Origin of the sequence: Nakamurella aerolata (assembly GCF_013002705.1) — a bacterium.
GTDB classification, from domain to species: Bacteria; Actinomycetota; Actinomycetes; order Mycobacteriales; family Nakamurellaceae; genus Nakamurella; species Nakamurella aerolata.
The window spans coordinates 461,372-576,714 of the sequence record NZ_JABEND010000001.1; the positions used below are offsets into that span (position 1 = coordinate 461,372).

At 69.8% G+C, this 115,343-nt stretch carries 92 protein-coding genes, 1 tRNA gene and 2 pseudogenes (2 of these 95 running past the window's edge); 25 read left to right on the forward strand and 70 right to left on the reverse strand.

Features of this window, described 5'->3' with window-relative positions; translation table 11 throughout:
• Nucleotides 1-1,086 carry the 5' end (the start) of an excinuclease ABC subunit UvrB gene (gene uvrB, locus HKD39_RS02015; RefSeq protein ID WP_171198136.1) on the reverse strand. Its footprint begins 1,131 nt before the window's first position, so 1,086 of the gene's 2,217 nt are visible here — the first part of the coding sequence; its start codon is at nucleotides 1,084-1,086; its stop codon lies beyond the left edge, outside the window.
• A gap of 351 nt (nucleotides 1,087-1,437) precedes the next feature.
• Between uvrB and HKD39_RS02020 the strand changes: the two genes are divergently transcribed.
• The gene (locus HKD39_RS02020; RefSeq protein WP_171198137.1) at nucleotides 1,438-2,139 is read left to right on the forward strand and encodes a VTT domain-containing protein; all 702 of its coding nucleotides are present in this window, start codon (nucleotides 1,438-1,440) and stop codon (nucleotides 2,137-2,139) included.
• On the opposite strand, the gene coaE is transcribed toward HKD39_RS02020, so the two are convergent.
• Entirely contained in the window at nucleotides 2,103-3,341 is a 1,239-nt protein-coding gene (gene coaE, locus HKD39_RS02025; protein ID WP_343074523.1) for a dephospho-CoA kinase, read from the reverse strand. The genes HKD39_RS02020 and coaE overlap by 37 nt on opposite strands.
• Nucleotides 3,342-3,439: 98 nt before the next feature.
• Here coaE and HKD39_RS02030 point away from each other — a divergent pair, with 98 nt between their 5' ends.
• Nucleotides 3,440-3,649 (forward strand): hypothetical protein, encoded by a 210-nt coding sequence (locus HKD39_RS02030; RefSeq protein ID WP_171198138.1) that lies wholly within the window; start codon nucleotides 3,440-3,442, stop codon nucleotides 3,647-3,649.
• Between the two features lie 137 nt (nucleotides 3,650-3,786).
• On the opposite strand, the gene HKD39_RS02035 is transcribed toward HKD39_RS02030, so the two are convergent.
• The gene (locus tag HKD39_RS02035) at nucleotides 3,787-4,653 is read right to left on the reverse strand and encodes a hypothetical protein (protein WP_171198139.1); all 867 of its coding nucleotides are present in this window, start codon (nucleotides 4,651-4,653) and stop codon (nucleotides 3,787-3,789) included.
• A 272-nt stretch (nucleotides 4,654-4,925) separates the two neighbouring features.
• Nucleotides 4,926-6,428, reverse strand: a complete 1,503-nt coding sequence (gene rpsA / locus HKD39_RS02040) for a 30S ribosomal protein S1 (RefSeq protein WP_171198140.1) — start codon at nucleotides 6,426-6,428, stop codon at nucleotides 4,926-4,928.
• Nucleotides 6,429-6,967: 539 nt separating this feature from the next.
• On the opposite strand from rpsA, the gene HKD39_RS02045 reads away from it, so the two are divergent.
• The 3 genes from HKD39_RS02045 (at nucleotide 6,968) to HKD39_RS02055 (ending at nucleotide 9,011) form a co-directional block, all read left to right on the forward strand.
• Entirely contained in the window at nucleotides 6,968-7,651 is a 684-nt protein-coding gene (locus tag HKD39_RS02045; RefSeq protein ID WP_484549461.1) for a ribonuclease FAU-1 family protein, read from the forward strand.
• Complete coding sequence (locus HKD39_RS02050) at nucleotides 7,651-8,502, forward strand: class I SAM-dependent methyltransferase (protein ID WP_171198142.1); 852 nt, start codon at nucleotides 7,651-7,653, stop codon at nucleotides 8,500-8,502. The genes HKD39_RS02045 and HKD39_RS02050 overlap by 1 nt, the downstream gene beginning before the upstream one ends.
• Nucleotides 8,503-8,564: 62 nt before the next feature.
• The gene (locus tag HKD39_RS02055) at nucleotides 8,565-9,011 is read left to right on the forward strand and encodes a DUF4870 domain-containing protein (RefSeq protein WP_171198143.1); all 447 of its coding nucleotides are present in this window, start codon (nucleotides 8,565-8,567) and stop codon (nucleotides 9,009-9,011) included.
• A 35-nt stretch (nucleotides 9,012-9,046) separates the two neighbouring features.
• On the opposite strand, the gene HKD39_RS02060 is transcribed toward HKD39_RS02055, so the two are convergent.
• Nucleotides 9,047-9,667, reverse strand: a complete 621-nt coding sequence (locus HKD39_RS02060) for an ASCH domain-containing protein (protein WP_171198144.1) — start codon at nucleotides 9,665-9,667, stop codon at nucleotides 9,047-9,049.
• A gap of 347 nt (nucleotides 9,668-10,014) precedes the next feature.
• On the opposite strand from HKD39_RS02060, the gene HKD39_RS02065 reads away from it, so the two are divergent.
• Entirely contained in the window at nucleotides 10,015-11,556 is a 1,542-nt protein-coding gene (locus HKD39_RS02065; RefSeq protein WP_171198145.1) for an amino acid permease, read from the forward strand.
• Between the two features lie 651 nt (nucleotides 11,557-12,207).
• On the opposite strand, the gene HKD39_RS02070 is transcribed toward HKD39_RS02065, so the two are convergent.
• Both HKD39_RS02070 and polA read right to left on the reverse strand, forming a co-directional pair.
• Nucleotides 12,208-15,675 (reverse strand): glycoside hydrolase family 3 C-terminal domain-containing protein, encoded by a 3,468-nt coding sequence (locus tag HKD39_RS02070; protein ID WP_171198146.1) that lies wholly within the window; start codon nucleotides 15,673-15,675, stop codon nucleotides 12,208-12,210.
• A 372-nt stretch (nucleotides 15,676-16,047) separates the two neighbouring features.
• Nucleotides 16,048-18,774, reverse strand: a complete 2,727-nt coding sequence (gene polA / locus HKD39_RS02075) for a DNA polymerase I (RefSeq protein WP_246231933.1) — start codon at nucleotides 18,772-18,774, stop codon at nucleotides 16,048-16,050.
• Nucleotides 18,775-19,043: 269 nt separating this feature from the next.
• On the opposite strand from polA, the gene HKD39_RS02080 reads away from it, so the two are divergent.
• Nucleotides 19,044-19,535, forward strand: a complete 492-nt coding sequence (locus HKD39_RS02080; protein ID WP_171198413.1) for a hotdog fold thioesterase — start codon at nucleotides 19,044-19,046, stop codon at nucleotides 19,533-19,535.
• Between the two features lie 63 nt (nucleotides 19,536-19,598).
• On the opposite strand, the gene HKD39_RS02085 is transcribed toward HKD39_RS02080, so the two are convergent.
• From HKD39_RS02085 to HKD39_RS02210, 26 genes and pseudogenes are all read right to left on the reverse strand, one after another.
• Nucleotides 19,599-20,456, reverse strand: a complete 858-nt coding sequence (locus HKD39_RS02085; protein ID WP_171198147.1) for an ABC transporter ATP-binding protein — start codon at nucleotides 20,454-20,456, stop codon at nucleotides 19,599-19,601.
• Nucleotides 20,443-21,441, reverse strand: coding sequence for an ABC transporter ATP-binding protein (locus HKD39_RS02090; RefSeq protein ID WP_246231779.1), 999 nt, complete (start codon nucleotides 21,439-21,441; stop codon nucleotides 20,443-20,445). The genes HKD39_RS02085 and HKD39_RS02090 overlap by 14 nt, the downstream gene beginning before the upstream one ends.
• Nucleotides 21,438-22,739: a branched-chain amino acid ABC transporter permease gene (locus HKD39_RS02095; protein ID WP_171198148.1), complete on the reverse strand. Its 1,302-nt coding sequence runs from the start codon at nucleotides 22,737-22,739 to the stop codon at nucleotides 21,438-21,440. Before HKD39_RS02095 ends, HKD39_RS02090 begins: the two co-directional genes overlap by 4 nt.
• On the reverse strand, nucleotides 22,736-23,776 hold the full coding sequence (locus HKD39_RS02100) for a branched-chain amino acid ABC transporter permease (protein WP_171198149.1): 1,041 nt from the start codon (nucleotides 23,774-23,776) through the stop codon (nucleotides 22,736-22,738). Before HKD39_RS02100 ends, HKD39_RS02095 begins: the two co-directional genes overlap by 4 nt.
• Before the next feature lie 113 nt (nucleotides 23,777-23,889).
• A complete protein-coding gene (locus tag HKD39_RS02105) occupies nucleotides 23,890-25,230 on the reverse strand; it encodes a branched-chain amino acid ABC transporter substrate-binding protein (RefSeq protein ID WP_171198150.1) in 1,341 nt (446 codons plus the stop codon).
• A 351-nt stretch (nucleotides 25,231-25,581) separates the two neighbouring features.
• The gene (locus tag HKD39_RS02110; RefSeq protein ID WP_171198151.1) at nucleotides 25,582-26,163 is read right to left on the reverse strand and encodes an ANTAR domain-containing response regulator; all 582 of its coding nucleotides are present in this window, start codon (nucleotides 26,161-26,163) and stop codon (nucleotides 25,582-25,584) included.
• A 324-nt stretch (nucleotides 26,164-26,487) separates the two neighbouring features.
• A tRNA-Leu gene (locus tag HKD39_RS02115) sits at nucleotides 26,488-26,561 on the reverse strand.
• Nucleotides 26,562-26,629: 68 nt separating this feature from the next.
• On the reverse strand, nucleotides 26,630-27,121 hold the full coding sequence (locus tag HKD39_RS19175) for an HNH endonuclease (protein ID WP_171198152.1): 492 nt from the start codon (nucleotides 27,119-27,121) through the stop codon (nucleotides 26,630-26,632).
• A 292-nt stretch (nucleotides 27,122-27,413) separates the two neighbouring features.
• Nucleotides 27,414-28,010: pseudogene (locus HKD39_RS20730) on the reverse strand (DUF998 domain-containing protein); the annotation flags it as partial.
• Nucleotides 28,011-28,118: 108 nt separating this feature from the next.
• Nucleotides 28,119-29,033, reverse strand: coding sequence for an acyl-CoA thioesterase (locus HKD39_RS02130; protein ID WP_343074524.1), 915 nt, complete (start codon nucleotides 29,031-29,033; stop codon nucleotides 28,119-28,121).
• 73 nt (nucleotides 29,034-29,106) lie between these two features.
• A complete protein-coding gene (gene pyk, locus HKD39_RS02135) occupies nucleotides 29,107-30,534 on the reverse strand; it encodes a pyruvate kinase (RefSeq protein WP_171198154.1) in 1,428 nt (475 codons plus the stop codon).
• A gap of 136 nt (nucleotides 30,535-30,670) precedes the next feature.
• Nucleotides 30,671-32,119: a glutamate synthase small subunit gene (locus tag HKD39_RS02140; RefSeq protein WP_171198155.1), complete on the reverse strand. Its 1,449-nt coding sequence runs from the start codon at nucleotides 32,117-32,119 to the stop codon at nucleotides 30,671-30,673.
• The gene (gene gltB / locus HKD39_RS02145) at nucleotides 32,112-36,686 is read right to left on the reverse strand and encodes a glutamate synthase large subunit (RefSeq protein WP_171198415.1); all 4,575 of its coding nucleotides are present in this window, start codon (nucleotides 36,684-36,686) and stop codon (nucleotides 32,112-32,114) included. Before gltB ends, HKD39_RS02140 begins: the two co-directional genes overlap by 8 nt.
• Before the next feature lie 688 nt (nucleotides 36,687-37,374).
• Nucleotides 37,375-38,547: a prolipoprotein diacylglyceryl transferase gene (lgt, locus tag HKD39_RS02150; RefSeq protein WP_171198416.1), complete on the reverse strand. Its 1,173-nt coding sequence runs from the start codon at nucleotides 38,545-38,547 to the stop codon at nucleotides 37,375-37,377.
• Between the two features lie 5 nt (nucleotides 38,548-38,552).
• Nucleotides 38,553-39,356, reverse strand: coding sequence for a tryptophan synthase subunit alpha (gene trpA, locus HKD39_RS02155; RefSeq protein WP_212753851.1), 804 nt, complete (start codon nucleotides 39,354-39,356; stop codon nucleotides 38,553-38,555).
• 89 nt (nucleotides 39,357-39,445) lie between these two features.
• The gene (gene trpB, locus HKD39_RS02160; protein WP_171198157.1) at nucleotides 39,446-40,822 is read right to left on the reverse strand and encodes a tryptophan synthase subunit beta; all 1,377 of its coding nucleotides are present in this window, start codon (nucleotides 40,820-40,822) and stop codon (nucleotides 39,446-39,448) included.
• Nucleotides 40,823-40,920: 98 nt separating this feature from the next.
• Complete coding sequence (gene trpC, locus HKD39_RS02165) at nucleotides 40,921-41,730, reverse strand: indole-3-glycerol phosphate synthase TrpC (RefSeq protein ID WP_171198158.1); 810 nt, start codon at nucleotides 41,728-41,730, stop codon at nucleotides 40,921-40,923.
• A 136-nt stretch (nucleotides 41,731-41,866) separates the two neighbouring features.
• Entirely contained in the window at nucleotides 41,867-42,454 is a 588-nt protein-coding gene (locus HKD39_RS02170; protein WP_171198159.1) for a Trp biosynthesis-associated membrane protein, read from the reverse strand.
• Nucleotides 42,451-44,064, reverse strand: a complete 1,614-nt coding sequence (locus HKD39_RS02175) for an anthranilate synthase component I (RefSeq protein WP_171198160.1) — start codon at nucleotides 44,062-44,064, stop codon at nucleotides 42,451-42,453. Before HKD39_RS02175 ends, HKD39_RS02170 begins: the two co-directional genes overlap by 4 nt.
• Nucleotides 44,065-44,070: 6 nt before the next feature.
• Nucleotides 44,071-44,454, reverse strand: coding sequence for a phosphoribosyl-AMP cyclohydrolase (gene hisI / locus HKD39_RS02180; protein WP_171198161.1), 384 nt, complete (start codon nucleotides 44,452-44,454; stop codon nucleotides 44,071-44,073).
• Nucleotides 44,447-45,235, reverse strand: coding sequence for an imidazole glycerol phosphate synthase subunit HisF (hisF, locus tag HKD39_RS02185; protein WP_171198162.1), 789 nt, complete (start codon nucleotides 45,233-45,235; stop codon nucleotides 44,447-44,449). The genes hisI and hisF overlap by 8 nt, the downstream gene beginning before the upstream one ends.
• Before the next feature lie 88 nt (nucleotides 45,236-45,323).
• Entirely contained in the window at nucleotides 45,324-47,048 is a 1,725-nt protein-coding gene (locus tag HKD39_RS02190; protein WP_171198163.1) for a DUF885 domain-containing protein, read from the reverse strand.
• Entirely contained in the window at nucleotides 47,045-47,776 is a 732-nt protein-coding gene (priA, locus tag HKD39_RS02195; RefSeq protein WP_171198164.1) for a bifunctional 1-(5-phosphoribosyl)-5-((5-phosphoribosylamino)methylideneamino)imidazole-4-carboxamide isomerase/phosphoribosylanthranilate isomerase PriA, read from the reverse strand. The genes HKD39_RS02190 and priA overlap by 4 nt, the downstream gene beginning before the upstream one ends.
• A gap of 34 nt (nucleotides 47,777-47,810) precedes the next feature.
• Entirely contained in the window at nucleotides 47,811-49,619 is a 1,809-nt protein-coding gene (locus HKD39_RS02200; protein WP_171198417.1) for a bifunctional metallophosphatase/5'-nucleotidase, read from the reverse strand.
• Between the two features lie 239 nt (nucleotides 49,620-49,858).
• Nucleotides 49,859-51,082: a THUMP-like domain-containing protein gene (locus HKD39_RS02205; protein ID WP_171198165.1), complete on the reverse strand. Its 1,224-nt coding sequence runs from the start codon at nucleotides 51,080-51,082 to the stop codon at nucleotides 49,859-49,861.
• Nucleotides 51,083-51,118: 36 nt separating this feature from the next.
• The gene (locus HKD39_RS02210; RefSeq protein WP_171198166.1) at nucleotides 51,119-51,937 is read right to left on the reverse strand and encodes an ABC transporter ATP-binding protein; all 819 of its coding nucleotides are present in this window, start codon (nucleotides 51,935-51,937) and stop codon (nucleotides 51,119-51,121) included.
• 101 nt (nucleotides 51,938-52,038) lie between these two features.
• On the opposite strand from HKD39_RS02210, the gene glgX reads away from it, so the two are divergent.
• Nucleotides 52,039-54,264 carry a glycogen debranching protein GlgX gene (gene glgX, locus HKD39_RS02215; RefSeq protein WP_171198167.1) on the forward strand — a complete coding sequence of 742 codons (2,226 nt, stop codon included), beginning with the start codon at nucleotides 52,039-52,041 and terminating at the stop codon, nucleotides 54,262-54,264.
• A gap of 45 nt (nucleotides 54,265-54,309) precedes the next feature.
• Here glgX and glgP read toward each other — a convergent pair whose 3' ends face one another.
• Nucleotides 54,310-56,910, reverse strand: a complete 2,601-nt coding sequence (gene glgP, locus HKD39_RS02220) for an alpha-glucan family phosphorylase (protein WP_171198168.1) — start codon at nucleotides 56,908-56,910, stop codon at nucleotides 54,310-54,312.
• Between the two features lie 157 nt (nucleotides 56,911-57,067).
• Between glgP and HKD39_RS02225 the strand changes: the two genes are divergently transcribed.
• From HKD39_RS02225 to HKD39_RS02245, 5 genes are all read left to right on the forward strand, one after another.
• The gene (locus HKD39_RS02225; RefSeq protein ID WP_171198169.1) at nucleotides 57,068-59,059 is read left to right on the forward strand and encodes a maltotransferase domain-containing protein; all 1,992 of its coding nucleotides are present in this window, start codon (nucleotides 57,068-57,070) and stop codon (nucleotides 59,057-59,059) included.
• A gap of 128 nt (nucleotides 59,060-59,187) precedes the next feature.
• Nucleotides 59,188-60,942 carry a maltose alpha-D-glucosyltransferase gene (treS, locus tag HKD39_RS02230; RefSeq protein ID WP_171198170.1) on the forward strand — a complete coding sequence of 585 codons (1,755 nt, stop codon included), beginning with the start codon at nucleotides 59,188-59,190 and terminating at the stop codon, nucleotides 60,940-60,942.
• Nucleotides 60,939-62,453, forward strand: coding sequence for a maltokinase N-terminal cap-like domain-containing protein (locus HKD39_RS02235; protein WP_343074525.1), 1,515 nt, complete (start codon nucleotides 60,939-60,941; stop codon nucleotides 62,451-62,453). The genes treS and HKD39_RS02235 overlap by 4 nt, the downstream gene beginning before the upstream one ends.
• 247 nt (nucleotides 62,454-62,700) lie before the next feature.
• Nucleotides 62,701-64,980: a 1,4-alpha-glucan branching protein GlgB gene (gene glgB, locus HKD39_RS02240; RefSeq protein ID WP_171198419.1), complete on the forward strand. Its 2,280-nt coding sequence runs from the start codon at nucleotides 62,701-62,703 to the stop codon at nucleotides 64,978-64,980.
• 266 nt (nucleotides 64,981-65,246) lie between these two features.
• Nucleotides 65,247-66,320, forward strand: coding sequence for a neutral zinc metallopeptidase (locus tag HKD39_RS02245; protein ID WP_171198171.1), 1,074 nt, complete (start codon nucleotides 65,247-65,249; stop codon nucleotides 66,318-66,320).
• Between the two features lie 91 nt (nucleotides 66,321-66,411).
• Here the strand turns inward: HKD39_RS02245 and HKD39_RS02250 are convergent, their stop codons facing one another.
• The gene (locus tag HKD39_RS02250) at nucleotides 66,412-67,428 is read right to left on the reverse strand and encodes a thioredoxin family protein (RefSeq protein WP_171198172.1); all 1,017 of its coding nucleotides are present in this window, start codon (nucleotides 67,426-67,428) and stop codon (nucleotides 66,412-66,414) included.
• Nucleotides 67,429-67,503: 75 nt separating this feature from the next.
• Between HKD39_RS02250 and HKD39_RS02255 the strand changes: the two genes are divergently transcribed.
• The 4 genes from HKD39_RS02255 (at nucleotide 67,504) to HKD39_RS02270 (ending at nucleotide 71,600) form a co-directional block, all read left to right on the forward strand.
• Nucleotides 67,504-68,766 (forward strand): MFS transporter, encoded by a 1,263-nt coding sequence (locus HKD39_RS02255; protein ID WP_171198173.1) that lies wholly within the window; start codon nucleotides 67,504-67,506, stop codon nucleotides 68,764-68,766.
• Nucleotides 68,767-68,923: 157 nt separating this feature from the next.
• Complete coding sequence (locus HKD39_RS02260) at nucleotides 68,924-70,075, forward strand: acyl-CoA dehydrogenase family protein (RefSeq protein WP_171198174.1); 1,152 nt, start codon at nucleotides 68,924-68,926, stop codon at nucleotides 70,073-70,075.
• A gap of 78 nt (nucleotides 70,076-70,153) precedes the next feature.
• Entirely contained in the window at nucleotides 70,154-70,945 is a 792-nt protein-coding gene (locus HKD39_RS02265) for an enoyl-CoA hydratase (RefSeq protein WP_171198175.1), read from the forward strand.
• Between the two features lie 124 nt (nucleotides 70,946-71,069).
• Complete coding sequence (locus HKD39_RS02270; RefSeq protein WP_171198176.1) at nucleotides 71,070-71,600, forward strand: MarR family winged helix-turn-helix transcriptional regulator; 531 nt, start codon at nucleotides 71,070-71,072, stop codon at nucleotides 71,598-71,600.
• 113 nt (nucleotides 71,601-71,713) lie between these two features.
• Here the strand turns inward: HKD39_RS02270 and HKD39_RS02275 are convergent, their stop codons facing one another.
• Nucleotides 71,714-72,202 (reverse strand): Lrp/AsnC family transcriptional regulator, encoded by a 489-nt coding sequence (locus tag HKD39_RS02275; RefSeq protein WP_171198177.1) that lies wholly within the window; start codon nucleotides 72,200-72,202, stop codon nucleotides 71,714-71,716.
• 106 nt (nucleotides 72,203-72,308) lie between these two features.
• On the opposite strand from HKD39_RS02275, the gene HKD39_RS02280 reads away from it, so the two are divergent.
• Nucleotides 72,309-73,610 (forward strand): APC family permease, encoded by a 1,302-nt coding sequence (locus HKD39_RS02280; protein WP_171198178.1) that lies wholly within the window; start codon nucleotides 72,309-72,311, stop codon nucleotides 73,608-73,610.
• On the opposite strand, the gene HKD39_RS02285 is transcribed toward HKD39_RS02280, so the two are convergent.
• Both HKD39_RS02285 and HKD39_RS02290 read right to left on the reverse strand, forming a co-directional pair.
• On the reverse strand, nucleotides 73,579-73,965 hold the full coding sequence (locus HKD39_RS02285) for a hypothetical protein (protein ID WP_171198179.1): 387 nt from the start codon (nucleotides 73,963-73,965) through the stop codon (nucleotides 73,579-73,581). The genes HKD39_RS02280 and HKD39_RS02285 overlap by 32 nt on opposite strands.
• The gene (locus HKD39_RS02290) at nucleotides 73,965-75,224 is read right to left on the reverse strand and encodes an acetyl-CoA C-acetyltransferase (protein WP_171198180.1); all 1,260 of its coding nucleotides are present in this window, start codon (nucleotides 75,222-75,224) and stop codon (nucleotides 73,965-73,967) included. Before HKD39_RS02290 ends, HKD39_RS02285 begins: the two co-directional genes overlap by 1 nt.
• Nucleotides 75,225-75,295: 71 nt before the next feature.
• On the opposite strand from HKD39_RS02290, the gene mce reads away from it, so the two are divergent.
• Both mce and HKD39_RS02300 read left to right on the forward strand, forming a co-directional pair.
• Nucleotides 75,296-75,811 carry a methylmalonyl-CoA epimerase gene (mce, locus tag HKD39_RS02295; protein ID WP_171198181.1) on the forward strand — a complete coding sequence of 172 codons (516 nt, stop codon included), beginning with the start codon at nucleotides 75,296-75,298 and terminating at the stop codon, nucleotides 75,809-75,811.
• Complete coding sequence (locus HKD39_RS02300; protein ID WP_171198182.1) at nucleotides 75,808-77,517, forward strand: coiled-coil domain-containing protein; 1,710 nt, start codon at nucleotides 75,808-75,810, stop codon at nucleotides 77,515-77,517. The genes mce and HKD39_RS02300 overlap by 4 nt, the downstream gene beginning before the upstream one ends.
• On the opposite strand, the gene HKD39_RS02305 is transcribed toward HKD39_RS02300, so the two are convergent.
• From HKD39_RS02305 to rpsB, 7 genes are all read right to left on the reverse strand, one after another.
• Complete coding sequence (locus tag HKD39_RS02305; protein ID WP_171198183.1) at nucleotides 77,495-79,132, reverse strand: hypothetical protein; 1,638 nt, start codon at nucleotides 79,130-79,132, stop codon at nucleotides 77,495-77,497. The two genes, HKD39_RS02300 and HKD39_RS02305, sit on opposite strands and share 23 nt — an antisense overlap.
• Nucleotides 79,114-80,010 (reverse strand): ABC transporter ATP-binding protein, encoded by an 897-nt coding sequence (locus HKD39_RS02310; protein WP_171198184.1) that lies wholly within the window; start codon nucleotides 80,008-80,010, stop codon nucleotides 79,114-79,116. The genes HKD39_RS02305 and HKD39_RS02310 overlap by 19 nt, the downstream gene beginning before the upstream one ends.
• 112 nt (nucleotides 80,011-80,122) lie before the next feature.
• Nucleotides 80,123-80,908: a phosphatidate cytidylyltransferase gene (locus HKD39_RS02315; protein ID WP_212753788.1), complete on the reverse strand. Its 786-nt coding sequence runs from the start codon at nucleotides 80,906-80,908 to the stop codon at nucleotides 80,123-80,125.
• Nucleotides 80,909-81,084: 176 nt separating this feature from the next.
• On the reverse strand, nucleotides 81,085-81,642 hold the full coding sequence (gene frr / locus HKD39_RS02320; protein ID WP_171198186.1) for a ribosome recycling factor: 558 nt from the start codon (nucleotides 81,640-81,642) through the stop codon (nucleotides 81,085-81,087).
• A 127-nt stretch (nucleotides 81,643-81,769) separates the two neighbouring features.
• Nucleotides 81,770-82,492, reverse strand: coding sequence for a UMP kinase (gene pyrH / locus HKD39_RS02325; protein WP_171198187.1), 723 nt, complete (start codon nucleotides 82,490-82,492; stop codon nucleotides 81,770-81,772).
• Between the two features lie 181 nt (nucleotides 82,493-82,673).
• Complete coding sequence (tsf, locus tag HKD39_RS02330) at nucleotides 82,674-83,507, reverse strand: translation elongation factor Ts (RefSeq protein WP_171198188.1); 834 nt, start codon at nucleotides 83,505-83,507, stop codon at nucleotides 82,674-82,676.
• 173 nt (nucleotides 83,508-83,680) lie between these two features.
• Nucleotides 83,681-84,559 carry a 30S ribosomal protein S2 gene (gene rpsB / locus HKD39_RS02335; RefSeq protein WP_171198189.1) on the reverse strand — a complete coding sequence of 293 codons (879 nt, stop codon included), beginning with the start codon at nucleotides 84,557-84,559 and terminating at the stop codon, nucleotides 83,681-83,683.
• A gap of 416 nt (nucleotides 84,560-84,975) precedes the next feature.
• Here rpsB and HKD39_RS02340 point away from each other — a divergent pair, with 416 nt between their 5' ends.
• Nucleotides 84,976-85,662, forward strand: coding sequence for a M23 family metallopeptidase (locus tag HKD39_RS02340; RefSeq protein ID WP_212753789.1), 687 nt, complete (start codon nucleotides 84,976-84,978; stop codon nucleotides 85,660-85,662).
• A gap of 28 nt (nucleotides 85,663-85,690) precedes the next feature.
• On the opposite strand, the gene HKD39_RS19920 is transcribed toward HKD39_RS02340, so the two are convergent.
• On the reverse strand, nucleotides 85,691-86,809 hold the full coding sequence (locus HKD39_RS19920; RefSeq protein WP_171198190.1) for a tyrosine recombinase XerC: 1,119 nt from the start codon (nucleotides 86,807-86,809) through the stop codon (nucleotides 85,691-85,693).
• A gap of 101 nt (nucleotides 86,810-86,910) precedes the next feature.
• Between HKD39_RS19920 and HKD39_RS02350 the strand changes: the two genes are divergently transcribed.
• A complete protein-coding gene (locus tag HKD39_RS02350) occupies nucleotides 86,911-87,750 on the forward strand; it encodes a PhzF family phenazine biosynthesis isomerase (RefSeq protein ID WP_171198191.1) in 840 nt (279 codons plus the stop codon).
• Nucleotides 87,751-87,769: 19 nt separating this feature from the next.
• Here the strand turns inward: HKD39_RS02350 and dprA are convergent, their stop codons facing one another.
• The 11 genes from dprA to HKD39_RS02405 form a co-directional block, all read right to left on the reverse strand.
• Entirely contained in the window at nucleotides 87,770-88,960 is a 1,191-nt protein-coding gene (gene dprA, locus HKD39_RS02355) for a DNA-processing protein DprA (protein WP_212753790.1), read from the reverse strand.
• Entirely contained in the window at nucleotides 88,957-90,471 is a 1,515-nt protein-coding gene (locus HKD39_RS02360; RefSeq protein ID WP_171198192.1) for a YifB family Mg chelatase-like AAA ATPase, read from the reverse strand. Before HKD39_RS02360 ends, dprA begins: the two co-directional genes overlap by 4 nt.
• A complete protein-coding gene (locus tag HKD39_RS02365) occupies nucleotides 90,471-90,923 on the reverse strand; it encodes a YraN family protein (protein WP_171198193.1) in 453 nt (150 codons plus the stop codon). The genes HKD39_RS02360 and HKD39_RS02365 overlap by 1 nt, the downstream gene beginning before the upstream one ends.
• A 215-nt stretch (nucleotides 90,924-91,138) precedes the next feature.
• Entirely contained in the window at nucleotides 91,139-91,453 is a 315-nt protein-coding gene (locus tag HKD39_RS02370; RefSeq protein ID WP_171198194.1) for a DUF2469 family protein, read from the reverse strand.
• Nucleotides 91,450-92,292 carry a ribonuclease HII gene (locus HKD39_RS02375; protein WP_171198195.1) on the reverse strand — a complete coding sequence of 281 codons (843 nt, stop codon included), beginning with the start codon at nucleotides 92,290-92,292 and terminating at the stop codon, nucleotides 91,450-91,452. Before HKD39_RS02375 ends, HKD39_RS02370 begins: the two co-directional genes overlap by 4 nt.
• A 73-nt stretch (nucleotides 92,293-92,365) precedes the next feature.
• Nucleotides 92,366-93,484 (reverse strand): signal peptidase I, encoded by a 1,119-nt coding sequence (gene lepB / locus HKD39_RS02380; protein WP_171198196.1) that lies wholly within the window; start codon nucleotides 93,482-93,484, stop codon nucleotides 92,366-92,368.
• A 58-nt stretch (nucleotides 93,485-93,542) separates the two neighbouring features.
• The gene (gene rplS, locus HKD39_RS02385) at nucleotides 93,543-93,887 is read right to left on the reverse strand and encodes a 50S ribosomal protein L19 (protein ID WP_171198197.1); all 345 of its coding nucleotides are present in this window, start codon (nucleotides 93,885-93,887) and stop codon (nucleotides 93,543-93,545) included.
• Nucleotides 93,888-94,115: 228 nt separating this feature from the next.
• The gene (locus HKD39_RS02390) at nucleotides 94,116-94,289 is read right to left on the reverse strand and encodes a hypothetical protein (RefSeq protein WP_171198198.1); all 174 of its coding nucleotides are present in this window, start codon (nucleotides 94,287-94,289) and stop codon (nucleotides 94,116-94,118) included.
• A 41-nt stretch (nucleotides 94,290-94,330) separates the two neighbouring features.
• Nucleotides 94,331-98,116, reverse strand: coding sequence for a glycoside hydrolase family 3 N-terminal domain-containing protein (locus HKD39_RS02395; protein WP_171198199.1), 3,786 nt, complete (start codon nucleotides 98,114-98,116; stop codon nucleotides 94,331-94,333).
• A 139-nt stretch (nucleotides 98,117-98,255) separates the two neighbouring features.
• Nucleotides 98,256-99,476 (reverse strand): MFS transporter, encoded by a 1,221-nt coding sequence (locus HKD39_RS02400; protein ID WP_171198200.1) that lies wholly within the window; start codon nucleotides 99,474-99,476, stop codon nucleotides 98,256-98,258.
• A gap of 104 nt (nucleotides 99,477-99,580) precedes the next feature.
• Nucleotides 99,581-100,189: a winged helix-turn-helix domain-containing protein gene (locus tag HKD39_RS02405; protein ID WP_171198201.1), complete on the reverse strand. Its 609-nt coding sequence runs from the start codon at nucleotides 100,187-100,189 to the stop codon at nucleotides 99,581-99,583.
• A 154-nt stretch (nucleotides 100,190-100,343) separates the two neighbouring features.
• Between HKD39_RS02405 and HKD39_RS02410 the strand changes: the two genes are divergently transcribed.
• Nucleotides 100,344-101,075: an MSMEG_1061 family FMN-dependent PPOX-type flavoprotein gene (locus HKD39_RS02410; protein ID WP_212753791.1), complete on the forward strand. Its 732-nt coding sequence runs from the start codon at nucleotides 100,344-100,346 to the stop codon at nucleotides 101,073-101,075.
• Complete coding sequence (locus HKD39_RS02415; RefSeq protein WP_171198202.1) at nucleotides 101,072-102,073, forward strand: TRM11 family methyltransferase; 1,002 nt, start codon at nucleotides 101,072-101,074, stop codon at nucleotides 102,071-102,073. Before HKD39_RS02410 ends, HKD39_RS02415 begins: the two co-directional genes overlap by 4 nt.
• Here the strand turns inward: HKD39_RS02415 and trmD are convergent.
• The 13 genes and pseudogenes from trmD to HKD39_RS02475 form a co-directional block, all read right to left on the reverse strand.
• Complete coding sequence (gene trmD, locus HKD39_RS02420) at nucleotides 102,070-102,954, reverse strand: tRNA (guanosine(37)-N1)-methyltransferase TrmD (RefSeq protein WP_171198203.1); 885 nt, start codon at nucleotides 102,952-102,954, stop codon at nucleotides 102,070-102,072. The two genes, HKD39_RS02415 and trmD, sit on opposite strands and share 4 nt — an antisense overlap.
• 6 nt (nucleotides 102,955-102,960) lie before the next feature.
• A complete protein-coding gene (gene rimM / locus HKD39_RS02425; RefSeq protein ID WP_171198204.1) occupies nucleotides 102,961-103,512 on the reverse strand; it encodes a ribosome maturation factor RimM in 552 nt (183 codons plus the stop codon).
• Between the two features lie 10 nt (nucleotides 103,513-103,522).
• On the reverse strand, nucleotides 103,523-103,777 hold the full coding sequence (locus HKD39_RS02430) for an RNA-binding protein (RefSeq protein WP_171198205.1): 255 nt from the start codon (nucleotides 103,775-103,777) through the stop codon (nucleotides 103,523-103,525).
• A gap of 72 nt (nucleotides 103,778-103,849) precedes the next feature.
• Complete coding sequence (locus HKD39_RS20840) at nucleotides 103,850-104,134, reverse strand: sunset domain-containing protein (RefSeq protein WP_484549462.1); 285 nt, start codon at nucleotides 104,132-104,134, stop codon at nucleotides 103,850-103,852.
• Between the two features lie 36 nt (nucleotides 104,135-104,170).
• Nucleotides 104,171-104,641 (reverse strand): annotated as a pseudogene (gene rpsP / locus HKD39_RS20230) (30S ribosomal protein S16); the annotation flags it as partial.
• A 201-nt stretch (nucleotides 104,642-104,842) separates the two neighbouring features.
• Entirely contained in the window at nucleotides 104,843-105,409 is a 567-nt protein-coding gene (locus HKD39_RS02440; protein ID WP_171198207.1) for a ribonuclease H family protein, read from the reverse strand.
• Nucleotides 105,406-106,500, reverse strand: a complete 1,095-nt coding sequence (locus HKD39_RS02445) for an amidohydrolase family protein (RefSeq protein ID WP_171198208.1) — start codon at nucleotides 106,498-106,500, stop codon at nucleotides 105,406-105,408. Before HKD39_RS02445 ends, HKD39_RS02440 begins: the two co-directional genes overlap by 4 nt.
• Before the next feature lie 149 nt (nucleotides 106,501-106,649).
• Nucleotides 106,650-107,528 (reverse strand): DUF559 domain-containing protein, encoded by an 879-nt coding sequence (locus tag HKD39_RS20235; RefSeq protein ID WP_171198209.1) that lies wholly within the window; start codon nucleotides 107,526-107,528, stop codon nucleotides 106,650-106,652.
• A gap of 316 nt (nucleotides 107,529-107,844) precedes the next feature.
• A complete protein-coding gene (locus tag HKD39_RS02455; protein ID WP_171198210.1) occupies nucleotides 107,845-108,249 on the reverse strand; it encodes a VanZ family protein in 405 nt (134 codons plus the stop codon).
• 90 nt (nucleotides 108,250-108,339) lie between these two features.
• Nucleotides 108,340-109,917 carry a signal recognition particle protein gene (ffh, locus tag HKD39_RS02460; protein WP_171198211.1) on the reverse strand — a complete coding sequence of 526 codons (1,578 nt, stop codon included), beginning with the start codon at nucleotides 109,915-109,917 and terminating at the stop codon, nucleotides 108,340-108,342.
• A 9-nt stretch (nucleotides 109,918-109,926) separates the two neighbouring features.
• Nucleotides 109,927-112,323, reverse strand: a complete 2,397-nt coding sequence (locus HKD39_RS02465) for a [protein-PII] uridylyltransferase (protein ID WP_171198212.1) — start codon at nucleotides 112,321-112,323, stop codon at nucleotides 109,927-109,929.
• 28 nt (nucleotides 112,324-112,351) lie between these two features.
• Entirely contained in the window at nucleotides 112,352-112,690 is a 339-nt protein-coding gene (locus HKD39_RS02470; protein ID WP_171198213.1) for a P-II family nitrogen regulator, read from the reverse strand.
• Nucleotides 112,687-114,120, reverse strand: a complete 1,434-nt coding sequence (locus tag HKD39_RS02475; RefSeq protein WP_171198214.1) for an ammonium transporter — start codon at nucleotides 114,118-114,120, stop codon at nucleotides 112,687-112,689. Before HKD39_RS02475 ends, HKD39_RS02470 begins: the two co-directional genes overlap by 4 nt.
• A gap of 200 nt (nucleotides 114,121-114,320) precedes the next feature.
• Between HKD39_RS02475 and HKD39_RS02480 the strand changes: the two genes are divergently transcribed.
• Nucleotides 114,321-115,343, forward strand: the 5' portion of a protein-coding gene (locus HKD39_RS02480; RefSeq protein WP_212753792.1) for a phosphodiester glycosidase family protein. Its footprint extends 633 nt past the window's final position; the window shows 1,023 of its 1,656 coding nt (coding positions 1-1,023); it begins with the start codon at nucleotides 114,321-114,323; its stop codon lies beyond the right edge, outside the window.

Consider the following 115,343-nt stretch of genomic DNA (forward strand, 5'->3'; position numbering starts at 1 on the left):
TGACTCGTCGATCACCAGCAGGAAGTCGTCAGGGAAGTAGTCCAGCAGGGTGGCCGGAGCAGACCCCGCCTCGCGCCCGTCAATATGTCGCGAGTAGTTCTCAATGCCGTTGCAGAACCCCACCTGCCGCATCATCTCGACGTCGTACTGCGTACGCATCCGAAGCCGTTGCGCCTCAAGCAGTTTGCCCTGCTTCTCGAACTCCTCCAGCCGCTCCGCCAGCTCGGACTCGATCGCCGAGATGGCCTTCTCCATGCGGCCGGGCCCGGCAACGTAGTGGGTGGCAGGGAAGATGCGCAGGTCCTGCACCTCGCGGACCACCTCACCGGTGAGCGGGTGCAGGTAGTAGAGCTTGTCGATCTCGTCGCCGAAGAACTCGATGCGCACGGCCAGCTCTTCGTACGCCGGGATGATGTCGACGGTGTCGCCGCGCATCCGGAAGGTGCCACGGGTGAACGCGGTGTCGTTGCGGGAGTACTGCACATCGACCAGCGCCCTGGCCAGCACGTCGCGGTCGAGCGTCTCGCCCACCGCAAGCGGCACCGACCGGTCAAGGTACGACTGGGGCGTGCCAAGACCGTAGATGCACGACACCGACGCCACCACGATGACGTCGCGGCGGGACAGCAGCGACATGGTGGCCGAGTGCCGCAGCCGCTCCACATCGGCGTTGATGGACGAGTCTTTCTCGATGTAGGTGTCGGTCTGCGGGACGTACGCCTCGGGTTGGTAGTAGTCGTAGTACGACACGAAGTATTCGACGGCGTTGTGCGGGAACAGCTCGCGCAGCTCGTTCGCCAGCTGGGCGGCGAGGGTCTTGTTGGGGGCCATCACCAGGGTGGGGCGCTGCATCCGCTCAATCAGCCAGGCGGTGGTTGCGGATTTTCCGGTGCCGGTGGCGCCCATCAGCACCACATCCCGTTCACCCTCGGTGAGCCGCTGCTCGAGCTGGTCGATGGCGGCCGGCTGGTCTCCGGAGGGTTGGTAGTCGGACACCACCTTGAACTCGCCGCCCTCACGCGGGACGTCGCTGACGGGACGGTGCTCGGAGACCGCCAGGACCGGGTGTTCTGTTGCGAATGCCACGTCGTCAAGGCTACGTCCGGGCACCGACAACGCGCCCTCGCCGGCCCCGGATCGGCCCGAACCCGGAGCCCCGAACCCGCAGTAGCCCGAACCCGGATCAACCCGAATCCGCAGCAACCCGAACCGCGCACCGGCCGCGGCCAGCCCGTCAGCAACATCCCGACCATCGCGCCCACCCCGTCCGGCCACCGGTAGCCTGGGAACACCGCAGGGCCCGCGCCGCGGCACGGGTCCGGCGCCCAAACCGTCCGCCCCGCGGCGACGGCCCCAGCTAGACGACCTAGCCAAACGACCCAGCCAAACTTCCCAGCCAACTGCCCGACCGCTCGCCAGCCGGCCGATCACCAGGGGGTGCTCCCACTCGTGTACGGCTGGATCACCGAAGCGGTGCGGACCTTCGTGGACTCACCGTGGCTGTTCGTCCTGGTATTCGGCGTGCTGCTGGGGGGCGCGTTCCTGCCAGGATTGCCGGGCGGCACAGTGATGATGACCGCAACAGCGGCGGCCGCCGCGAGCTCCGACCCGGCACCGCGGGTGGCGTTCGTGTACCTGTCGGCCATCGCCGGGGCGTTTGTCGGTGACGTCATTGGCTACACCATCGGGCGGCGCTACGGCACCCGGCTGTTGGCGCACCGCTGCCTGCGTCGAGCCCGCCGGCCGGTGCTGCGGGCCAGATCGCTGATGCGGCGGCATCGCACCACGATTCTGATCGCCGCGCGCTTTCTGCCTGGCGGCCGCTTGTCCAGTGTGCTGGCGGCGGGCATCGCCCGAGTCGGGATGCCCCGCTTCCTCGCGGTAGCGATTCCGGTGGCAGCCGTCTGGGGCGTCTGGATGACGGTGCTCGGCCTCGTCGGATCCGCGGTTGCCGGACGCTCCGTGATCGGGGGCCCGGTGGCGGCGATGCTGATCTCGGCTCTGGTGACGACGATCGGCGCCGGGATCGGGGCCTGGCGGGCGCGTAGCAGACTCCGCACCGGGCGGGAAGACGCGCCGATCGGCGCACCAGCGCCCGCCGGTCAGGGCACCCAGCCGGTCTCGTCGGCCCAACGCTGAGCCCGCGCCGCGGCCGCGCGCATCCACGGGTCTTTGCCGACGCTGTACTCGGCCGTGCTGCGGTGCTGCTCGACCAGCCGACACTTGAGCGACGCGTACTCGTCGCGGGCGGCGGCGTCGGCCCGCAACCAGGCCGGAAACAGCAGGTTCCAGTACCAACCCTGACTATTCCTCACCCTCAAGTGGAGGTTGACGGTTTGCCCTGGATCGGCGTTACCGTGTAGTCGTTTGTCCCCATCGTCCGACTGTTCTGCCACCGACAGCCGGTCGGGGGAAAGGTCAAGCCTCAGATGCTGGTCGCGCCACTCCCCGGGTTGCGATGGGAAGCCGGCACCGGCCAGCGCGACGTTCAGCGCGTCGGCGTCAGCCATCGACCCGACCGCGAGTTGCAGATCGATGGTCGGCTCGGCGACCAGGCCAGGAACCGACGTCGAGCCGATGTGCGCGCAAGGACGGCCGGTCGCCGCCGTCACTCGCGCGGCCAGCAGCGCCCCGAGATCGGCCCAACGCGGATCGGGCGCCAGCAGCCGCGGGACGGACGGATACGGCGCTGCTCGCTCCGCTGCCCTGTTGCCGGCAAAGCCACGCAGCCGCTGCGCCAGGCCGGAGACGGCGTCGGCGAGGGCGGCCTGGTCGCCGCCGTTGTCGAGCCAGACGTCGCACAGCCGGCGCCGCGCTTCGTCACCGAGTTGCGCGTCGATTCTGGCCCTGGCGTCGGACTCGGCCATGCCGCGTTGCACCAGCCGGGCCAGCCTAGTGGTGTCGTCGGCGACCCCGACCCCAACCACCAGGTGGAAACCGGCCGCCACCCGCAGCTCCCGAACCAGCGGAATGTCGTTCACCACAACGGATTCCGGCGCCGAGTCGCGAACAACGGCGTCGTATCCGGCCCGCACCAGCGGATGGATGATGTGCTCGAGTTGCCGGCGTCGCTCGTCCCCGCCAGGGCCGAACACCGTGGCGGCCAGCGCCGCCCGATCGAGACTGCCGTCGTCGCGCAGCAGCTCGGGGCCGAAGGTGTCCACCACCGCCCGCAGCCCGTCCGTCCCCGGCTCCACCACCTCGCGGGCCAGCCGGTCGGAGTCGACGACGGTGAAGCCGGATTCGCCGAGCAACTGCGCCACCGTCGACTTGCCGGCACCGATCCCGCCGGTGACGGCCACCGACAGTCCTGTCAGCGCCGACTGCTCGCTCTCGGACACTCCGCGTCACCTCCCCCAGTCGGGAACCCGGCTGGCATAACCTGCGCACAGCACGACTTATCGTTCCAGTCCGCCGTCGGTCCTAACAGGAGGCCACCGTGCGCAGCACCATCATCGGAACCGGGCGGCACCAGGTTGGCCTGCCGGGTTTGGTTCATGTCAGGCGATTCGTCACCGTGCGGGAAACTCCTTGGCTGGCCAGGCTGTTCGGCTTCGGACGGCGCGCTGGGCGGCATCACGCCCAACCCGCCCAGCCGGTCACCGTGCCCCGCCCTGCGGTGGCGACACCTGAGACCGCGGCCGCCTGAGCCCAGCCGGAAGCCGGCCGGCTCAGCGCTGCCGCGCAGCGACTGCACCGGCACCGGTGGCTCGAGCGGTCGCAACATCGGCGGTTGGTTCGGCACCTGTCAGCGCCTGGTGGGCCGCCGCCATCCACCGAACGAGATCAGCTGGCGTTCTTCAACACTCGGCTCAGCGCCACGTCTGCCAGCGCCGTCAGCGCCTTCGCCTGATCGCCCTTGACGACGCCCTTCTGGCTGGCGATCGCCAGCACCCAGTCGCCGTACTGGACGTTGATCAGACCACCGTCGCGCAGCATGACCTGCGCCTGCCGGCCCTGCACCGTTGACGTCGACGTCTGAGCGCCAGCGGTCTTCTCGGTGGCCACGTTGACCTTGACCTGGTCCGCTGCGGCCTTCTCGTTCTTGTACTTGGTGATCCGGACGCTGAACTTCTGCTTGCCCTCGCCGCCGCCGTACAGGCAGCGGTTGGACCCGGTGGAGTTGCCCTCGGCGCCGAACCGCACGGCCGCGACCGAGCTCGGAATGGTGACGCCGGTGGCCTTCTTGATGTCGTTCTGGTTCAGAATCGCCGCACAGTCGACGGTCAGCGGGTTCACCTTCTTGACCGGTCCCGCGGTGGCCGACGGGGCCGACGAGCTGGGCTTGGCACTGGAGGTCGGGGCCTTGCTCGACGCCGCCGACGACACCGGGGCCGAGCTGGCCGCAGCGCTCCCGCTCGGTTTCGCCGAGCCCGACGCCTGGCCGGAACCAGCCGGCTGACCGGAGCCGGCCGATTGACCTGATCCGGCGGCGCCCGACCCTGACTGCTGAGGCTGGCCGCTGGCGCCGGGGCCGGACTGGCCGGCACCGCCGACGGTGACGCCGCCGCTCTGGTTGGCCGCGGCTCCCGAGGTGAAGGTCTGGGTGACGGTCATGGTGGTGCGGCTGCCGTTGCTGTTGGAGCAGCCGGTGAGCACCAACCCGACAACGACGGCGGGGGCCAGGACACGGACGGAAGCGGCGGTACGCATGGCTACAACGGTACTAACCGCCGGCGTGCCGACCCTGGCAACCCGCCGACGACGAGGTAAACGTCACCGGAACGCAACCCGACCGACGCCTGGCGGCCGGCCGCCAGGCAGCTACCCGGAAACGCCGAACCGGGGCCGGGATCGATCCAACTGATCGATCCCGGCCCCGGTCAAAGGCCTTGCACGGCAGGCGGTGTCGCCCGCTCAGGCTGCTCGACAACTCGCCGAGCAACGACCGGCCGGCGGTGCCGGACGGTAGCGCCGGTGGCGACTCACTCGTTGCCGGAGAGCCGCTCCCGCAGCGCGTTCAGCTGCTCGTCGTTCACCAGCGAACCGGACTGCGCCGGCGCCGCACCCTCGTCGGCGGCGTCGTCGCCCGAGCTGGAGGTGTAGTTGCCGCCACCGGTGTCGCCACCGGCAGCCGCAGCCGCGTCGTCCTCGAGGGCCTTGGCGATCTGCTTCTGGTGCCGCTCGTACACGCCCTGGGCATCGGCGTACTGCTTCTCCCAGGCGTCCCGCTGCGACTCGAAGCCGGGCAGCCACTCGCCGGTGGCGACGTCGAAGCCCTCCGGCGGCACGAAGTTGCCCTGGTCGTCGTAGTGATCGACGACGCCGTACTGGGCGCGCACCTCGTCGAAGTCGGTGTCGGGGTTGATGCCCTCGTTGGCCTGCTTGAGGCTCAGCGAGATCCGGCGCCGCTCCAGGTCGATGTCGATGACGCGGACGAAGATCTCGTCGTCGACGCTGACCACCTGCTCCGGGATCTCCACGTGCCGGCCGGCCAGCTCGGAGATGTGCACAAGGCCCTCGATGCCGTCGTACACCCGGACGAACGCACCGAACGGCACCAGCTTGGTGACCCGGCCCGGGACGATCTGGCCGATGGCGTGGGTGCGGGCGAAGTGCCGCCACGGATCTTCCTGAGTGGCCTTGAGCGACAGCGAGACGCGCTCGCGGTCCATGTCGACGTCGAGCACCTCGACGGTGACTTCCTGGCCCACCTCGACAACCTCGGAGGGGTGGTCGATGTGCTTCCAGGACAGCTCGGAGACGTGCACCAGACCGTCAACACCGCCGAGGTCGACGAAGGCGCCGAAGTTGACGATGGAGCTGACGACGCCCTTGCGGACCTGGCCCTTGCCGAGCTGGTTGAGGAACTCGCTGCGCACCTCGGACTGGGTCTGCTCCAGCCACTGCCGGCGGGACAGCACCACGTTGTTGCGGTTCTTGTCGAGCTCGATGATCTTGGCGTCCAGCTGCCGGCCGACGTAGGGCTGCAGGTCGCGGACCCTGCGCATCTCGACCAGCGACGCCGGCAGGAAGCCACGCAGGCCGATGTCCAGGATCAAGCCGCCCTTGACGACCTCGATGACGGTGCCGGAGACAACGCCGTCCTCTTCCTTGATCTTCTCGATCGTGCCCCAGGCCCGCTCGTACTGAGCGCGCTTCTTGGACAGGATCAGGCGGCCTTCCTTGTCCTCCTTCTGCAGCACAAGGGCTTCGACGTGCTCGCCGAGCTCGACGACCTCGTTGGGGTCGACGTCGTGCTTGATGGACAGTTCGCGGGAAGGGATGACGCCTTCGGTCTTGTAACCGATGTCGAGCAGCACCTCGTCGCGGTCGATCTTGACGATGCTGCCCTCGACGATGTCGCCATCGTTGAAGTACTTGATCGTCGCGTCGATGGCGGCGAGAACGTCTTCTTCCGACCCGATGTCGTTGACGGCGACCTGGGGCGCGGTGGAAGAGACGGCGGGGACTGTGGGAACCGACATGTGGTGGGTTGCTCCGTGGGTGGACAGATGTCGTAGGGACGGGGTTGTCGAACGACCAGGGTGATGCAGGGGTACTGCGTCGTTCGCGCGCGGATGCTTGACACCGACCTTCACCCGACACACAATTCGGCACTAATCCGCCGGATCGGTCAGGTACTCCACAAGTGAGTGGCCGCTGACAGGCCGCCGCCTACTCCATGCCGAGGCGGCCCGCGCGCAGAACAGTTACCAGCGTACCGGCGGGCGGCGCTACCACGAAATCGCAGGGTCCGTCCCCGGTGACTGCTGCCCGGTTGCGCCAACTCGTCCCCGCTGGCACGTCCCCGCCGGCAGGTCGCCCGGCGAGCGTGGCCGGCGACTCGGGTTCCCCTTAGGGTGACGTGCGTGCCGCCGAACCTGCCCGATTCGACCGACCGGGAGTCGGCCGCGCGCCGCGACGACCGTCCACCCTTGACCGGTGCGGCCACCCCGGACGCCGCAGCGCCGGCCGCCTTCTTCAAGCCCGGAGACCAGGTGCGCTGGCACTACCGCCGCCCGGAGTGGACGCCGGGCACGCCGGAGACGGTCTTCCCCACCAGGGTGGTGCAGCACGACGCCGACGGCCTTGCGGTTTACCTGGCCGGCAACACCCTTGGCCTCGGGGTCCGCCGCGCCGACGGCACCGACATCAGGACCGACAAGACCACCATGTTCAGCGCATCACGCAGTCAGGTGATCGAACCGTGGTGGGTCCCGGGATTCTCCGGCTGGCTCCGACCGGAAAGCCGTGGAGCGTCTGGATCTTCCATTGGACCGCCGACGGCGGCGCCGCCGAGCCGGACGAGCGGGTGCGGCATTCCTGGTACGTCAACCTCGAGGCTCCGCTGCGGTTCGGCCCGGACGCCGTGTACAGCACCGACCGGGTGCTGGATGTGGTGATCGGCCCCGAAGGCCAGCACCGGATCAAGGACGCCGACAAGCTGGAGCAGGCGGTGCTGCAGGGCCGCTTCGGCGCCACTCAGGCCGACCGGATCCGCGCGGACGCCACTGCCGCGCTGGCCGATTTCGCCACCGGCGACGCGTGGGAGTTCGACCGACGCTGGGTCGACTGGCTGCCCGACCCGTCCTGGCCGGTGCCGACACTGCCGGACGAGTGGGCCGGCGTTCCGCTCGCACCCGAGCTGACCCGCGACGACGTCAGCGGCGCCGTCGTCCGCCGCGAGACCCACCGGCCCGACGCCTGATGGCAGCCTCCGCCGGCGCTGCCGCGGGTGACCGGCCGCTCGGCCCGACGCACCCGAAACTGATACCGGCCGATCAGCTCACTTCCCAGCGGGCCAACCGCCGCTGGTGGGACGCCGACGCCGACGCCTACCACGACGAGCACGGCGAGTTCCTTGGCCAGGCCGACTTCGTGTGGTGTCCGGAGAACCTCCGCGAATCGGACGCACAGCTGCTCGGAGCGCCGGAAAGCCTTGTCGGACAACGCATTCTGGAGGTGGGCTGCGGTTCGGCGCCGTGCTCACGATGGCTCGCCGCGCACGGTGCCCTGCCGGTCGCGTTCGACGTTTCCGCCGGGATGCTGCGGCATGCGGTGACAGCCGCCCGCAGCACGGGTGTCTGGGTCCCGCTGGTGCAGGCCGATGTGGTGCAGCTGCCGTTCGCCACCGGCGCCTTCGACACCGCGTTCTCGGCTTTCGGTGGGATTCCCTTCGTCGCCGATTCGGCCGGGGCCATGCGCGAGGTGTTCCGAGTGCTGAAACCCGGTGGGCGATGGGTGTTCTCGGTGACCCACCCGATGCGCTGGATCTTCGCCGACGTACCGGGCCCGGCCGGCATGACGGCGATCCAGAGCTACTTCGACCGCTCGCCCTACGTCGAGGTCGACGAGCAGGGTGTGCCGGCCTATGTGGAGCACCACCGCACCATGGGCGACCGGATCCGCGAGCTGGTGGCTGCCGGATTCGTCGTCGACGACGTGATCGAGCCGCAGTGGCCAGAAGGCTTCACCGGCACCTGGGGACAGTGGACGCCGGAACGCGGCGAGGTGTTTCCCGGAACCGCCATCTTTGTGGCACACCGGGGAAAACCCTGAGCAGATCCGCCTTTCGGCGGGTCAGGGTTGCCGTCGGTCCGAGTTCTTGCAACGGTGGCGAGATGACCAGCGATCCGACCCGCGGCCACCCCGGCACCGCAAAACCGTTCGACGCCAACACGAGTGGCCAACGCGCGACCGGCAACCAGCTCTCCCCCGCCGAGGAGCGCACCTGGATGGTGCTCGCGCATCTGTCCGCGCCGATCGCGGCGATTCTCACCGCCGGCTGGCTCAGCCTGCTCGGACCGCTGATCGTGTGGGCACTGTTCAAGAACCGCAGTGCCAAGGTGCGGCAGGCCGCGGCGAGCGCATTCAACTTCAACCTGGCGTTCTGGATGCTGTACCTCGTCGGGTGGATCCTGGTGTTCACCGTGATCGGGATTCCGGTGGCACTGCTGATCTGGGCGGTGATCTTCGTCGTGTCGCTGGTCTGCCACCTGATCGGGGTGGTGCGGGCACTGAACGGCGAGGTGTACCGCTACCCGTTCGGCATTCCGATCTTGCGCTGAGCTACCGCGCTGGGTTTCCCGCGCCGAGTGGCGGATCAGGGTGAGCCGGGCGGCAGGCTGGCAAGGTAGGCCAGCCCGCGCGGGGACAGCTCGTAACCTACCGGGTGAGAGATGGTCAGCCCCAACGCTTTCAGCTTGCGGATGTCCGTCTTCATCGGTTGCAGTTCGCGTCCGAGCACGGCGGCGAGCTCGGTGGACACCACCTGGGGATGGGCCGCGATCCATTCCAGAATCTGCCTCGTCCACGGCCCGCTGCGGCGTCCGGCGTCCAACTTGCTGACGGCCTGCTGCAGTTCCGCCAGCTCCGCGCCGCGTGGAATGCGTTGGCGCAGCTGCACTCTCGGGTCTTCTCCGGCCCAGCTCAGGGTGATCCGGTAAACGGTCTCGCCGCCCTTGGCGCCACGTGGCGAGCGGGTGGTCCGGTGCGGCTCCAGCCTGCTCAGCAGCTGCTCGCGGGAGGCCAACCCGGCGGCTGCCGCATCGGCGTCGGTCAGTGCCTGCGGGTCGGCGACCTCGACGCAGGCATCGAAGCGGATCAGTCCGGCTACGGTGAGCTGGGTGCCACCGACCTTGACGCGCGGCGCGTCCCACCGCCGGAACGCCAGCGTCACGGTTCCGGCCCGCACCCCTTCGGCGATCGGCTTGGGCAGCAACATCCGGCGATTGTCGCACCCGCTGGAGGTCCGCCGCCGGCGGCTTCCCGCTGGCGGCTGCCCGCTGTCGGCTTGCCGCTGGCAGCTTGCCGCTGGCAGCTGCACGGTGGCGGCGTCCGCGGCCGCGGCCCGAGCCCGCTGCCGGTGTGCCAACGAGCCGCGTCCTGCGATCGGGTCTAGGGTTCGGCTCTGGCCGGCCACTGCTCGCGGGCACTGTCCGAGGGCGCTGTCCGAGGGCGCTGTCCGAGGGCGCTGGCAACGGACGCTGCCAACGGCCGTCAGCAGCGTGGCGCCGCGCCACGAGCCAGCGGCACGGTCTGCACGCGATCGGGAAGCGAGGAGACAAGGCGATGCCCAGTCTGTGGCGTACCAAGTCGGTCGAGCAGTCCATCAAGGACACCGACGAACCGGGCCACCAGCTCAAACGGAACCTGACGGCTTGGGATCTCACGGTGTTCGGCGTCGCGGTGGTGGTCGGTGCCGGCATCTTCACCCTCGGCGCCAAGGTGGCCGCGGGCAAAGCCGGGCCTTCGGTGACGATCGGGTTCGTGCTGGCCGCGATCACCTGCGGGTTGGCTGCGATGTGTTACGCCGAGTTCGCCTCCACCATCCCGGTGGCCGGGTCGGCGTACACCTTCTCTTATGCCACCCTCGGCGAGTTCACCGCATGGATCATCGGCTGGGACCTGATGCTGGAGCTGGCGCTCGGCGCCGCGGTCGTCGCCAAGAGCTGGTCGCAATATTTAGGGAATGTATTCACCGGGTTGGACACCACGGCCGGGATCTTCGACTGGGGTGCGGTGCTGGTGATCGCGGTGCTCACCGCCCTGCTGGCCATCGGCACCAAACTTTCGGCGCGCACCAACATGGTGATCACCGCGGTCAAGGTCGCGGTGGTGCTGCTGGTGATCGTCGTCGGGTTCTTCTACTTCAAGGCGTCGAACCTCTCGCCGTTCGTGCCGCCCTCGCAGCCGGTGGAGGGCGGCGGCCGGGTGCTTGATCAGCCTCTGTTCCAGGCGATCATCGGTGAGGCGCCCAGCAATTTCGGCGCGTTCGGCATCCTCGCCGCGGCGTCCATCGTGTTCTTCGCCTTCATCGGTTTCGACGTTGTCGCCACCGCCGCAGAAGAGACCCGCAAGCCGCAGCGCGATCTGCCGCGCGGCATCTTCGGTTCCCTTGCCATCGTCACCGTGCTGTACGTACTGGTGTCGCTGGTGGTCACCGGGATGGTGCCGTACAACGAGCTGGCGCCCATCGTCGACGGCCAGCCCGATCCGGAAGCGGCAACGCTGTCAACGGCTTTCGCGACCGTTGGGGTCACCTGGGCGAGCAAGGTGATTGCCATCGGCGCGTTGGCCGGTCTCACCACCGTGGTGATGGTGCTGATGCTCGGTCAGTCCAGGGTGATCTTCGCGATGTCCCGCGACGGCCTGCTGCCGCGCAGCATGGGCACGGTGAACCCGAAGACGGGCACCCCGGTGCGGATCACCATCGGTGTCGGCGCGGTGATCGCCGTCATCGCCGGGTTCGTTCCCACCTCCGACCTGGAGGAGATGGTCAACGTCGGCACGCTGTTCGCGTTCGTGCTGGTGTCGATCGGCGTCATCGTGTTGCGCAAGACGCGCCCCGACCTGCCGCGCGGTTTCCGGGTGCCGTGGGTGCCGGTGCTGCCGATTCTGTCGGTGCTGGCCTGCGTCTGGCTGATGCTGAACCTGGTGACGTTCACCTGGATCCGGTTCCTGATCTGGATGGCGATCGGCGTGATCTTCTATTTCGTTTACAGCCGCAACCATTCCAGGGTCGGCCAGCGCGAACGCGGGGACGGGCTGAAGCTCACCCAAGACCAGTACCGGGCCGCCCGGCAGAGCTTCGAGGGTGGCCGCGACAACTGACCGTTGGGGACGAGAAGCAGGACTGGCCGCCGCCAGCGCCGTCACCTGCACGCCGCTACCTCGCGCACCCTTCGGCACGTCGCACACCCACAGCACGGATGCCGGTGTGCGACGTGCCAGACACTGCGCGAACCGGGCCCCGGCGCTGACAGCCACCCGGCCGCCGCGATCCGGCCAGGCACCCGCGAGCACAACCGTTCCAGTACGTCACAACCCTTCCAGCACGCGGAAACGGTTGTGACGTGCGGAACCAGTTGTGATCGCGCCCAGGACGAGCATGCCGCCTCTCCCCCAGCACCGGCCGCTCCAACCGCGCACGGAGTTGCCAGCGCCGTCACCTGCACGCCGCTACCTCGCGCACCCTTCGGCACGTCGCACACCCACAGCACGGATGCCGGTGTGCGACGTGCCAGAACCTGCGCGAACCGGGCCCCGGCGATGACAGCCACACGGCCGCCGCGATCGGGCCAGGCACCCGCGAGCACAACCGTTCCGGCACGTCACAACCCTTCCAGCGCACTGAAACGGTTGTGACGTGCGAAACCAGTTGTGATCGCGGGCGAAGCTGCGCCGACTGTGCTCGCGGGCGGGCCGTTACGACACCGCCCACACGACAGGGCCGTTGACGACACCGCCGCTACGACACTGCCCCTACGACACCGCGGCGTCGAACAGGTGCCAGCGGTTCTCGCTGCCCAGCGTGATCGACTGCAGCTGCTTGCCAGTGGTCAGCGGCACCGTGGCCGCATAGACGGCCACCTTGTGGTCGCGTGGCTGGGTCGCATTGGCCGGGCGGTTGATGTACGGCGCTACCGCCAGCGTGGTGCTCCCCGGTTCTGGCTTGGCATTCCACCAGTCGGCCAGGGCGACCGTGCTGGTGTTGGAGCTGCCGTCGCTGTAGTTCAGCGTCACCGGGATGGTCGCGACCCCGTTGTTGGCGGAGCCGAGAATGGTCAGGGTGCTGCCCGAACCGCTCAGCAGAATGGTCTGACCGTTGGCGTTCACCATGTTCGGGGTGCCCGGATCGGCTGTGGGCCAACGGGTTCCGCCCGGCTGTGCACTGCCGGGGGTGAGCCCGACGGACGCCAGTGCCTGCGCGGAATAGCTGTAGCCCTGGCCGTCGAAGTCGCCCGGCGCCTGGTTCGCGTCGTCGGTGATGCCGACGGTGTTGTAGGCGTCGGCGACTGACAGGTACGGCACCTGGACGGTGGTGCTGACCTCGCGGGTCTTGCCGCCGGCGTAGCTGGTGCCGGCGGTGAGCTGGTGACCACCCTTACTCGCGTCGGCGGGCACGCTCACCTGCCAGGTGGTGGTCAGCGACTTGCCCGCCGCCAACACCGGCACGCTCGCCGGGGTGGTCGGGCTGGCCTTCCAGCCGGAAGGCACCTGCAGGGTGTTGGCCACCTGCCGCACCGCCTTGGGCGAATCGTTGACGAACGTCGTGGTGGCGGTGAAGCTCTTGCCCGCGGTCACCACCTTTGGCGTCTCGAGCGAGGTGTAACGCAGGGTGTCCTGCTGCTGCACCGACATGGTGGTCTGCAGCGGCAGATCCCTGGACGAGGTGCCAACGAACAGCCGGTAGTCGCCCTTGAGCAGCTGCCACTGCTGCGCGTCGGTGTTGAACACGGTGGCGTCGCGACCCTGGATGCGCAGCTGCACCACCCGGGACCGGCCGGCGCCGAGGGTCACCTTCGCGGTGGCCACCAGACGGCGCGGCGGCTCCTGACCGGTCGGGTCGGGCACCTGCAGGTAGGCCTGCACGGTTTCGGTGCCAGAGCGCTTGCCGGTGTTGGTGACCCTGGCCAGCACGGTGGCGGTGCCGTCCTTGGTCAGCGGGCTGGCGACCCGCAGGTCGGAGAGCCCAAAGGTGGTGTAGGACAGGCCATATCCGAACGGGTACAGCGGCTCGATCTGCTGCTGGTCGTACCAGCGGTAACCCACCTGCAGCTTCTCGGAGTACTCGACCCGACCGCCAACGCCGGGGAACCGGGCCGGATCAGCGGCGGGAACGTCGTCCAGCGACTTCGGGAAGGTCACCGGCAGCCGGCCCGCCGGGTCGACGTCGCCGAACAGCACCGAGGCGATGGCGTTGCCGCTCTGCTGACCCGGGTACCAGGCCTCGATCAGGCCGGCCACCTTGTCCACCCAAGGCATGGCCACCGCGGAACCGGTGTTCAGCACCACGACGGTCTTGGGATTGGCGGCGGCCACCGCATCGATCAGCTCGTTCTGGTCGGCCGGCAGATCGATGGTCTTCACGTCGGCGCCCTCGGTGGTGGGCAGCGCGGCGTACACCACAGCGACGTCGGACTTCTTGGCCAGCGCCACCGCTTCGTTCTGCAGATCCTTACCGGGGACGACCCAGCCCAGCTTGGCCCTCGCGCCGCCGGCGGCCTGGTAGAACTCGACCTGGACGTCGACCGGCTGACCTGCGGTCAGCGTGACCTTGCCGGTGACGGTGCGGGTGGCACCGTCCTTCCAGCTGTCGATCACGGTGCTGCCGTTGATCTTCAGCCTGGCGCCGTCGTCGATGGTGAGCGCCATGATGTATTCGCCGGTGGTAGGCGCGGTGAGGGTTCCGCTCCAGCGCACCGAGAAGTTGGTGGCCGGGACGCCAGGGGCCGGTGAGCTGTTCCAGGTGTTGTCGATCTTCGGCTCGTTGCGGGTGACGACCGGGGTCCCGGACAGCGTCTTGTTGTTGTAGTACTGCGCGGTCAAGCCGTTGCCGGTGCCCGACTTCGGCTTCAGCGCCTCGGTCGGAACGGCGGGCGATCCACCGTCGGCCTGCGCGGTGCCCTGCGCGTACTCCACCGAGATGCCGGAGCCGGCGCGGTCTTTGATGCCGTCGAACGGAGTGACGGTGCCAGTGCCGGCGACCGCCGCGCTACCGCCGCCACCGGACAGCGTGCCCTTGCCCGCGCCGGCGCCGATCACCGCGATCGATTGCGGCGCAGCGGTTCCGGAGGACGCGAACGGCAGCACCTTGGCGCCGTCGACCGGTTCGTTGCGCAGCAGCACGGTGCCCTGCTCGGAGGCCTGCTTGGCGAACTGCACGTGCGCGGGGGTCGATGCCTTGGCCGATGTGGAGTTGGGGCTCGGGTTGTCGACAAGGCCGAACCGGAACATCTGCCGCAGGGTTCGGCTGACCTTGTCGTTCAGCTCGCTCTCCGGGACGGCGCCCCGCTGCACCGCGGCCTTGAGGGCGTCACCGAAGTAGGTGGAGCCCGGCATCTCCATGTCCAGGCCGTTCAGCGCGGACGGAACGGTGCTGTGGGTGCCGCCCCAGTCCGAGGTGACGAACCCGTCGTACTTCCATTCGTCCTTGAGAATGCCGTCGAGGTAAGCGTTCTCGCAGGCGAACTGACCGTTGATGACGCTGTACGAGCACATCGCCGACGACGGGTTCGAATCGTCGATGATGTCTTCGAAGGCCTTGGTGTACATCTCCCGGACCGTGCGGTCGTCGACAATCGCGTTGTCCGCCATGGTGTTCCGGTAGGTCTCTTGGTTGTAGACGGCCCAGTGCTTGACCTGGGCCATTACGCCTTTGTCCTGGATGCCGTCGATGGTGCCCGCGCCGATCTGTGCGGTGAGGTACGGGTCTTCGCTGTAGCTCTCGAACGCCCTGCCCCAGCGCGGATCCCGGACGATGTTGACGGTGGGACCGAGGTCGACGTCGGCGCCCTTGCTCTTCATCTCGGCGCCGATGACGCTGCCGTACCGGCGGGCGATCGCCGGGTCGAAGGTGGCGGCCAGCGACACCGCGGCGGGCAGCTGGGTGGTGTCCTTCATCCGGACGCCGACCGGGCCGTCCTGCAGTTTCAGGTTGGGGATGCACAGCCGGGGAACGCCGAGGACGAGCCCGGTGTAGCCCTGGCGGTCGGACTGGCCGTGTACCAGCTGGATCTTTTCGTCCAGGGTGAGCTGGTCGACCACCTGCTTGACCTTTTCTTCGGTCGGTGCCGTGGAACCGACCCATGGGCAATCCCCCGCGGCGGGCGCTGCCGCCGGGCGGGCGACCGGCCCCTGGTCGGCTGCCGGCGTCGACGGCGCCTGCGCGAGCACGGGTGGCAACACCCCAGCGGTCAAGGTCAGCGAACACGCAAGTGCGGCAAACATGCGACGGTGCATGACTTTTCCTCCATCGGCGCAGCGATCAGCGTCGGTTGGTCGTTCGAAGTGGTTCTACCTTCTACTGACCAACACCGGATGTCAATCACGTCAGCAAAACGCTATTTCAGCCTAATGATCAGCATTAATCACCAACGCTGTGCCGCGAATCAGATCCGGCCTGGTCCCGATTTTTTACGGACAACGGAAGTATTTGGCCACCGGTTGCCGCGGTCGGATTTGCGGTGTTCTCGGAGCCGATCACCCTGCCAACACGCCAACGCTGCCAACGCTGCCAACACCGCGCAGGCCGCCCCGCTGTTGACGAGCCGCGGTTCAGTAGGCGGGAGTTCGGTGGGCGCTGTTTCAGTGGGCCGCGTTTCAGTGTGCGGCGTCGTCCCAGTTCTTGCCGACCCCGACGGAGACGTCCATGTCGACGTCGAGCGAGTAGGCCCCGCCCATCTCTTCCCGCAGCACCGTGGTGACCGCCTCGGTCTCGCCGTCGGCCACCTCGCAGACCAGCTCGTCGTGCACCTGCAGCAGCAGTCGCGAGCTGAGCTGCTCGCGCTGCAACCGATCGGCGACGTTGATCATCGCCACCTTGATGATGTCGGCGGCACTACCTTGGATCGGCGAGTTCAGCGCGATGCGCTCAGCCGCCTCGCGGCGCTGACGCACGTCGCTGGTGAGATCGGGCAGGTATCGACGGCGGCCGAAAACGGTTTGCGTGTAGCCGTCTTTGCGGGCCTGGTCGACCGCGGCCCGCAGGAAGTCGCGGACTCCGCCGAACCGCTCGAAGTAGGCGTCCATCTGCTGTTTGGCCTCGTCGCGGCTGATCTTCAGCTGCGCGGCCAACCCGAACGCGGACAACCCGTACGCCAGCCCGTAGCTCATCGCCTTGACCCGGCGGCGTTGTTCGGCGGTGACCTCGTCCAGCGGAATGCTGAACGCCCTCGACGCCACAAAGGTGTGCAGATCTTCGCCGGAGCGGAAGGCCTCGATCAGCCCGGCGTCCTGCGACAGGTGCGCCATGATCCGCATCTCGATCTGCGAATAGTCGGCGGTCAGCAGCAGCGCATATCCGCCGCCGGGGATGAAGGCCTTGCGGATCTGCCTGCCCTCTTCGGTGCGGATCGGGATGTTCTGCAGGTTCGGATCGGTGGACGACAGCCGCCCGGTGGCCGCGATGTTCTGCAGGTAGGTGGTGTGGATGCGGTACTGGCCGGATCCGGCCTCCCGCAACGACTTCTGCAGTCCCTCGATGGTGGTGCGCAGCTTCATCACGTCGCGGTGCCGCAGCAGGTGCGCAAGGAACGGGTGCTCGGTGGTCGCGTACAGATCGGTGAGCGCATCGGCGTCGGTGGTGTAGCCGGTCTTGGTGCGCTTGGTCTTCGGCATGTCGAGTTCGTCGAACAGCACGGTCTGCAGCTGCTTCGGCGAACCGAGGTTGATCTCTTTGCCGATCACGTCGTAGGCCTGCTGAGCGGCGGACACCACCTCGGCGGAGAACTCGGCGTGCAGTTGGCCGAGATAGTCGGCGTCGACCGCGATGCCGGCGCGCTCCATGCCGCCGAGCACCCGCATCACCGGCAGCTCCATGTCGGTGAGCAGATCGAGCTGCCCCGACTCCTCCAGTTGCGCCGCCAGCACGTCGGCGAGGTCGAGCACCGCGCGGGCCTCGACCATCAGCGCGACGTCGGCGCCGGCGGAGTCGCCGCCGGCGTCCGCCTCGTCGATCAGCGACAGCTGCGCCGGCTCGGCATTGTCGGCCTGCAGGGTGCGGTGCAGGTAGCGCTGCACCAGATCACCGAGGTCGAACGAGCGCTGGCCCGGCAGCGCAAGGTAGGCCGCCAGCGCGGTGTCGCTGACCACACCGTCGACCGGCCAGCCCCTGGCGATCAGCGCGTTGATGGCCGGCTTCAGGTCGTGACCGACCTTGGGACGGGCCGGGTCGGCCAGGTACTCGGCAATCGCCGCGTCGTCCGCGGCGTCCAGCTCGGTGACGTCGACCACCGCGCCGGCGCCGTCGGGCGCGGCGAACGCCAGGGTGTTGACGTCTCCGGCGCCGGCACCGAACTGCCCGCGCACCACAAGGCCGATGCGGTCGGCGCCCGCGTGCTCGGTGAGCCAGGCACCGACCTCGCCGGGACCGAGCCGCCCGCCGGTGACCTCGAAACCGCCCTCGATGCTGGTCTCGTCGGCCTGGTCGAAGATCTCCAGCAGCCGCTCCCGAAGCACCCGGAACTGCAGGGTGTCGAAGATGGCGTGCACGGCCTCCCTGTCGTACGGCTGGGCGACCAGGTCGACAGCGGGATCGGCCGCGACCGGCACGTCCCTGACGAGCTCGGTGAGCCTGCGGTTCTGCAACACGTTGGAAAGGTTGTCGCGCAAGGCGTTTCCGGCCTTGCCCGGGACCTGGTCGACCTGGTCGACCAACGACGTCAGGTTGCCGTACTCGCGAACCCACTTGGCCGCCGTCTTCTCGCCGACGCCGGGAATGTTCGGCAGGTTGTCGGAAGGATCGCCGCGCAGCGCCGCGTAGTCGGGGTACTGGGCCGGGGTGAGGCCGTACTTGTTCATCACCTCGTCAGGGGTGAACCTGGTCAGCTCCGACACTCCCCGCTTCGGGTACAGCACGGTGACCTGGTCGGACACCAGCTGCAGGGCGTCGCGGTCTCCCGTGCAGATGCGCACGTCGAGGTTCTCGCTGGTGGCCCGCACGGTGAGGGTGGCGATCACGTCGTCCGCCTCGTAGTTCTCGGCCTCGAGCGTGGGAATGCGCAGCGCCTCGAGCACCTGCTTGATCATCTCAACCTGGCCGCGGAACTCATCAGGGCTGGCCGAGCGGTTGGCCTTGTACGCCGCGTACTCCTCGCTGCGCCAGGTCTTGCGGGACAGGTCGAAGGCCACCGCGACATGGGTCGGTGCTTCGTCGCGCAGCAGGTTGATCAGCATCGAGGTGAACCCGTACACCGCGTTGGTCGGCTGCCCCGTTGTGGTGGAGAAGTTCTCCACCGGGAGCGCATAGAACGCGCGGTAGGCGATCGAGTGCCCGTCCACCAGCAGCAGCGTGCCGCCCTGGCCCTTGGCTTGCGTCTGCTCGCCCAGGGGCTGCTCGGTGGACGCCTGCGGTGCGGTCGGTGCGCTGCTGGTTGTTGCTGCCACCCCGCGAGTGTAGAAGTGCCGGCCGACATCACGGCGCCGCGGCTCCCGCCTCCGGCCACGGCTCCCGGCTCCGGCCGGGCTGTGGCTGCTGCCGGCTGTTGCGCGCCGGTTAGATTCTGGGCATGACGGACCCTGACGCCACCGCCGCACCAGCAGCGCCGCCGGTGCCGCTGCCGGCCGGTGCGGTGCTCCCCGACCACATCGACGCCGGCATGCGTGCGCTGTTCGAGACCACTACCGCCGCCGCGGCTGCCGGGGCGACGGCCGGGCTGCCGGCCGGCACCTGGGACGCCACCGACGCGGCGGTGCTGGCCGCCGCCAACGCCGTCGCCGGCGAGCTGAACTGGCGGATGGGCGTCCGGATCACCGAGTTCGGCCCGGACCGGCTGGTCGCGACCATGCCGGTGGCCGGTAACCGGCAGCCGTACGGGCTGCTGCACGGCGGCGCCAACGGGGTGCTGGCCGAGACCCTCGGTTCTTTTCACGCCGGGATGCTGGCCGGGCCCGGCCGGGTGGCCGTCGGCACCGAGCTGAACTGCACCCACCACCTGGCGGCGACCGGCGGGCTGGTGCGCGGAGTATGCATGCCCATCCATGTCGGGCGGACCACGATGAGCTTCGACATCGTCATCAGCCGCGACGACGGCCGCCGCACCTGCACCGCACGGCTGTCGTGTCTGGTGCGGGAGGCGCCGGCAGGCTGAGTGCCGATCAGTTCGCCGTCGCCGGGCGCAGCAGCTGCTCGCCGCCGCGCGCTTGCCGACCGGCTACTTGCGCAGATCGGGTCGCTCGGCTGCTCCCGCGGCTCCCCCGGCCACCGCGCCGGCGGCCGGTGCGGCTGCTCGGGAGGTGTCCGAGCCGCTGTCCGCGCCGACGCCGAGGTAGGCCTCCTTGACGCTCGGGTCGACCAGCAGCTCTTTCCCGACGCCGGTCTTGATGACCTCGCCGGTCTCCATGATGTAGGCCCGGTCGGACCGCGAAAGTGCTTGCTGGGCATTCTGTTCCACCAACAAGATGGTGGTGCCCTGCTGATTGATCTCGCTGATGATCCGGAAGATCTGCTGGATGATCATCGGCGCGAGCCCCATGGACGGTTCGTCCAACAGCAGCAGCCGCGGCCTTGCCATCAGCGCCCGGCCGATCGCCAGCATCTGCTGCTCGCCGCCGGACATGGTGCCGCCGGCCTGCTTGCGCCGTTCCAGCAGCCGCGGGAACAGCGAGTAGACCCGCTCCAGCGCCTCGTCGTAGTCGGCCTTGGAGTCGAACTTGCGGGCGTAGTGGCCCATGTCCAGGTTCTCCTGGACCGTCATCCCGGGGAAGACACCGCGGCCCTCCGGGGCCTGGATGATCCCGGCGGCCACCCGCTGGTGCGCCTTCATCCTGGTGATGTCGCGGCCGTCGAAGATCACCCGGCCGCTGGACAGCGGCAGAATCCCGGAGATGGCCCGCATGGTGGTGGTCTTGCCGGCACCGTTGGCGCCGATCAAAGTGACCAGCTCCCCGGGGTTCACGGTCAACGAGATGCCGTGCAGCGCTTCGATTCTGCCGTAAGCCACCGCCATGTTGGAGATCTCCAACAACGGGTCGCCGGAGGTGGTCGGCTGGTTCGGGTCAGGCTGACTCATCGTCGGGCACTCCAAGGTAGGCGGCGATCACCTGCTCGTTGTCGCGGATCTCGTCGGGCAGACCTTCGGCGATCATCCGGCCGAACTCCAGTACAACGATGCGGTCGGTCACGCCCATCACCAGGCGCATGTCGTGTTCGATCAGCAGCACGGTGTAGCCGTCGTCGCGGATCTTGCGGATCAGATCCATCAGCGCCGACTTCTCCGCTGGGTTGAACCCGGCGGCCGGCTCGTCGAGGCACAGCAACTTGGGCTCGGTGGCCAAAGCCCTGGCGATCTCCAGGCGACGCTGGTCGCCGTACGGCAGATTCTTGGCCTTCTCGGTGGCTCGCTCACCGATTCCGACGAACTCCAGCAGCGCCATCCCGCGGTCGATGGCGTCGCGCTCCTCGTCCCGGTGCCGCGTCGTGCGGAAAAGCGCGCCGGGCACAGAGGTTTTGTGCCTGGCATCGGTACCGACCGCCACGTTCTCCAGCGCCGTCATCTCGTTGAACAAACGGATGTTCTGGAAGGTGCGGGCGATGCCGGCGCGGGTGATCTCGTTGCGCTTGAGTTTGCCGAGCACCCTGCCGTCGAACACCACCTGGCCCTCGGTGGGCCGGTACACGCCCGTCATGGTGTTGAAGCAGGTGGTCTTCCCGGCGCCGTTGGGGCCGATCAGCCCGAGAATCTCACCGCGCTTGATGTCGAAGCTGACGTCGTCCAGGGCCACCAGGCCGCCGAACTTCATCGTCACGTGCTCCATCCGCATCAGCGGCGCACCCTCGGCGGTGCGGATCTCGCGTTGCGGCGCCACAACTTCGGCGACGTGCTCAGGATCGGCCAGGCTCGGGTCGACGGCGGTGACGTCGACATCGACCGGCTCGTCGGGGATCTGGCCGTAGCCGCTTGGCGCCGGTCCGCTGTTCGCCTCGTCGTCGTCACCGGTGAGCCCTGGGGCGTTGGAATCCAGTCCCTCTTCGCGCATCTCACGGTCGTAGGTCATCTGCTCACCTCCGCAGCCGCCGTGCTGCCGGGCTTGTCTGAGCCAGCAGGATTGTCGTCGAACTTGGTGCGCTTGCCGCGGGCGGCCAGCCAGATTTGCCGACCGTACGTCATCAGCTTCTGCCGCACGGGTATCAGCCCCTGCGGACGGAAGATCATCAGCACGATCAACGCCAGGCCGAAGAACAGATACTTGTAGTCGGCGATGGCGTTGCCGTTGATGTTCCACCACAGGAACTCGGTGCGGCCCAAGAAGTAGTTGGGCAGGTACACCACGATGAAGGCGCCGAGGATCACGCCAAGCTTGTTGCCCTGGCCGCCGAGCACCACCGCGCACAGGAACAGCATCGAGTTGATGACGTTGAAGTTGGTGGGCACCACGAACTGCACCTGCCCGGCGTACAGCGCCCCGGACAGGCCCCCGATGCCGGCGCCGATGACGAAGGCCCACAGCTTGAACCGGAAGGTCGGCACGCCCATGATCTCGGCGGCGTCCTCGTCCTCCCGGATGGCGACCCAGGAGCGGCCGACCCGCGAGCGTTCCAGGTTCCCGACGCCGAGCAGCACCAGCACGATCAGCAGCAGCGACAGCCAGAACCACCAGACGCCGTTGTTGATGTTGCCACCGTTGCTGTATCCGGCCGCGAAGACACCGTTCATGGCGGTGTCGGATTCGCCGAGGCGCGGATAGGCGACCTGGCTCAGGCCCTGCCCGCCGCGGGTCAGGGTGTCGAGGTTGTCGGCCAGCAGCCGGACGATCTCGCCGAAGCCGAGGGTCACGATCGCGAGGTAGTCGCCGCGTAGCCGCAGCGTCGGCGTCCCGAGGATGAGACCCGAGATCGCTGTGATGGCAACGGCAATCGGCAGCACCGCGAGCCAGGCCCACTTGGCGGACAGCCAGCCGCCGTCACCGGTTTGGTTCCAGGGACTGTCCGGACTGGTGAGCAGGCCGACGGTATAGGCGCCGACGGCGTAGAAACCGACGTAGCCGAGGTCGAGCAGGCCGGTCTGGCCGACCACAACGTTCAGGCCGATGGCGATCAGCGCGATCATCCCGAACTGGGCCATCACGCCGCCGAAATCCGTTCCCACCGTTGAGATTCCGGGTGGCCTGACCACCGGCAGCAGCGCCAGCAGGATGATGAAGGGCACCCCGACCGCCCATTGGGTCGGCCGTGACAACGAGTTCCACCACAACCGGAACCGGTCGCCGATGGCGATCTTCTCTTTGCCCCCAGCGGGTTTCGGCTGGTCCGCCCGTGCTTGGGGTTTGCCGGACGCTGCGGCAGGGGTACTCATGCGCGTGCCCTCCCCAGCTTCTCGCCGAGAATGCCCGTCGGGCGGAACATCAGCACCAGCACCAGCAGCGCGAAGGCGATCACGTCTTTCCAGTTGTTGCCGAAGATGTACTGGCCCCAGTTCTCCGCGACACCGAGGATCAGGCCACCGAGCAACGCCCCGCGCAGGTTGCCGATGCCGCCGAGCACAGCGGCCGAGAAGGCTTTGATACCAAGGATGAAGCCGCCGTTGAAGATGATCCCGTTCGGGATCTTCAGGGTGTACAGCAGGGCGGCGGCGCCGGCCAGGATGCCGCCGATCGCGAAGGTCAACATGATGACGCGCTCGCGGGAGACACCCATCAGGGTCGCGGTGGTCGGGTCCTGCGCGACCGCGCGGATGCCCCTGCCGAACTTGGTGCGGTTGACGATGATGTCGGTGATGCCGGTCAGCACCAAGGCCGACAGCACCAGGATCAGGGTGAGGTTGCTGACCGACCCGTCGCCGACGGAGAACAGCTCCTCGCGGTTGACGAGCTTGATCGGCTGCTGGGCGTTGACGCCGCCGAGGGTCTGACCGGTGAGGTTCGGCAGCACGAAGTGCACGAACTCCTGCAGCACGAACGAGGCGCCGATCGCGGTGATCAGGAAGACCAGCGGCGGCGCGCTGCGTTTGCGCAACGGGCGATAGGCCACTCGCTCAAGGCTCACCGCCACCACGCAGGAGACCGCCATTCCGGCGAGCATGGCGATCCCGAGGTACAGGATCGTCATCACCGGGCCTTCGTTGTAGGCGTTGCCGTTCGGCGTGAAGCCCAGTGCCATCAACGCGGCGTACTGGCCGAACATGCCGGCCATGAAGACCTCGGAATGCGCAAAGTTGATCAGCCGCAGCACGCCGTAGACGAGCGTGTAGCCGACGGCGACCAGCGCATAGATCGCCCCCCACTCGAGTCCGTCAAGGGTGCTTTGGAAGAACGAACGGCCCAGGTTTGCGATGTCGAAGGAAATGACATCGTTGCTGAGCAGCGGTCCGCTCGACAGTGCTAGGAAACTCATGCCACTCCTCGCCGTGACCGTGGTGAATCAGCTGAACCTGGTTACCCGCACAGTCGCGGCCGGCCGCCTCCGGAACGGAGATTGCCGACCGCGACTGCGGTTTCGGGTATCGGTCAGCCGACCTTGTACACCCACGGGTTGGCCACGGCGAGCTCGCCGGTGTCATCCCACTTGTAATCCTTGGCCAGGCCCTGACCTTCGTAGCTCTTGACGTAGTCGATCAGCTTGGCCCGGTCGGTGATGCCGGAGTCGATGCCCTTGAGCATGATCGTGGTCAGGTCGTAGGCATCCACCGAGTACACGCCCGGCGCGATCTTGTTCAGATCCTGATACTTCTTGGCGAAGTCGGCAGGAGCCGGCCCGCACGGGCAGGTGAGAATCGCGCCGCTGGCGGCGTTTCCGGCCTGCTTGACGAACTGCGGGTCGTTGGTGCCGTCGGCGGAGACGAAGGTCGCCTTCACATCGGCGCCGCGGAGCTGGCTGACGAACGGCGCGGCCTCTGCGTAGTAGCCGGCGTAGTAGACCGCGTCGGGGCTGGCGCCCTTGATCTGGTTGACGGTCGCCGAGAAGTCCTTGTCGCCGGTCTTCACCTTGGCCGCGCAGCTGGAATCGGCTGCGTCGCCGAGGGTTTCGGTGACCACCTTGGCCAGGCCCACGCCGTAGTCGGAGTCGTCCTGGACAACGCAGATCTTCTTGTAGCCAAGCTCTTTGGTCATGTAGTTGGCGATGGCGCCGCCCTGCGAGTTGTCGTTGCCCAACCCGCGGAAGAAGTTCTTCCAGCCCTGCTTGGTGAGGTCGGGGTTGGTCGCGGACGCGGTCAGCGACAGCAGCCCGGCTTGGCTGAAGATCGGCTCGGTGGCCTTGGTCTCGCCGGAGAAGGCCGGTCCGAGCAGGCCGACAACGGTCTTGTCGTTGACGATCGACGGGGCCACCTGGGTGGCCTTCTGCGGGTCACCCTCGGTGTCGAACTGCTTGATCTGCACCTGGCAGTCAGGGTTCGCCTTGTTGTGCTCGTCGATGGCCACCTTGGCGCCGTTGAGAATGTTGATGCCGAGCGCGGCGTTGGCGCCGGTCAAGGCGCCGGCCATGCCGATGTTGACGCCGGAGCACTTGGCCTTGCCGTCGCCGGCAGGGTTGGCGGCGTTGGACGCCGACTTCTGCTCGACCTTGGCACCCTCGGGGCTGATCTGCTCGACCGGCTTGATGGCCGTAGCCCCGCCGGACGCCGTGCCACCGCCGGACGCCGCGGCGCTGCCGCCACCGGACGCCGCCGACGAATCGCCGCCGCCGGCTGCGCTGCCCGCGGCACCGCCGCCGGCCGACCCGGTCTCGGTGGTCTGAGTGGTACCCCCGCCGCCGGCGTTGGCGTTGCTGCTGCCGCCGTCGGCGCTCTTGCTGCCACAGGCCGCCAGGGTCAACGTGGCTGCCGCCACTACGACCAGGGCCCCTCGCATCGCAACACGATGCACGTGCCACCTCCAGTTGAGAGAAATCCGGTCGGGGGTCAGTCCCCCGACCGTGCAAACTTCGACTGGCGGAAACTAGCGCACATCTGGCGGGAATCGAAGCAACGGCATGTTCCCGTGACCAAAAAGCGACAACAACACCGGCCTCGGCACGGCCTCCTCGAGACCTGTTGAACGACAGGACGTCTCATCGTCACCGGCAATCAGCCGTTCGTCGCCGGCACTAAACCGCCGAATGTCCGGCCGATCATTTGATCAGCCGGACATTCGGCGTACGAGGGTGGCGGTTGCCGAGCCGTGATCAGCGCCACGGTCAACGGCGCCGCCCGCCGGACGCGGCTACTTCTTGGCGAGCCCGTCGATCACGGCCTGGGCCACCGCCTGCATCGAGGTACGGCGATCCATCGCGGTGCGCTGGATCCACCTGAAGGCCTCCGGCTCGCTCATCTTCTGCGCTGACATCAGCAGGCCCTTGGCCCGGTCGATGGTCTTGCGGGCCTCCAGCCGCTGGGTGACGTCCTCCACCTCGGACCGCAGCGCCACCATCTCCTGATGCCTGGCCACCGCCAGTTCGATGGCCGGCATCAGGTCGGCCTGGTTGAACGGCTTCACCAGATAGGCCATGGCACCGGCGTCCCGCGCTCGCTCCACCAGCTCGCGCTGGGAGAACGCGGTGAGCATCACCACCGGGGCGATCTGCTCGCCGACGATCTCGGCGGCCGCGTCGATGCCGTCCTTGTTCGGCATCTTCACGTCCATGATCACCAGGTCGGGGGTGAGCTCCTTGGCCATGGTGACCGCCTGCTCGCCGTCGGCGGCCTCACCGACCACCTCGAAGCCCTCCTCGACCAGCATCTCCTTCAGGTCGAGGCGGATCAGCGCCTCGTCCTCGGCGATCAGCACCCGCCGGGTCGTCGTCATGCGGCCTACCTCTTCTTGTGTCAGTTCTTGTTCCGGTACACGGTTCTTCGCGGCGCGGTCCGCCCAGCTCGTTCGCTCCGCCGGGCGAAGGTTCAGCCTAATGGCCGCGGGGTGACCGCCGCCGTGCCGGTGCGGCAAGACGAGGGGTGAGACTTCTCGCCGGCCGGACGGGAACCGCTGCGCCGTCAGCACACTCGGCGCCGGGGTGCACACCGGGAGCAGAAGCCCGAACTCGAGAAGACTCCGAGCGAGACCGGTCCGGTGACAGACCCGGTGGCAGACCGGTGACAGACCGGTGCAGACAGATCAGTGACAACAGTGCGGTGCCCCCGGTCAGACTCGAACTGACACTGTGCGGGTTTTGAATCCGCTTCCTCTGCCAATTGGGATACGGGGGCAGGGCCGCCGCAGCAGCCGACAATGATCTTACCGGTCGCCGCGGCGCGGGACGGTCACCGCCCGGGGCTCAGCCGACGCCGAGGGCGTCCCAGACCAGCTGCTGGTCAGCGCCGTCGGCCTCGGGCGGCCGCGGGGTCCACAGCAACCGCATTCCGGCCTCGAGCGGGGTGCGGTCCGCCTTGCGGTTGTTGCACTCACGGCAGGCGGTGATCAGGTTGTCCCAGGTGTTCTGGCCGCCGCGGGACTGCGGCACGATGTGGTCGACGGTGTCGCCGTGCTCGCCGCAGTAGGCGCAGGTGCGCCGGTCCCGCAGCCGGACCTGCGCGTAGGACGGCTGCCGGTCGCGCAGCTGCTTGATCCGGCCGACATCGACATGCACGTAGGTGCGCAACCGGACGATCAGCGGCAGCGGCACGGTCAAAAACTTGGAACGCACCACTTCGCTCGGATGGTTCTCGATCGCGTCGGCGGCCTCGGTGACCAACAAGGTGATGGCCCGCTGCCACTCGATCCGGCACAGCACCTGGTAGGAGGCATTGATCAGCAGTACGCCGGACATCTGCTGCCTCCCTTACGGTTTGCCGGTCTGTCGACCTGGCTGTTGCCGGATCATTCGCCCTGTCGGCAGCCGCTGGATCGAGCCGGTCGGTGTCGCTGCCATGGTGAGTATCGGTGCCGCGGGCTACGACGAGGTAACCGGAACGCCAACGTGACAAGGCGGTCAGGGTTCCGGTTAGCGCCGACGCACCCGCGCGGCCGGCACACGCTACCGCGGCATTCCCGGTTGCGTCACCGCAATTTCGGGTGGTCGTGCGCTCGGCACCCGAGCCTGCGGCGCGCCCGGCGACCAGCGCAACGGCGATGACGGCGAGCACCAGCAGCCGTTGCAGCAGCCCGCTGATCTCCGCCGGCGGCCAGCTCATCCGCCCGTCCAGATCGAGCAGCCGCGGCAGGAACCCGATCAGGAATCCGGCGCCGAGAACGCCAGCCGCGGTCAACCAACGGAACAACTCGGTGCGCAGCCCACGGCAGCGCCGGGTCAGCAGTCCCCCGGCTCCCAGCGGCAGCACCAGGAGCACCAGCGACGCCCAGCGGTGCGTCTCGCCGGCACCGCTCAGGCTGCCGGAGCCGGGTCCGTCGGCCGGGAACAGGGCGGCCACCAGCGCCGCTGCAGCGGCCGCGCCGAACCCGGCCGCCGCCGACCGGCTGCACACCCCGACAGACCCGGCAACCAGCAGCAGCCCACCGGCCAGCAGGGTGAGGGCGAGTGGGAACAGCCAGCCACCGGCGGTCCAGAACAGCTCGGACAGTGGCCGGGCCAGTGGCGAAAACCCTGGCCCGGCAACAACATCCGCGGTCAGCGTGCAGGCGACCGCACCGGTCAACAGCAAGCCGGCGCCGGATCGGCCGGCAGTCGCGGCGGCCGGCAGTACGGGCGGGAAGGCCATGCCACCCAGCCTCGGGCGGATCGACGGCCGCTCCTATCCCGCCAATCCCCCACTGCACCCTGACGCTTCCCCCACCTGCACCCTGGCGCCAGCAGGACACCGGCCCGGTCAGGTGAGCCGGATCAGCCCCTCCTGCACAACGGTCGCCAGCATCTGACCCTGCTCGGAGAAGAAGTAGCCGACCCCGAGCCCGCGCGCGCCGGAGGCGCTCGGCGAGGCAATGTCGTAAAGCACCCAGTCGTCCATCTTCACCGGCCGGTGGAACCACACCGCGTGGTCGAGGGAGGCCATCTGCAGTCCGCCGACGCTGGGGTTCAGACCGTGGGTGGCCAGCACCGAGTCGAGCAGGAACAGATCGGAAACGTAGACGAGCAAACAGATGTTGAGCAGCGGGTCGTCCGGCATGGTGCCGTCGGCGCGGAACCAGACCAGGCTCCTGGCCCCTGGCGACGGCGCGGACGGCCGTCTGGCCCACGGCGGGTCGGTGACGTACCTGATGTCCACCGGCCGCGGGATCTTCGCCCACGGCCCGGCGTTGTGCCCGCCGGCCAACCGATCGGCGTAGGTCGGCAGCGACTGCGGGTCGGGCGCGTCCGGCATCGGTAGCTGATGGTCGAGCCCGGCCTCGTCGATCTGGAACGAGGCCGACAGCGTGAAGATCGGGGTGTCGTCCTGCATGGCGACCACCCGGCGGGTGGTGAACGAGCGGCCGTCCCTGGCGCGGTCGACGTCGTAGTCGATCGGTTTGCGCGGGTCGCCCGGCCGCAGGAAGTACGAGTGCAGCGAGTGCACGCGGCGATCGTCGGGGACGGTACGGCCGGCGGCCACCAGTGCCTGCGCCGCGACCTGCCCACCGAACACCCGCACCAACCGGGTCTCCGGCGAGAACCCTTGGTACACATCGGGTTCCAGCTCGCGCACGTCGAGCAGCCTGAGCAGCTCGTCGAGCACCAGCTGCCCGCGGGGCACCCCGTCGGTGTCGAGCTGCGGCTGTGGGCGGTTGGGCGGCTCGGACGTTGTCACAGTCGTCACCGTAGGCCATCGGGCAGCGGCACCCGGTGGCGCACCCGATCCGCCGCCAACGGCGACCGGGACGTCAGCTCAGGTCTTCGACCCCGAGTCGGTGCACCCGGATCAGGTTGGTGGTGCCAGAGGTGTTGGGCGGGGAGCCGGCGACGACCACAACGGTGTCGCCTGGGTGGTAGCCGGGGATCTCCATCATCGAGGCGTCGACCTGCCGCACCATGGCGTCGGTGGTGTCGACGGTGGGCACCAGGAAGGCCTGGGTGCCCCAGGTCAGCGCCAGCTGATTGCGCGTCGACTCCAGCGGGGTGAACGCCAGCAGCGGCAGCGGGGTGTGCAGCCGCGCCAGCCGGCGCACCGTGTCGCCGGACTGGGTGAAGGCGACCAACGCCTTGGCGTCCAGGCGTTCCCCGATGTCGCGGGCGGCATAGGAGATCACGCCGCGCTTGGTCCGCGGGGTGTGGGCCAGCGGCGCGACCGCGACCGATTCGGACTCAACGGCTTCGATGATCTTCGCCATGGTCCGCACCGCGACGATCGGGTACTTGCCCACCGACGTCTCCCCGGAGAGCATCACCGCATCGGCGCCGTCCAGCACGGCGTTGGCCACGTCGGACGCCTCGGCTCTGGTGGGCCGGGAGTGCTCGATCATGGAGTCGAGCATCTGGGTCGCAACGATCACCGGCTTGGCGTTCTCCCTGGCGATCTGCACGGTGCGCTTCTGCACCAGCGGCACCTGTTCCAGCGGCAGCTCGACACCGAGATCGCCGCGGGCCACCATGACGCCGTCGAAGGCCAGCACGATGGCCTCCAGATTGGCAACGCCCTCCGGCTTCTCAAGCTTGGCGATCACCGGGATGCGCGGGGCGCCCACCTCGTCCATCACCTGGTGCACCAGCTCGACGTCGGACGGTGAACGGACGAACGACAGCGCGATGAAGTCGACGCCGAGGCTGAGCGCGAACTTCAGGTCCTCGATGTCCTTCTCGCTCAACGCGGGCACCGAGACGTTCATCCCTGGCAGCGAGATGCCCTTGTTGTTGGACACCGGGCCGCCCTCGGTCACCTTGCAGTGCACGTCGTTGCCCTGCACCTCGGTGACCACAAGGCCGACCTTCCCGTCGTCGACCAGCAGCCGGTCGCCGGGCCGGGCGTCGTTGGCAAGTCCCTTGTAGGTGGTGGACACCCGGGTCGGGGTGCCGACGATGTCGTCGACGGTGATGATCACGTCGTCGCCGGTGGCCCAGAACGGTGCAACCCCTTCGGCGAACCGGCCCAGCCGGATCTTCGGACCCTGCAGGTCGGCGAGGATGCCGACCGCCTTCCCGGAATCCGTCGCCGCCTTGCGAACCCGCTTGTACACCTCGGCATGATCGGCATGATCGCCGTGGCTGAAGTTCATGCGGGCCACGTTCATCCCGGCGTCGACCAGGGCGTCGATCTGCTCCTGGGACGAGGTGGCGGGGCCGAGGGTGCAGACGATCTTCGCGCGACGCTCCATGCTTCCCAGCCTAGCCCGAGGCATCTGAATCGTTTCACCTCGGGCCACCCGCCCTGACCGCACTGCTGCCGGCCCGGACCGGCCGAGCTGCTGTCCGGACCACACAGCTGGCCGGTGCTGGCCGATCGGGCGTGGCTCAGGCCAACGCGACCGCCGACGGCTCCAGCGGATCGGGCAGCTCGCTGCGGCCGGTCAGGTAACGGTCGACCGATGCCGCCGCCGAGCGGCCCTCGGCGATCGCCCAGACGATCAGCGACTGGCCGCGGCCGGCGTCACCGGCGACGTAGACACCGGGAACGTTGGTGGCGTAGCCGGCGTCCCGCTCGACGACGCCGCGGTCGGTGAGCCGAACCCCGAGCTCGTCCAGCAGCCCGGCGCGTTCCGGCCCCGTGAATCCCAGCGCCAGCAGTACCAGGTCGGCGCGCAGGTGCGCCTCGGTCCCTGCCTGCGGTTCGAACCCGCCGGGAATTCGCTTGCCCGACACCAGATGTACGCCGGTCACCTGCCCGTCGGTGCCCTCCAGCAACGTGGAGTTGACGCCGAAGACCCGGTCGCCGCCCTCCTCGTGCGCACTGGACATCCGCAGCATCAGCGGATAGGTGGGCCACGGGGTGGACGGGTCGCGGGTCGCCGGCGGCTCGGCGTGGATGTCGAGCTGGGTGACCGATGCGGCACCCTGCCGCAGCGCGGTGCCGTAGCAGTCGGCGCCGGTGTCGCCGCCGCCGATGATCACCACATGCTTTCCGGCGGCGTCGATCTCGGGCTGGTCGAGCGAGCCCTCCACCACCCGGTTGGCCTGCACCAGGTAATCCATCGCCAGGTGCACGCCGGAAAGGTCGCGGCCGGGGACGTCCAGCTCCCTCGCGACGGTGGCGCCGGTGGCGATGACGGTGGCGTCGAAGCCGTCGCGCAGTTGCTGCGCGGTGAGTTCGGTGCCCACCTGGCAGTGGGTGATGAACCGAACCCCTTCCGCGGCAAGCTGTGCCAGCCGCTTGTCCAGGACGGCTGAGTCCATCTTGTACTCGGGGATGCCGTAGCGGAGCAGGCCGCCGATGCGCCCGTCCCGCTCGAACACGGTGACGGTGTGCCCGGCTCTGGCCAGCTGCTGCGCGGCGGCGAGCCCCGCCGGGCCCGACCCGACGACAGCCACCTTGTAGCCGGTGCTGGTGCGCGCCGGGCGCGGGGCCAGGCCGCCGGCCGCGGCGGCGTGGTCGGCGATCTGCTGCTCCACCACCTTGATCGACACCGGGTCGTCACCGATGCCGAGGACGCAGGACCCCTCACACGGCGCCGGGCAGAGCCGGCCGGTGAACTCCGGGAAATTGTTGGTGGCGTGCAACCGGTCAGAGGCCTCGTCCCAGCGGCCCAGCCGCACCAGCTCGTTCCACTCCGGAATCAGGTTGCCCAGCGGGCAACCCTGGTGGCAGAACGGCACCCCGCAGTCCATGCAACGGGCGGCCTGGGTCTTGGTCTCGTCGTCGGAGAACGGTTGATACACCTCGCGCCAGTCGCGCAGCCGCAGTGGAATGGGCCGGCGCGCAGGGGTTTTCCGTTCGTGCTTGAGAAAACCGTTCGGATCAGCCACGGGCACTCTCCATGATCAGGGCGTCGGCGTCGGCACCGGATTCTGCGGCCTTCACCTGCAACTGCAGGACGCGCTTGTAGTCCCGCGGCATGATCCGCAGGAAGCGGCCGGCCGATGCCGGCCAGTCGGCGAGCAGTTCGTCGGCGATCGTGCTGCCGGTGTACTCCGCATGCTGGTGCACAACGTCGCCCAGCCAGACGATCTCGTCCTCGGCCAGTGGTTCCAGCTCCACCAGTTCCGGGTTGACGTGGTTCGGGTCGGGGTCGAGCAGATAGCCGATCCCGCCGCTCATTCCGGCCGCCATGTTCCGGCCGGTGGGCCCGAGGATCACCGCGCGGCCACCGGTCATGTACTCGCAGGCGTGGTCGCCCGCACCCTCGCAGACCATCAGCGCGCCGGAGTTGCGGACGGCGAAACGCTCGCCCACCGTGCCGCGCAGGAACAGCTCACCTGAGGTGGCCCCGTAGCCGATGGTGTTGCCGGCGATCACCGACCAGCCGGGCGGCGCCTGGTCGGCCGGGCTGCCCGGCGCCGGCCGCACCACGATGCGCCCGCCGGACAGTCCCTTGCCGACGTAGTCGTTGGCGTCGCCGACCAGTTCCAAGTGAATCCCTTGCGGCAGAAAGGCTCCGAGCGACTGCCCCGCGGTACCGGTGAGGCTGACCCTGATGGTGCCGGCCGGCAGGCCGTCCGGCCCGAACTTGCGGGTCACCTCGGAGCCGAGCATGGTGCCGACGGTGCGGTCGGTGTTGTGCACGGTCTCGATGATCTGCGCCGGTGATCCGTCGCCGAGTGCGGTCGCGGCCTTGTCGATCAGCCGGGCGTCAAGGGTGCGGGACAGGTTGTGCCGCACCGGTTTCACCCCGGACAGCGGCGACGCCAGCTCCGGCACCGCGAGCAGCGGCTGCAGGTCGAGCCCGCCGGCCCTGAAGTGCTCGACGGCCGGTTCGGTGTGCAGCAGCTCGGCGTGCCCGACGGCCTCGTCGATGGAACGGAATCCCAGCTGCGCCAGGTACTTCCGCACCTCCTCGGCCAGATACAGGAAGAAGGTCTCGACGAACTCGGGGGTCCCGGTGTAGCGCTGCCGCAACGCCGGGTTCTGGGTGGCGATGCCGACCGGACAGGTGTCGAGGTGGCACACCCGCATCATCACGCAACCGGCCACCACCAGCGGTGCCGTGGAGAAGCCGAACTCCTCGGCACCGAGCAACGCGGCGATCACCACGTCCCTGCCGGTCTTCAACCCACCGTCGACCTGCACCCTGACTTGGGCCCGCAACCCGTTGAGCCGCAACGTCTGCTGCGCCTCGGCCAGGCCCAGCTCCCACGGTTGCCCCGCGTGTTTGAGCGAGGTCAGCGGCGCCGCGCCGGTGCCGCCGTCGTAGCCGGCGACGATCACCGTGTCGGCGTGGGCCTTGGCCACCCCGGCGGCGACGGTACCGACGCCGGGCTCCGAGACCAGCTTCACCGAGACCCGGGCAGCCGGGTTGGCGTTGCGCAGGTCGTGAATCAGCTGCTTGAGGTCCTCGATGGAGTAGATGTCGTGGTGCGGCGGCGGCGAGATCAGCCCGACACCGGTGGTGGCATGCCTGGTGGCGGCGATCCACGGGTACACCTTGTGTCCCGGAAGTTGGCCGCCCTCACCGGGTTTCGCACCCTGCGCCATCTTGATCTGGATTTCGTCGGCGTTCACCAGGTAGGCACTGGTGACGCCGAAGCGTCCGGAGGCGACCTGCTTGATGGCTGAGCGCCTGGTCGGGTCGAGCAGCCGGTCGATGTCCTCGCCGCCCTCGCCGGTGTTGGACTTGCCGCCCAGCCGGTTCATCGCGACCGCGAGGGTCTCGTGCGCCTCGACCGAGATCGACCCGTAGCTCATCGCGCCGGTGACGAATCGCTTGACGATCTCGCTGGCCGGCTCCACCTCGTCGAGCGGAACCGGTTGCGCGGCAGCGGTGTTGAACTCGAACAGTCCGCGCAGCGTCCCGCCTTCGGCGGAGAGCTTGTCCACCGCAGCGGTGTACCTGGCGAAGACCTGCTCCTGCTTGGACCGGGTGGCGTGCTGCAGCAGGTAAACGGTTTCCGGGTTGAACAGGTGGATCTCGCCCTCCCGGCGCCACTGATACTCACCGCCCACCTCGAGCCCACGGTGCTCGCGGGAGCTTCGGGTCGGCGTGAACGCCAACGCGTGCCTGGCGGCGACATCCGCGGCGATCACCTCGAGATCGGAGCCGCCGGCGAAACTGGTGGTGCCGGCGAAATATTCACCGATCACCTGCTCGTCGAGCCCGAACGAGGCGAACACCTGGGCGCCGGTGTACGAGGCTACGGTGGAGATGCCCATCTTGCTCATCACCTTGAGCACGCCCTTGCCGAGCGCCTTGATGGTGTTGCGCACCGCCTTGGCCGGCGAGATCCCCGGCAGCTGGCCGGATCCGGCCATGCTCTCGACGGTTTCCAGCAGCAGGTAGGGGTTGACGGCGGCAGCGCCGAAGCCCAGCAGCAGCGCGATGTGGTGCACCTCGCGAGCCTCGCCGGTCTCCACCACCAGACCGACCCTTGTGCGGGTCTTGGTGCGCACCAGGTGCTGGTGGATCGCCGACGTCAACAGCAGCGAAGGAATCGGTGCCCTGGTGGCGTCGCCGTCGCGGTCGGACAGGATCAGGATCCTGGCGCCGGCGGCGATCGCGGCGTCGGCTTCGCGGCGACATCGCTCCAGCGCCGTGGCCAGTCCGGCGCCGCCGTCGGCCACGTCGTACAGCCCGGAGATCACCGCGGAGGCGAACCCCGGCTTGTCGCCGTCGGCGTTGATGCCGACCAGCTTCGCCAACTCGTCGTTGTCGATCGCCGGGTACGGCAACAGCACCTGACGGCAGTGCGCCGGCGTCGGGATCAGCAGGTTGAGCTCCGGCCCGACGACACCGGCCAGCGAGGTGACAACGGCCTCCCTGATGGCGTCCAGCGGCGGGTTGGTGACCTGCGCGAACTGCTGGCTGAAGTAGTCGAACAGCAGCCGCGGGCGCGCGGACAACACCGCCTCGGGGGTGTCGGTGCCCATCGAACCGTTGCCCTCGGCGGCGGTGGCCGCCAGCGGCGTGATCAGGATCCGCAGCTCTTCGTCGGTGTAGCCGAACATCTGCTGCCGACGCCGCACCGCGTCGGGCGCGGCCACCACGTGCTCGCGGGTCGGCAGGTCCGACAGGGTCAGCTGCCCGGCGTGCACCCACTCGTCGTAGGGATGCTCGGCGGCCAGCGCGGATTTCACGTCGGTGTCGTTGAGGATGCGGCCGGCGACGGTGTCGATCAGGAACATCCGGCCGGGCTGCAGCCGCCCGCGCTCCACCACCTTCTCCGGCGGAATCGGCAGTACCCCGGATTCGCTGGCCAGCACCACGGTGCCGTCGTCGGTGCGCCACCAGCGCCCCGGCCGCAGACCGTTGCGGTCCAGCACCGCGCCGAGCAGCCTGCCGTCGGTGAAGGTGACACACGCCGGGCCGTCCCACGGCTCCATCAGGCTGGCATGGAACTCGGCGAAACCCTTGATGTCCCTTGGCAAATCGGGGTTGTTCTCCCACGCCTCCGGCACCATCATCAGCACCGCGTGCGGCAGCGAACGGCCGGCCAGGTGCAGCAGTTCCAGCACCTCGTCGAAGCTGCCGGAGTCGGAGCTCTCCGGCGTGACGATCGGGAAGGCCCGGCTGAGATCGCCCGGAATGGCGTCGGTTTCCAGCAGTGCCTCGCGGGCCCGCATCCAGTTCCGGTTGCCGCGGACGGTGTTGATCTCGCCGTTGTGCGCGATGAACCGGTAAGGGTGGGCCAGCGGCCAGGCCGGGAAGGTGTTGGTGGAGAACCGCGAGTGCACAACGGCGATCGCGCTCTCCAGCCGCGGATCGGTGAGATCGGCGAAGAACGCCGGCAGCTGCGCCGTGGTCAGCATGCCCTTGTAGACCAGGGTGCGGCTGGACAGCGACGGGAAGTAGACGGCCACCCCGGCGGCCGCGGTGTCGTGCTCGATCCGCTTTCGCGCCGGGAACAGCAGCCGATCGAGGGCCAGTCCGTACTCCCCCGCCGGGCCGGAGACGAACAGCTGCGCGAAGGACGGCATCACGTCGAGGGCCATCTGCCCGACGCCCGACCCGATGGGGTCGACCGGCAGCTCACGCCAGCCGAGCAACCGGAGGTTTTCGTCGGCCAGCACCTGCTCGATGATCGCGACCGCTGTGGCGCGCTGGTCCGGGTCAGCTGGCAGGAAGGCGTTGCCGACCGCGAAGGCCTCACCGTCCGGCTCGACGCCGGGCTCGGCCGGCCGTGCGGTGGGCAGCTCGAAGTCGCAGACCTGCCGGAGAAACTCTGTTGGCACCTGGATCAGGATCCCGGCGCCGTCACCGACCGCTGGGTCGGCACCAGCGGCGCCGCGGTGGTCGAGATTGATCAGCGCGGTGATGCCGTCGCTGACGATCTTGTGACTGCGTCGTCCCTCGATGTCGGCGACCGCCGCGACACCGCAGGCATCCCGCTCCAGTTCCGGCCGGTACAGCCCGGTGGCTGCGGGAATCGCTGAGAACGGCACCGCCGATCGAGCGGTCGACGAGGCCGCAGCCCGCGCGGTTGCCGGGGTGGTCGACGGGGCGGTCGGCCCGGGGCTGGTCGATGGCAGCGCCGGGACGCCTGGCTGCTGGGAATGCTGGCTGGATGGCACCGATAGGTCCTCCGCTGTAGGTCACCGTCCAGCGACGCTGCTGGCCGGACCGATGCGCTGATTCGCCGGCCGTCGTCTGGGCGCGGACCGGGTGCTGGCCGATCTGGGATCGACGGGCAGCACACGGCGCCGCTGCGGCCCGTGCGGACCCGAGTGAGCGGCGGAGAATCAACACCTGCCGTGCAGTGGCCGCGAGGTCAGCCGGGTACGGACGGGTGCTGGTGCTGGTATCCGGTGATCCGTTCCGAAGTCCGCCGGCGGTGCGCCGTTGGAGTCGTCTGCTCGCGAAGCCTGGAGGTAGGGCTGACCGTCGCGGGGTCTCCGCGCTGAAGGTGAATCCCTACATGTGGTGTCCAGGACGACGGTGGCCTGATGACCAGCAGGTTACCGGACGATGCCCGCGACGTGACCGGTCAATTTTCCGCCGATCGGTGGCCGCCTCCGGATTGTTATCAACGCAGCGTTGATCGGCCGCCGGTGGGGCGTCGCTCGGCCGACAGCGAGCGCGCGGGTAGCGACCGCGTCGTTCGGCAGCTACGGGCGGCTGGGACCTGGGGTTTCAGCTCCGCGGGGTGGACGGCGGGTCGGGGGTGGTATCACCGGCAGCCGGGGTATCCGGGGCCGAACCGTCGGCGGCAGGCCCGGTGGCGGCGCCCGCGGTCGGGTGTTCGGGGTCGCGGTGCTGGGTGTCGGGGCGATCGGGGTCGGGACTGCCGGCGTCGGCTGCGCCGGCGTCCTTGCGATCGGCGTCGGCACCGCCAGCGTCAGCACCGGCGTCAGGGTGATCGGCGTCGGGACCACCGGCGCCCGGCTCGGCAGCGGCGGCCGGCCCGGCAACCACCGCGGGGTCCTCCCTTCCTACGTTCCGGCGCCAGATCAGGAAGATCACGGCCAACACGAAGATCACGATCGACACCACGATGTTCACCCGCAGCCCGAACACCTGGGTCCGGGCCGGGTCGATCCGCATCGCTTCGATCCAGGCCCGGCCGGCGGTGTAGCCCGCGACGTAGAGGGCGAACACCCTGGCGCCGCCCATCCGGAACCGCCGGTCCGCCCACACGATCAGCGCGGCGACCGCGAGGTTCCACAGCAGCTCGTACAGGAAGGTGGGCTGGTAGGTGCCGCACAACACGGTCGGGTCCGCCTTGACCCAGGTGGTCGGGAACTCGGGGGCGTCGTTGGGGCCGCCGAACTGCGCGCACCAGTTCGCCGGGGCCGGCGCGCCGTCCGGGGTGCGGGCGAACACCTCGAGCGCCCACGGGACGGTGGTGGGGCCGCCGAACAGCTCCTGGTTGAAGTAGTTGCCCAACCGGCCGATCGCCTGGGCCACCACGATGCCGGGCGCCACCGCGTCGGCCACCGGAGCCATCGGGATCTTGTAGTACCGGCAGCCGATCCAGATGCCGACGGCACCCAGCATGATCGCGCCCCAGATACCGAGGCCGCCGTCCCAGATGGCGAACGCCTTCCACGGGTTGCGGCCGGGCCCGAAGTACAGCTCGCGATCGGTGAGCACGTGGTAGATGCGCCCACCGACCAGCCCGAACGGCACCGCGAACACCGCGAGGTCGGCGATCCGGCCCGGCGCGCCGCCGCGGGCGACGTACCGGCGGCCGCCCCAGACCACCGCGACCACGATGCCGAGGATGATGAACGCCGCGTAGGCGCGCAGCGGAATCGGCCCGATGTCCCACACCCCGCGCGGCGGGGACGGGATGTAGTTGAGCATCGGCGTCACGCGGGGGTCTCCTGATCGTCGGAAGCCGCACCGGCGATGCCGTCGGCAAGTTCGGTCGCCAACTCGGCGATGGCGGCTTCGGCGGCCGCCCGGTCTTCGAGCCCGGCCCTGGCGACGAATGCCGAGCCGACGATCACCGCGTCGGCGAAGGCTGCGATCTCGGCGGCCTGCGCTCCGTTCCGGACGCCGAGGCCGACCCCGATCGGCAGCGTGGTGACCTGCCGGCACCTGGCCACCAGCTCGGGTGCGACGCTGGAGACCGAGTCACGGGCGCCGGTCACGCCCATCACCGCCGCGGCGTACAGGAACCCGCGGCCGGCCCCCGCGGTCAGCGCGATGCGTTCCGCCGGGCTGGACGGGGCTACCAGAAAGATCGGATCGATGTCCGCCGATTCCGTTGCCGCCAGCCAGGTTTCGGCCTCGTCAACGATCAGATCGGGGGTGATCACACCGCTGCCGCCGGCGGCGGCGAGATCGCGGGCGAACGCGTCCTGCCCGTAGGCGATGATGGGGTTGAAGTAGCTCATCACCACCGCCCGGCCACCGGCGGACGTCACCGCCTCGACGGTGCGCAGCACCTCAGGCAGGCGGGTTCCGCCACGCAGCGCCTGGTGCTGCGCCCGCGCCACCACGGGGCCGTCCAGCACCGGGTCGGAGAACGAGGCCCCGACCTCAACCAGGTCGCAACCGGACTCGATCATGGTGCGCAGCAGCCGTTGTGACCGCGGCAGGTCCGGGTACCCGGCAGGTAGGTAGCCGACCAGACCGGCGCGGCCGGCGGCACGCAACTCGCTGAACATGCCGCCGAGGCGACCGGCGGTGCCAGGAACCGGAACGCCGGCGGTACCGGCGGACGCGCTGCTGGTCGTGGGGGCAGAGGCGTTGCCGCTCATCGGTTCTCGCCGTTCCCGGCCGCCGCCGCTGTTGGTGCCGACGTTTCCGGTGGGCGCTCTGGGCTCTCCGGACGCTCCGGCTTGGCCGGCTGGTCCGGCTCGGCCGGATCATCCAAGTGGAACCACTTCATGGCGGTTTCGGTGTCCTTGTCGCCGCGGCCGGACAGGTTGATCAGCACGATCCCGTCCGGCCCGAGTTCTTTGGCCAGCGGCAGCGCCGCCGCCACCGCGTGCGCCGACTCGATGGCGGGAATGATCCCCTCAGTGCGGGCCAGCAGCGCCAGCGCGTCCATCGCCTCGGCGTCGGTGATCGGCACGTACTCGGCGCGGCCGATGTCGGCAAGGTGCGAATGCTCGGGCCCGACGCCCGGGTAGTCGAGGCCGGCGGAGATCGAGTGCGACTCCAGCACCTGACCGTCCTTGTCCTGCAACAGGAATGAGCGGGCGCCGTGCAGCACCCCGACGCTGCCGCCGGTGATGGTTGCGGCATGCCGTCCGGTGTCGACCCCGTCGCCGGCGGCTTCGGCGCCGACCAGGCGCACCGCCGGATCGTCGATGAAGGCGTGGAAGGCGCCGATGGCGTTGGAGCCGCCGCCGACGCAGGCGACAACGGCGTCGGGCAGCCGGCCGGTGAGCGCAGGCACCTGCACCCTGGCCTCGGCGCCGATGATCCGCTGCAGGTCGCGCACCAGCAGCGGGAACGGGTGCGGCCCTGCGGCGGTCCCGAAGATGTATGCGGTGTTCTCGACGTTGGCGACCCAGTCGCGGAAGGCCTCGTTGATGGCGTCCTTGAGGGTGGCCGACCCGGTGTCGACCGGGACGACGGTGGCACCGAGCAGCCGCATCCTCGCCACGTTCAGCGCCTGCCGGTCGGTGTCCACCCGGCCCATGTAGATGGTGCAGTCCAGCCCGAGCAGCGCCGCCGCGGTGGCGGTGGCGACCCCGTGCTGGCCGGCGCCGGTCTCGGCGATCACCCTCGGCTTGCCCATCTTCTTGGTGAGCAGCGCCTGGCCCAGCACGTTATTGATCTTGTGGCTGCCGGTGTGGTTCAGGTCTTCCCGCTTCAGCAGGATGCGGGCGCCGCCGACGTGCTCGGTCAGCCTGGCAGCGTCGCTGATCGGCGAGGGCCGTCCGGCGTAGGTCTCGGCGAGCCGGTCCAGCTCGCGCAGGAACTCGGGGTCGGTGCGGGCCTTGGCGTAGGCGTCGGAGATCTCGTCGAGCGCGGCCACCAGGGCCTCCGGCAACCAGCGGCCCCCCATCTGGCCGTAGTAGCCACGGCGATCGGGATCGTGCGGAGTACCGGTGAGCGCATCGGACGGCCGGGGCAGCCCGTCCGGGCGCGGTCTGCCGCCGGCGGCGGCTGGAGCTGACATGGGTTTCAGTCTGCCTTAGCGGAAAACGGTGCTGACGGGGTGCGGCGCCGGGCGCCGACGGTACGAGAGCACGGCATCGGTGTGCTGCTGACGCCGGGTCAGTGGGCCGGGCGCGGGCAGGCCGGGTGCGACCCCGCGGTGACCAGATCAGCGACCGCAAGGCCGGGGTCGCCGGCCGTCACCAGGCCCTCGCCGACCAGCACCGCGTCGGCACCGGCGCCGGCGTAGGCCAACAGATCGGCTGGACCACGGACGCCGGATTCGGCGATGGTGACCACGTCGCTGGGCAGCCCTGGTGCGATCCGCGCGAACACGTCACGGTCGACGTCCAGGGTGGTCAGGTCGCGGGCGTTGATGCCGATCACCTTGGCTCCGGCCTGCAGCGCGCGGTCCGCCTCGGCTTCGGTGTGCACCTCGACCAGCGCCGTCATGCCCAGCGATTCGACCCGCTCCAACAGACCGTGCAGCACCGGCTGCTCCAGCGCCGCCACGATCAGCAGCACGATGTCCGCGCCGTGCGCTCTGGCCTCGTGCACCTGGTAGGGAGTGACCACAAAGTCCTTGCGCAGCACCGGGATCTGCACCGTGGCGCGGACCGCATCAAGATCGGCGAGGCTGCCGCCGAAGCGGCGTTGTTCGGTGAGCACCGAGATGGCCCGCGCTCCACCGTCGGCGTAGATGCCGGCCAGCTCGGCCGGGTCGGCGATGTCGGCAAGCGCGCCGCGGCTCGGGCTGGCCCGCTTGACCTCGGCGATGACGCCAACCCCCGGCGCCCGCAGGATGTCGAACACCGGCAGCGCCGGGGCGGCGTCCCTGGCCTTGGCCTTGATGTCGGCGAGCGGCAGCGCGGCCTCCCGGGCGGCGAGGTCTTCCCGCACGCCGGAGATGATCGACTCGAGTACGTTCACCGACTCGTCTACCCGCCCATCTGCCTTGTCGCTGTAGTTCGATTATCGTAGCCGCCCGCGCTGCCCTGGTTGACCGCGCTGCTGCCCGCCCTGACCGGCCGGTTTGTCGCTGCGGTCGGCACCGGATGGCCGCTCGCTACGCGGTCGGGTCCTCCCCGGCGTCGAGGCGTTTCCACAGATCCGCGTCCTGCACCGGGCCGGATCCGGCGGCGCCCGGTTCCGGTTGGTGCCGGCTGAACCGGCTGCCCATCCCCCGCCCGGCGAACAGCCCGGCCAGCACCGCGGCGCCGGCCAGCAGCACCAGCGCGGCACCCGTCAGCGACAGCGCCGGGCCGATCAGGTTGCGGCTGCCGGACAGCACTTGTTGGGCCTGGGGTTGGGCGTCTCGCAGGGCGCTGACCGGCCGGTCGCTGATCCCGCTGACGGCGGCCCACCCGCTCAGCACCCCGACCAGCATCAGCAGTGCGCCGAGCAGCCGGCGGGCCACACCCCGGCTGGCGGCCACCGCCGCGAGGCCGGCGACCGCTGCCAGCGCCAGCGGCAGCAGCGCCGGTGCCGATTGCCGCCCGGTCAGCGAGGTCAGCTGGGCGGCGGTGACGGCGCCCTGCCACTGCAGCGTCCACCAGGTGGGGAGGGCGCCACCGGCGACCAACGCCGCTCCCAGCACCACCCCGGCCACCACCACGACGGTTCCGCGGCTGCGGCTGCCGGCGCGAGCCGTCACCGTTGCACCGCGGTCGATGCACCGGGCTCGTCCGCCTGCACCGCGCGACCGGGCTCGTCCGCCTGCACCGCGCGCATGCCGTTGGCCGCAGCCACCGCCCGCAGCACCGCCGCTGCCTTGTTCCTGGACTCGGCGTCCTCGTCGGCCGGTACCGAATCGGCGACGATGCCGCCGCCGGCCTGCACATAGACCGTGTCGCCGACAGCCACCCCGGTGCGGATCGCGATGGCGACGTCGGCGTCGCCGGCGAAATCCAGATAGCCGACCACCCCGCCGTAGACGCCGCGCCGGGTCGGTTCCAGCTCGTCGATGAGCTGCATCGCCCGCGGTTTCGGGGCGCCGGACAGGGTGCCGGCCGGGAAACAGCTGAGCAGAGCGTCCAGCGCTGTGCGATTCTCGGCGAGCTCGCCGACCACCGTCGAGACGATGTGCATCACGTGGCTGTATCGCTCGATCGAGAAGAAGTCGGTGACCCGCACCGTGCCGGGGCGGCTGACCCTGCCGAGATCGTTGCGGCCGAGGTCCACCAGCATCACGTGCTCGCTGCGTTCCTTCTCGTCGGCGAGCAGGTCCTTGCCGAGCTGCGCATCTTCCTCGTCGTCGGCGCCGCGCGGCCGGGTGCCGGCGATCGGGTGCATGGTGACGGTGCCGTCGCGGACGGTGACCAACGCCTCGGGGGAGGAACCGACAACGCTGATCGGTTCGCCGGACGGGGTCGGCAGCGTCAGCAGGTACATGTAGGGGCTCGGGTTGGTGACCCGCAGCACCCGGTAGATGTCCAGCGGGTCGGCCTGGTTGGGCGCGTCGAACCGTTGCGACACAACGATTTGGAAGGCGTCGCCGGCGCGGATGTGCTCCTTGGCGCGTTCCACCGCTGCGTAGTGGTCGGCCTGCGCCACCCGCCGGGTGTACCGCGGTTCCGTCGGGCTGAACACCGCGGCCGGCAGCGTGGCCGGGCTGGCCAGCGCCCGCTGCATGGCATCCAACCGTGCCAGGGCGTCGGCGTAGGCCTGATCTTCCCGCTGCGGGCTGGCATCCCAGTTGACGGCGTTGGCGATCAGCGTGACGGTGCCGGAGTGATGGTCAAGGGCCGCAACATCTTTGGCGAGTACTTGCACCAGCTCGGGGACGGGCACCTCGGTGACGGCGTGCTCGCCAATGCGTTCCAGCCTTCGCACGATGTCGTACCCGAGGTAGCCGACCATGCCGGAGGTGAACGGCGGCAGACCGGGCAACGCCGCGGTGTGCAGGGCGCGCAGCGTCTGCGCCAGCACCTGCAGCGGATTGCCGTCGGTGGGCAGCCCGGCCGGCGGCTGCCCGATCCAGGTGGCGTTGCCGTCCTGCTCGCTCAGCGCAACACAATCCGGCCCTGCCGTCCCGACAAAGCTCCACCGCGACCATGAGCGGCCGTGCTCGGCCGATTCCAGCAGAAAAGTTCCCGGCCGGCCGTCGGCCAAGGTGCGGTACAGCCCGATCGGGGTGAGCGCGTCGGCCAACAGCCGTCTGGTCACCGGGATCACCCGGTTGCCGGCCGCGGCCAGCTCCGCGAACTCAGCCCTGGACGGGTACGTCTCGCCCAGGCCGGCGACAGGGGTGGTGCTGGCGGTCATGGTGCTTCATTGTGCCGGGCCGGAGACGGGCTGCTCCGCGCCGGCCCCGGCGATCCGGCGGCCGGGGTCGAAACAGCTGCGAGTGCCGGTGTGGCAGGCCGGGCCGGTCTGGTCGACCAGGGCAAGCAGCGCGTCGCCGTCGCAGTCGTGCCGGAGCTCCACCAGCCGCTGGGTGTTGCCGGAGGTGGCACCCTTGCGCCAGTACTCGGCGCGGGACCGCGACCAGTAGGTGACCTCGCCGGATGCCAGGGTGCGGCGTACCGCCTCGGCGTCCATCCAGGCGACCATCAGCACCTCGCCGGTGTCGTACTGCTGGGCGACCACCGCCACCAGGCCATCTGTGTTGTAGCGCAACGATTCCGGGGTGAGCGCACGCTCCGGCTCAGCCATCGGTGGCCTCGGCGTTTCGGACGACGACACCGTTGGCGGCGAGTTCGTCCTTCACCTCGGCGATGGACAGCTCGCCGAAGTGGAACACCGAGGCGGCCAGCACGGCGTCGGCTCCGGCCTGCACCGCCGCGGTGAAGTCCGCCGCGCGGCCGGCACCGCCGGAGGCGACCACCGGGACGTGCACGCGCTCGCGCACCGCCCGCAGCAGCGGGAGATCGAAACCGTGCTTGGTGCCGTCGGCGTCCATCGAGGTGAGCAGGATCTCTCCGGCGCCGGCCTCGGCGCCCTGCTGCGCCCACGCGACCGCGTCAATACCGGTGCCCTGCCGGCCGCCGTGCGTGGTGACCTCGAACCTGGACGCGACGCCAGGGTCGTCGGTCCGCCTGGCATCGACGGCGAGCACCACACACTGCGCGCCGAACCGCTGCGCGGCCTCCGCCACGAACTCCGGCCGGGCCACCGCGGCCGAGTTGATCGCGACCTTGTCGGCACCGGCCCGCAGCAACGCGTTGATGTCGTCGACGGTGCGGACCCCGCCGCCAACGGTGAGCGGGATGAACACCTGCTCGGCGGTCCTGGTGATCATCTGGTAGGCGCTTGACCGGTTGTCGCTGGTGGCGGTGATGTCCAGGAAGCACATCTCGTCCGCGCCCTGGGCCTCGTAGGCGCGGGCCAGCTCCACCGGGTCGCCGGCATCGCGCAGGTCGACGAAGTTGACGCCCTTCACCACCCTGCCGTCGGCGACGTCGAGACAGGGAATGATCCGAGTGGCAACACTCACGCCGGATCCCGCTCAACCACGCTCATGGCTCCAGGGTACGAGCGCACGACCCGGCGCAACGGCCCCGGCGCACCGGCTACCGGTGGCCTCACAGCTCGGCCAGCGTGTCGGTCAGCTCGTCCAGCCGGACCGCGCCGAGCGAGAGCGCGTCGCGGTGCCAGCGTTTCAGGTCGAAGTCCTCACCGCGTTCGGCATGTGCCCGGCGCGCGGCCGCCCGGCCGGCCAGCCAGGCCCGCTCACCGAGCTTGTAGCTGATGGCCTGCCCCGGCCAGCCCAGGTACCTGATGATTTCGGAGTCGATGTATTCCTCCGGCTCACCGGAGTGCGCCCGGAAGAACTCGACGGCCAGCTCCGGCGTCCAGGTCTGGCCCGGAGCGATCGGTGAGTCATCGGGGATCGGCAACTGCAGGTGCATGCCGATGTCGACGATCACCCGCATCGCCCGGAACAGCTGGCCGTCCAGATAGCCGATCCTGGCCTCGGTGTCGAGGAAACCCAGCTCGTCCGCCAGCCGCTCGGCGTACAGCGCCCACCCTTCGGTGATGCCGCTGGACGATCCGATGGTGGTCTGGAACACCGACAGCTCCGGCGCCTGGTAGGTCCATTGCGCCAGCTGCAGGTGGTGCCCCGGCACGCCCTCGTGGTACCAGGTGGAGATCAGGTTGTAGAGCGGAAACCTGGTGCGCCCCAACGTCGGCAGCCAGGTGCGGCCGGGCCTGCTGAAGTCCAGCGACGGCCGCGAGTAGTACGGGGCGGCGGCACTGCCGGGCGGCGCGATGCGCGCCTCGACGGTCTTGATCGGCTCCGCGATGTCGAAGTGGGTGCCGTCCAGCTTCGCGATCGCGGTGTCCATCATCTGCTGCAGCCACTGCTGCACCTGTTCGACGCCCTCCACCGCGGCGCCGGCGGTGTCCAGGTGCCGCATGGCGGCGACCGGGTCGGCGCCCGGCAGGATCTGCTCGGCCAGCTCGCGCATCTGCGCCCAGATCCGCTGGTACTCCTGCCAACCCCAGGCATACGCCTCCGCCGGGTCGACCGATCCGCCGACCGCGGTGGCCGCGCAGACCCGATACCGCTGCTCCCCCACCGCATCCGGGGTGCCGGCCGCGGCGGGCAGGTATTCGTCGGCCAGGTAGCTGCGCAGCTCAGCCACAGCGCCGGCGGCCGCGTCGGCCGCCGCCGCCAGCTGGGCGGTCACGGTGGCATCAAGATCTGCCGGGGCGCCGTCGACAAAGGTGTGGAACCACGAGCGGTCACCGGCCAGCCAGTCGTCCAGCTGTCCGATCATGGTGCTGACCTGGCGAGGTGCAGCGAACAACTGACGCCGCCGGCCCTCGTCGAGCGCCTGCCGGTAGCTGCGCAGACTTTCCGGGGTGCCGGCCATCCGCCGGGCGATGGTCGCCCAGTCTTCGGCGGTGCCGGTCGGCATCATCAGCAGCAGGGTGCGGATCCGGTCGGCCGGTCCGAAGATGTTGCGTACCAAGCGGAGATGCTCGCCGGCCTCGGACATCGCCAGGTCTGCGGTGAGCCGGCCGCGGAGCAGGTCGGCGCAGCGCCGCTCGGTCGGCGCCAGCTCACCGGCACCCGACTCGGTCCGGTCGAGCGCCGCCAGCACTTGCCGGCTCAGCTCGTCCTTGTCGGTCTGCGCCCGCGGCGAGAAGTCCGGAACCCTGTCGTCGTGCGGGCGCAGGCCGAGGCTGGACGAGACCATGGTGTCGTGGTCGGCCAGCGCGTAGACGTAGCCGTCGGCCAGTTCGCGCGGTGTTGTCGCACTCTCGACGGTGGGCCTGGCCGCCGACTCGGCGGCGCTCATCCGGCCACCGCCCGCAGCGCCTGCGGCAAGGTGAAAGCCCCTGCGTACAAAGCCTTTCCCACAATGGCTCCTTCTACTCCACGGTCGGACAGCGCGGCCAGGGCGCGCAGGTCGTCCAGTGACGACACCCCGCCGGAGGCCACCACCGGCGCATCGGTGGCCGCGCACACCCGCTCCAAGAGGTCTAGGTTCGGCCCGCGCAGGGTGCCGTCCTTGGTCACGTCGGTCACCACGTAACGGCGGCACCCCTGCGCATTGAGCCGGTCGAGAACCTCCCACAGGTCACCGCCGTCGCGGGTCCAGCCGCGGGCGGCGAGGGTGTCGCCGCGCACGTCAAGACCGATCGCGACCTGCTCGCCGAACCTGGCAATGGCACCGGCCGACCATTGCGGGTCCTCCAGCGCCGCGGTGCCGATGTTGACCCGTTCACAGCCGGTGTCCAGCGCCGCCCGAAGCGAGGCATCGTCCCGGATGCCGCCCGACAGCTCGACTTTCACCCCGGCGTCGGTCATCGCCGCCACCACGTCAGCGAGGATCGCGGTGTTGTTGCCGCGCCCGAAAGCGGCGTCCAGATCAACCAGATGGATCCACTCGGCGCCGTCCCGCTGCCAGGCCTGCGCCGCCTGCAGCGGCGGCCCGTAGTCGGTTTCGGTGCCGGCCTTGCCCTGCACCAGCCGGACGGCCTTGCCGTCGGCGACGTCCACCGCCGGGAGTAGTTCGAAACTCACCCGGTCAACCCTACGGGCCGCGCTGCGCGGCGATTCAGCCGGTGATCTGCAGCGGGGTGCCCCCGGCCGTCAGCTCCCAATCCTTGCTGGCGAACGCGGGCGGGTCGATCTGCTTGTTCTCGGTGACCCAGTCGATGAGCAGCTGACGGATTTCGATCTGCCGGTTGTACACCACCTCGGCGGTGGTGACACCGGGGAACCCGCCGCCGCCGGACTGCCGATAGTTGTTGATGGCAATGACGAATCGCGCGTCGTCGGCGACCGGTGTGCCGTCGTAGGCGAGATCGGTGATGCGTCCGCCGACCGGCACGGAGATGTCGATCCGGTAGCTGAGCGGGGCGTCGAGCCCGCCCATGATGTCGTAGTTGTAGTCGGGGGTGCCGTTCGGCGCCGTCGGGGTGACGGCGTTGGTCACGGCGTCTGCCGGGTAGCTTCCCGGCCCAGGCACCTGCTTGAAGTACTCGGCCGACTTCTCCAGGTAGGCCTTGATCTGCGCGCCGGTGAAGATGATGCCGACCAGGGTGTTGTCGTAGATGTACAACCCGGCGACGTCGCGGACGGTCACCTCACCGGCAGGGATCGCGGCGGCCTTGTTGAACGGTGCCGCGATCGACAACACCGGCAGGCCTTCGCCAGCGGTGCCGGCCAAGCCGGCCTTCACCTCCTGGGCCTGCACCAGGTTGATGAAGTCCATGGCCGCGGTGTCCTGGTACCGCGAGGTGGCGGCACTCATCGCCTCGGTGCAGGTGCCGATGACGCCGTTGACGTACTCCAGCACCTTGCCGTGCTGGTTGCGGATCAGCGCGGCGATGGTGCGGTCCTCCGGCACCGTGTTGGCGTTCAGCAGCGTCGCCGACGACGCCGCCACCTTCCAGCCGGTGTCGGTGCGGGCCAGGTCGAGGTCCATCACGGTGACCCGCATACCCCAGTAGTACGGCTCGGACAGCAGCACCTGGCGGCCGGTGCTCTTGTTGGTGACGAACCGCTGCGGCACCTCGAGGTGGGCGTGCCCCACCAGGATGGCGTCGATGTCCGGCACCTCCTCGGCCAGCTGGGTCGCGGCATTCTCGGGGTACGGCAACGCATCTCCGTACGACGACCCCGGATTGGGGCCGGTATGTGCCGACACCACGACGATGTCGGCACCGGCCGCCTTGACCTGCGGCACCACGATCTTGGCCTGCTCGACGACGCCGTTGAACTTGACCTTGCCCTCGACGTTGGCCTTGTCCCAGATGGCGACGCCCGGGGTCACCAGCCCGACGATGCCGACGGTGACCGGGCGGCCGCCGGGAACCGGGATGCGTTTGAGCACATACGGTTTGAAGACCGGCTGGCCGGTGTTCCAGTCGAGCGCGTTGGCACCGAGCAGCGGGTGCCGCAGCTGCTTTTCGAACGTGCGGAGCAGGTCGAGGCCGTAGTTGAACTCGTGGTTGCCCAGCGCCGCCGCGTCGTACTGCAGGGCGTTCATGGCGGCGGCCATCGGGTGCCGCACCGGCCCGCCGATCGGATCGATCTTGGCGTAGTAGTAGGCCAGCGGGGTGCCTTGGATGGTGTCACCGGCATCGAGCGTCAGGCAGTTGCGGGCGCCGCGCTCGGCGCGGACGGCGCGAATCAGGGTTGCGGCCTTGGCGATGCCGATGTCGTTGTGCTTGGCGTCGTCGTACTCCGCGTTCTTGAAGTAATCCCAGTTGTAGACGTTGCCGTGCAGGTCGCTGGTGCCGAGCACGGTGATCCTGGTGGTGTCGGACGGTCCGCGGCCGGCACCCTTGCCGTTGGCTGCCTGCGCTGTGCCGGTGCCGGCGAACAGGCCAGCCCCGCCGACCATCGCGAGGGTGAGCATGCGCCGACGGGACAGGGCGCCGGCGGCCTGCGGCTGCTCACCGCCGGCTGCGGTGCTGGACGCGTCGACGCTGGAGAGGTCGACACCGGAGTATTCGGGGCGATCGGCCCGGGAGAAGGTCATGACTGCCGTGTCTATGGCAGCCGGGGCATCCGGCGCAAGTGCCAGCAGGTAACCGATTGCCGAACAATGAGCCGCGGGCGGCGAGCCGGACAAGCCGGGCGGATCACAGCTGGGCATCACGCCTCGGCGCGGCACCAGAATGCGACCTGCCGCTTGCCGAGCCGGGTGACGACGAGCGTCCCGGCAACGGTGGTGTTTCCGGACAGGGCGCCGCGGAGCTTGCGGCGCAGCACGTCGGGCACCACCGGGGTGCCGCGCTGCAGAATCTCAAGGGTGCCGACACCGTCCCGGCGGATCCAGTCTGACACCGTCCGCTCGGCGTACGGCGCGGCGTCGAGCACCCGGAACCCTCTGGTGCCCTGCGGTTTTGCCGGACCGTACAGATAGGCAATGTGCTCGTCCACCTGGTTCAGCCGATGCCCGGCCGCGTACTGGCGGACCAGCTGCGCGCGGATCACGGCCGGGTCGGGCTCGACGATCCACTGGCCGATCAGGCTGCCCACCCGGTCGGCCGGAAGGCCGGCCGGTTCGATCTGTGGGTCGGCGTCGGTGAGTTCCCACGCGGTCGGCTCGCTCGCGGCGCCGGCCGGGCCACGGCTGCGCAGCACGGTGGCCCGGCGCCGGACGCCGGACGCCGCGAGTTCGGCCGGCCACAGCACAGCCTCCCGCACGGTGCCGTCCAGCGAGACCAGCTCGACCTCGCCCGGCCGGGCCAGCGCCTGGTAGTCGATGCCTGGCGGCGCCCGCAGTACCGGCGGCCGGGCGGCGTAGACCTCGTCCAGCGCCGGGATGGCCGGAATGGTGTCGGTACCGGTGATGCGCCGGCCGGTGCCGTCCCGCCGTGCCGGATCGGCATAGCCGAGCAGTCCCCTGCTCGCCGGACGCAGGGCGTCGGCGCGCACCAGCAGTAGTTCCGGGTGGTTGTGTGCTGCCATCGCCAGCCGCACCGGGTCGAGGTCGGAGCCAAGCACCAGCGGGCTGCCTGCGGCGGCCAGCGCCGCGGTGTCGGTGCCGATCGAACAGGTCAGGTCGTGTACCGCCGACCCGGCCAGCCTGGTGGCCCGGTGCCGCGCCACCTGCGGCGGCGTGCTCTGTTGCAGGGCCTCGGCGGTGAACAACCAGCGCGCTGCGGCCGGCCCGAACTTGGTGGCGGCGGCGCGCCGCAGCCTGACCGTCTCGACCGCGGCGGCGGCGCGCTCCCCCGCCACTCGCCTTGCGGTTGTCAGATCGGCCAGCAGCGAGGCGTCCGTCAGCGGCAGGTCGGCGACGGCGGCCAGCGTGTCGGCGCCGGCCGCACTGCTCAGGTACCGGACGTCGTCCAGCGAGAAGCGGTAGGCCACAACGGATTCCGGTTCACTCGCGATTCCGGTGGGAGCTCAGTCGGTGGCGTGCGCGAAGTAGCGGCCGTCCCGCTGCTCCAGGTGCAGCGGCATGGCGAAGGTGTCGGACAATGCCGCCTCGGTGAGGGTCTGCTCGATCGGGCCGGCCGCAACGATGCGTCCCTCGCGCAGCAACAGCACGTGCGAGAAGGCCGTCGGGATCTCTTCGACGTGGTGGGTGACCAGCACGGTGGCCGGCGCCGCCGGGTGTTCGGCGAGCACCGACAACCGCCGCAGCAGGTCTTCCCGACCGCCGAGGTCAAGCCCGGCCGCCGGCTCGTCCAGCAACAGCAGCTCGGGGTCGGTCATCAGGGCGCGGGCGGCGAGCACCCGCTTGCGCTCACCCTCCGACAAGGTTCCGTACCGGCGGTCGGCCAGCTGCGCCACCCCCATGGCATCGAGCAGCTCGTCGGCGCGGCCGAAGTCCAGCTCGTCGTACTGCTCCCGCCAGCGGCCGAGCACCCCGTAGCCGGCCGACACCACCACGTTGCGGGCGGTTTCCTGCGGCGGCACCCGGGCCGCCAGCGCCGCCGACGACAACCCGATCAGCGGCCGGATCTCGGCCAGCGCCACCGCGCCCAGCCGCGAGCCGAGCACATGCGCCCGCCCGGACGTCGGGTGCAGCTGTGCCGCGGCGATCTGCAGCAGCGTGGTCTTGCCCGCCCCGTTCGGGCCGAGGATCACCCAACGCTCGTCGGCGTCGACGTTCCACCGGATCGCATCCAGCAGAACCGCAGGCCCCCGGCGAACCGTGACGTCGAACAGGTGCACGACGGAATCCGGGCCGGGGGCAATCGACAGGTTCGGAGCGCTCATCCCGCCATTGTGTCGCACCCCCGATCCGCGGGTGGGGCGGACCGCCCGGTTGCCGGTGTGGGGTGCGGCGCCCGGCGTGGCGGGTCGGTGACAATCGGCGGATGCTCCGCTCCTCCGCAACAGAACCGGCACCGGAACCGGCCAACGATCCAGCCGACGATCCAGCCAGCCGCGCCGGCCGCACCGGTGTCGACGGCGGTGCGGACGGGCCTGCCGGTGCACTACCTGCGGTCTCGGCCTTTCCCGGCCGGCCGTATCCGCTGGGGGCCACCGTGCAGGACGGCGGCACCAATTTCGCGGTGGTCGCCGACTCCACCGGCCGGGCCGGGGCCGCGGACGCCGCGGGTTCCGGCGTGCAGCTGTGCCTGATCGACGCGGACGGCACCGAACGCCGCTGGGCGATGACCGACAACACCCGCGGCATCTGGCATGCCTTCGTCCCCGGCGTCGGACCGGGCCAGCGCTACGGCTACCGGGTGGCCGCGCACGACCCGGCCAAGCTGCTGCTGGATCCGTACGCCCGCCGGGTGGACAGCACCGAGTACGACCTGCTCGCCGCCTCCCAGCCGGGAGCCGATACCGGCGGCAAGGCCCCGCTGGGGATCGTCACCGCCCCGGTTACCGAACTGACCATGCGGCCTGATCGCCCGCCGCGCCCGGAAATCCCTTGGGAACACACGGTTGTCTACGAGGCGCACGTCAAGGGCATGACGGCGACGCACCCGGGAATACCGGCGCAGCTGCGCGGCACCTTCGCCGGGTTGGCACATCCGGCGACCATCGACTACCTGCGTGAGCTGGGCGTCACCGCGGTGGAACTGTTGCCCGTCCAGGCCGCTGCCAGCGAGCCTGGGCTGGTGGCCACCGGCCGCCGGAACTACTGGGGCTACTCCACTCTCGCTTTCTTCGCACCGGACCCGCGGTTCGCCAGCCGTCCAGGCGCCGAACTCGCCGAGTTCGTTGCGATGGTCGATGCGCTGCATGCCGCCGGGATCGAAGTGCTGCTGGACGTGGTCTACAACCACACCGCCGAAGGTGGGCCGGAGGTACCGATCACCCTGTCGGAGCGCGGTTTCGCCCCCGGCGAGTACTACCTTCCGCCCGGTACGGATCTAACCGGGTGCGGCAACACCCTGAACGCCGGCACCTTGACGACGGTGCGGTTGGTGACCGATTCACTGCGCTACTGGGCCGATGTGGGCGTCGACGGTTTTCGCTTCGACCTGGCTTCGGTGCTGGGGCGCCCTGGCGGCGGTGGCTTCGAGGCCGGTTCGGCGCTGCTCACCGCGATCGCCGCCGACCCGGTGTTGGCCGGGCGCAAGCTGATCGCCGAACCGTGGGACGCCACCGCCGAGGGGTACGCGGTCGGCCGGTTCGGTCAGGACTGGGCCGAGTGGAACGACAAGTTCCGCGACGACGTCCGCGATTTCTGGCGAGGCCAGGGCAGCATCGCCGCGCTGGCCCGCCGGCTGACCGGTTCCCAAGACCTGTTCGGTGACGGCCGCCGACCGTTCGCGTCGGTCAACTTTGTCACCGCCCACGACGGCTTCACGTTGCGAGACCTGGTGTCGTACAACAACAAACACAACGACGCCAACGGCGAGAACAACCGCGACGGCACCGACAACAATCGCAGCGACAACAACGGCGTCGAGGGCGACACCGACGACCCGGCGGTGCTCCAGCGCCGGCTGCAGCAGGCGCGCAACCTGATGGCAACCCTGCTGCTGGCCACCGGCACCCCGATGGTCACCATGGGCGACGAGCGCTGGCGCACCCAGCGGGGCAACAACAACCCGTACTGCCTCGACACCGACGTCAGCTGGATGGACTGGGCCGGCAGCGCCGAACAACACCAGCTGCAGGCGTTCTTCACCCGCACGCTCGGGTTGCGCAAGAACGCAGCGGCGTTGCACCAGGGACGGTTCTTCTCCGGCGCGCCTGGCGGCCCGTCGCTGCCGGATCCGATGTTGCCCGACCTGATGTGGTTCGGTCCCGACGGACGGCCGATGGCCGAGTCCGACTGGCTCGACCCGCAGCGGCGCACCCTTGGCATGTGGGTCAACGGAGCGACGATCGCCGGGCACGGCCCGCACGGCGAGCCGCTGTCGGACGATTCCTGGCTGCTGATTATCAACGGCGCCGAGCAGCCGACGTCCGTCACGCTGCCCGACAGTGCCTACGGCGCAAGCTATCTGCCGGTACTGGACACCACCGCGGACGACGGCGCACCCGGCGATCCGCAACCGCTGCCCGCCGGGCAGCAGCTCACGGTCGCCGGCCGCACCGTGCTGCTGCTTAGGGTCGCCGCCGCTGCGACGGCGTGATTTAGCGCCGGCGCCGGCGCTGCTGCGAGCCGGCGCCGCAGCAGGTCAGCGCGGTTGCGCGTCGGCGCTCGCGGTGGTGACCAGACCCATCTCGGCCACCGATGCCAGGTGCGGATTGGCCGGCACCACCCGCACCGTGTAGCCGATCGGACCGGAACGCTCCAACGGCACATCTGCCTGGAACCGGTGCCCGTCGCCGTTGCCGACGTAGGTCATGTCGACCAGCGCGGTGTCGGACAGCTCCTCGTTGCCGTCGACGGTGCCGGTCACCACCTGCACCAGCACATCCTTTTCGGTGAGACCGGCCAGATCGAGGTAGGCGCGCACCGTCATCACGTTGCCGAGCGACGGATCCTGACCGACGCCCGAGGTGTCGACGTGCATCACCCGCACCTGCGGCCAGGCCGCCCTGACCGCGTGCTGCCAGGCCGCGAACTCCTTGGTACCGGCCAGATCTGGACCGAACGCGTGCACCGCCCGCGCCGCCGGGCCGTAGTAGCCCTGCACGTAGTCGCGCACCATTCGAGTGGCCTGCACCCGCGGCCCCAGGTACGACAGCGTGTGCCGGATCATGTCGAGCCAACCGTCCGGCCGGCCGTCCTGGCGGTCGTAGAACAGCGGTACCACCCTGGACTCCACCAGGTCGTAGAGCGCGGCGGCCTCCAGGTCGTCGCGGCGGTTCTCGTCGGCGACGCCCGAGGTGGGAATGGTCCACCCGTCGCGGCCGTCGTACAGCTCGTCCCACCACCCGTCCGAGATGGACAGGTTCAGCACACCGTTCAGCGCGGCCTTCATCCCCGAGGTGCCGGAGGCCTCCTGCGGCCGGATCGGGTTGTTCAACCAGACGTCGGCGCCGGCACACAGCACCGAGGCCATGCCCATGTCGTAGTCGGGCAGGAACAAGATGCGGTGTCTGATCTCCGGATCGTCGGCGAACCGCACCATCTCCTGCATGAACCGCTTGCCGCCGTCGTCGGCCGGGTGCGCCTTTCCGGCGATCACCATCTGCACCGGCCGCTCGGGGTCGAGCAGGATCCGCTTCAACCGCTCAGGGTCACGCAGCATCAGCGTCAACCGCTTGTAGGTGGACACCCTGCGGGCGAAACCGATGGTGAGGATCTCGGGATCGAGCACCGTGTCCGTCCAGCCCAGCTCCACCTCGGTGGCGCCGCGTTGCAGCCACGACTTCTTCACCACCCTGCGGGCCATCTGCACCAACCGCGACCGCAGCGTGTTCCGCAGCGTCCAGATGCGCTCGTTGTCGACCCGGTCGGCGTACGGCCACTCGTCGGCCGAGGCCAGGTCTTGCCAGCCGGACATGTCGCCGGCCACCTGGTACATCTCCCTGGCGGCCCAGGTCGGCAGGTGCACGCCGTTGGTCACCGAACCGATCGGCACCTCTGCGGTGTCGAAGCCCGGGTACAGGTCGGCGAACATCTCCCGGCTCACCGCGCCGTGCAACTTGGCGACCCCGTTGGCCCGCTGCGCGGTGCGAAAACCCATGTGCGCCATGTTGAATCGGTCAGGGTCGTCCTCGGCACCGAGCGCCAGCATGTCGGCAACCGGCAGCCCGGGCAGCAGCCGCGAGTTGCCCTGCTCGTCCGGGTCGAAGTAGTGCCGCACCAGGTCGGTCGGGAATCGGTCGATGCCGGCCGGCACCGGGGTGTGGGTGGTGAACACCGTTCCGGCGCGGACCGCGGCCAGCGCCTCGCCCCAGCTCAGGCCGCGCTCGGCGTGCAGCTCCCGCATCCTGGTCAGCCCGAGGAAACCGGCGTGGCCCTCGTTCATGTGGAAGACCTCGGCCGGCGCCCGGCCGTTCAGCTCGTTGAAGGCCTGCACGGCGCGCACGCCGCCGATGCCCAGCAGCAGCTCCTGCTTGATCCGGTGGTTCTGGTCGCCGCCGTAGAGCTTGTCCGTGGTATGCCGCAGCTCGTCGTCGTTGGCCTCGATATCGGTGTCCAGCAACAACAACGGCACCCGGCCGACATCGGCGCGCCAGATCCTGGCCGTCATCTCCCGACCACCGGGCATCGGCACCGACACGGTCAGCTCGCTGCCGTCGGCGGCACGCACCAGCTCGAGCGGCAAACCCTGCGGGTCGTGCGCCGGGTAGTGCTCGGTCTGCCAGCCGTCAGCCGACAACGACTGCCAGAAGTAACCGAAGCGGTACAGCAGGCCGACGCCGACCAGCGGCAGGCCGAGGTCGGAGGCCGACTTCAGGTGGTCGCCGGCCAGGATGCCGAGGCCGCCCGAGTAGTTGGGCAGCACCTCGGTGATGCCGAACTCCATCGAGAAGTAGGCGATCCCGGCGGGCAGCTCGCCGGCGCCCTGCGCGCCGGCCAGCTGAGTCTGCTGCTGGTACCAGCGCGGCGCCGTCAGGTAGGCCTGCAGATCCGCGTCCAGCGCGTGCATCCGCTCAAGAAAGGCCGGGTCGGCGGCAAGCTGTTCGAGCCGGTCCTTGCTCACCGCACCCAGCAACTTGACCGGGTCGCCCTCGAGGCGTTGCCACAGCTCGGGGTCGATGTCGGTGAACAAATCCTGGCTCGGGCTGTGCCACGACCAGCGCAGGTTGCGGATCAACCCGCCGAGCGGGGCCAGCTGGTCCGGCAACTGCGGACGCACGATGAATCGACGAAGTGCTTTCACGCAGCGACACGCTACCGGCGTTCAGTATCGATTCAGCACGCCTTCGCCGCATCGACGGGTGAATTGTCACCTGAGCGGGCGAGTTCGCTCTCTTGGATGACGAGGGTTCACCCCCGCGCCACCGTCAGGTGCCCGGCCGCCGTTATAGGTTGGCGGCGTGGCCGGACGCATCGGATTGACCGACATCACCCCGACCGTCGCCGGTGGGCGCTATCCCGCCAAGGCCGTGGTCGGGCGACCTATCGACGTGGGCGCGACCGTCTTCCGAGAAGGACACGACGCCGTCGCCGCCAACGTGGTGTTCCAGCCGGCTCCGGTGGCCGGTCGGCCGCGGGCGCGCGCCCAGCGCAGCAGCCTCAACATCATGACTCCGGGCGTCCCCGGCACCGATCATTTCTCCGCGACGGTGACACCGGACGCGCCCGGCATGTGGAACCTCGTCATCGAGGCCTGGAGCGACCCGCTGGAAACCTGGCGGCATGCGGTCGAGGTGAAGATCGCCGCCGGCCAGAACGCCGACGAGCTGGCCAACGACCTCGAGGTCGGGGCCCGGCTGCTGGAAAAGATCGCGCGCCGGCCGCGCAACCCGCTGGCACCGACCTTGAAGACCGCCATCGCGGCGTTGCGGAACACCGGCTACTCCGTCGCCGACCGGGTGGCGCCGGCGCTGGAACCCTCCACCTGGCAAGCCCTGCGCGCCGACCCGATCCGCGAACTGGTCACCAGGTCGGCGCCGCAGCAGATATGGGTGGACCGCCCGCTGGCCGAGTTCGCGTCCTGGTACGAGTTTTTCCCCCGCTCGGTCGGGGCCATCGTCGACGACGCCGGCCGCCCGGTGCGGCACGGCACCTTCGCCGACGCCGTCACCGCGCTGCCCCGCATCGCCGCGATGGATTTCGACGTGGTGTACCTGCCGCCGATCCACCCGATCGGCGAGGTGAACCGCAAGGGCCGCAACAACTCTGTCGACTGTGAACCCGGCGATGTCGGGTCACCGTGGGCGATCGGGTCGGCGGCGGGCGGGCACGACGCCATTCACCCGGAACTCGGGACGATCGACGACTTCGACGCGTTCGTCACCGCCGCGCGGGAGCAGGGCCTCGAGGTGGCGCTCGACCTGGCGCTGCAGTGCGCACCCGACCACCCATGGGTGCGGGAGCACCCCGAGTGGTTCACCACCCGACCCGACGGCAGCATCGCCTACGCAGAGAACCCGCCGAAGAAGTACCAGGACATCTACCCGCTGAACTTCGACAACGACCCTGCCGGTCTGTACGCCGAGGTGCTGCGGGTGGTGCAGTACTGGATCTCCCACGGGGTCACGATCTTCCGTGTCGACAACCCGCACACCAAGCCGATCAACTTCTGGGAATGGCTGATCGCCAAGGTGCACACCGAGAATCCCGAGGTGATCTTCCTCGCCGAGGCTTTCACCAAGCCGGCGATGATGCACGAGCTCGGCCGGGTCGGATTCACCCAGAGCTACACCTACTTCACCTGGCGCACCGGCAAGGACGAGATCGCCGACTACGGTGTCGAGCTGGTGGAGGCGGCCGACTACATGCGGCCGAACTTCTTCGTCAACACGCCGGACATCTTGCACGCCTCGCTGCAGTACGGCGGGCCGGCGATGTTCGCCATCAGGGCCGTGCTGGCCTCGACGCTGTCGCCGCTGTGGGGGGTGTACTCCGGGTACGAGCTGTTCGAGCACGTCGCGGTGCGGCCGGGCAGCGAGGAGTACCTGGACTCGGAGAAGTATCAGCTCCGCCCGCGCGATTTCGATCACCCGGCCGGGGGGACGTTGGAGCCCTTCATCGGCCAGCTGAACCGGATCCGCCGTGAGCACCCTGCGCTGCAGCAGATGAAAGGCCTGTGGTTCCACGAGATCTCGTCGCCCAACCTGCTGTGTTACTCGCGGCGGGATCAGCAGACCGGCGACACCATTCTGGTGGTGGTCTCGCTGGTGAGCGAGGGCACGCAGTGGGGCGAGACCAACCTCTTCCTGCCGGCGCTCGGCTACGACTGGGGTGAGACGTTCATCGTTCACGACCTGGTCGGCGGCGGGCTGTACGTCTGGGGGGAACGCAACACGGTGATCCTCGACCCGAGCAAGCAGGCCGCGCACATCTTCGCCGTGCGCCGTCCGTGACTCCGGCGCACCGCGCAGCGCCCTTTCCGGCCGGAGCCGCCGCCACCGCCAGGGCCGGAACCCTGCCGGGGTTTTCCCCAATGATCCGATCTACCAACTGATTCGCACACCCGAACAGAGAGGTGAGCATGCCCAACCAGATCGCCATCGCCGAGCCGACCTCAGGCGATTTCCCGCATGCCCGGCCGATAACGGCCGAGCCGGAGTGGTACAAGCGCGCGGTCTTCTACGAGGTGCTGGTGCGCGCCTTCTACGACTCCAGCGGTGACGGCACCGGCGATCTTCGCGGTCTGATCGAGAAGCTCGACTATCTGCAGTGGCTCGGCGTCGATTGCCTGTGGCTGCCGCCGTTCTACGACTCACCGCTGCGCGACGGCGGTTACGACATCTCCGACTACCGCAAGGTGCTCCCCGAGTTCGGCAGCGTCGAGGATTTCGTCGCGCTGATCGACGCGGCGCACGAGCGCGGTATCAGGGTGATCACCGACCTGGTGATGAACCACACCTCGGACCAGCACGCCTGGTTCCAGGCGTCACGGGCCGACCCGGAGGGGCCGTACGGCGACTTCTACGTCTGGGCGGACGACGACACCGGGTACCCCGACGCGCGCATCATCTTCGTCGACACCGAGCCGTCCAACTGGACCTTCGACCCGGTGCGCAAACAGTACTTCTGGCACCGGTTCTTCTCGCACCAGCCCGACCTGAACTACGAGAACCCCGCGGTGCGGGACGCCATGATCGATGTGATGCGGTTCTGGCTCGACCTCGGCATCGACGGATTCCGGCTGGACGCGGTCCCGTACCTGTACGTCCGCGAGGGCACCAACGGCGAGAACCTGCCGCAGACGCACGAGTTCCTCAAGCGCTGCCGTGCGGTGATCGACGAGGAGTACCCGGACGCCGTGCTGCTGGCCGAGGCCAACCAGTGGCCGGCCGATGTTGTCGAGTACTTCGGCGACCCAGCTGTCGGCGGGGACGAATGTCACATGTGCTTCCACTTCCCTTTGATGCCACGCATTTTCATGGCGGCGCGACGGGAGAACAGATTCCCGATCTCGGAAATTCTGGCCCAGACACCGGCGATTCCCGAGACCGGCCAATGGGGCATCTTCCTGCGGAACCACGACGAGCTCACCCTCGAAATGGTCTCGGACGAAGACCGCGACTACATGTGGAACGAATACGCCAAGGACCCGCGGATGAAGGCCAACATCGGCATCCGCCGGCGGCTGGCACCGCTGCTGGACGGCGACCGCGGGCGGATCCAGCTGTTCACCGCGCTGCTGCTGTCGCTGCCGGGCTCACCGTGCCTGTACTACGGCGACGAGATCGGGATGGGCGACAACATCTGGTTGGGCGACCGCGACGGGGTGCGCACCCCGATGCAGTGGTCCCCCGACCGCAACGCCGGCTTCTCCCGGTCCGACCCGGCCCGGCTGTACCTGCCGGCCATCATGGACCCGAATTACGGGTACCAGACCGTCAATGTCGAAGCGCAGATGAACACCACTTCGTCGCTTTTGCACTGGACGCGCCGAATGATCGAGATCCGCAAGACTTTCGCCGCATTCTCGGTCGGCGAGTTCCATGATCTTGGCGGGTCGAATCCCTCGGTATTGTCGTACGTGCTGCACTACCCAGGCAGCGAGGACGGCACCGAGGCCGAGCACACCGTGTTGTGCGTCAACAACCTGTCCCGTTTCCCGCAACCGGTCGAGCTGGACCTGCGGCGCTGGGAGGGCAGTGTGCCGGTCGAGTTGACCGGTGGCCAGCTGTTCCCCGCCGTTGGCGAGCTGCCGTACCTGCTCACGCTGGCCGGCCACGGGTTCTACTGGTTCGAGATGCAGCAACCCGATACGCCTACGGAGGTGGGCCAGTGACCGACCCCGAACAGCAGACACCCGAACAGCCATCAGCCCAGCAGCACCCGTCCGACGGTGGCGCCGCCGCCCGACCGGCGGCCGACGGCGACGCCGAGATCGCCGGCATGTTGGCCTCTTGGCTCCCGCAGCAGCGCTGGTTCGCCGGCCGCACCGAACTCGCCGGTGTCGACATCGTCAGCCGGCACCGGCTGGCAGCCGAGCCGGCCGCCGCCGACAGTGCGGCGCCCGACGCCGACCGCGCCGAGTTCGAACACCTCATCGTCGAGGTGCCGGCGGCCGACGGGGTCCGCCGCTACCAGCTGTGGATCGGCCGAAGGCCGGTGCTGCCCGAGCGGCTGACGCACGCCGAGATCGGCGCGGCGGCATCGCCAGGCGGTTCGGCAGTTGTGCTGTACGACGCCCTGCACGACCCCGAGCTGTCGGCCCTGCTGCTGCGGGCGATCGCCGAGAACCGCACACTCGGCGACGTCACCGCGGTGCATCGCGAAGGCGTGATGCTCGATCCGAGTGCGCATGGCTTTGTGGTGACCGGAGAGCAGTCCAACACTTCGATCATCTATGGGGACAGCGGCATCCTCAAGGTGTTCCGCAGGCTGGAGCCGGGGCCCAACCCCGACGCCGAGGTGCATGCCGCTCTGGCCGAGCGGGGTTCGGCGCACAGCGCCGACCTTTTCGGTGAGATGACCGGCCCGGTGGCCGGGGAGCCCACCACACTGGCGGTACTCACCCAGTTCTTCGCCAACAGCGCCGACGGCTGGCAGATGGCCACCGCCAGCGTCCGCGACCTGATGGCCGAGGGCGATCTGCGCGCCGACGAGGTCGGCGGCGACTTCGCGGCCGAGTCCTACCGGCTCGGGCAGGCGGTCGCGTCGGTGCATCACGATCTGGCCGAGGCATTCGGCACCGGCCCGGCGGACGAGGCGCAGTTGCGCACCGATGTCGAGGCGATGGCCGCGCTCGCGGCGAGCACCATCGACGAGGTTCCCGAGTTGGCGCCGTACCGCGACGCCGTGCTGGCGGTGTTCGCTCAGGCCACCGATTTCGCTCGGGCCGGCAACACTGTTCCGCTGCAACGCATTCACGGCGATCTGCACCTCGGCCAGACCCTCCGCACGCTGACCGGCTGGGCGGTGATCGACTTCGAGGGCGAACCGAGCAAGTCGCTGCAGTACCGCAGGGCCCTGCATTCGCCGCTGCGGGACGTCGCCGGGATGTTGCGCTCGCTCGACTACGCCGGCCACCACATGCTGGCGGGCACCGGGCAGCCGGACGCTCAGCACCAATTCCGCGCCGACGAGTGGGCGAGCCGGAACCGCACGGCGTTCTGCGACGGTTACGCCGCCGAGGCGGGTACCGATCCACGTGCCGCCGACGCGCTGCTGCGCGCCTTCGAGCTGGACCGCGCCGTCTACGAGGCCGGGTACGAACACAACTATCGGCCGTCCTGGCTGCCGATCCCGCTGCAAGCCGTCGCCACGCTCACCTCTCTAGGAGGCCACCATGACTGACCGCAACTCAGGAGACGACCGCGGGCGCACCCGGCCCGGGCCCGAGAATCCCACTGCCGGCACAGCGGCGACCGATCCGGCTCAGCAGAACCCCGCTACCGAACGGCCGAGTACCCCGAAACACCGTGCTGCCGGAGACGTCTCACCGGCCGGACCGGGGCCGGCACCGGCGTCGGCGGCGGAGTCGTCGTCAGCGGCGTCGGCTTCGGCGGCGGAGTCGTCAGCGGCGTCGGCGTCATCGGAGGGAATGCCACCGACCCCGGCGGAACCACAGCGCAGCCCCACACCGCGGGAACCGAGCCAGGACGAGCTCGAGCAGGTGATCGGCGGCGACACCCACGACCCGCACGCCATTCTCGGCGCGCACCCGCAGCCGGACGGCAGCACGACCGTCCGCACCCTGCGACACCACGCGAAATCGGTGTCGCTGCTGACCGACGGCTCCGAGATCGACATGCCGCACCTGCACGGCGGAATCTTCGCGGTCACCGTCCCCGGTCCCGTCGGCGACTATCGGCTGCGGGTGACCTACGGCCCTTCCGATGGCGGCACCGATGCCGATGCCCCTGGTGCTTCCGAGAGCGAAACCGAGAGCCGCACCGGCACCGACACGGTGTACGACGTCGACGATCCGTACCGCTGGCTGCCCACCCTCGGCGAGATCGATCTGCACCTGATCGGCGAGGGCCGGCACGAGCAGCTGTGGGAAGTCCTCGGCGCCCACGTGCGCAGCTACCCCACCCCCGGTGGCGAGGTGACCGGCACCTCGTTCGCGGTCTGGGCGCCCAACGCCCGCGGGGTGCGGGTGACCGGCGATTTCGACCACTGGACCGGGGCCGGCACCCCGATGCGCTCGCTGGGCAGCAGTGGGGTGTGGGAGCTGTTCGTCCCCGGCGTCGGCGCCGGAACCCGTTACAAATTCCAGATTCTCGGGCAGGACAGGGTGTGGCGGACCAAGGCCGACCCGATGGCGTTCGGTTCCGAGGTGCCACCGGCGACCGCGTCTGTCGTCACCGAGAGCGGCTACACCTGGGGTGACGATGCCTGGCTGCAGCGCCGCGCCGAGTCCGAACCGCTGGCCGAGCCGATGTCGATCTACGAGGTGCACGCCGGATCGTGGAAGCCGGGGCTCGGTTATCGCGAAATGGCCGACGCACTGTTGGACGACCTGGCTGACACCCAGTTCACGCACGTCGAGTTTTTGCCGCTGGCCGCGCACCCGTTCTCCGGTTCGTGGGGCTACCAGGTCACCTCGTACTACGCCGCCGACCCCAGGTTCGGTTCGGCCGACGACTTCAAGTATCTGATCGACCGGCTGCACCAGGCCGGTTACGGGGTGATCCTCGACTGGGTGCCCGCCCACTTCCCCAAGGACGAATGGGCGCTTGCCCGCTTCGACGGCACCCCGCTGTACGAGCATGCCGACCCCCGCCGCGGTGAGCAGAAAGACTGGGGCACACTGGTTTTCGACTTCGGTCGGCGTGAGGTTCGTAACTTCCTGGTGGCCAATGCGCTGTACTGGCTTGAACAGTTCCACCTCGACGGGCTGCGGGTGGACGCGGTGGCGTCCATGCTGTACCTGGACTACAGCCGCAACCCGGGCGAGTGGACGCCGAACGTCTACGGCGGCAACGAGAACCTTGAGGCGGTGTCGCTGATCCAGGAGGTGAACGCGACCGTCGGCAAACGGGTGCCCGGCGCGGTGATGATCGCCGAGGAGTCGACGGCGTGGCCCGGCGTCACCCGCCCGACCCACCTCGGCGGCCTCGGCTTCGACCTGAAGTGGAACATGGGCTGGATGCACGACACCCTGTCGTACATCGAGCGCGATCCGGTGCACCGGTCCTGGCACCACAACGAGATGACGTTCTCGTTGATGTATGCCTTCTCGGAACACTTCGTGCTGCCGCTGAGCCACGACGAGGTGGTGCACGGCAAGGGCTCACTGTGGGGCAAGATCCCCGGCGACGACTGGCGCAAGGCGGCAACGCTGCGCGCCTACTTCGCGCACATGTGGGCGCACCCCGGCAAGCAGTTGCTGTTCATGGGCGGGGAGCTCGGCAACCCCTGGGAGTGGAACGCCGACGCCTCGGTGCCGTGGGACCTGTTGCAGGTGCCGCTGCATGCCGGTATCCGCCGGCTGATCGGCGACCTGAACCGGGTGTACCGCGCAACGCCGGCGCTCTACACCCAAGACTTCACCCCGGACGGGTTCGCCTGGATCGACGCCAACGACCGCGACGGCAACGTCTTCTCGTACCTGCGCTGGGGTGCGGACGGCACCCCACTGGTGTGCGTGCTGAACTTCTCGGCCAGCCCGCACCAGCAGTACCAGCTCGGGCTGCCGTTCGCCGGGAGCTGGCGGGAGGCTCTGAACACCGACGCCGACGTGTACGGCGGCTCCGGCGTCGGCAATCTCGGTGCGGTGCAAGCGATCGAGGAGTCCTGGCACGGGCAGCCGGCGGTGGCCACCGTTGCGCTGCCGCCGTTGGGTGCGCTGTGGCTGGTCCCGGACGTGTTGGCCTGAGCTCCGGCGCGCGGCGACTCGCCGGAGGCCGCCGCAGCCGGCGCCGGCCGCGCGGGCGGGCAACGGTGATCGCCCGCGCCGTGATCACCGGCGCCGTGCTCACTGTGTTGACTGTGTGCACCGGGCTCCCCCGGCCCATCGCAGCGCTGCCGGCTCGGGCCGCGGCCGCTCCGCCGACAGCTGCAGCCACCCTCGTGAGCGCGGCCGGACATGCTCCGCTGGCCGGGTCCGCCGCAACGGCTGGGCGGGCCGCGCCGGTTCGTGAGGTGCCCGACGCTGTCGATCCGGCAGCGACCGGTAAGGTCGGCGCCGTCACGGCTGCGCTCGAACAGTTCTGGGCCGCTGATCTGGGTGCCGCCTGGTCGCCGCCGCGCGGCGATTACCTGTTGGTCGACACCGACAATCGTCCGAGTACCGCGCAGCTGATGTGCGCGGCGTCGGCGGATGCGTTGCGGGGCAACGCGTTCTACTGCCCAGGGCAGGACGGCATCGTGATCGACGCGTCGGCCCTGTTGCCGGTGCTGCGCTACTCGTACGGCGGCGGCGCGGTGACGGCGTCGCTGGCTCACGAGTTCGGGCACCTGGTGCAGGCCAGGGTGGGCCCGACGGCGGAGCAGCGCCGCTCCGACCCGAAGCGCTATCCGAACCTGCTGCTGGAACAGCAGGCGGACTGCATGGCCGGCGCGTTCCTGCAGGCCGTCGGCGGCGGTGGCACCGGGTTGCCGCAGAACCAGTTCGCCGCGGGCACCGCGATGCAAACCCTCGGCCCGCTACTGGACTTTCACGACGATGCCGCTGCTCTCCCGGCCGGCGACGACAGGCACGGCACCGCGCTGCAGCGTGCCAGGGCGGTCAGCACCGGCGTCACCGACGGGGCGCGATCGTGCCGGGCGATGACGGTGGCTTCCGCTCGCCTCGACACCCCGGCGACGCCGGCGCCGGTCGGCTCCGCCGACGCCGCCCCCCGGTTCGCCGGCGATGCCGAACTGCGATCGGCCGCCGCTCGGTCGCTTGCCGCCTTCGGTTCGCGACCGGTTGGCGCCGGCGATGCCGAGCCGGCCGGCTGGCAGGCGGCCGGCCGGTACGGCCAGTTCGCCAAGGCCACGGTGCTGGCGCTGGCCGCCGGGGCCGAGCAGAACCGTTCCAGCGCAGGCTGTTTCGCCGGCGCTTGGGCTGCCGACACCATCGCCTCGGCGGGGCCCGGTCAGCTCGGCAGCCAGCCGGGCGACCCCGACGAGGCGATCGCAGCGGTTCAGCACTGGCCGGGCGCCACCATGGCCGATCTCACCGGCTTCGTCACCGGCTACGACGGCGGCCTCACCCGGTGCCAGCAGGGCTGACCAGGCCGGGCCACCGTGTCGCCGGGCCACGGTGGCGCCAGGGCACCGTGACGCCGGGGCACCGTGACGCAGCCGGCTGGAACAAGCGCGGCTAGTACAGCGCGGCGGCCAGCGCTCTGCGCGCGGCGATCACCTGCGGGTCGTCGGCCGGGTACAGCCCGAACAGCGATACCAGGTGCTCACGCAGCTGGGTGCGCTCGTCGCCCGAGGTGCGCCTGATGCCGTTGATCAACCGGTCGAACGCCGCCTTCGGGTTACCGGCGGCCGCCTCGGCGTCGGCTGCCAGCAATTGCGCCGGAACGTCGTCTGGCGCGGCGTCGGCCTTGGCCACGGCGTCATCGGGGAGATCGGCGGTGCGGCCGAAGAACTCGGCCTGCGCCAGCGCCGCGGCGGCCTGGGCGTTGCCGGGCTCGGCGTCAAGGATGGCCTGGTAGGCCGCTGCGGCCTCGGCGAATTTTGCGTCGGCCAGCAATTCCTCGGCGGCGGTGAAGCGCGGATCCTCCGGCTCCGGCACCGGGCCGCCCATCGCGTCCTCGGCGGCCTTGATGCCAGGCAGTTTGTCCCGCAGCGCGCTCAGCAGCCCGGAAACCCACTGCCGCAGTTGCGGTTCCGGTTGGACGCCGGCGAAGGCGTCGACGGGTTGGCCGGCCGCCAGCGCCACCACCGTCGGTACCGACTGCACGCCGAAGGCCTGCGCGATGCGCGGGTTGGCGTCGATGTCGACCTTCGCCAGAATCCATGCGCCGCCACCCTCGGCCGCCAGCTTCTCCAACACCGGCGAGAGCTGCTTGCACGGCTCACACCACGTCGCCCACAGGTCGATGACGACCAGCACCTCGGACGAGGCCTCCACCACCGACTGGAACGAGGCCTCGTCGACGTCGATGACGAACGGCGAACGCGGGCCGGCTCCGGCCGAGCCGTCGCCGGCGGGGCCGTTACCGCTCGGCGCGCCGGATCCGCCGGGCGCAGGGGCAGCTGTGGGTTGTTGGGCCTGGCGGGCCAGCCCGGAGAGATCGACAGCGCCGGCGAACGCCGAGCTCAGCGCGGCCTGCTGGGCCCGCGCGGTCTCGGCGGACTGCCGCGACGGCATGTTGGAGCGAGTCATGCAGCCCATGGTAGGTGCGCACCTCGGCGCCGGCCGCGCGCGGCCCGTTTGTTAGCCCCGCTAAATTGACAGCTGATGCAGACCCCCAGCCCGCCCGAGCCGCCGGGAACGTCCGTCGCGTTCCGGTGGCGGCCGATCCTGCTGCCCGCATACGGGCCGACGGCACTGGCCTCGTTGGGTTACGGCGCGGTGACGCCGATGATCGCGCTGGCGGCGATCGCGCTGGGCGCGAGTGCGGCGACCGCCGCTGTGGTCGTGACGCTGCTGGCCTGCGGTCAACTGGTCGGCGATCTCCCCGCCGGTGCGCTGGCGGCGAAGTTCGGCGAGCGGCGGGCACTGTTGGCGGCCGCCGCGGTTGATGTCGCCGCCATGACAACGGCGTACCTGGCGCAGTCGCTGTGGCTGCTGGCGCTGGCGGTGTTCGTTGACGGGATGTCGGCGTCGGTGTTCAACCTGGCCAGACATGCATGGATGACGGTCGCCATCCCGCTGCGGTACCGGGCCAGGGCGCTGTCCAGCCTTGGCGGCACCTTCCGGGTAGGGCTGTTCATCGGCCCGTTCGTCGCGGCCTGGCTGGTCAGCGCCTTCTCGCTGCAGGCGGTGTTCCTGTTCGCGGCGGGGACCGGGCTGGCGGCCGGGCTGCTCACGCTGACCATGCCAGATCTGACGGCGGACGAACGCACCGCGGGCAAGCGCGAGCACCGGGCGCCGCGCGTCACGATCGCCGCGGTGGTCCGGCAGCACTGGTCGGTGCTGGCAACGGTGGGTGTCGGGGTGCTGTTGATCTCGGCCGCCCGGCAGTCGCGGCAGACCATCCTGCCGCTGTGGTCGGAGGCGCAGCAGCTGCATCCGAGCACCATCAGCGTCATTTTCGGTATCGCCGCAGGCATCGAGCTGCTGCTGGTCTACCCGGGCGGTGCGGTGATGGACCGGTTCGGCCGGGTGTTCGTCGCCGTCCCGGCCGTGCTGCTGATGGGGCTGGGTTTGCTGCTGCTGCCGTTGACGCATACCGCGATCGCCATCGCCGTGGTGGCCGGCGTGATGGCGGTCGGCAACGGGCTGTCGTCCGGCATCGTCCTCACCATGGGGAGCGACGCCGCGCCGACCGTCGGCCGCGCCCAGTTCCTCGGCGCCTGGCGCTTCCTCGCCGACACCGGCGGGCTGGCCGGTCCCGGCCTGATCGCGGCGGTGACGGCGCTGGCCGCGCTGGGCCCGGCGGCGGTGGCGATGGCCGCGGTCTGCGGGCTCGGCGCCGGCTGGCTGGCGGTGTTCGCGCCCGGCGGCCGGCGGTCCCGCCGTGCGGTGGCCACCGCCGGGAGCCGGCGCCGGCCCGGCTGACCGCCCATACACCGCAATTCGGTCGGGGATCCGATACTAGGAATTCCTAGTATTCTGGGGGCTGGTGAGCCGGCCGGTGTTCGGGACGCTCGCTCCCCGGCCACCCCGCCGGTCCCACTCGAACCCGCACAACTCCCCCACACCCGGAGGACCGTTCATGTCCCAGCTCTTCCAGCTCCCGCAGGACATCGCCGACATCGCGGGTGTGTCCAAGGAGTTCGCCGACGAGTTCCTCGCCCCGAACGCCGTCGCCTGGGACCGGGACAAACACTTCCCCGTCGATGTGCTGCGCAAGGCGGCCGAGTTGGGCATGGGTGGCATGTACGTCTCCGAAGATGTTGGCGGCTCCGGCCTTTCCCGACTGGCGGCCGCTGCCATCATCGAGAGCCTTGCGACCGGCGACCCGTCGATCGCCAGCTACCTGTCCATCCACAACATGACGGCGTGGATGCTCGATGCGTTCGGCAGCGACGAGCTGCGGCAGCGCTACCTGCCGCAGATGTGCGCCATGGAGTACCTCGGTTCGTACTGCCTGACCGAGCCGGGGGCAGGCTCCGACGCTGCCGCACTGACCACCAAGGCCGTGCGCTCCGACGACGGCTCGCACTATCTGCTGAGCGGGGTCAAGCAGTTCATCTCCGGCGCCGGTGCCTCCAGGGTGTACATCGTGATGGCCCGGACCGGCGGGCCCGGCCCGAAGAACATCTCGGCGTTCGTGGTCGATGGTGAATCCGAAGGATTGTCGTTCGGGCCCAACGAGATCAAGATGGGTTGGAATGCCCAGCCGACAAGGCAGGTGATCCTCGACCGGGTCAGGGTGCCTGCGTCGAACCTGCTCGGCAACGAAGGTGACGGCTTCACCATCGCCATGAAGGGCCTCAACGGCGGCCGGCTCAACATTGCCGCCAGCTCGCTCGGCGGAGCACAAGCCGCCCTGGACAAGGCGATCGGCTATCTGGGCGAGCGGCAGGCGTTCGGCGCGCCGCTGAAGTCGTTACAGGCATTGCAGTTCGACATCGCAGAAATGGCCACCTCGCTGGAGGCGGCGCGGCTGTTGTTGTGGCGCGCCGCCGATGCCCTCGACAACGGCGATCCGCGGGCGGTGCCGCTGTGCGCGATGGCGAAGAAGCTGTGTACCGACACCGGTTTCGAGGTGGCCAACCGGGCGCTGCAGTTGCACGGTGGCTACGGCTACCTCGCCGAGTACGGCATCGAGAAGATCGTCCGCGATCTGCGGGTGCACCAGATTCTGGAGGGCACCAACGAGATCATGAACCTGATCATCTCCCGGTCGGTACTGCCGGGCTGAGCCCTGCCCCGCCACCAGCGCGGCAACCGCGGACGCCGGCCCGGTGCCGTCCGCCCGCGTGCGGGAGATACTCGACGGATGACCGAGTCCAGCCAGTACCAGACCATCACCGTCGACCGGGCCACCGCCCCGCGGGTCGCCCTGATCACCCTGAACCGACCGGAGGCCCTGAACGCCCTCAACGCCGAGCTGATCAGCGAGTTGGTCGACGCCGCAACCACTCTCGACCTTGACCCCGATGTCGGCGCTATCGTGCTCACCGGCTCGGACAAGGCGTTCGCCGCCGGCGCCGACATCAAGCAGATGCAGGACATGGGCTATCCGCAGACCTACACGGACAACCTGTTCGCCGAGGCCGACCGGCTCGCCAATCTGCGTACACCGTTGATCGCCGCGGTGGCCGGCTACGCCCTCGGCGGCGGCTGCGAACTGGCGATGCTCTGCGACATCCTGATCGCCGCCGACACGGCGGTGTTCGGTCAGCCGGAGATCAAGCTCGGCGTGATTCCCGGCATCGGCGGTTCCCAACGGCTGGCCCGCGCGGTGGGCAAAGCCGTTGCCATGGACCTGATTCTGACCGGTCGCACCATGAAGGCGGACGAGGCCAAACAGACCGGCCTCGCTTCCAGGGTGGTGCCGGCCGACCAGCTGCTGCCCACCGCCCTCGAGGTGGCGCAGACCATCGGCGGGTACTCCAAGCCGGCCACCTGGATGGCCAAGGAGGCCGTCAACCGCGCCTTCGAAACCAGCCTCACCGAGGGCATCCGCTTCGAGCGCAGGGTGTTCCAGGCCGGCTTCGCCACCGCCGACCAGTCCGAAGGCATGGCGGCATTCGCCGAGAAGCGGCCGCCGAACTTCACCCACAGCTGAGCATCGCCGCCGGCCCGGCACCGGTTCCAGCGGCACGTTGATCGCGGTGGCGCGCTCGTCCCAGCAGCCGGGACACCCGGCCCGCGCACGCGGCTCGGCGGCGGCCGGTTGCTAACGTCGCGGTATGACTCATGGTGTGCGCGGGCAGCGTCCGCAACTCGGTTCGGCGCTGCCGTTCGACCCCATCGAGAAGGCGGCGCAGACCTGGTCGGAACGCATCGGCCCGAACACCGCCATGGCCGCCGTCACCAACGTGATGCGGGTGCAGCAAATTCTGCAGGCCACCGTCGACGAGGCGCTCAAGCCGCACGGACTTACCTTCGCCCGCTATGAAGCGCTGGTGCTGTTGTCGTTCAGCAAACGCGGCAGTCTGCCGATGCGGCTGATGGGCGAGCGGTTGCAGCTGCACCCGACCTCGATCACCAACATCGTCGACCGGCTGGAGGCGGACGGCCTGGCCAAGCGGCTGCCGCACCCCTCGGACCGGCGCACCACCTTGGTTGAGCTCACCGATGCCGGTGCGGAGCGGCTACAGGCGGCCACCGCGGCCGTCACCGACGCCGAGTTCGGTTGGGTGGGTCTGGACGACTCCGAGCTGTCCGAGCTGAGCCGGCTGCTCACCAAGGTCCGCAAGGCGGTCGGCGACTTCAGCTGAGCCGGATTGGCCCGCCGGTTTCGACCTTTGCTGCCTCCAGCGCGCGAAAAAGCCCTGATTTCCACACTTTTCCGCGCACTGGAGGCAGCTCGGGTACAACTGTCCGGTGCCGCCTATGCCCGCGGGGGCCAATGCTCCAGCGGCAGCGGCGCCCTGGCGCTGACCGTCCGGATCGCGAACATGCTGCGCGCGTCGGTGACCGGCCCGATCAGCAGCAGCTCGTCGAGCAACACCGCTTCGTAGGCCGTCAGGTCCGGGACAACGACCTCGACAAGGAAATCGGCCTCACCCGACACCACATAGCAGGCCACAACGGCCGGAATAGCGGTCAGCGCCTGCTCGATCATCCGCGAGGTGTCGCGGGAGTGCTGCGTCACCCGCAGCGAGACGAACACCGTCAACCCCAGCCCGAGCGCGAGCCGGTCCAGCTCGGCCCGGTAGCCACCGATCAGGCCGGCGGCTTCCAGCGCCTTGGTGCGGCGCAAGCACGCGGACGGCGACAGCCCGACCCGTTCGGCGAGCTCGACGTTCGGGATCCTGCCTTCGCTCTGCAGCGTCGCCAGGATGGCACGGTCGGTCTTGTCGAAGAGCTGCTGCGGCATGATCCGCATCGTACGGCCTTCATGCCGCGCAATAGTTGCGTCAGACCGGCGTTGAGTCACCTACTTTGCCATCGCGTGTCGCCGGTACTGCCGCAGAGTCGTCGGTATGGAAACCACGCCGGCTGCCGTCGGTACCCGAGCCGCACCCACGCCGTCGCGGCCGCCGCTCAATACCGCGGCGGCGGTGGCGCTGTATGTGGGCGCGCTGCTCGGACCCAGCGTGCTGCTGGTACCGGGCCTTGCGGCCGAGATCGCCGGTCCCGCTTCGATTGTCGTCTGGTTGGGCATGTTGCTGGTGTCGGGATTGCTGGCGATCGTCTTCACCGCGCTCGGCATTCGTTTCCCCGACGGCGGCATGGTGGCCTACGTGCGGGCCGGGCTGCACCGCCGGCTCGGCCCGGCCGCCGGGTGGATGTTCGTCGCCGGGGTGGTGGTCGGTGCTCCGGTGGTCAGCCTGATCGGTGCCGGCTACCTGACCGGGCTGCTGGGCCTGCGTCCCGGCGCAACACCGTTGGTCGCGGCCGTCCTGCTTGCCCTGGTCGTCGCGGTGAATCTGTTCGGCCGACGCGCCGGAACCAGGGTGCAGCAGCTGCTGGTGGCGGTGCTGCTGGTACTGGTGCTGGTGGCGGTGGCCGCGGCGCTGCCCCGCATGCGAGCCGACGCGTGGCAGCCGCTGGCCCCGCACGGTTGGTCGGCGCTGGGCCCGGCGGCGCTGGCGGTGATGCTGTCGTTCGTCGGCTGGGAGGCGATCACCCCGCTGGTCTCGAGGCTGCCCGATCCCGGCCGGCAACTGCCGAAGATCACCGGCACCGCGTTCGGCGTCACCGCGGTGGTGTACCTGGCACTGGCGACCGTCACCATCGGGGTGCTCGGCGGCCGGGCCGGTGTGGCGCCGGTCGCCGCGTTGCTCGATGCCGGGCTGGGGCGCGCCGGTGCGGTGGTCGGTTCCGTCGTCGCCATCGCGGTGACGCTGGCCGGCACCAACGCCTACCTGTCCGGTGCTACCGAGCTCACCCGAGAGTTGTTGCGTCCCAGCGATTCCACTCAGCGTGGCCGCCGTCCCGCCGCCGCCCGGGCTCCCGAACGAGCGCTGCCACCGGCCATCGCTGGGCTGGGGACGGCGGTGTTCGTCGCCACCGGCGCCGGTTGGTTGTCGGTGGCCCAGTTGGTGGCCATCCCGTCGACCCTTTTCGTGTCGGTGTACCTGCTGTGCACGGTCGCGGCGACGCGGCTGCTCAACGGCAGGATGCGGCTGGTTGCCGGCGCGGCCGCCGGCGCCGTGACGGTGCCGCTGTTGTTCGCCGGGTGGAACCTGGTGGTGCCGACGGCGATCGGGGTGGGCAGCCTGGTGATCGGGGCTCGCCGCCGCCCGCCGGTCAGCGGATCTGGGTCTCCTGGACAGCGATGACTTTGCCGTCGGTGAGCACCATGGTGGTCCACCGACGCTGCTGGCCGCCGGAGTCTGGATCGGAGTGGGAATCGGGATCGGAGGCGGGGTGGTGGTGAGACTCCATGAAGGCCACCACGTTTGCTGCCGGGCGGTGAACGTCGTCGATCGTGATGTGGAGCCCAGGTCGGCTGCCGCCCGACGCCGCCAGCGCCCGGGCCAGATCGTCAAAGCAGTGCCGGCGCCCGGAGGTGTCGATCAGCCGCATCGCGGGGTGGTGGGCGTTCAGAAACCGTTGCAGCGCAGCCTGATCCGCGTCGGCCAGCCACCGCTGCAGGTCGTCGTGCAGCGCAACGACAAGATCCTCCGGCGGCATCAGGGCCGGGCTGGGACGGTCAGCAACAGTGCGTCGCCCTGTCCCCCGCCGCCGCACAGTGCGGCGGCCCCGGTCCCGCCGCCCCGGCGTTTGAGCTCAAGGGCAAGGGTGAGCACCAGCCGGGCCCCGGACATGCCGATCGGGTGACCGAGCGCGATCGCCCCGCCGTTGACGTTCACGATCTCCTCGCTGACGCCCAACTCCCGGGTCGACGCAATGCCGACGGCGGCGAACGCCTCGTTGATCTCGATCAGATCCAGATCTTTCGGGTCGATCCCGGCCTTGGCGCAGGCCGCCTTGATGGCGTTCGCCGGTTGGGACTGCAGCGACGAGTCGGGGCCGGCCACCACGCCGTGCGGGCCGATCTCGGCCAGCCAGTCGAGCCCACGCTCGATCGCAAGCTCCTTGTCCATCACCACAACGGCGCAGGCGCCGTCCGAGATCGGCGACGCCGACCCTGCGGTGATGGTGCCGTCCGGGCTGAACGCCGGGCGCAGTTTCGCCAGGGTCTGCACGGTGGTGTCGGGGCGGATGCCCTCGTCGCTGTCCACCACCACGTCACCCTTGCGCCCTGGCACCGTGACATCGACGATCTCGTCGGCGAACCGGCCGGCCTGCTGCGCCGCCGCCGCCCTTTGGTGCGAGCGAGCGGCGAAGGCATCCTGCTGCTCTCTGGTCAGCACCCCGCCGCCGTGACTGCCCTCGGTGTTGGTCTTCTCGGTGAGCAGACCCATCGCGGCATCGGTGAACGCGTCCTGCAGCCCGTCGACGGCCATGTGATCCAGCAGCGTCACCTCGCCGTACTTGTAGCCGGCGCGGGAGTGCGGCAGCAGGTGCGGGGCGTTCGTCATCGACTCCATGCCGCCGGCGACGACGGTGCGGAACTCGCCGGCCCTGATCAGCTGGTCGGCCAGCGCAATGGCGTCCAACCCTGACAGGCAGACCTTGCTGATGCCGAGCGAGGGCACGTCCATTCCAATACCGGCGGCGGCGGCCGCCTGGCGGGGCGGCAGCTGCCCGGCACCGGCCGGCAGCACCTGCCCGAGAATCACGTAGTCGACCTGGTCGGGAGCCACCCCGGCCCTCGACAGCGCCCCGCGGATGGCGGCGGCGCCCAGTTCCGACGCCGGCAGGCTGCCGAGCGAGCCCGACATCCGCCCCATCGGGGTGCGCGCCCCCGCGACGATCACCGTGCTGCGCCCGGCCGGGCTGCCGCCGGCGGGATTCTGGGGGATGTGCTGGCCGCGCTGCTGCTCCATGTGATGGAAGGTACCGCCTGCGGCCGCTGCGCGTCCCCGGCAACCGTGCCGCCGAGCGTTACGGTGATCAGATGACGGTGAGCCAGACTCTGCGCGCGCTCGAGGTAGCGGCGGTGGACCATGTCGGCCTCGCGGTACCCGAGTTGGATGCCGCCATCGCCTTCCACACCGACGTACTCGGCGGGCGGCTGACCCACCGCGAGACCAACCCGGAGCAGCAGGTCGAGGAGGCCATGATCGCGTTCGGCCCGGCCGACAGCCCGCATTCCACCCAGCTGCAGCTGCTGGCGCCCACCGGGCCGGACTCGACCATCGCGAAGTTCATCGACCGGCAGGGGCCGGGGCTGCAGCAACTGGCGGTGCGGGTACCCGACGTCGCCGCCGCGGCCGCCGCGCTGCGGGCCAGGGGCCTGCGGCTGCTGTACGACCAGCCGCGGGGCGGGACAGCGGGGTCGCTGATCAACTTCGTGCACCCCAAGGATGCCGGCGGAGTGTTGCTCGAACTCGTCCAGCCGGCGGCAGAAGATGGACAGCACGCGGCCGATCAGGGCCGGCAGACCGATACGCAGCGGGAAGGAGCGCGATGACCAACCCAGGAGACTGGCTGCCAACTCAAGTCCCGTTCGACCTGGTACGGCGGGGCTACGCCCCCGAGCAGGTCACCGCGCACCTGGAACAGCTCGAGTACGACCTGCGGATCGCCACCGCCAACCGGGACGCCACCAACCAGCGGATCAGCGAACTGACCGCGCAGTTGTCCAGCGCCCAGGCCGAGGCTGACGCGCTGCGCGCCCAACTAGACCGGAACGCCCTTGAACCGCTCGCCGTCGGCAACCTCTCCGACCGCATGCAGCGGCTGATCAGGTTGGCCGAGGAAGAGGCCGCCGAGATCCGGTCGTCGGCACGACAGGAGGCCGACCAGCTCCGCGCTGACGCCAGCGCCGAGGCCGAGCGGCTCACCAGCACCGCCAAGACCGAGACCGACGCGCTGCGGTCGACCACCGACGAAGACGTCGCACGGCTCCGCGAGGCGGTGACGGCCGAGCTCGCCGCCAACACCGCCGCCGCTGACGCCGAGCACACCGAGCGGATGACGGCACTGGAGTCCGACCGGGCGACGCTGGAGCAGGACAGGCACCTGTTCGACGACGAGCGCGCCACCGTCAGGGCGGAGCTGGCCGCGCAGGCCCAGCAGCTGATCGGCCAGGGCACCGCGCATGCCGAGCGCATCGTCGCCACCGCCCAGCAGCAGGCCGACCAGCTGCGCAGCAAGGTCACCCAGGAGACCGACGAGCAGCGCCGTCAGGCGCTCGCCGCCGCGGAGTCGGCGCTGACCTCGGCGAAGACCGAGGCCGAGCAGTTGTTGGGTGAGGCACGGGCGTCCGCCGACCGGTTGACCCGCACCGCCTCCGCCCAGGCCGAGCGCACCATCGCCGATGCCGACGCCGCCGCCACCGAGATGGTGGACGAGGCGAAGGCCGAGGCGGCCCGGCTCACCGATGAGTCGAACCGGCACCGTGCCCAGGTGGAGGAAGACTTCGAGATCACCATGGCGTCGCGGCGCAGTGAGGCGTACCGGACGCTCGCCGACCGCGAGCGCACCTCGGTGGCCGACGCCAAACGCCGGATCGAGGAAGCGACCGCGGCAGCCGCCGAGCTGCGGCAGCAGGCCGACGCCGACACCACACAGCAGCGCGCCGACGCCACCGCAGAGGTGACCAAGCTGCGTTCCGACACCGCCGCCGAGATCCAGCGTCAGCTGTCGGCCGCCGACGCCGACGCGCGGCGGCGGCGGGAGCTGGCCCAACGGCAGGCGCACGAGCGGGTGGCCGAGGCGGACGCCGCGGTGCGCCGGTTGACCCAGCTGCGCTCCAGGGTGCACGAGCAGCTCGGCGAGCTGGATGCCCAGCTCGGCCGGGTGCGCTCGCTGGTGACCTCGGCCCCTGAGCTGATCAACCCGCCGGACGAGGAAGCCACCAGGCCGCTGCTCGACGAATTCCCGGCCGAGCTGCCGGACGAGGCGGCCGGGCTCCCCCGGCAGAGCGGTGGGGCCACCCCGGCGCCGGACCGGAACGGCGCAGTTGCCGATACTGCTGACCCAGCCGCCACTATTGACGCTGCCGCCACTGTTGACCCAGCCGACACCGTTGACGCCGCTGGCACCGGTGACGCTGCTGGCACTGGTGGTACCGGTGACGATGGTGACGCCGATGCCACCCGGCGGCACCAGCGTTCGGACTGGGCGGACTGGGCGCCCGAGCAGACGCCGGCTACACCCGGTCGCCGGCGCTGACCAACTGCAGGATCTCCGGGGCGGAGTTCAGGTACTTCGCCGCGGCGATCCGGCTGCTCAGCACCAGTACGATCGGCGCCGACACCACAGCTACCGCCAGCGCCGCCCAACCGAACACCGGCGACACCGCGATCGCCAGGATCACCAGCACAACGGTGGGCAGTGCCAGCACCACCCCGCCGAGCATGGTGCCGATGGTGGCCCGCGCGGTGCGGCCCTTCTGCCCCGGCACGCTGGAGACGAACATGGACTTGCGGCTCTGCGGCATCGCGTACGGCAGGTAGGCGGAGGCCACCGCCGCCGCCCCCGCCGCGCCGAACAGCAACCCGAGGCAAAGCCCAAGGGCGCCGGGCACATTCGCCCAGTCGTCCCTGATCGCCGCGACCACGCCGACCGACAGCATCAACAGCAGCACCGCAGGCAGCGTCACCACCAGCAGGTTGCCCAACACCTCAGCCCTTGCCCTTGTCCGATCGCCGAAGGCCACCATGTGCAGCCAGAGCCCTGAGCCCTCCCAGGCGTACATGCCGCCGGCCTGGGTGCCGAACAGCAGCGCTCCCAGCGCACAGCCGTAGACCGCGCCGGAGAACCGGAATACCAGCAGCGGCCAGACGATCGCCATCAGCAGCGACAACAGCCACGGCATCCGGCGCATCGGATCGCGCCACATCAGGGTGAGCACCCGGCCGGCCACCAAACGCGTTGTGCCGGAGAGGCTGCCGCCGACAGCGTCGGCGTTCAGCAGACCCCTGGACGGCGCAGATCCTTCGGTCTCCGATGTTCCTCTGGTCAGCGAGGTGACCAGGGCGCGGCGCCACCACCACCAACCGACGGCCAGGAACGCCACCGCGATCACCGCGGCGACGACGACCCTGGCCCACTGCCCCGTCGTCACCAGATACGGCAGCGATGCCAGCGATCCAGGCGGCGTCCAGGACAGCACCTGGGCCACCTTCGCGGCGCCGCCGGCGAGGCCGGAACCCGAGTTCAGCACCACGTTCAGCACCAGGTAGAGCGCCAGCACCGCGAAGCCGATCAGCATGCCGAGATCGCGGCCGCGGCGGGACGACATCAGCGACGCCATCGCGGTGGAAGCGGCGCGGGAGAACACCACACAGGTCATCAGTTGCAGCGCCGAGCACAGCAGCGCCAGCGGCAGCACCGCCCAGTTGCTCGACATCCCGATCGCGGCGCCGACCAGGACAACAGCATTGGCGATCGGCAGGTAGCCGACCAGCGAACTCACCAGCAGCCCGCGCTGCAGATTCGAGGTTCGCAGCGGGAGCAACGCAAACCGTTGCGGGTCAACGGTTTCGTCCACGCCGAAGGCGATCATCGGACCGAGCACCCAGGCCACCAGCAGGGTGGCGAACACACCGGAGATGGCCAGCGGGGCGACGTCGGGTATCCGCCGCAGCAGGCAAAGTCCCAGCACCGCAGCGGCAAGCACCAGCGCGACCACCACCAGCAGCACGATCATGCCGGCCCGGCTGGCGCCGTTGGCGGCGCGCCAGCGGCTCACCAGCAGGTGCCACTTGAGCCCGGCGAACAACGACAGCGGCGCCGGCCGCACCTGGCCGGCGGCCGCGGATTCGGTCAGCGGGACTGCAGCCACGACAGTCCTTCGGTGTGCCGTTCCTGACCGCCGACAAGGTGGAAGAAGGCGTCGTCGAGGCTGGCCGCACTGCCGCGCACGGTCGCCAGCTCACCGGCGGCCACGATGCGGCCGGCCGCCATCACCGCGACGTGCGTGCACAGCTCCTCCACCAACGCCATCACGTGCGAGGAGAAGATGACGGTGCCGCCGGCCTGCCGGTACTGGGTGAGCACGGTGCGGATGGTGCGGGCGGACACCGGGTCCACCGCTTCCAGCGGCTCGTCCAGCAGCAGTAGCGGCGGCGAGTGCAGCAGCGCTGCGGCCAGGGTGATCTTCTTGCGCATGCCGGTGGAGTAGTCGGCGACCAGCTTGTCGCCGGCATCGCTCAGGTCGAGCACGTCCAACAGCGACGTGGCCCGCTGGTTGACGACATCGGCGGGCAGCCCGCGCAGCCGCCCGAGGTAGCTGAGCAGTTCGGCGCCGGACAGCCGCTCGAACAGCCGCAGGCCCTCCGGCAGCACGCCCATCCGCGCCTTCGCGGCGGCGGGGTCGGCCCAGACGTCGACACCGTCCACGAAGATGCGCCCCGCGGTGGGCACCAGCAGGCCGCTGACCATCGACAGGGTGGTGGTCTTCCCGGCACCGTTCGGGCCGACCAGCCCGAAGAAGGAGCCGGCAGGGACGTCGAGGTTGACGTGGTCGACGGCGACCTTGTCGCCGAAGGTCTTGGTCAGATCGCGCAACGCCAATGCCTGTTGCGCGGTCCGCGGGTCGGACGGCGCCGCCGCTGGATAGGCCGGCAATGAACCGGCGGACGGCTCGGCACCCTGGGGCGCAGAAGTGGCGGAAGGTGGCTGGCTGCCCGGTGCGGGCGCGCCGAAGTCAGGTCCCGACATGGCGCCTACCTTGCCACACTCCGGGTGGGCCACCAGCATCGGGTTGTCCGCACAACCCGGCAGGCCCGGGCCGGCCGGTACAGGCTGCCGACAGCGCGGCGGCCGGTGCGGCTCAGTGCCCGACGAAGGCGTTCAGCAATGCCCAGGCAATGACGGCGCTGGGCAACAGCGAGTCGAGCCGGTCCATGATCCCGCCGTGCCCCGGCAGCAGCGTGCCCATGTCTTTGACGCCGAGGTCGCGTTTGATTAGTGACTCGGCAAGGTCGCCGATGACGGCGACGACGGTGAGCACCGCGCCGATCACCACGCCCTGCCACCACGGGTGGTCGAGCAACAGCCATACCGACAGCGCCCCGCCGATCATCGCGGTGAGCAGTGAACCGCCGAAGCCCTCCCACGACTTCTTCGGCGAGATGCTCGGCGCCATCGGGTGTTTGCCCAGCACCACACCGGAGGCGTAACCGCCGGTGTCCGAGCACACCACGACGATCAGGAACACCAGCACCCGCTTGGCGCCGTCTTCCGGTTGCACCAGCAGCGTGGCGAACGAGGCGAAAAGGCCCAGGTACACCAGCAGGAAGACGCTGGCCGACACGTCCTGCAGATAACCGGCGGCGCCCCGCCGGAACCGCCACAGCAGGCACACCAACGCCGCCACCGCGATGCCGAGGGCCTGCGCCTGGTGCCCGAACCACCACGGCAGCACCACCAGCGCGACGCAGCCCAAACCCACCGGCAGCCATTCGATCTCGATGCCGCGGGCCCGGCGCAACGTCTGGCTCATCTCCCAGACGGAGGCGAGCACGGCGGCCGCGATGATCACCATGAACGCCGGCCGGTACAGCAGCAGCGACAGCACGATGACGATGCCGAGGCCGACACCGACACCGATGGCCATCGGCAGGTCGCGGCCGGCCCGCGACCCCCGGGACGGTGCGTCAGGGGCCGGCCCAGCTTGAGTGGGTCCAGCGGGGGTCGGCTCAGCGGGAGTCGACCGAGCGGCCGACGGCGGGTCCGCCGGTGAACCGGGGCCGTCCGGCGGCGGGGGCGCACCCGCTGCGTCGCTTGGGGTCATCAGACCTCGAGCAGCTCGGCTTCCTTGTGCTTGACGATCTCGTCGATGGCAGCCACGTACTTGTCGGTGGTGGTCTGCAGATCCTTCTCGGCGCGGGCGCCTTCGTCCTCGCCGGCTTCGCCGTCCTTGACGATGCGGTCGATCTCTTCTTTCGCGCGGCGCCTGATGTTGCGGATGGACACCTTGGCGTCCTCGCCCTTGCCGCGGGCCTGCTTGCCGAGATCGCGCCGGCGCTCCTCGGTGAGCTGCGGGAACACCACCCGCAGCACGGTGCCGTCGCTGGTCGGGTTGACCCCGAGATCGGAGTCCCTGATCGCCTTCTCGATGGTGGCGAGCTGGCTGGCGTCGTACGGCTTGATGACGGCCATCCTGGCCTCGGGAACGGTGATGGTGGCCATCTGGCTCAGCGGGGTGGGCGCACCGTAATAGTCGATGACGACCTTGTTGAAGGCGTTCGGGTTGGCCCGGCCGGTGCGGATGGTGGTGAGGTCTTCCTTCGCCACGCTCACCGCCTTCTCCATCTTCTCCTCGGCGTCGAGCAGGGTGTCGTCAATCATCGGGGTGCCTTCCTTCCGGTTGCGGCGGCCGCCGGCGCACTGGCCGTGCGGTGAAGCGATGCGGGCGTTGGCTGATTTCGGTGTCTGGCTGCGTGCTGTGGCCTGCGCGCTCGGCGCCGGCCGGCGCTCAGGACGGGCTGGCCACCAGGGTGCCGATCTGTTCGCCGGCGACGGCCTTGGCGATGTTGCCCTGCTCGAGCAGGTTGAACACGATCATCGGCATCCCGTTGTCCATGCACAGGCTGAACGCGGTCGCGTCGGCGACCTTCAGGTTGCGGTTCAGCGCTTCCCGATGGGTGATCTCGGTGAACATCTTGGCGTCAGGGTTGGTGCGCGGGTCGTCGTCGTAGACCCCGTCGACGGCCTTGGCCATCAGCACCACCTCGGCGCCGATCTCAAGAGCGCGCTGCGCCGCTGTGGTGTCGGTGGAGAAGTACGGCATGCCGACGCCGGCGCCGAAGATCACCACCCGGCCCTTCTCCAGGTGCCTGATGGCACGCCTGGGGATGTACGGCTCGGCCACCTGGCCCATCTGGATGGCGGTCTGCACCCTGGTGTCCAGGTGCTGTTCGCGTTCCAGGAAGTCTTGCAGCGCAAGGCAATTCATGACGGTGCCGAGCATGCCCATGTAGTCGCTGCGGGCCCTGTCCATGCCGAGCACCTGCAGTTCGGCGCCACGGAAGAAGTTGCCGCCACCGATGACGACGCCCACCTGCGTGCCGTCGCGGACGACGTCGGCGATCTGCGCGGCCACCGCAGAGACCACCTCGGGATCAACCCCGACCTGTCCCCCGCCGAACATCTCGCCGCCGAGCTTGAGCAGGACCCGTCGATATGGCTGTCGCGTCATCGGCCTCAGTTGCCCCTTCTGCGTCGTGGCTGGGTTGATCTCGCTGGTGCGGTGCCCTGGCCGGGCCCGGGTGCTGTGCCGTGGTGCTCTGGATCTGGTTCATCCTGCCCGATGCCGGGCCGATAGACCGCGGCGGGCCGCGTCGCGATGACGCGGCCCGCCGTCGGTGGCCGTGCTTGGGTCAGGCGGTGCCGACCTCGAAGCGGACGAAGGCGTTGATCTTCACGCCGGCCTCGTCCAGCTGGGCGGCGACGGTCTTCTTGCTGTCCAGCACGCTGGGCTGCTCCAGCAGCACGGCGTCCTTGAAGAAGCCGTTGACCCGGCCCTCGACGATCTTGGGCAGCGCGGCCTCCGGCTTGCCCTCCTCGCGGGCGGTGGCCTCGGCGATGCGGCGTTCGCTCTCCAGCACGTCGGCCGGCACGTCGTCGCGGCTGACGAACCGAGCCCGCAGCGAGGCGATCTGCAGCGCGGCCTGGCGGGCCGCCTCGGCGGCGTCGTCGCCGTCGCCGGTGTACGAGACCAGCACGCCGATGGACGGCGGCAGATCCTGCGAACGCTTGTGCAGGTAGACGGCGGTCGGGGCGTCGAGCTTCGCGACGCGGTTCAGCACCAGCTTCTCGCCGATCTTGGCCGACAGCGCGTCGATCGCCTGCTGCACGGTGCCGTCACCGAGGCCGGCGGCGGCGGTGCCATCGACGGTGCCGTCACCGTTCGCGGCGACCTCGGCGATCTGGTTGGCCAGATCGGAGAACTCGGAGTTCTTGGCGACGAAGTCGGTCTCGCAGTTCAGCTCGATGAGCGCGGTGCTGCCGGTGCCGGCGGCGCTGGCGACCATGCCCTCGGCGGTGGTGCGCTCGGCGCGCTTGCCGACGTCCTTGGCGCCCTTGATGCGCAGGATCTCGACGGCCTTGTCGAAGTCGCCGTCGGCCTCCTCCATCGCTTTCTTGCAGTCCATGAAGCCGGCGCCGGTGAGCTCGCGAAGGCGCTTGACGTCGGCGGCGCTGTAGTTGGCCATCTGTTGATTCCTTCCCTGGAGAAGTTCCGGTGGTTCGGGGTGTTGCCGGGTGAACGCGGGGTGACAGCGTCGATTCCGGCGGTCACACACCACCGCCGCACCCGGAGCTCAGCCACCCGATGTGGTGCGGTCAGAGCTCCGGATGCGGCAGCAGTGCGATCGGTTGGTCCGGCTCAGGAGTTGTCGGCCGGAGCGGTACCGGTGGCCTCGGCCACCTCGGTGACGGTGCGATCCGCGCCCTCGACCGCGGCGGCGGCGTCATCGGTGGCGGTCGCGGCGGCCTGCTCGGCCTCGCTCTGGGCGAGCAGCTCGCGCTCCCACTCGGCCAGCGGCTCTTCGCCTCCGGCGCTGGCGGCGGCGTTGCCGGAGCGGGCCAGCAGGCCCTCGGCGACGGCGTCGGCGACAACGCGGGTGAGCAGCTGGGCGGAACGGATCGCGTCGTCGTTACCCGGGATCGGGTAGTCGACCTCGTCCGGGTCGCAGTTGGTGTCGAGCACTGCGACGACCGGGATACCGAGCTTGCGCGCCTCGCCGACGGCGATGTGCTCCTTCTTGGTGTCGACCACCCAGATGGCGCTTGGCACCTTGGCCATGTCGCGGATGCCGCCGAGGGTCTTGGCCAGCTTGTCCTTCTCGCGGGTCAGCAGCAGCACCTCTTTCTTGGTGCGGCCGTCGAACTCGCCGGACTGCTCCATGGCCTCGAGGTCCTTGAGGCGCTGCAGCCGCTTGTGCACCGTGGAGAAGTTGGTGAGCATGCCGCCCAGCCAGCGATGGTTGACGTAGGGCATGTTGACCCTGGTGGCCTGCTCGGCGATGGCGCCCTGCGCCTGGCGCTTGGTGCCGACGAACAGGATGCTGCCGCCGGTGGCGACGGTCTGGCTGACGAACTCGTGAGCCTTGTCGATGTACGACAGAGTCTGCTGGAGATCGATGATGTAGTTGCCGCTGCGCTCGGTGAGGATGAATCGCTTCATCTTCGGGTTCCACTTGCGGGTCTGGTGCCCGAAGTGAACGCCGGCATCGAGCAGCTGGCGCATGGTGACGACAGCCATTGCTGTCCTTTCATCAGGGCGCGGCCGACCGCCGCCTGCTTGGCAGGCTCCGTCTTCAACGACGGACGGCGGCGCGGATCGCGCGGTTTCGGTTGCTGCCGGATCGGTTGTCGAGAGCCGGCCCTGACGCCCCCGGCGTGCCCACCCCGATCGCAAGATTCACGATGCGGGGACCTTGGGCGCGCGCTCGTCCGGCTTGGTGACCGGAATTGGGCGTGCGTAGTCACCCCTGATCTCAGAGGTGCCCCTTCATGCTACGGGATCGGGCGTGTCGAGCACGAATCGCGGTGCCGCGTCGGTGCCGACCAAGCCGGCACAGTTGATGACTGGGGATGGTTTTTCCACACCGCCGTTCGGCATCCACATTCTCGGCCGAGCGGGCGACAAGGGCGGGCCGCTCGACGCACGCTGTCCGGATGTCCGCCCAGATACCGGCCCAGATGCCTGTGTTCGCTCGGGGTTTGCGGCGTCGTTCGATTCCGGCGCTGGTGGCCGTGCTGTGCGCGCTGGGCCTGCCCTGGCCCGCCGGCGCGTCGCCGGCGCCCCGCGCGGTGGTCGCTGCGGGTGCTGTGCCGGGCTTGCCACAACAGGGCTTGCCACAGCGGGACTGGGCACAGCGGGACTTGGCACAGCGGGACCTGCCAGCGCGCGGGCCGACTGCCGGCCAGGGGCCGCGCGCCGGTTTTGTGCTGCCGGTTCCGCCGCCGGCGGTGGTGCTGACGCCGTTCCGGCCACCGGCGGTGAAGTGGGGCGCCGGACACCGCGGCGTCGACCTGGCCGCGGCCGCGGCGCGGCCGATCGTGGCAGCGGCGGACGGGGTGGTGGCCTTCGCCGGGACGGTCGTCGACCGTGGCGTGGTGTCGGTCAGTCACTCCCCCGCGCTGCGCACCACCTACGAGCCGGTCACGCCGAAGGTGCGGGCCGGGCAACGGGTGCGAGCCGGTGAGGTGATCGGCCTGTTGGTGGCCGGCCATCCGAGCTGCGCCCCGCGCGACTGCCTGCATTGGGGCGCCAGGATCGGCGCCGACAGCTACATCGACCCGATGGCGCTGATCACCGGGCTGCGCATCCGGCTCAAGCCATGGGACGGCGAACCGGGATGAGCGGTGCGGGTTGGCGCCGGCCGCACCGTCACGCCCGCGGGTGCGCCTGCCGGAAGACCGCGGCCAGCCGCTCCGCGGAGACGTGGGTGTAGCCCTGGGTGGTGCCGATACTGGCGTGCCCCAACAATTCTTGGACGCTGCGCAGGTCGGCGCCGCCGGCGAGCAGATGGGTGGCAGCGGTGTGCCGCAGTCCGTGCGGCGCCAGTTCGGCCGTCGGGTCGGCGGCCGCGGTGGCCCGGTGCACCACCGTGCGCACCGTGCGCGGGTCGATGCGGCGGCCCCGACGGCCGAGAAACAGTGCGGCGCCGGACGATGCGGTGCGCAGCCGTCCCCTGCCGTTCTCCAGCCAGGCGCCCAGCGCCCTGTCGGCGGGCAGTCCGAACGGCACCGTGCGTTGCTTGTTGCCCTTGCCCGTCACGGTGAGGACGCGGCGGTGCCGGTCGATGTCGCCCAAGTCGAGATCGGTCAGCTCGGACACCCGTAATGCGCTGGCGTACAACAACTCCAGCATCGCCCTGTCCCGCATCGCCATCGCGCGCCCGACCGCGTCCTGCCCCGCCGTCGGGTCAGCCGGGTCAGCCGGGTCAGCCGAGTCAGCCGGGTCAGCATGGCGGGCAGCACCAGGATCGGCATCAACCGCCGCTTGGGGACCAGGGCCCCTGGCCGAACCAGAGCCGACTGCCGGGTCCGGACCGGACTCACGTGACGCCGTAGGCTCCTCGGCTCGGCGCCCTGCGGCGTCCAGCACGGCCGCGGCCTGGTCGCCGCGCAGCACCTGCGGCAGGGTCTTGGCCAGTTTCGGTGAGCGCAGCCGAGCGCCGGCGTCGGTGGGCGTGCGGCCGGTGCGGTTGGCCCAGCCGGTGAATGCTCTGGCCGCGGCCGCTCGCCGTGCGGTGGATGCGGACGCCGAACCCGCGGTGCGCAGCCGCGCCAGCCACGACCGCAGCGTCGCCAGCGTCAGGTCGCCGGCGTCGGTGGCGCCCATCCTGGTCGCGTGGTCCAGCAGCGACACCACGTCGCCCAGATATCCGGTGACGGTGGCAGCGGACAGCCCACGCTCGTGCCGCAGGTACCGCTCGAACTCATCGACCGCTGTTCGCAGCGCAGCCGGCAGCTCCGTCCGGCGCTGCTCGGTCGACGAAGGCATGAGCACCAATCTGCGGCGCCGGGTTCGACCGGTCAAGCTGCCACGCAGTGTCGGGAGCGCCCGCAGGCTCGCACCGAACGGGCGGGCGCGAGAATGCAGGCGTGCCCACCTTCGCGTTCTCTCAAGTTGACGTGTTCGCCCCGGCTCCGCTGACCGGTAACCCGGTCGCGGTGGTGCACGACGCGGTCGGCCTCACCGACGAGCAGCTGGCGGCGTTCGCCCGCTGGACCAACCTGTCAGAGACCACGTTCCTGCTACCGCCGACAGAGCCAGGCGCCGACTACCGGTTACGGATCTTCACCCCGGGCGGGGAGTTGCCGTTCGCCGGGCATCCGACACTCGGCAGTGCCCACGCCTTCCTGGAGCAGGGCGGCCGGCCCACCGACCCCGAGATGATCGTGCAGCAGTGCCAACTCGGCTTGATCCGGTTGCGCCGCAACGGAAATCACCTGGCCTTCGCCGCTCCGGAGCTGCTCCGATCCGGACCGGTCGACGCGGACACGATTGCCATGGCGGAACGTGCTCTGGGGATCGGCCCAGACCAACTGGTGCGGGCGAACTGGATCGACAACGGACCGGGCTGGCTGGGCATTCAGTTGACCTCCGCCGACGATGTACTCGCGCTGCGGCCGGACTTCGCCGCGATGGGCGAGCTGAACATCGGCGTCATCGGCGCCCATCAGCAGGGCGGTCCGGCCGACTTCGAGGTCAGAGCCTTCTGTCCCGATCTCGCGGTACCGGAAGATCCGGTCACCGGCAGCCTCAATGCCGGCTTCGCGCTGTGGCTGATCCGCAGCGGCGCGGCACCGGCGAACTACACGGTCCGGCAGGGAACCGCGCTGCGGCGCCATGGCCAGGTCGAGATCAGCTCGGAAGCGGACGGCACCATCTGGGTCGGAGGCGCCAGCCGCACCCTGATCTCGGGCACCCTCACCCTGTAACAACGGCGGCAACACTATTTCACGCTTGTCGGTGCCACTCACCTCCTTCGCGGCGCGCAAGGCCGACGAGTTCCAGCTCGGCCAACGCGCCCAATGCCGCGTCCGGGTCGATGCCGGCGTCCTGGCACAACTGCCAGGTGGTGCGTCGCCCGCGAGCGGGCAACGCGTCGTACAGGGCTGCCGCAGTCGGATCGAGCCCGTCAGTCGGGCGCACCGGCGGGGGCGGCTGTTCGGCGCCGAGATGCGCGCAGCCCAGCTCCAGCAGCACATCGGCGGCGGTGGCGGCGAGGCGATTGTCCTTGTTGCGCAACAGTTCATGGCAGCCCAGCGACATCGCGGAGGTGACCGGGCCCGGCACCGCCATCACCCTGCGCCCGAGTTGGCTTGCCTCGTTCGCGGTGGACAAGGTGCCGGACCGGCGGCCGGCTTCCACCACAACGATGACCGCGCCGAGTGCCGCGATGAGCCGGTTGCGGATCAGAAAGCGGTGCCGTGCCGGGGTGGTGCCTGGTGGGTACTCGGACAGCACGGTGCCGCCGCCGGTGGCGATCTCGTCAAGCAGATTCTGGTGCGAGAGCGGATAGGCCCTGTCGATGCCGCAGGCCAACACGGCGACCGTCGAGGCCGGCGACGCGGCCACCATCGCCGCGCGGTGGGCCGCCACGTCGATGCCGAAAGCGGCTCCGGAGACAACCCGGAATCCGGCCTCGGCCAACTCGGCAGCGAACTCGCCGGCGACCCGACGGCCGTACGGCGTGCAGGACCGGCTGCCGACGATGGTCACGCTGCCCTGCTCGTCGACGGGCAGCGGCGCGCCCCGCAGGTAGAGCCCCAGCGGTTCCGGCTTGTCGGCGTCGCCGGTCTGGTTGAGCGCGGCCAACGACGCGGCCGGCCACTCGTCGTCCTCGGGGATCACCAGCCGCGCCCCCGCGGCCGTCGCGGCGCGCAGGTCGGCCAGCGCTCGATGCTGCAACCGCTCAGGGGTGAGGTCGGCCACCCGGGCGGTGGTGGAGCGCCGGACGGCGGAGTCGACCTGCCGACGGCGGATCCGATCCCAGGCTCCGACCGGACCCATTGCCTGCACCAACCGCCGGACCGCCGGCGCCGGCGCTTCGGCCGCTCGGAGCAGCCCGGCTCTGGCGATCCGCTCGTGCCGATGCTCGGGTACCGGCGGTGCCGGCGCCCGGCCGGCGGCGGATTCGGTACTCACAGTTCCTCCGGGCAGCGCAGGACGAGTGCTCTGGTGACGTCGCCCCGGTCGGGGACGTCGCGGCCGGCCAGGTCGGCGCTGGTCAGTGCCAGTCGCAGCACCCTGTCGTAGCCGCGGCCGGTGAGCCTGCCGGCGCGCACCGCCCGGTCGACCAGGTCGGTGTGCGAGCGTTTGCCACCCCAGCAGCGCCGGATCACCGGCCCGGGAACATCGGCATTGACCCGCCACGGCGTCCCTTTCCAACGCTGCGCGGCGCGGTGCCGGGCAGCCAGTACCCGCTGGGCGACCGTCGCGGTGTCTTCGGGTCGACCGGTGGCCCCGGTCAGTGCGATCGGGTCAAGCGGCGGCAGGTCGATGCGAATGTCGATGCGATCGAGCAGCGGCCCTGAGATCCGGCTCAGGTAACGGCGCCGCACCCCGGACGCGCAGGTGCAATCGACATCGCGGGCCGCCGCGCACGGGCACGGGTTCGCCGCCACCACGAGTTGGAATCGCGCCGGATACCGCACCACCCCCGAGGCTCTGGCCAGCAGCACCCCGCCGGATTCCAGCGGTTGGCGCAGCCCGTCGAGCACGGTGGGGCGGAACTCCGGCGCCTCGTCGAGAAACAGCACTCCGCGGTGCGCGAGGCTCACGCTGCCCGGTCGGATCCAGCCGCTGCCGCCGCCGATAACGGCTGCCAGCGAAGCGGAATGGTGCGGGTCGACGAACGGCGGCCTGGTAATCAGCGGGGTCTGCTCGGCCAGGGTGCCTGCCACCGAATGCACCGCGGTGACCTCGAGGGACGATTCGCCGTCGAGCCCCGGCAGCAGGCCGGGCAGCCGGGTGGCCAGCATGGTCTTGCCAGCGCCCGGCGGCCCGATCATCGCCAGATGGTGGCCGCCGGCCGCCGCCAGCTCCAGCGCGGCCCTGGCCTCTGGCTGACCCAGCACATCGGCCAGGTCGGCGATCGCCGGCTCCGGCGCGGGGATCACCTCGGGGTCGGTGACCAGCCGGCCGCGCTCGCCGGCGAAGTGCGCGAGCAGATCGTCCAACGTGCGCACTCCACGGACCTGCAGCCCGGACAACGCGGCCTCCGGCAGGTTGGCCACCGGTACCAGCGCGTGGGTGCGCCCGGCGGCGCGGGCCGCCAACAGCAGCGGCAGTACCCCGCGGATCGGGCGCACCGCACCGTCCAACCCGAGCTCCCCGAGCAGCACGGCCGTACCTGTTGCGGCACAGGAGGTGTCGGAGTCGGCCTCCAACACGGCTACGGCGAGCGCGAGATCGAACCCGGCACCCTTCTTGGGCAGCGCCGCCGGCGACAACGCCAGCGTGATGCGTTTGTCCGGCCACTTGCGGCCGGAGTTGAGGACGGCGGCGCGCACCCTGTCCCTGGCCTGGCTGACCGCGGCGTCACCCATACCGATGACGCTGGTGCCCGGCAGGCCACCGGCCAGGTGCGCCTCCACCCGCACCAAGTGACCGCCGACCCCGTCCAGCGCGGCCGACCAGGTGGTGGCCAGCGTCATCAGAACGCCTCCGGCAGGTAGGTGAGCTGCGGGCTGTCGCTTCCGGGGCGCCAGAGCACGCTGATCACGTCGAACTGAATCTCGCACCAGCCGGTCAGCCGGGCCGCGCACCACAGCTGGGCGAGCCGCCTGATCCGCTTGCGCTTGCCCTTGGTGACGGCCTCGGCCGGAACCCCGAACCCGGTCCCGGACCTGGTCTTCACCTCGCAGATGTAGATGCGCCCGGCGGCGTCGGTCGAGACGATGTCGAGTTCGCCCTCGCGGCAGCGCCAGTTACGGTCGAGAATCACCAACCCGCACTGCGCGGCCAGATACTCGGCGGCCGCCTGTTCACCACGAGCGCCGAGCTCGCGTCGCGGATCCACCCCCTGTTTCGGATCCACCCCCTGCCGCGGATCCACCCCCTGCTTCGGATCCACCACACGTGGTGGCGCAGCACCGTTCTCAGCCATGTTCCATCACCACACCGCCCCATCGCCTTGCAGCCCGTCGTCGTCACGGGCGTCAGCGCTCAGGTTGCCGGGGCGCGGAGATGTCGACCAGCCCCACAGCAGGAATGTGGATCGATTTTCGGGGTGTGGACAGCTTTGTCCACATGCATGCAGGTGAGGCTGCTCGCCGAGAATGCCGAACGCAACGCCGGCCGGCGGCACCCATCCAGCAGGCGCTACTCGATCGCGTCGGGCAACTGCAGGTCAGGCTTGTCCAACTCTTCGACGTTGACGTCCTTGAAGGTCACCACGCGAACGTTCTTGACGAACCGCGCCGGCCGGTACATGTCCCACACCCAGGCGTCGGACATCCGCACCTCGAAGTACATGTCGCCGTCGGGATTGCGGACCTGCAGGTCCACCGCGTTGCACAGGTAGAAGCGCCGCTCGGTCTCCACCACGTAGGCGAACTGGCCAACCACGTCGCGATACTCGCGGTACAGCGAGAGCTCCATATCGGTCTCGTACTGCTCGAGATCCTCCGCGCTCACGATGCCCTGCCTTCCTGCGGTTGCCGTGCGGTCCCCCGCCGGGTGGTTCCCTGCTGGACGTGCCGGCGCAGCGGGGCGCCATCGGCCGGTTCTGATTCTGGGTCTGACCCATGATGGCGTACCAGCTGCCAACTCCTGCGGTGCACCACCGACGGCCCGGCGTCGCGGAGCGCGGCTCTGTGCTCTTCGGTCGCGTAGCCCTTGTTCACGTCGAAGCCGAAACCGGGAAAGTAGCGATGCAGATCGGCAAGCAATCCGTCCCGCGCGGTCTTGGCCAGCACGCTGGCGCCGGCGACGGCGGCGCACGTCAGGTCGGCCTTGATCTTCAGGTGCACCGGCGGCATCGGATCAAGCGCCGGCCCGTCGCCGGAACGGTCCCGGCCGACCGAGGGCGGAACCCCGGGTTCGACACTGTCGGCGTCCAGCTCGAAAAGGGCGGGCCCGTCCGCCGGCGCGGCGGGCGGGGGCAGCAGGTAGTTGTGGTTGCCGTCCAGCAGCACAGCGTCGACCGGCCCGGAGAGCTGGGCGAAGGCCCGCCGCACCGCGGCACGCAGCGCCGCCATGATGCCGATGCGGTCGATCTCGGTGGCGCTGGCGTGGCCGACGGCGCTCTCCACCGCCCATCGCCGGATCGGTGTCACCAGCCTGGCCCTGGCTGCCGGGGTGAGCAGCTTGGAGTCGCGCAGGCCCTGTGGTACCCGCCCGATCCGCTCGGTGACCACCACAACGCCGACCGTCACCGGCCCGGCCAGCGCGCCGCGGCCGACCTCGTCGATCCCGGCAACCCGCTGGCATCCGGTGCGCAGCAACAACTTTTCGGTCCGCAGACTGGGTCGCACGGTGGCGCTGGGCCTGACCGCGGCGGACTGACCGCGGCGACCCGGCGTCGGCGCCGGAGGTCCGGCGGACCGCTCAGCCGCCACGGTGGTCGATGCCGGGATTCCCCAGGGTGTCCCAGCGGGAGAACGGCATGATGATGAAGATGGCCTTGCCGATCACGTTGTCCACCGGAACCGGGCCCTGGCACTGGGTTTTCGACTGCGGCGAGCATCGGATGGAATCGAAGTTGGCCGCATTGGCGGTGTCGTACGACGAGTCAGCGGAGTTCGAGCGGTGGTCGCCCATCACCCACACCTGACCGTCGGGAATCTGTACCGGCCCGAAACACCGCGGCGAGGCCGGCTCCGAGCTGCAGTCGAAGGTGTCCTTGCGGAACGGCAGCGGCTGGTAGATGTACGGCTCGTTCAGCGAAACCCCGTCCACCTGAACGTTCCCGCCGGCATCACAACACTTCACCGTCTGCCCGCCGACGGCGATCACCCGCTTGACGTAGTCGGTCTCGTTGGGGGGCTCGATCCCCACCACCGACCCAACGGCCTGCCCGAACTTGGCCAACCAGTTGGTCGGCCCCGCCACCTCCGGCCCTTCATGCGTCCAGTTCGACGGACCCTTGAACACCACGATGTCGCCCGGCGCCGGATCCCTGAAGTCGTACACCACCTTGTTCACCAGAATCCGGTCGCCACCGGACTCCACGCCGTGCAGCGTCTGCTCCATCGAACCCGACGGCACGTAGTACACCTTGAACAGGAATGTCTGGATCAAGAACGTCAACACGAACGCTGTCACCAGCAGGATCGGGATCTCGATCCACCACGGCCGCTTCTTCGCCGGTTTACGGCGCTTGCTGTTGCGACGGCGCAGTTTCGCGACGGCGGCAGAGTGCGCGTCGGCGTCACGGTCGCCCGGCTCGCCGGACGCCGGCTCCTCGACCGCTCCCGGCTGCAGCTGGGCGCCGTCTTGCCCGCTCTCGGTGACGACGGTCGGGGCGGCGTCCGCGTCGGGCGCTGGTCCGGCTGCGGTCCGGTGGGCGGCGTGGTGCGGCTCGTCGACGACCGGCGCAGGGCCGCCGGCGCCCTGGCGCGGCTCGGGGGTCGCGGCGTCGACGCCGGTCGGTGGCGTCTTGCGCAGGTGTGCCGGCTGGTGCCGGTCGAGGTTGCCGGACGCCTCCGGCGCCTCAGATTCGTTCATCGCTGCACAGGCTACGTGCTCGACCTGACGGGACGGCGCTGGTCCGGCGACACGACACTCAGGCGCGCTTTTCCTTGATCTTGGCGGCCTTGCCACGCAGCTCGCGCAGGTAGTAGAGCTTGGCCCGGCGGACGTCACCGCGGGTGACCAGCTCGATCTTGTCCAGGTTCGGCGAGTGCACAGGGAAGGTGCGCTCGACGCCGACGCCGAAGCTCACCTTGCGGACGGTGAAGGTCTCGCGGATGCCGCCGCCCTGACGACGGATGACGTGGCCGGCGAACACCTGGACGCGGGACCGCGAGCCCTCGATGACCTTCACATGCACCTTCACCGAATCGCCGGGGCGGAAGTCGGGAATGTCGTCGCGCAGCTGGGCAGCGTCGAGAGCGTCGAGGGTGTTCATGGCAATTCCTTACGTCAGGCCCATACGTCAGGCGTCGTACAACTCGTTGGCGTCACGCCGACGCCCGGGATTGGGCGAAGGCGGCACAGAGCGCCGGCATCAGCACGGCGGATTCCGGTTGCGGGCGGAGATCGGGCTGCACGGTCGGTGGGAGCCCGCGCCAGGCAACCGCTCTATTGTGCCAGCCCACCCGGCGCAAGTGAAATCCGGCGCGACGCTCCCGAACGCTCAGCGCCCGTCGGTCCGGGGAATCCGGGCCCGACTCAGCCCTGGGGTTCGTGCCGCGATCCGGCCGACCGCGAGCACACAGGCGATGCCACCGCTGATCAGCGAGGTTCCCACCGAGGTCCAGCCGGCGACAAGGCCGGCGCGCAGGTTGCCGCGCAGTGGAGCGACCAGCACTTATATAAGTCCTGTTACAACGTAGGCCAGGCTCGATCTGGTCACGAGTAGGCCAGTTGCACCGCCCTGGTGAGCTCGGCGATCGCGACGAGGTAGCGCCCGCCGGCCAACTCGTGATCGGCACCGGCCAGCGCCGTGCTCACCGGCTCGCTCGGGGTGCCGGTACTGGCCTGCACCTTGCGCTGGGTGAGATTGCGCAGTACATCAGCGATTCCGTCCCCCGCCGTGGAGTTTCCGGTGCTGTCGGCCAGCGTCGCGGCCCGGCGCAACGCGCTCAGCACCCGGCTCAGCTGGCGCGGCTCGTCACCGTTCCACAGTCCCGGCGCCGCCGCGGCCTGCAACGCGCCGCGCAACGCCCCTGAGGAGTCGCCGGCCAGCTGCACCAGTTGATCCCGCAGCGAACCGGTGGTCATCCCCCAGCCGTAGGGGTACAGCGGCCGGTAGTCGGCATCGCCGACGTTGATCGGCACCTGAGCGGCCGAGGCCGGCCAGCTGACCGGCAGCCGGCCACCGAAAGGCCGGTCGCCGAACAACACGTCGGCAACGCCGGCGCCTTCGCTGCCCGGCAGCCACGACGCCACCAGCGCGTCGATCCGGTCCAGCTTGTCCGTCACCAGCTGCGGCCGGCCGGATACCACCAGCACCGTGCAGGACGCCGCCGCTGCACATACCTTGTCGATGCTCGCGCGGTCGGCGGCGCTGAGGCTGAGGCTGTTGCCGTTGTTGCCGACGTCGCCGATGCCTTCCGCATAGGGCTTCTCCCCCACCACCACAACGCCGGCGGCGCCGGTGGGGACGGGCGCCGATGCGTCCGCCGAGACGGTGAGCTCGGCATTCGGCGCCACCTCGGCGATGCCCTGCGCGATGGTGGTGCCGCTGGTGGTCGCGCCGGAGCTGCCCTGCCAGCTGATCGACCAGCCGCCCATCTGGTTGCCGAGATCGTCGGCGTTCGAGCCGGCCAGGTAGATGGCGCCGTTCTTCTTGAGCGGCAGCGTGTTTGCCACGTTCTTCAGCAACACCTGTGACTCCGCAGCGGCGGTGCGGGCGATCGTCCGGTGCTCCACCGAGCCCACCGTGTCGGCCTGCGACCGATCGGCGAACGGCCTTTCGAACAGGCCGAGCCGGAACTTCTGGGTGAGGATCCGGCGCACCGCGTCGTCCACCCGCGACTGCTTCACCACTCCGGCGGTGACCTTGTCGGTCAGCGAGGTCTGGAAGGTGGCGAAGTCGTACGGCGCCATCGCCATGTCGAGCCCGGAGTTGACGCTGCGGGCCACCTTGTCGGCATAGTCGCTGCCTGGCAGCTTGTTGATGCCCTCCCAATCGCTCACCAGGAATCCTGCGAACTTCATGGTGTTCTTCAGCAAACCGGTGTTCAGCGCGGTGTTCTCGTGCATCCGCACCACCGGTCCGTCACCCACCTGCACCGCGGAGTACGACGGCATGACGGAGCCGACGCCGGCCGCGATGGCCGGCTGGTACGGGGTCACGAACAGCCGCCGGAACTCGGCCATGGTGGCGACCTTGGTGATGCCCTGATCGATCGGATAACCGTTGCCGGCCTGCGATTCGTCGTAGCTGGTGCCGCCGTCACCCGCCCAGTGCTTTGCGGTGGCCAGCACCGCGTTCGGTCCGGTCAGCGCCGCCGCGTCGTCGCCCTGCAGCCCGGTCACGGCCGGCCGGGCGAACTGGGTGACAAGGGCTGGGTCTTCGGAGAACGACTCGTACGAGCGTCCCCAGCGTTCGTCCCTGGTCACGCAGACACACGGCGCGAACGTCCACGGCACCCCGGTGGCCCGCACCTCGGTGGCAGTGAGCTCCGCGGTCTGCTTGACGATCTCAGGGTCGCGGGTGGCGCCCAGCCCGATGTTGTGCGGGGTGATGGTCGCGCCGACCACATTGTTGTGGCCGTGCACGGCATCGACGCCGTAGATCATCGGGATCTGCAGCGGGGTGGCGAGCGCTCTTGCCTGGAACCCGTCGATCATGTCGGCCCAGCCCTTCGCCGTGTTGTCGGCGGGCACGGAGCCGCCACCGGACAGCAGCGAGCCGAGCCGTAGGTCGGTGATCTGGGCCGGTGACGACAGGCCGAGCCGTTCCGCCTGGGTCATCTGGCCGATCTTGTCCGCCTGGCTCATCCGGCTCATCAGGTCGTCGACCCGCTGCGCGATCGGCAGGGTCTCGTCCTGGTAACGCAGGCCGTGCGCGTTGATCACCACCAGCGGGTTGTCCGCCGGCGCCGTTCCCCCGGTGACGGTGAGCGCCACCGCGATGGTGCGCGCGACGTCGGCGCCGGCGGCGGGCGTGGTGTGCACGGTGATGCGTTGCGTCGCACCGGATTCGGTGCCGGCCGGGAAGGTCAGGGTGCCACCGAAGTCGCGGTAGGCGGAGTCGGGAGCGGTGCCGTCGCCGGGCGCGTACCGCACCGTCACCGGGGCGGGCAGCGGGGCGCCGTCCGCGCTGGTGACGCCGATGGCGATGCTCGCGGTCTCGCCGGCGTCCACCAGCGTCACCGGCGGGTCGACCGTGACGGTGGCCGCCGGGCGCGGCACCGCGGTGCCGTACAGCGCGACGTCGTCGATGGCCCATGGCACGGCGGTGGCGGTGCCGGGCGGCAGGGTGATCGCGAAACCCCATGCCTGCGTGCGGGAGAAGACGCCGTCGAGGGTGTCGCCGGTTCCTGGCTGGAAGTCGCCGCGCAGCGTGAACTGGCTGAACGGGATCTCCACCAGCTTCCACCTGGTGCCCGCTGCCGACCAGTTGTCCTTGAAGGTGGTGGTCCACAGCTCGGAGTGCTCGCCGTCCGGGCCGCCGTCCTTGATCTCGATCGGGATGTCGGCACCGGCGGTGGGAGACGCTGGTTTGGTGGGCTGGCTGGCGTACCACCAGAACCGGATGCCGCCGTAGCTGCTCCAGTCCTGTGCCTGGCTCAGGTTGTACGAGAACCCGCCGTATCCGCCTGCGGGAATCTGGTAGTTGCCGGACAGCACCTTGTTCTGGGCATTGCCGTTGCGCTCCAGCGGGTTCACGCCGAGCGACACCACCCGCTCTGACGGGCTACCCCAGGTGAACCAGCCGACCGGCTGTTGCGCGGTGCCGATCGGCACCGCACCCTCGAAATCGGACAGCAATGCGCTGCGCCGGTACAGCGCGAACTCGTCGAAGCTCCAGGTGCCGGCGCCAAGGTCGGTGAGGGTCACCGCGAATCCGTGCGCCTGCGCCGGGTCGAAGCGCAGACTCGACTCGGGATTGCCCTTGAGTCGCAGCACCCCGAAGTCGATCCTGACCGTCCGCCAACCGGTTTGGTCGTCCACCACCGAGGTCTCGAACAGATTGGCGCTACCGGCGTTCGCACCGCCGCTCTTGACCTCGTATCGCAGGTTCTTGCCGCTGCCGGTCCCGAGAAAGGCGAACGAGAAGCCGTCGAAGGCCGACCAGTCCGCTGCTGGATCGATGTCGCGCGAGAACCCGGACCAGCCGCCGGCCGGTACCGCGTCGACCTTGGCGGTCAGAGCGCGATTGCCCGGCTCGGTGCCGGGCACCTGAGCCGCCGCGACGGTGAGTGCCGGGGTGGCCGCAGCGTCGTTGCCCCAGGCGAAGATTCCGCCGGTGCTGCCGTCGTTGAAGTCGACCACCGGTTGGGTGTCGCCGATGGTCGCTGGCGGTGGCTCGGCGGCACTCGCGGCGGCGGCCGGCGACAGCGCGACGGCGGTGACGGTCAGCAGCGCCAGCACTCGGCGCAGCCGAAGCCGAGACCGTGCCGGCCGGTGCCGGCCGCGCCGGGCCGTGGTGCCGAGCGGAGTGGACTGCGCAAGGGCGGACAGCATCATTGCCTCCATCGGCCGCGGGAAGCGGCACACCGACAGTGCCGTCGTCCGAACGGGTTTCGGCGAGATTAGCCAGGTCAGCGCTGGTCGGGCAAGAGTCCGGCCGGGGGCGGAATATTGGCTGGACCCGGCGGAACTGTCAGTTGTCGGATTGGTCGTGTTCGGCGAAGGCCTCGGCTATCTCGCGGTGAGAGCGCTGCAGCACCCACCAGCTCGCGACCCCGGCGGCGATGCCGAGCACCCCGGCGATCACGAAGACCGCCGGAAGGCCGAGCCACGCGCCGATTCCGCCGCCGGCGAGCATGCCGAGCGGGATGCCGCCCCAGATGACGGTGCGGTAGGCGCCCTGTACCCGCCCGAACAGCTCTTCCGGGATCAGCACCTGGCGGACCGACATGATCTGCACGTTGAAGGCGGCGATGGCGCCCCCGCTGACCGCGAACAACACCGCGGCGGCAATCGGTTGCTGCCACAGTCCCATCAGTAACAGCGCAGCGGCACCCCCAATTTCGCACCCACCCATCGCCGCCGTCCGCCCGAAAAACTTGGTCAACACCGGCGACAGCAGTGAGCCGAGGACGGCGCCGACGCCGGCGACGGCCAGCAGAATGCCGAATCCGCGCTCGCTCAGCCCGAGGTTCTGCAGCGCGAACAACACCAGGATTCCGTTTGTCAGCGACTGGGCGAAGCCCGCGAAACCGGTGGTAACCATCAGCATTCGAAGAATGCGGTGCCGCAACAACCAGCGCAAACCGGCGGCGATATCGTGCCGCATCGTCGTCGGCTCGGCCCTGGCCACCCGGAACCGGCCACTGACGGTGAGGATCAGCAGAGCCGCCAGCAGGTAGCCGGCAGCGTTGCCCCACAACGGGATCGAGGCGCCGAGCGCGAACAGCCAGGCGCCGATCGGGGCGCCGAGAAAGATGTTGCCGACGCTCTCAACGGTGGTCAGCAGGCTGTTCCCGCGCTCCAGCTGGCTGCGCCGGATCACCAGCGGCAACACCGCCCTTGCCGCGTTGTCGTAGATGGTTTCGTTGCAGCCCAACAGGAATGCCACCGCGTACAGCACCGCGATGCTGGCCCGGTCGGTGACGACCAGCACGGCAAGTGCCACCAACAGCACTGCCCGCAACGAGTTCGCCACCGCCATGGCGGTGCGCCGGTTCACCCGGTCGACCAGTGCCCCGGCGGGGATGGCGAACAGCAGCCACGGCACAAAGGCCAGCGACCCCAGCAGCGAGACCGCTACCGGGTCGCGGGTCAGGGTGGCGGCCAGCAGCGGCAGCACCGCGACCACGATGCCGTCGGACAGGTTCGACACCCCGCTGGACGCGAACAGCCGCCAGAAGGGGGCACCCAACGACGATCGTCTCGTGACAGCCGGGTGCGGAGCTGTCGAGGCTGGCGGCACGGTCGGGTCTGTGGGTCCCGTCGAGGCCGTCGTGGCTGACTTCCCGCGCCGGCTCATGCGTCCGGCCCGGACTCGGCGACCGCGTGGTCGGTCGGCAGCACGTTGAAGACGGTGGCGACCCGGTGCGCGTCGGGCCCTGCGGGCATGGCCTTGTACTTGGTGATGAGCGCGTCGAGTTCGTCGAGCAGCTCCTTGGTCTGGTCGGCCGACAGCTCAAGGTAGGTGGTCACCCTGCGGGTGGCGTCGCGCCAGGCCGCAGGCAGCTCCGGCGCCCTGGCCAGCAGCTCCATGGTGCGGCGGGCGTCGGCCAGCAGCTGTTCGCGCACCACCAGGTTGACGGCGGCGGCGTTCGACGGCTGGGCCATCAGCTCTATCGGCAGTTCCCAGCCGCCGGACCTGGTGCGCCAGAAGCGTTCTCGCGCCGTGCCACGGTCCGGGACCTCTTCGATGAAGCCGTGCCGGTGCAGCTGCCGCAGGTGGTAGCTGGTGGCACCGCTGGACTCACCGAGCTCGGCGGCCAGCTGGCTCGCGGTGGCACTGCCGTGCTCACCGATGGCGGCCAGCAGCTGGATCCGCAGCGGGTGCGCCATCGCCTTGAGCGCCGGCAGCTCGATCACATAGCGCTCGGGTTCGTCGGTCCCGGCGGTTGGGTCGGTTGGCATACCAGCACGATAGAGTTGCAAACACTCCTTTGCAACCGTCTCTTTGCAACTATATCTTTGCACTGTCTGTTTCCACTGCGAGTGGACGCTGTCGGCGCGGCTTCGGACACCGTCCGTGAGCTATCCGGTTGAGGCCGCTGGATAGCATCGAAGCGTGCCCGCACCGACGACCCCGACGCCCGACCCCGCCTCGACTGCAACGGATCCCGCGCCAGCCTCGGTGGCGGTCGACTGGGATGCGCTGCCCGGCGTCACCACCGCCGAGCAGTTGCACACCTACGGCATCCCCGAGCCGGCCACCAGGGACAAGGTGCGTCACCGGCTGGCACCGATCGACCGGGAGTTTCTTGCGGCGGCGCCGCTGGTGTTTGTCGGGACCGCGACGCCCGACGGCCGCTGCGACGTCTCCCCCAAGGGCGACCCTGCCGGCTTCGTCCAGATCCTGGACGCGCGCACCCTGGCGATCCCCGAACGGGCCGGCAACAAGCGCATGGACGGCTTCCACAACATCCTGGCCAACCCGCACGTCGGGTTGACCTTCGTGATTCCCGGCCGGGGAGACACCCTGCGGGTCAACGGTTCTGCCCGGATCGTCACCGACGGTCCGTTCTTCGACGACATGATCGTGAAGGGGCACCGGCCGGCGCTGGCACTGCTGGTGGGGGTGCAGGAGGTGTTCTACCACTGCCCCAAGGCCGTCATGCGATCCGGCGCCTGGCGGCCGGAGAGCTGGCAGCCCGATCGGGTGCGGAGCTACGCCGACATCGCCAAGATCCTCTGGCGCGCAGGCGATCCGGCTGAAGAAGTGGACCGGTACTATGGGGCTGGCTACGCGGCCGGCCTGTACCCGGCCAACCCGCCCGGCGGCAACGCTCCGGCGTCGTGAGCTCGCTGCTGGTGCTGCTGAACCCGTCGGCGAATCGGGTGTACGCCGGGCAGGTGGCCGCCATCTCGGCCGCCGAGTTGGCCGCGCTGACCGGTACCGATGTCCGCCAGGTGACCGTGGCAGGCGTGCCGTATCTGGAGCTGGACGCATCCGCCGATGCGCCGGCGCTGGCTCGGTGCTCCGGCCGGCTGGCCGTGTTCCGGCGCGAGGGCGAGCTGCTGCGGCCGGTCGCCGTGCCGGACACCGACCTGTTCGACGACGATCTGGTCACCATCCCCAAGTACCCGGGAAAGACCAACGAGCAGTTCACCCGGCTGATGATGAACCTGACGCTGGCCGCGGCCGAGCGGCAGGGCCCGCTGACGGTGCTTGACCCGTTGTGCGGCAGGGGAACAACGCTGCTGACGGCCTGGACGCTCGGCCACAACGCGGCCGGGGTCGACGCCGACGGGAAGGCATTGCACACGCTGGCCGACTACCTGCGCAGCTATCTGCGACGGAAGCGGATCTCGCACCGGGTCAGCATGGACCCGGTACGGCGCGAGGGCCGCAGCCTCGGCCGCAAGCTCGACGCGTCGGCGACGGTGAACGGCACCGAGCTGTCGCTGACGGCCTACCCCGGAGACGCCAGAACCAGCGCGGACCTGTTCGGGCGCAAGACCTTCGACGCGATCGTCACCGACGCGCCCTACGGTGTTGTGCACGGTAGCCGCAGGGCCGGCGGCACCCAGAGCGGCGGTGCGGCACAAGGTCAGGCGCCGCGCGCCCGCTCGGCCGCCGCGCTGCTGGCCGACGCGCTGCCGATCTGGGCGAGGCAGCTGCGCAGCGGCGGTGCGATCGGAATCGCCTGGAACACCTACTCTTTGCCACGTTCCGAGCTGGCCGAGCTGGCCCGCAACGCCGGTCTGACGCCGGTGCAGTCGGAGCCCTACCTGGCCGTGGCCCATCGGGTGGACTCCGCCATCCACCGCGACCTGCTGGTGGCGCGCAAACCCTAGTCAGGCGGCCCGGAACCGTCCGGCGCCGGCGGCCGGGCGCGCCGCTTGCGACGGGCGTCGCGGCGCCGCTCGGCCTGCAGCAGCTCCGCCTCGGCGCGCTCGGCCAGACCGGCAGGTATCGGACCACCGGCGTCCAGCAGGACCTGATAGTCGCCTGCGTCCAACGCCTCCGGCGGGAGCGCGGCAAGCAGCTCCGGCCGGTGGGCGGCGGTGCGGCGCAGCGATTCGTCCCGTCGGTACCTGGCGATGTGCGCGTGGTTGCCGCTGGTCAGCTCGTCGGGGATGGGCAGCCCGCGGAACACCGGCGGCCGGGTGTACGAGGGTGCCTCCAGCAGGCCGGGCAGCCCGGTGCCGAAGGAGTCGTCGACGGCGGATTCGGGGTTGCCGAGCACCCCAGGCAGCAGCCGGGCAACGGCCTCGACCATCACCAGCACCGCGGCCTCTCCCCCGGCCAGCACGTAATCGCCGATGGACAGCTCGTACACCGGCATCCGGGTGGCGGCGTCGGTGACGAAACGCTGGTCGATGCCCTCGTATCTGGCCGGCGCGAAGATCAGCTGCCGGCGGCCGGCCAGCTCGGCGGCGACGGCCTGGGTGAAGGGTTTCCCGGCTGGGGTCGGAACGATCAGCGCCGGCGCTGCCGCGGGGTCACTGGCCGCTACCACGGCGTCCAGCGCCGTCGCCCAGACGTCCGGCTTCATCACCATGCCGGGGCCGCCGCCATAGGGTGCGTCGTCGACGGTGCGGTGCCGGTCGGTGGTGTGCTCCCGCAGATCGTGAATGGCAAGCTGGAGCTGACCGCGGTCGATCGCCTTACCCAGCAACGACTCTCGCAGCGGCGTCAGGTACTGCGGGAAGATCGTGATGACGTCGATGCGCATCGGCGCTCAGCCCGGGTCAGCCGCGTCGGGCGCGTCGTCCGGGTCAGCCTGGGGGGAGAACATGCCCTCCGGCGGGTCGACAACGCAGAAGCCGCCGGCCACATCGACCTCGGGCACGATGGCGGCGACGAACGGCACCAGCACCTCACCGGCTTCGGTGCCGACCTGCAGCACCGGAGCGGCCGGCGGGTGCAGCACGTCGGTGATCTCGCCGAGCACGGCACCGGACCGGTCCCTGACCGTCAATCCGATCAGTTGGTGGTCGTAGTACTCGTCCGGGTCTTGGGATTGCGGCAGGTCGTCGGTGTCCACCAGCAACCGCAGCCCGCGCAGCGCTTCGGCGCCGTCGCGGTCGGAGACGCCGGCGAACGCCACCAGCCGGATCTGACCCGACATCCGCGACCCCTCGACGCGCAACGGCCCGGCCGCCGCCGGATCGGTGAAAAGTACCGATCCGGCGGCGAACCGGGCCTGCGGGTCGTCGGTGCGGACCTCGACGGTCACCTCACCGCGAATGCCGTGCGGCCGACCGATCCGGCCGACCAGGACCTCCGCCATGCAGCGTCGATCAGCGGCCGTAGCCGACGCGGTCGGTGTCGACAACGTCGACCCTGATACCGCGGCCACCGACCGCCGTCATCACGGTGCGCAGCGCGGTGGCGGTGCGGCCGCCGCGCCCGATCACCTTGCCGAGATCGTCCGGATGCACCCGCACCTGCAGGGTGCGTCCGCGGCGTCCTGTTGTCATGTCGACGTGCACATCGTCGTCGTGATCGACGATGCCGCGCACCAGGTGCTCCAGCGCTTCCGGCAACATACTCATCTGATCTGCAGACCTCCGCTGATGACGATCGTTCGGCTATCCGACAGCCGGGCTGTCGGCGGTGACAGCGACTCAGCTGTCTGCTGACTCGTCCGTGCTGTCGGACTGTTGCGACTTCGGCAGCGAGAAGCCGGCGGCCTCGGCAGCGGCCTCGTCGGCGAACCAGACCTCGGCAACCGTCGAGTCGTAGAACTGGGTGCCGGGGCGGTGGTACAGCTTCGAGCTGGCGTTGCCCTTGATCGGGAAGCCCTCGGGCTGGGCATCGTCCGCGATCGGGGCGTGGCTGCCGGCACCGAACGGCGCCTCCTCGCCGTCAACCGCCTTGGCGATGGCGGCATCGTTCGGGCCGTCGTCCACCCCGTCGGCGGCGTCGGCGGCAACCTCGTTGAGCGCGTCGGCGCCCGACTCGGTCTCGGCGACAACCCGCGCCGGCTTGTCGGCCTTGGCCTCGGCCTTTGCCTCAGCCTTGGAGTCGGCCTTCTTCTTCGGGGTGGTGGCACCCGAGGTGTCTTCGATGGTGCCGCCCGCGGCCTTCACGGCGGCCTCGTACAGCGCCTTCTTGTCCGGGCGCTCCGGCTGCGGCTGCAGCGTGCCCTCGGCACCGGGCAGCCCCTTGAACTTCTGCCAGTCGCCGGTCACCTTGAGCAACGCCTCGACGGCGGCGGTGGGCTGGGCACCGACACCCAACCAGTACTGCACCCGCTCGGATTCCACCTCGATGACGCTCGGGTCGGTCTTCGGGTTGTACCGCCCGATGGTCTCGATGGCCCGGCCGCTGCGGCGGGTCCGGGAGTCGGCGACGACGACGCGGTAGTACGGGGTGCGGATCTTGCCGTAGCGGGCAAGCTTGATCTTGACAGCCACTGTTGTGGACTACTCCTGACGTGTGTGGCGGTGGACCCGCCGTGGGTGCGTGTCCGGCGCAGGCGTGGGGGCAGCGCTCCGCGGACATGCTGATGGCGACCACGCCCGGTGAGAGGGGCCGGAGCGGCGGTCGTGACCGCATCATTGTGCCAGATGGGCGGCGGCCGACCGAAATCGGCCGGGCCGGGCTGAACCGGTCCGTCAGGGCTCGAGCAGGCCGAACAGGTCGTCCTGCGCCGTGGGCTGCCGGCCGGGCGGCGGCTGCGGCACGGTCGCGGTGCCCGATACGTGGTGTGCAGCCGGCGCACCGGGGAACCCGGGGCCGTGCTCGGGGGTGACGCCGGCCTGGAACGCCGCGGCCGCCGCGTTGGCTCTGGCGTCGGCGGCCTCGTTCAGCTCGTGACCGGCGTGGCCCTTCACCCATTCGAACTGCACGGTCCGTCCGGCCATCGCGGTGTCCAGCGCCTGCATCAGGTCGAGGTTCAACACCGGTTTGCCGTCGCCCTTGCGCCAACCCTTGCGTTTCCAGCCGGGCATCCACTTGGTGATCGAGTTGATCACGTACTGGCTGTCGCAGAACACGTGCAGCGCCTGGTCGGTGTGCGCGGTCTGCTGCAACAGGTTGAGCACCGCCATCAGCTCGCCCATGTTGTTGGTGCCGCGCGGCCAGCCACCGGCGGCCCAACGGTCGTCGTCGATGTACCAGGCCCAGCCGGCCGGCCCCGGATTGCCGAGCGCTGAACCGTCGGCCGCTGCGGTGATCGTCACCCGCGCGATCCTGCCATCCGACCGCCCACCGGGCGTCCGGCGCGCAGCACGACGGTCGGGCGCTGCAGCACCTCGGGATGCTCGGCGGGGTCGGCGTCGTACACCACCAGGTCGGCCGGGTCGCCGACGTCACCGGGCGGCGCGCCGAGCCAGGCCCTTGCCGCTGTGGTGGCGTTGTGCAACGTCCGTCTGGGGTCGAGGCCGAGGCCGAGCAGGGCGGTGAGCTCGTCGGCGATGCGGCCGTGCTCGACGAAGCCGCCCGCATCGGTGCCGGAGTGCAGCGGGATGCCGGCCTCGGCAGCGGCGGCGAAGGTCTCGAGGTGCCGCTCGTGCAGATCGCGCATGTGCTTGGCGTAGGCCGGGTACCTGTCTGCGGCATCGGCGAAGGTCGGGAAGTTGCGGATGTTGATCAGCGTCGGCACCAGGTGCACGCCGCGGGCCACCATCTGATCGATGGTGTCGGCGGTGAGGCCGGTGCCGTGCTCGATGCAGTCGATGCCTGCGGCCAGCAACGGCGGCAGCGCGTCCTCGCTGAAGACGTGCGCGGTGACCCTGGCGCCGCCCTGGTGAGCCACCGAGATCGCTTCGGCGAGAACGTCTTCCGGCCACAACGGGGCGAGATCGCCGATGGAACGATCGATCCAGTCGCCGACCAGCTTGATCCAGCCGTCGCCGTACTGCAGCTGCCGTGCCACCTCCGCCGGCAGTTCGGCGGGGTCGTCCAGATCGATGCCGAGGTAACGGATGTAGCGCTTCGGCCGGGCGATGTGCCAACCCGCCCGCAGCAGCACCGGCAGGTCGTCGCGGCCCACCAGCGGCCGGGTGTCCAGCGGCGACCCGCAGTCGCGTATCACCGTGACGCCGGTGGCCAGATCGACCCTGGCCTGCCGCTCCGCGGTGGCCAGATCGACCACCCCGTCGGCCGAATAGCCGATGTGGCAGTGCGCGTCCACCAGACCGGGGAGCACCCAGCCGGCGACCTCCTGCACCTCGCCCGCCGCCGGACGCTCCGGCACAAAGACGCCGTCGGCGACCCAGCGCTGGTACCGCTCGCCGGTGGCCGCGTCGGTGCCGGTGACCTGAAACTGCATGCGCCCAGTCTCCCCCAGCCCTGAACGGGTCTGCGCTCGCCCACTCAAGTTTCGCAACGTTGGACGCCGCATCTCCCCCGTTACGCTGGCGCATCGGCCGTGTAGAGCTTCGAAACTTGAGTACGACCCCGAGCACGGCTGCCGTGCCCTCAGTGGGCAGCGCGGGTGAGACGCCGCAGAACGGCGCGCACGCTGGCCAGCACCTCCTCGGGGCGGTTGACCAGCATCCAGTAGGTGATACGCAGGACGGTCCAGCCTGCTTTGGCCAGCCGCAGGCTGCGGAGTCGCTCGGACTCGAACTCCGACGGGGTCCGGTCGTGGAACTGGCGACCATCGATTTCAATGGCCAGCTTGCACTCGCGGAACGCGATGTCGACGAAGTAGCGATTGCCTTCGCACGCAACTGGGTGGTTTGCGGTCCATCCAGTCAGACCGCCTGACCGGAACACCTTGTGGGCCAAAGCTTCAGCAGCGGACCACGGGTTGGTTTGGGCACGCACGATGCGGCGTTTGCGACCGGGATTGCCGCGGCGGGAGGGGATGTCCGCCAGCGCAGCGAGCAACGCCTCAGGAGTGACCAGACGTGATCGCAGCGCCGCAAAGATGGACTCGCCATCTGTTGATTCGGACATCAGCACGGCATTCAGCGCCGGGCTGCACAGCCAGCCAAGACCCGCCTGCAGTTGGGTCCACGCCGGCGCCGGCACCCGATGCTCCTGTGGAATCTTTACTCGCTGCATGTCGAACCCCAGGGGGTGTTGACGCGTGCACCGGGCAGCAATCTCGATGCGGTCGAACGGTCGGGTCGACCAGAAACTTGCAGCAGCTGCAGCCGAGCCGAGGATCACTCCATCGGGCAGGTAAAGCACTGCCGCTGCCAGCCGGACGTTGGGAAGGCCAGCAAGATGCGCGGGCACGTAGATGCCGGGAAGTACCGCCGTGAGCAAGCCGGACCGGCGTGCCCATTGCAGTCGCTGTTGTTCTCCAGGAAACCTCCGCAACGGAAGCACCGGACCGAACTCCGTCACCAACTCGGTTATCAGCCGGCGTGCCGTTCGCGCCGGTCCGCTTCTCGGCGGCGGTCCAGACGAGGTCGGAAGCCCTGGAGACCAGCCGTTCGGGATTGTGTATGTGGTACGCATGCCCGAACAGTGCAGTTCCGCGGCGCTTGGCCCAAGCCGCACGGGGAGAATGTGGATGCTCAGTGGAGGTGTGGACAACGATATCCACCGCGGGGTTACTCAGTTACTCAAGTTTCAGAGCGCCCGATCGCCGTTTCTCCCTGGATACTCAGCCGGAGCGGCTTCGAGCGCTGCGAAACTTGAGTAGGCGTTGGGTCTTTCGCTACCGGTGCCGGGAATGACGGCGGCTTGCCGCCAGCCACAGCGCCACCGCGGCGCCGATCAACGCGCCGAGGGTGTTGGCAAAGACGTCGCGCAGATCGCCGGTGCGGTCCGGAAAGCCGAGCCACTGCACAAGTTCGATGCCGCCGGACAACGCCGCGCACCCGGCCACCGTCACCGCCGCGGACCTGCGTAACCCGGCCAGCGGCCGGGCGCCGGTCCCGAGCACCCCGAGCGGCACGAACATCGCCACGTTCGCCGCGAACTCCACCAGGGCGAAGCTGACCCAGCCCGGCAGCGTCCTGGCGGCGTGCTGCCGGTCGAACCAGGCCTGCAGCCCGTTCTGCGCACCACCGGCCGGCCGGCTGGGCCAGAACACCACCACCAGCACGGCAAGCAGCAGCACCAGCAGCAAGCACCGCGCCCAGCGCACCGAGCGCGACGCCGGTGGCCTGCGGTGCGGCCGGGCCGGCGGCGCGGCTGGCCCCGGCAACTGTTACTTGCCCTTGGGGAACTTCAACGCGCTCGGATCGAAATCGGCACCGAGCTTGGCCAACTCCTGCGGCGAAAGACCGCTCTGCTGTTGCCCGGCGCCGGACGGCAGGCCGGGCATACCGGCCGGGAAACCCGGTGGCATGCCTGGCATTCCGCCGCGCATCTTCGGCGGCGTCGGCCCGCGCCCTGTCGTCTTCTTGCCCTTCTTGCCTTTCTTGCCCTTCTTCGACTTTCCGGAGAGCCGCCGCATGCCGAACTGGCCGGCCATGCTGCTCATCATCTTGCGGGCCTCGAAGAACCGCTCAACCAGGCCGTTCACCTGGGAAACCGTCATCCCGGAGCCCCGGGCGATGCGCTGCCGGCGCGAGGCGTTGATGATCTTCGGATTGGCGCGTTCCTCCGGCGTCATCGACTGGATGATGGCCGCTGTCCTGTCGACGTCACGGTCGTCGACGTTCGCCAGCGCCTCCTTCATCTGCCCGGCGCCCGGCAGCATGCCGAGCAGCCCGCCGATCGGGCCCATCCGCTTGAGCATCTGCATCTGCTGCAGGAAGTCGTCGAGGGTGAAGTCGTCGCCGGCCAGCTTGGCCGCCATCTCCTCGGCTTCTTGCTGCTCGAAGACCTGCTCGGCCTGCTCGATCAGGGTGAGCATGTCGCCCATGCCGAGGATGCGCGCGGCCATCCGATCGGGATGGAAGGTGTCGAAGTCGCTCAGCTTCTCGCCGGTGGAGGCGAACATGATCGGCGCGCCGGTCACCTGCCGGACGCTCAGCGCGGCACCGCCGCGGGCGTCGCCGTCGAGCTTGGTGAGGACCACGCCGGTGAAGCCGACGCCGTCGCGGAAGGCCTCAGCGGTGGTCACCGCGTCCTGGCCGATCATCGCGTCGACGACGAAAAGGATCTCGTCGGGATCCACCGCGTCCCTGATCGACGCGGCCTGCTGCATCATGTCGGCGTCGACACCGAGCCGGCCGGCGGTGTCGACGATGACGACGTCGTGCAGCTTGGCCTTGGCCTCGGCGACGCCGTTGCGGGAGACGGCGACCGGGTCGCCGCCTGGGCCGGAGATCTCGACGCCGCTGGTGTTGCCGGGGTCGGGGGCGAACACGGTGACGCCGGCCTGCTCACCGACCACCTGCAGCTGGGTGACGGCGTTCGGGCGTTGCAGGTCGGCGGCCACCAGCAGCGGGGTGTGGCCCTGGCCCTTGAGCCATCTGGCGAGCTTGCCGGCCAGCGTGGTCTTACCGGCACCCTGCAAGCCGGCCAGCATGATCACCGTCGGTGGGGTCTTGGCGAATTCCAGCCGCCGGGTCTCGCCGCCGAGGATCGCGATCAGCTCTTCGTTGACGATCTTGATGACCTGCTGCGCCGGGTTCAGCGCCTGCGAGAGTTCTTCGCCGCTGGCGCGTTCCTTGATGGCGGCGATGAACTGCCGCACCACCGGCAGCGCCACGTCGGCTTCCAGCAGCGCGATGCGAATCTCGCGCGCGGTGGCGTCGATGTCGGCGGGCGAGAGCCGGCCTTTGCCGCGCAGTCCGGTGAAGACGCCGGCTAGCCGGTCGGAAAGAGTCTCGAACACCCGGCCAGGCTATCGCGCTGCGCCAGCTCCGCCTGACCCGTTCAGCGCTGCGGTGAGCCGCGCGGCCAGCTGATCGGCGCGGCCGGCCGGCAGCCCGCCACCCGACGAATCGTGCAGATAGAACACGTCGACGGCCTCGGCGCCCCAGGTGTCCACCAGTGCAAGGCTGACGTCGAGCCCGGCCTCGGCGATCACGTCGGCGGCCCGGTGCAGCAGTCCCGGCTGATCGTGGGCGCGGATCTCCAGCACGGTGGCGGTCGCCGACGCCGCAGGGACGACGCTGACAAGCGCCGGCGGGAAGTCGGTGCGGGTGCCGGACTGTGCGCGCCGGGCGACCAGGGCGCGGCTGCCGGCCGGGTCGTTCACGCTGGCCCGCACCCTGGCGGCGACCGCAGCCGGCGCCGGCGGGTCACCGAACTCGCTGCGGACGATCCAGCGCTGCTCGGCGGTGCCCCCGGCGCGATCGGCACGCACGGCGTCAACGGTCAACCGCTCGGCCGCCAGCGCGGCCGCGACATCCGCGAGCAGGCCCAGCCGGTCGGCGGCCGTCACCAGCACCGTCAGCTCTGGCCCTTGCCGGGTCACCTCGACCTCGGCGCCGGTGGCACTGGCGTCGGCCGGGGCGGCGGTGTCGGCCGGGGCGGCGGTGTCGGCCGGGGCGTCGGTGCCGGCCGGGACGGCGGGGTGCGCGCCCGGCACCGGTTGCTGGTCACGCGGCAGCGGCCATCCGGACATGGCCGCGCGGACCCGAGCGGCGAGGGCGTGGATCTGCCTGGCCCGCCAGTTGGTCCAGGCGCCCGGTCCGGCGGCGCGAGAGTCGGCCTGTGTCAACGCTTCCAGCAGGTCGAGCACTCCGACGTCGCCGACGGCCTCGGCGACGGTGGCGACGGTGGCCGGGTCGTCCGGGTCGCGACGCACAGCGGTCTCGGCCAGCAGCAGGTGGTGCCGCACCAGCCGGACCACCACGTCGGTGTCGGCGTCGGCGAATCCCAGGCGCTGGCACAGCGGCGGCACCAGGCGCGCACCGGCTGCGCTGTGGTCCTCGCCGGTGCCCTTGCCGACGTCGTGCAGCAGTGCGGCGACCAGCAGCAGGTCGGGACGGGCGACCGAGCGCACCAAAGCCGCTGCCTCGACGGCGGTTTGCACCAGATGCCGGTCCACCGTGTACACATGCACAGGGTCGCGCTGCGGCAGACTGCGCAGCCGCTCCCATTCCGGTAGCCAGCGCCCGATCAACCCGGCCTGGTCCAGCGCTTCCCACACGCCGACCAGCGGCTGCCCAGATCCCAGCAGCCGCAGGAACTCTCGGGTGGCGTCGGCCGGCCACCGCGCGGGCAGCCCGGTGGCCGACTGCGCCAGTTTGGCCAGTGCGGCCGGGGCGAGCGGAATGCCGGCCTGCGCCGCTGCCGCCGCCAGCCGCAGCGGCAGCACCGGGTCGCGGACGTCGGCGGCGCGAGCCAGTGCCGCTTCGCCGTCGTGTTCGACCACGCCGTCGGCCAGCGGCCGACGCTGCGGTGCCCGGCCTGCTCCGGTTGGCGCCGACAACGCCCGGTGCACCCGATGCCAGGTCAGATCGATGGCCTGACCGACAAGGCGCCCGATCGCCGACACCTTGCGCAACAAGGCATCCGGCCCGTCCAGGTGCAGATGTTCGGCGACCGCCGCCTGATCCTGCGGCTGCAGCCGGTCGCTGGATCGGCCGACGACCACGTGCATGGCGTCCCTGACCCGCAGCAGCTCGGCCCGCGCCTCGTCCAGTCCCTGGTGCGGGCAGTCGGCGACCCAGGAGGCAGCCACCGCCCGCATCACCACCATGTCGCGCAACCCGCCGCGGGAGTTCTTCAGATCGGGGGTGGTGGCAAAGGCCAAGTCGGCAAAGCGATCCCAGCGCTCTGTGCACATCCGCAACAGTGCCGGCAGCCGTTCGGGGGCCAGCGCCCGCCAGTCCGCCAGCGTCCGCCGTCTCAGCTCGGCCGCGAGCGCTGCGTCACCGGCCAGGTGCCGCACGTCCAGCACGCTCAGCAGCTCGGTGAGGTTGGTGCGGGCCAACGATCTGGCACCGCCGACCGACCGCACCGCATGATCCAGCCGCACCGGGGAGTCCCAGATCGGGTACCACAGTCGCTGGGCGATCATCTCGGCGTATTCCGGCGGCGTCTCCGAGGTGTGCAGCAACACCAGATCGACGTCGCTGTAAGGGGAAAGCTCGCCGCGGCCGTAGCCGCCGACGGCGACCAGCGACACCCCGCCGACCGTCACCCCGGCGGCGCCGGCCAGCTCACCGAGCCAGGTGTCGGTGAGCTGAGCCAGCGCCTTGCCACGCTGAGCACCGTCGACATCGTTGCGCCGCAGCAGTTCTCGGCGCAGCTGCTGGTACGGATGCGGTGAGGTCGCGGTATGCGGCATGGCGGGATCCTTTGTGGTCTCGGCCGGTTCAGAGCGCCTCAGCGCCGGATTCACCGGTCCGCACCCGCGCGACGGTCTCGATCGCCGTCACCCAGACCTTGCCGTCGCCGATCTTCCCGGTGCGGGCGGCCCGCACGATCACGTCGGTGACGTCGTCGGCGTCGTCGTCCTCGACCAGGATCTCCAGCCGGATCTTCGGCAGCAGCTCCACGGTGTACTCGGCGCCCCTGTACACCTCGGTGTGCCCGCGCTGCCTGCCGTATCCGGACGCCTCTGACACCGTCATGCCGTTCACCCCGAAGGCCAACAGCGCGGCGCGTACCTCGTCCAGTTTGAAGGGTTTGATGATGGCGGTGACGAGCTTCATGCCGATGCTCCTTCTTTGTTGACCGGTGCCGCCGCGCCGGCGCCAGGGTCGGCCGACGCCCGGATGGCGCCGGCGTGGCTGAGAATGCCACCGGACCGCATTGCCTCGTCGTCGTAGGCGGATTCACCGTGACTTGCGGTGTCCAGCCCCTCGAACTCGCTGTCCTGCGGCGCCCTGATGCCGATGGTGCGCTTGAGCGCGAGACCGATCAGCAACGTGAGCACCCCGGAGAACACGATGGCGCATGCGGCAATCACGATCTGGACAACCAGCTGCCGGCCACCGAAGCCGTAGAACAGGCCGCTGGTGGTCGACAGGAAGCCGACACCGACCGTTCCGACGATGCCGCCGACCAGGTGCACGCCGACCACGTCGAGCGAATCATCAAGTCCCATACGGTATTTCAGCCCGACGGCGAACGAGCAGATACCACCGGCGACCAGGCCGAGCACTATCGACCCGACCGGGCTCAGCGCCCCGGCTGCCGGGGTGATCGCGACCAGCCCGGCCACCACACCGGACGCCGCACCCACCCCGGTGGCCTTCTTGTCGCGCAGCATCTCCACCCCGAGCCAACCGAGCATGGCCGCGGAGCTTGCCGTCGAGGTGTTCAGCCACGCCAAGCCGGCGGAACCGTTGGCGGCACCGGCGGATCCGGCGTTGAACCCGAACCAGCCGAACCACAGCAGCCCGGCCCCGAGCATCACGAACGGCACATTGTGCGGGCGCATCGGCTCACTGCCGAAGCCGCGGCGTTTGCCGAGCAGGAAGGCCAGCACCCCACCGGCAACGCCGGCATTGATGTGCACAACGGTGCCGCCGGCGAAGTCGATGGGCGCCACCGTCGCCGCACCGTCGGTGACGCCGAAAAGCTTTGCGGCGATGCCGTTCTCCCAGCCGGACAGCAGTCCGCCGCCCCACACCATGTGCGCCAGCGGGAAGTAGACCAGGGTGACCCAGATGCCGGCAAAGATCAGCCAGCTGGAGAACTTCATCCGGTCGGCGACCGAACCGGAGATCAGCGCGACGGTGATGATCGCGAAGGTCAGCTGGAAGGCGACGAACGTCAGCGCGGTGATCCCGCTGCCGGACAGCACCGAGTTGCTGACCACGTCGGTGCCGTCGGCATTGAGCTCGGGGAAAAGACCCTTCATCCCGAAGAACGTCGCCGGATTGCCGAACAGGCCGCCGGCCACGTTGTCGGCGAACGACATCGAGTAGCCCCACAGCACATAGACGACGCCGACAACACCCATCGCGCCGAAGCTCATCATCAGCATGTTCAGCACGTTCTTGCGGCGCACCATGCCGCCGTAGAAGAACGCAAGGCCAGGCGTCATCAACAGCACCAACGCGGCCGATGTCAATAGCCAGGCATTGTTTCCGGTGTCGACCAACGGTGGATCGGCCGCCAGCAACGACATTCTCATGCGCACCTCCTGGACTGGCCGGGACCGCGCGCTGCGACGGTTCCGGCTCGGTAACTGCTTCGTCGGGGACGCATGAACTGTCGCGGGTCGGTGTTGCCATCGATCTACCGCAATGTTTCGAGTGCGTGTCGGGGCACCCCAACGCCCGGAGTTCGGGCGCCGTTCATGCCGCGGTGGGGCCGGTGACCTACGGTCGATCCATGACTCTGCGCCCCGCCCGTTGCCGGAAGACCATGCTGATTGCTGCCGTTGTGGGAAGCGCGCTGGTGGTCGTCAACCCTGCCGCAGCCACGGCCACCGGCACCACGACGGCCGGTGCCGCCACCGCCGGTGCCATCGCCCCTGCCACTGCCGCCGGTACCGGCCCGGCCATCCCGCTCGGCCCGGCCGGCACCCAGCAGTCCGAGCAGATCCGGCAGCTGACGCCTGGAGTGCAGCTCACCTCGATCGTCCGGGGGGCCGTCGACCCGGAAACCCGTTGGGTGGTCGAGGTCAACATCCCTGGCGGCGCCGGCTCGCCCGATCCGGACGCACCGGCCCGCGCCGTCCAGGACAAGGCCGCCGCCGATGCGGCCGTCACCACACTCGCCGCGGCCGGTCTGCCGGCGCGCAGCGATGCGGTGATTCAGCCGGCCACCGCGGACGTTCCGCGCTCCGTGCTGGGCTACCGGGTGCGCCTTGTACAGACCTACGCCGACCAGACCGCGGCTGTCACTGCGGCCAAACAGGTGTCGGCAACGGGACTGTCGGGGCGCGCCTGGTACTCGGGCTGGGACGGCGGTTCCGACGCCAAGGGCCGCTGGCGGATCAACGTTCTCACCATCGACCCTGCCAGCTTCACCGGTTCGCTGCGGGCCGGCTACGGCCCCGATCTGGAGCGGCGGGAGAAGGTCACCGAGCTCTCCGCCGGTGCCACCGCCGCGGTCAACGCCGGCTTCTTCGTCCTCGACCCGAAGGCGGGTGCCCCTGGCGATCCGGCCGGCGCCGGGGTGTACGGCGGCGTTGTCGAGTCCGAGCCGGTCGGCAACCGCCCGGTGCTGGTGCTGGCCGACGACGCCACCGGCACCGCGGTGCTCAGGCCGCGCTGGGACGCGACCGTCACCGTGCGCGGACGCAACCTGCGGCTGGACGGGCTCAACCGGGTGCCGGGACTGATCCGGAACTGCGGCGGTCTCGGGGATCTGCCGACGTCGGCGCCGGTGCACGACGCCACCTGCACCGAC

Excerpts from the sequence above, each read along its gene's own strand:
- HKD39_RS02035 (WP_171198139.1), bottom strand. The coding sequence starts at position 4,653 with ATGCGTACCGCCGCTTCCGTCCGTGTCCTGGCCCCCGCCGTCGTTGTC.
- HKD39_RS02265 (WP_171198175.1), top strand. The coding sequence starts at position 70,154 with ATGACCGAGTCCAGCCAGTACCAGACCATCACCGTCGACCGGGCCACC.
- HKD39_RS02260 (WP_171198174.1), top strand. The coding sequence starts at position 68,924 with ATGTCCCAGCTCTTCCAGCTCCCGCAGGACATCGCCGACATCGCGGGT.
- HKD39_RS02310 (WP_171198184.1), bottom strand. The coding sequence starts at position 80,010 with ATGTCGGGACCTGACTTCGGCGCGCCCGCACCGGGCAGCCAGCCACCT.
- pyrH (WP_171198187.1), bottom strand. The coding sequence starts at position 82,492 with ATGACGCGACAGCCATATCGACGGGTCCTGCTCAAGCTCGGCGGCGAG.
- trpA (WP_212753851.1), bottom strand. The coding sequence starts at position 39,356 with ATGTTCAGCGAGTTGCGTGCCGCCGGCCGCGCCGGTCTGGTCGGCTAC.
- HKD39_RS02430 (WP_171198205.1), bottom strand. The coding sequence starts at position 103,777 with ATGAGTATGTTGCCGGAAGCGCTGGAGCACCTGGTGCGCGGCATCGTC.
- HKD39_RS02100 (WP_171198149.1), bottom strand. The coding sequence starts at position 23,776 with ATGAGTTTCCTAGCACTGTCGAGCGGACCGCTGCTCAGCAACGATGTC.
- HKD39_RS02275 (WP_171198177.1), bottom strand. The coding sequence starts at position 72,202 with ATGCCGCAGCAGCTCTTCGACAAGACCGACCGTGCCATCCTGGCGACG.
- HKD39_RS02095 (WP_171198148.1), bottom strand. The coding sequence starts at position 22,739 with ATGAGTACCCCTGCCGCAGCGTCCGGCAAACCCCAAGCACGGGCGGAC.
- HKD39_RS02090 (WP_246231779.1), bottom strand. The coding sequence starts at position 21,441 with ATGACCTACGACCGTGAGATGCGCGAAGAGGGACTGGATTCCAACGCC.
- HKD39_RS02060 (WP_171198144.1), bottom strand. The coding sequence starts at position 9,667 with ATGTTGCTGCCCAAGCCGATCGCCGAAGGGGTGCGGGCCGGAACCGTG.
- frr (WP_171198186.1), bottom strand. The coding sequence starts at position 81,642 with ATGATTGACGACACCCTGCTCGACGCCGAGGAGAAGATGGAGAAGGCG.
- lgt (WP_171198416.1), bottom strand. The coding sequence starts at position 38,547 with ATGCTCAACTACATCCCGTCCCCGCCGCGCGGGGTGTGGGACATCGGG.
- pyk (WP_171198154.1), bottom strand. The coding sequence starts at position 30,534 with ATGGAGCGTCGCGCGAAGATCGTCTGCACCCTCGGCCCCGCCACCTCG.
- HKD39_RS02365 (WP_171198193.1), bottom strand. The coding sequence starts at position 90,923 with ATGGCTGAGAACGGTGCTGCGCCACCACGTGTGGTGGATCCGAAGCAG.
- HKD39_RS02290 (WP_171198180.1), bottom strand. The coding sequence starts at position 75,224 with ATGGAGCAGCAGCGCGGCCAGCACATCCCCCAGAATCCCGCCGGCGGC.
- HKD39_RS02255 (WP_171198173.1), top strand. The coding sequence starts at position 67,504 with ATGCAGACCCCCAGCCCGCCCGAGCCGCCGGGAACGTCCGTCGCGTTC.
- HKD39_RS02250 (WP_171198172.1), bottom strand. The coding sequence starts at position 67,428 with ATGACTCGCTCCAACATGCCGTCGCGGCAGTCCGCCGAGACCGCGCGG.
- HKD39_RS02465 (WP_171198212.1), bottom strand. The coding sequence starts at position 112,323 with ATGCCGCATACCGCGACCTCACCGCATCCGTACCAGCAGCTGCGCCGA.
- HKD39_RS02055 (WP_171198143.1), top strand. The coding sequence starts at position 8,565 with ATGACCAGCGATCCGACCCGCGGCCACCCCGGCACCGCAAAACCGTTC.
- rimM (WP_171198204.1), bottom strand. The coding sequence starts at position 103,512 with ATGGCGGAGGTCCTGGTCGGCCGGATCGGTCGGCCGCACGGCATTCGC.
- HKD39_RS02315 (WP_212753788.1), bottom strand. The coding sequence starts at position 80,908 with ATGGCCATCGGTGTCGGTGTCGGCCTCGGCATCGTCATCGTGCTGTCG.
- rpsA (WP_171198140.1), bottom strand. The coding sequence starts at position 6,428 with ATGTCGGTTCCCACAGTCCCCGCCGTCTCTTCCACCGCGCCCCAGGTC.
- HKD39_RS02065 (WP_171198145.1), top strand. The coding sequence starts at position 10,015 with ATGCCCAGTCTGTGGCGTACCAAGTCGGTCGAGCAGTCCATCAAGGAC.
- rpsB (WP_171198189.1), bottom strand. The coding sequence starts at position 84,559 with ATGGCTGTCGTCACCATGCGCCAGCTGCTCGATGCCGGCGTTCACTTC.
- HKD39_RS02105 (WP_171198150.1), bottom strand. The coding sequence starts at position 25,230 with ATGCGAGGGGCCCTGGTCGTAGTGGCGGCAGCCACGTTGACCCTGGCG.
- hisI (WP_171198161.1), bottom strand. The coding sequence starts at position 44,454 with ATGGCTGAGCCGGAGCGTGCGCTCACCCCGGAATCGTTGCGCTACAAC.
- HKD39_RS02340 (WP_212753789.1), top strand. The coding sequence starts at position 84,976 with ATGTCCGCCCAGATACCGGCCCAGATGCCTGTGTTCGCTCGGGGTTTG.
- HKD39_RS02200 (WP_171198417.1), bottom strand. The coding sequence starts at position 49,619 with ATGCTCACCCTCGCGATGGTCGGCGGGGCTGGCCTGTTCGCCGGCACC.
- trpB (WP_171198157.1), bottom strand. The coding sequence starts at position 40,822 with ATGTCAGCTCCAGCCGCCGCCGGCGGCAGACCGCGCCCGGACGGGCTG.
- HKD39_RS02110 (WP_171198151.1), bottom strand. The coding sequence starts at position 26,163 with ATGACGACGACCCGGCGGGTGCTGATCGCCGAGGACGAGGCGCTGATC.
- HKD39_RS02395 (WP_171198199.1), bottom strand. The coding sequence starts at position 98,116 with ATGCTGTCCGCCCTTGCGCAGTCCACTCCGCTCGGCACCACGGCCCGG.
- HKD39_RS19920 (WP_171198190.1), bottom strand. The coding sequence starts at position 86,809 with ATGCCTTCGTCGACCGAGCAGCGCCGGACGGAGCTGCCGGCTGCGCTG.
- HKD39_RS02070 (WP_171198146.1), bottom strand. The coding sequence starts at position 15,675 with ATGTTTGCCGCACTTGCGTGTTCGCTGACCTTGACCGCTGGGGTGTTG.
- HKD39_RS02360 (WP_171198192.1), bottom strand. The coding sequence starts at position 90,471 with ATGACGCTGGCCACCACCTGGTCGGCCGCGCTGGACGGGGTCGGCGGT.
- HKD39_RS02190 (WP_171198163.1), bottom strand. The coding sequence starts at position 47,048 with ATGAGCGCCGCCGAGTCGGCGGCCAGGCCCACCGTCGAGAGTGCGACA.
- mce (WP_171198181.1), top strand. The coding sequence starts at position 75,296 with ATGACGGTGAGCCAGACTCTGCGCGCGCTCGAGGTAGCGGCGGTGGAC.
- HKD39_RS02085 (WP_171198147.1), bottom strand. The coding sequence starts at position 20,456 with ATGAGTCAGCCTGACCCGAACCAGCCGACCACCTCCGGCGACCCGTTG.
- HKD39_RS02445 (WP_171198208.1), bottom strand. The coding sequence starts at position 106,500 with ATGCAGTTTCAGGTCACCGGCACCGACGCGGCCACCGGCGAGCGGTAC.
- HKD39_RS02470 (WP_171198213.1), bottom strand. The coding sequence starts at position 112,690 with ATGAAGCTCGTCACCGCCATCATCAAACCCTTCAAACTGGACGAGGTA.
- HKD39_RS02210 (WP_171198166.1), bottom strand. The coding sequence starts at position 51,937 with ATGAGCGCTCCGAACCTGTCGATTGCCCCCGGCCCGGATTCCGTCGTG.
- HKD39_RS02405 (WP_171198201.1), bottom strand. The coding sequence starts at position 100,189 with ATGCCAACCGACCCAACCGCCGGGACCGACGAACCCGAGCGCTATGTG.
- HKD39_RS19175 (WP_171198152.1), bottom strand. The coding sequence starts at position 27,121 with ATGTCCGGCGTACTGCTGATCAATGCCTCCTACCAGGTGCTGTGCCGG.
- tsf (WP_171198188.1), bottom strand. The coding sequence starts at position 83,507 with ATGGCCAACTACAGCGCCGCCGACGTCAAGCGCCTTCGCGAGCTCACC.
- glgB (WP_171198419.1), top strand. The coding sequence starts at position 62,701 with ATGCCACCGACCCCGGCGGAACCACAGCGCAGCCCCACACCGCGGGAA.
- glgX (WP_171198167.1), top strand. The coding sequence starts at position 52,039 with ATGCTCCGCTCCTCCGCAACAGAACCGGCACCGGAACCGGCCAACGAT.
- lepB (WP_171198196.1), bottom strand. The coding sequence starts at position 93,484 with ATGAACGAATCTGAGGCGCCGGAGGCGTCCGGCAACCTCGACCGGCAC.
- treS (WP_171198170.1), top strand. The coding sequence starts at position 59,188 with ATGCCCAACCAGATCGCCATCGCCGAGCCGACCTCAGGCGATTTCCCG.
- HKD39_RS02300 (WP_171198182.1), top strand. The coding sequence starts at position 75,808 with ATGACCAACCCAGGAGACTGGCTGCCAACTCAAGTCCCGTTCGACCTG.
- HKD39_RS02475 (WP_171198214.1), bottom strand. The coding sequence starts at position 114,120 with ATGAGAATGTCGTTGCTGGCGGCCGATCCACCGTTGGTCGACACCGGA.
- HKD39_RS02280 (WP_171198178.1), top strand. The coding sequence starts at position 72,309 with ATGGAAACCACGCCGGCTGCCGTCGGTACCCGAGCCGCACCCACGCCG.
- rplS (WP_171198197.1), bottom strand. The coding sequence starts at position 93,887 with ATGAACACCCTCGACGCTCTCGACGCTGCCCAGCTGCGCGACGACATT.
- trmD (WP_171198203.1), bottom strand. The coding sequence starts at position 102,954 with ATGCGCATCGACGTCATCACGATCTTCCCGCAGTACCTGACGCCGCTG.
- HKD39_RS02050 (WP_171198142.1), top strand. The coding sequence starts at position 7,651 with ATGGCAGCCTCCGCCGGCGCTGCCGCGGGTGACCGGCCGCTCGGCCCG.
- HKD39_RS02270 (WP_171198176.1), top strand. The coding sequence starts at position 71,070 with ATGACTCATGGTGTGCGCGGGCAGCGTCCGCAACTCGGTTCGGCGCTG.
- HKD39_RS02080 (WP_171198413.1), top strand. The coding sequence starts at position 19,044 with ATGCGTGCGCTGTTCGAGACCACTACCGCCGCCGCGGCTGCCGGGGCG.
- HKD39_RS02285 (WP_171198179.1), bottom strand. The coding sequence starts at position 73,965 with ATGCCGCCGGAGGATCTTGTCGTTGCGCTGCACGACGACCTGCAGCGG.
- HKD39_RS02175 (WP_171198160.1), bottom strand. The coding sequence starts at position 44,064 with ATGACCGCCAGCACCACCCCTGTCGCCGGCCTGGGCGAGACGTACCCG.